The sequence below is a fragment of the Pseudomonas sp. Irchel 3H7 genome (assembly GCF_900187605.1).
In the GTDB taxonomy this organism is placed as follows: domain Bacteria; phylum Pseudomonadota; class Gammaproteobacteria; order Pseudomonadales; family Pseudomonadaceae; genus Aquipseudomonas.
On record NZ_FYEA01000018.1, the window covers coordinates 1 to 83,080 of the forward strand.

An 83,080-nucleotide genomic window follows, 5' to 3' on the forward strand; every position below is an offset into this window, starting at 1 on the left:
AAGCCTGCCCCTTCTACTACCAACTCGACCACCTCGGCACCCCGCAGGAACTCACCGACTACAGCGGCGACATCGTCTGGTCCGCGCAATACGACGCCTACGGCAAAATCGCCGCACTGACCTTGGCCGGCGAGGATTACCTGAACCAGCCGCTGCGCTTTCAGGGGCAGTACTTCGATGCGGAAAGTGGGCTGCATTACAACCGCCATCGGTATTACGACCCGAGGCTGGGGCGGTATCTGACGCCGGATCCGATCAAGTTGGCCGGTGGGTTGAATCAGTACCAGTACGTGCCGAACCCGACGGGGTGGGTGGATCCGTTGGGGTTGAGCTCTAACTGTCCGCCGCCGAATAAGCCTGGGTGTGAGGCGCCGGGTGGGATTGGTGGCGCTAAGGTAGAAGAGGGTGAGCCAGCGCTGCCAAAGATGACGGCGCAGGAGCGGAGGGCGAGGATTGATGAACTAGCCGAGGAAAATGCTTATAGGCGTTTGGATGAAATGGAGAAGTCCACACCGGGCGCACATTTTTTAGAGAAGCACGGCAAGCAGACCACGCTGGCTTCTCAGCGGGAACGTTCAATCACAGGAACAAATCCTACAACCGGCATTATTGAGGTTTATACCAACGGGAAAAAAGCTGGAGAACCAAAAATACCCAGTGCGGCCACCCATTTTCTTAGTCATCGAGACCAGTTGAACGCCATACATCGTGCTCAACTGATTTTCAGGCGGAATGGGATAATAGCTTCAAGAGAACCGATGAATATGGGCAAGATTGTTGGTGAGGGATATGAACGAGGAGGAGTTAATTATGGGCAGCAGACACATGCGATAGTTATCCTAAATGGTTCTGCTAAGCCTATAACTTCCTATACGGAGTTTATGGAATGAAACGTAAGCCTGAATATTTTGTTTTGCGCGGGTTACTTTTTCTATTTGATATAGAAAACAGTCATGATGATGCTCGTGAAAAGATCATCGTTTCGAAGAATGTGAACGACGAGAAAGAGCTTGCTGAACTGTTTGATATTCTCATGAAACCTGAGTTTCTTTCTTACAGCGCTCAAGAGCGCGAGTGGTGTATCGAAACGTTAGAGCACTATCTGGGAGTTGGTGATAGTTTTGATGCTGTATTCAAAAAGATCACTACCTATTTTGATGATGATGTAAAGGATCAGCGTCAGTTTATGCAGGTGTTGTTAAGTTGTTTGTTGAGCTATCACGTTGACGACTCAAGGATGGGATAAATACCAAAAAATTAAACTGATTGAACTGAGTTCTGCGAGGGCATGCCCGCTTCCACAGGGGGGGCGAGTCAGCGTTGTCCAATTAGCTGCGGTGCATGAACATCGGTAGCGGCGAGACTGTCAATCACATGCACGCTATACCCCGGAACATTCTTCGCATGATGTTTCGCCTGCGATGCCATTTCCGCGAGTTGGCTGGCATCGAGGTGTGCGCAGGCTTCGGGCTGTAGATGCACGACACCGATTGAAAGCGACAACAGCGGAAACTCCTGCCGCACTCCCTGGCGATTCGGTGCGATAAAGCATCCAGCTTCAAGATGTTCCGTACGGTAGAAACGTCGGCATTGGCTCTGAAAGTCATCAAGCAGTTGATTGATGCGTTTGCGCCACTCTTCAGGGCCGAGGACAAGCAGAAAGTCGTCGCCGCCAATATGGCCGACAAAGTCGCGGGACGGATCTACCCGCTCGTTGAGGCATTGCGCCAGGCACAGCAAAACTTCATCACCACGCCCGTAGCCATAGATATCGTTGAAGGGTTTGAAACTGTCGATGTCGACATAGCAGATGACCGACTCGCGCCCTTGCTGCAGCAACCGCGTCAGGCATTGCTGAATCGGCACATTACCCGGTAGCAAGGTCAGCGGGTTGGCATAACGAGCCTGTTGAATTTTCAGCTCGGTAATCAGTTTGAGCACGTCGATCACCCGGCCAAGACCCAGGTAGCCACCGTTGAGGGTGATGATGAAGTCTTCTTCGATGCGTTGCCGCGCGCGGCTGGTGATCAGGCGGCTGACCTGTTGCAGCGACTGGCTCATTTCCACCGCGAGGAAGTCGTCGTTCATCAAGCGGCTGATCGGTTTGCGTGCGAACAGGTCGGTGGCGAACGGTTTGAGCAGGGCATCCGATAACGAGTGGCGGTGGACGATGCCGCAGGGTTGGCCTTGTTCGTCGAGTACCGCCAGTGAGTTGAGGTTGGCCTGGCGGCGGAAGGCTTCCAGCACGGTGGCGGTGGGGGTGTCGCGATGCACGGCCGGTTGGTCGTTGAGCAGGGCGCTGAGGTCACTGCCTTCGTCGTTCAGCGCAACGCTGCTGCTGTCGTGCTTGGGCATCAAGGCGCGGGCATCGCGCGGTGGGTGTTCTTGGGGGCGGCCAAGCAGGTAGCCCTGCACCAGATCGACGCCCATTTCCGTCAGCACCGCGAGTTCTTCCGGCAACTCGATGCCTTCGGCGATGACTTGTGCGCGTGAGGCTTTGGCGATTTGCAGGATCGAGCCGACGAACTCGCGCTTCAACGCATCTTGATGAATGCCATCGATGAAGTGCCGATCGATCTTCACATAATCCGGGCGCAGTTCCGACCATAACCGCAAGCTCGAATAGCCGGCACCGAGATCATCCAGCGCAATGGAAAAACCCATGGCCCGATAGTGATGCAAGGCGGTTTGCAGCAACTGAAAATCGTCGATGGGCGTCTGTTCAGTCAGCTCGATCACTACCTGACTGGGCGGAATGCCGAAATCCTGCAGCAACTGCAACGTGCGCCCCGGTTGATGGGCGGCTTCAAGCAAGGATTCCGGCGAGACGTTGAGAAACAGTTTGCCCGGCAGTTGCTGCTCGTTGAAGCGGCGGCAAGCGCTCTGGCGGCAGGCGATCTCGAGTTCGCTCAAACGCCCGGCCTGACGGGCCACGGCGAACAGCGCGATGGGCGAGTGAAGAGGGCTGTTGGACGGGCCGCGCGTGAGGGCTTCGTAGCCGAGAATGCGCCGTTCGGAGAGAGAGATGATCGGTTGGAACAGGCTGTGTAATCCGCTTTGAGTCAGGATCGAGCTCAAGGCACTCAGCTGTTCGGTCGTGGTCATGGCTATCTCTGGCGATAAAAAAAGGACTGGGAGCGCTCTCGATGAAGAGAGTGGCTCCCAGTCCTTTATTGCACGACAGAATGATGACTGTTTGATGACGATCCGGGGATCGTCAGCATTAAATTGCCATCACCTTACTTCTTGGCCACCTGATTGCTCAGCTTCAGGTAATCCAGCAGTACTCGCCCGGTTTCGCTCAGGTAGGCATCGTCTTCTGGTTTGACCTTGTCCGGCTCGGCGGCCGCGAGGGCGTCGTCGTCTTCTTTCTTCAGCTCTTTGAGCGGCTCTTCGCCTTTGGCTTTGCGACGGATGTTTTCCATGGCCAGTTGCTTGGCGTCGATATCGGTGTGTTGCGCGCGACGCTCGGCTTCGTTAAGGCTGACGGTTTTTTCTTCCATCAGTTTCTGCGCCAGGGCCAGCTTGTCACGGATGAACACGAACTCGGCATCTTTGGCGGTGCGTGTGTCATGTTCGGACTTGAGCTGCGCCAGGTACGGCTTGAACGGATCGGCCGCCGGTTTGATTGCCGCGCGGATGGTGTCCCACGGCATGGCTTCCGGCAGTGCGCTCTCGCCGATTTCCTTGGTGTCGATCAACGACGGGTAGTCGATGTCCGGCAACACGCCCTGATGCTGGGTGCTCTGACCGGAAACCCGGTAGAACTTGGCCAGGGTCAGTTTCAGTTCGCCATGGTTCAACGGCTGAATGGTCTGCACGGTGCCCTTACCGAAGGTCTGGCCACCGATGATCAGCGCGCGGTGGTAGTCCTGCATGGCGCCGGCGAAGATCTCCGAAGCCGAGGCGGACAAGCGGTTGACCAAGAGTGCCATCGGGCCTTTGTAGAACGCGCCCGGGTTTTCATCTTCGAGTACGTCGACACGGCCATCGGCATTACGTACGAGTACGGTCGGGCCTTTGTCGATGAACAGGCTGGTCAGCTCGGTGGCTTCCTGCAGGGAACCGCCGCCGTTGTTGCGCAGATCGATGACCACGCCGTCGACTTTGTCTTTCTGCAGCTCGGTGAGCAGCTTCTTGACGTCGCGAGTGGTGCTCTTGTAGTCCGGATCACCGGCACGGAACGCCTTGAAGTCGAGGTAGAAGGCTGGAATCTCGATGACGCCGAGTTTGTAGTCCTTGCCGTCCTGTTTCAGGTTGAGCACGGACTTCTTCACCGCCTGGTCTTCGAGCTTCACCGCTTCACGGGTGATCGGCACGATCTTGGTGGTCTGGTCGTTCGGTGCATTGCTCGCCGGAATCACCTCCAGACGCACCACGGTGCCTTTCGGACCACGGATCAGCTTGACCACTTCATCCAGACGCCAGCCGACCACGTCGACCATTTCTTTGTTGCCTTGGGCAACGCCGATGATCTTGTCAGCCGGGGCGACCTGTTTGGTCTTGTCGGCCGGGCCTGCCGGCACCAGACGCACGACTTTCACCTGGTCGTTGTCGCTCTGCAACACGGCACCGATGCCCTCGAGGGACAGGCTCATGTTGATGTCGAAGTTTTCCGCGTTATCCGGCGACAGATAGTTGGTGTGCGGATCGTACGACATGGCGAAGGTGTTGATATACGCCTGGAAGATGTCTTCCGGACGGGTCTGGTCCAGGCGCGCCAGCTGGTTCTTGTAGCGCTTGGTCAGGGTTTCCTGAATCTGCTTCGGCTCTTTGCCGGCGATCTTCTGGCGCAGGACTTCGTCCTTGACGCGTTTGCGCCACAGGTCATCCAGCTCTGCGGTGGATTTCAGCCAAGGGGCGTCCTTGCGATCGATCAGCAAGGTCTCCTTGGTGTTGAAATCCATCTTGTCGACGCCTTTGTTCAGCTCGGCAAGGGCGAAGTCCAGACGCGCCTTGACGCGGTCCAGGTAGCGCTTGTAGATGGTGAACCCGGCGTTGAGGTCGCCGCTTTTGAGGAAGTCGTCGAACTGGGTCTTCCACTTGTCGAACTCGGCGATGTCGCTGGCCATGAAGTAGCTGCGCGACGGATCCAGCAGCTTTATGTAGCTGTCGTAGATGATCACCGAGCGGGCATCGTCAAGCGGCGGCTTGCTGTAGTGGTGACGCTTGAGCAACTCGACGACGTTCAGACTGGCGATGACTTCATCGCGATCAGGCTGCAATTTGTCCCAGCTGTTGGCTGCGAATGTATTGCCCGACACCGGCAACAAACCGATACCGATGAAAAGAGCGAGGGCGGTGCTGGGGAGCAAATGCTTCATGCTGATTCGACGCGGGGACAATTGATAACGCATATTAGGCCGTCTTTGAAGTCGCCGGTTCTACGAGAGCCGGTCGCATAATGCAAAAAGCCCGGCGCTACAGCTTCGGGCTCAGTCCAGACTCACTATGGAGGCACTGTGAAGGCATTGCAAGGCGTTGACGGTCAAGTGGCATGGGTTGAAGAGCCGAGTCCTACGTGTGATGTAGGACAAGTCCGCATCCGAGTGGCGGCAGCGGGCCTCAATCGCGCCGATTTATTACAGAAAGCAGGGCTTTATCCGCCACCGCCAGGGGCCAGCCAAGTGCTCGGTCTTGAGTGTTCCGGGGTGATCAGCGAGGTCGGCGCGGGCAGTGCGTGGCAGGTCGGCGATCGGGTTTGCGCCTTGCTGGCCGGGGGTGGCATGGCCGAAGAGGTGGTCGTCGACGGGCGGCACGTGCTGCCGGTTCCCGAAGGCGTCTCGCTGATTGAGGCGGCCGCATTGCCCGAGGTTTATGCAACAGTCTGGCTGAATGTGTTTCAACTTGCGGCGCTCAAACCGGGTGAGAAAGTTCTCTTGCACGCCGGCGCAAGTGGAATCGGTTCAGCCGCGATTCAGTTGTGCAAGGCGTTTGGCAATCCATGTTGGGTCAGCGTCGGTTCGGCTGAGCGTTTGGCCTACTGTGAAGCGCTGGGTGCACAGGGCGGGGTGGTGCGCACCGATGATCTGGAGAGCCTGCGCGATTTTGGGCCGTTCAACGTGATTCTCGACCCGGTCGGCGGTAATTATTCGGCGCTGAACCTGAAGCTGATGGCGCTGGATGGACGCTGGGTGTTGATCGGTTTGATGGGCGGGCGTGAGGCGAAGCTGGATCTGGCGCAGGTGTTGGCCAAGCGTGTGCAACTGCTGGGCTCGACGTTGCGCAGTCGTGACGATCAGTTCAAGGCGGATCTGTTGAGTGATCTGGGTCAGCAGGTGTGGCCGTTGTTTGCTGAGGGGCGCTTGAGTCCGCAGTTGGCCAAGGCGTTTGCGGTGAAGGATGCCGAGGCGGCGTTTGCGGAGTTGGCGAGTAATACGGTGGCGGGCAAACTGGTATTGGTGATTGACGAAAGTCTGAGCTGAGATCAAGGCAAAAAGCCCCTCACCCTAACCCTCTCCCAAAGGGAGAGGGGACTGACCGGGTTGTTCTACCGGGCTACATCGACCTGATGCATCGGGTCGAACTCAGGTTTGGAATATCAGCCTGCCTGTGCAGATTAAATCTTTGTCATTTCCAGAGATGGATTGGCCAGTTGGCCTTTTCGGCATGTTCCAGCAGCACCGGGTCCGGATTCACCACGTGCGGGAAATCCACCTTCAGCAACAACGGCAAATCATTACGCGAGTCGGAATAGAAACTCGCACCTTCCAGGTTCTCTTCTTCAGCATCCAGCCATTCCAGCAAGCGGGTGATCTTGCCTTCGCGGTAGGTCAGGGTGCCAACGGTATGCCCACTGTAAACGCCATGGGCGACTTCCAGTTCAATCCCCAGAATTTCATCAATGCCCAATCGATCGGCAATCGGTCTGACCAGGTGCGTCCCCGACGCCGAAATCACCAGAATGCGGTCGCCGGCCTTGCGGTGGGCGGCGATGGTTTTGGTCGCGTCGCTGAAGATGATCGGTTCAATGAAGTCTTCCACCCACGGGCCAACCAGATGCTCGACTTCTTCCGGTGTGCGGCCGATGAGCGGTTCCAGGCTGAATTCCATGTAATCTTCCATGCGCAATTTGCCATGGCTGTAGGCGTCCATCAGTTCGTTGTTCTTGCGCATGAACGATTCAGGATCGACCCAGCCCAGGCGCCCCATCTGCTCGCTCCAGAGGGTGGCGCAGTCGCCGTGGATCAAGGTTTCGTCCAGATCAAAAATTGCCAGAGCCATCAGTGCAGTTCTCTCTTCAACGTCAGCAAAGTCATCAGGCTACCTCACACAGGGCCGTCGGATCGATGGAAAGCGCCAGACGCTGACCGTCGGGATGCAGATCGGCCGCCGAGCGGTTGAGCACATCCACCACCAGTTCCACGCCCCGCGCTTCGATGCGGTAACGGATGACGTTGCCGAGCAGACTGTGGCTGCGGATCTGCGCGTCGAGTTCGCCTTCCAGGCTCAGCTCGATGGCTTCCGGGCGAATCGCGATGCGGTGGTTGATCGGGCGCTGCAACAGCTTTGATGCGTCGTCGGCATCGAGCAGGTTGTAGTTGCCGATGAAGCCAGCGGCGAACACATCGACGGGGGCGGTGTACAGGGTTTCGGCATCGCCGCTTTGTACGATTTTTCCCTGATTCATCAGGAAAATGCGATCAGACATCGTCAGCGCTTCTTCCTGATCGTGGGTGACGAAAATCGTCGTCAGGCCGAGTTCGCGTTGAATCTGACGGATCTGTTCGCGCAGGTGTTTACGAATCCGTGCGTCGAGCGCCGACAGCGGCTCGTCCAGCAGCAACAGACGCGGACGCGTGACCAGCGAACGGGCGAGGGCAACCCGCTGGCATTGACCACCGGACAACTGATGCGGATAGCGGCTGGCGAAGTCGTTCAGTTCAACCAGTTTCAACACCTCGGAAACGCGTTTATGGCTGTCGTCGGCATTGACCTTCTGCATGCGCAAACCGAAGGCAACGTTCTGTTCCACGGTCATGTTGGGGAACAGCGCATAGCTCTGAAACACCATGCCGATCCCGCGTTTCTGCGGACTCAACGGCACGATATCGACGCCATCAAGGAGGATCTTGCCGCCATCGACCGGTGTCAGGCCGGCGATGCAACGCAGCAGTGTGGATTTGCCGCAACCGGAGGGGCCGAGCAGGGTGACGAATTCACCCTTGTTGATTTCGCAGTCGATGTCGCTGAACACGGTCGTGCCGGCGTAGCTTTTCTGCAGGTGTTGGACGCTGACATAGCTCATTCGCTTTTGTCCTTGTTCAAGATGTTGGCGATCCAGGTCAGGACCAGCACGAAAAAGAAATACGAGATGACCAGCGCACTGGTGAAGTGACCGCTGCTGTTGCGCATGTTGTTCAGATAAACCTGCAGGGTTTCGTAGCGCGTGCCGACCAGAATGTTGGCAAAGACGAACTCACCGAACAGGAACGAGAATGACAGCAGCAACGCGACCATCAGGCCTTTGCGCAGATTCGGCAGCACCACCAGAAACGCCGCTTGAAAGGTGCTGGCGCCAAGCAGTTGCGCAGCGTCCATCAGGTCGCGCAGGTTGATCGCTTGCAGGTTGTTGGTGATCGCCCGGTACATGAACGGCAGCGCCACGGTGAAGTAGCAGCCGATCAGAATCCACGGTGTACCGACCATGGCCATCGGCCCGGAACCGTAAAGTTGCAACAGTCCCACCGACGACACCACCGGCGGCACCGCGAAGGGCAGCAGGATAAGGATGTTCATCAGCGCATCGAGTTTCGGAAAGTGGTAATGCACGACGAACAGCAGCGGCAGGATCAGCACGACTGAAAGCACCAGCGCGCCAACGCAGACCAGCAATGACTGGCCGAAGGCGTGCAGGAAACGCGGATCGCTCCACAACTGGATGTACCACTTGAAGGTGAAACCGCTGGGCAGGATGGTCGCTGACCAACTGCTGGCGATCGAATAGACCAGCGTGCCCACGAGTGGCAGCAAGAGGATGGCGAACAACAGATAAACCACGACGCGGTGGTAGAGGCCGGCCGGGTCGGATTCAGCGCGAGACATGGTAGCTCCTCTTCAACAGCAGTTGATGCACGACGGTGACGATGGTCATCAACGCCACCAGCACCACGGCCAGGGCGCTGGCCAGATTCGGGTCGAGGGAAATATCGCCGGAGACCATCGCTGCAATACGGATTGGCAGGACGTTGAAGTTGCCGGTAGTCAGCGCATAGACCGTGGCGTAAGCGCCGAGGGCGTTGGCCAGCAGAATCACGAACGTCCCGAGCAATGCAGGCGTCAGCACAGGCAAACCAATATGCCGCCAGAACTGCCAGCCATTGGCGCCAAGCAGTGCGGCGGACTCGCGCCAGTCTTCACGCAAAGCGTCGAAGGCCGGGTAGAGCAACAACACGCCGAGGGGAATCTGGAAGTAGGTGTAGAGAATGATCAACCCGGTTTTCGAGTACAGGTTGAAGTCCTGAATGATCCCCGACTGCTTCAACATGATGGTGATGCTGCCGTTGAAACCGAGCAGGATGATGAACGCGAACGCCAAGGGTACGCCGGAAAAATTGCTGGTCATGTTGGCGAAGGCATTCACGAAATTGCGCAGTTTCGAGTCGACCCGGCGCAGGGAATACGCACCGAGTACGGCGATGATGATGCCGAACAAGCTCGACCAGAAGCTGATTTCGAGGCTGTACTGGATCGCCTGCAAGTAGAACTTCGAACTGAAGATCTTGCTGAAGTTGGCCAAGCCCCAGCCGAACTCTTCCGATTGCAGACTGCTGATCATCACCCAGGTCAGCGGGGCGATTTCGAAGACGATAAAGAACAGCGCGAAGGGCACCACGCACAGCGCCGCCAGCCATTTGCCGCGAATTATTGAGTTCACTTGAGCAACTCCCGGCACACAGGTTTGTCGTGGGGCACGCCGAGTAGTTCGCAGACGGTGCCGCAGATTTCCGTCTGTTTCGGTGCGGCATCGGCGTTGAGGCTGAAGGCTTCACCGAGGACAAACAGCGGCACCTGGCGTTCTTCCGGCAGCAGGCCGTTGTGTGAGCGATCGTTGTTCATGCCGTGGTCGGCAGTTACCAGCACTTGATAGCCAGCGTCGAGCCAGTTCTGCAGATAGTCGGCAAGGATGATGTCGGCGAAGCGCGCGCTGTTGCGGTATTGCGAAGAATCGAGACCGTGTTTGTGCCCGGCGTCGTCGATGTTCATCGGGTGGATCAGCAGGAAATTCGGATCGTGGCGCAGGCGCAGGTTTTCGGCGTCGGCGAACAGGTGCGAATCCGGGTAGTGATCGCTCCAGTAGAAATGCCCGTGCTGGATCGGCAGCGACAGATTATCGGTATGGCGGTCGCGCGCGGCTACGAACGGTGAGCGGTTGTACAACTCGCTGACCCAGTGATACGCCGCTGCTGCGGTTTTCAGGCCGGCGTCGCGGGCGTAGTGATAAATGCTGCGCTGGTTGGACAGGCGCGAGACATTGTTGTGGACGATGCCGCTGTCGATCGGCGGCACGCCGGTGAGGATACATTCATAAAGCGGTCGGGACAGGGCCGGCAGTTCGCACTCCAGTTGATAGAGCGCGGCGCGTCCTGCGCCAACATAAGCCTGCAGATGCCCCATGGCGTGACGCGCGACCTCGTAGTTGAGGCCGTCGAGCACGACAAGGATGACGTTGTGCTTCATAGGGGCAAAAACTCCGAAAACAAAACTGGAACCAACCCCTGTAGGAGCTGCCGCAGGCTGCGATCTTTTGATGTTGCTTTTAAAGGGCAAGATCAAAAGATCGCAGCCTGCGGCAGCTCCTACAGATGAAGGATTACTTCATCTCTACGATGACTTCTTCGTTCCACTGCTGTGGCAGGGCCTTGGAAGTCTTCTCCCACGCATCGGCGTCTTTGATCGGGGTGACCTTTTTGTACTGCTCGTTCGGCAGCAGTTTGGCCTTGACGTCTTCCGGCAGTTGCAGGTGCTCGGCACGGATCGGACGGGCGTTGCCGCGCGCGAGGTTGGTCTGGCCGGCGTCGCTGAAGATGTATTCGCGGGTCAGCTTGGCGGCGTTCGGGTTTTTTGCGTACTTGTTGATGATCGTGGTGTAGCCGGAAATCACCGAACCGTCGGACGGGATCAGCACCACGTAGTCATCCGGGTTGGCCATCTTGGCTTTGTAGCTGAGGCCGTTGAAGTCCCAGACCACACCGACTTCGATTTCGCCTTTTTCCATGGTGGCGATGGTCGGGTTGGCCATCGACAGGCGACCTTGCTTGGCGATGTCTGCAAACAGCAGCAGGGCGGGTTTGATGTTTTTCTCGTCGCCACCGTTGGCCAGTGCCGCCGCGAGAACGCCGTTGGCGGCTTGGGCGGCGGTGCTCACGTCACCGATGGAAACCTTGTATTTGCCGCCCTTGAGGTCTGCCCATTTGGTCGGAACTTCGGAACCGTGCAGGAGCTTTTTGTTGACGATGAAGGCGATGGTGCCGGTGTAGGCCAGCGCCCAGTTGCCATCCTTGTCCTTGGCCCAGTCCGGGACTTGATCCCAAGTGCTTGGCTTGTACGGTTGCACCACACCTTGCTTGACCGCGATCGGGCCGAAGGCCGCACCGACGTCGCCGATGTCAGCGGTGGCGTTGTCTTTTTCGGCGGCGAACTTGGCGATTTCCTGGGCCGAACTCATGTCGGTGTCGATGTGCTTGAGGCCGTAGGTTTTGGCCAGGTCTTCCCAGGTGCCTTTCCAGTTGGCCCAGTCATCGGGCATGCCGACGCTGTTGACGGCGCCTTCCGCTTTCGCAGCGGCTTCGAGGGTTTTCAGATCGGTGCCGGCCGCCATGGCGGAGGTGCACATTGCAATGGTCGAGCCTAACAGTGTTGCCAGGAAAAGCTGTTTCATTCCGAAGCTCCTTGGTCGTGTTCAACGCTGCGATTGCGGTGTGTGTTGGTCTAGGTCAGCAATACCTGAGCCAATTTAAGGGGGTTGGATGACACTTTGATGTCGGCGGCCTTGTTTCAGGCCTCTTGTTTGCCCGGTATTGGCGGCTGCCAGATAAGCGTAGACCATGCTCAAAGGCCCGCAGAGCAAGGGACTTGGCCGATGTATTGCAAGTCGTGAGGACGACCGTTCGGTAGTTTTGTCATCTCTCGGTCATCTGCACTGCCTAGGCTTGCAATATCAGGAAACGGCTCGATTGCCGTGCGGTTTTGCCCCGAAACAGTGCTGGTCTAGTCCAGATAGGTAACGTTGATGCGCGATGAGGCAACAAAAGCGGTGACAGCGATTGGCCAGGTGTTGCAGGAGCAGCTTGATCACGGGTTGTTGGCGGCAGGCAGCAAGCTGCCGGCCGAGCGCAAGCTCAGTGAGTTGTTCGGCACGACGCGGATTACTGTGCGAGAGGCGTTGTTGCAACTGGAGGCGCAGGGGCAGATTTATCGTGAGGAGCGCCGTGGCTGGTTCGTCTCGCCGCCGCGTCTGGCCTACAACCTGATGCAGAGAAGTCACTTTCACGCGATGGTCAGTGTGCAGGGGCGGGTGCCGTCGACTGAGGTGATTTCGGCGCGTTTGCAGCCGGCTTCGGCGGCGGTGTGTGCGTGGTTGCAACTGCCGGCGTTGTCGAGCGTGATTCAGATTTGCCGGTCGCGGCGCATTGATGGGCGGTTGGTGTTGTATGTGGAGCACTATTTGAATCCGCAGTTTTTTCCGGGGATTCTTGAGTTTGATTTGAATCAGTCGATGACCGAGTTGTATGCGCGGCATTACGATTTGCACTATGGGCGGGTGCGCTTTGAGATTGTGCCGACGTCATTGTCGGTGGATGCGGCGGCGGCCCTGCGAGTTTCTGTCGGGAGTCCGGGGTTGCGGATTGCTCGGGTTAATTATGATCAGCATGAGCGGTTGATTGATTGTGATCTGGAGTTTTGGCGGCATGATGCGATTCATGTCGGGGTGGATGTTGTTTGAGCGTTTTGGGGGTATATCCGTTGCTGCGGTAACGGCTACTTAGGGTTCCGCCCTTACGGCGGGTCACCTTTTCCAAACGCCGAAAAGGTAACCCAAAAGGCTTGCTCCTACGTGCGGCCCGCTCGCTGGGGCTCGGGGTTCCTTCGCTCCGAGATCGATCCGGGCGCAGCGCCTACGGTTTGCTTCGCTGCACCTCCTCTCGCTGTGTTTGGCTTCGCCAAACGGTCGCTGCGCTCCCACCCCCGGATCAATCCCTCCACTCAGCCTTCCGACGTCGCCCGTGGATCAAGATCAAAAGCGGTACTCGAGCTTGCGCTCATTGTGTTGAGTGGTGAGAAGCAGAAGCGATATTGGTTTGCCGGTTGGACTCAATCCCTGTGGGAGCTGGCTTGCCAGCGATGGCGGCCTGAGAGCCGACCTGTTTCTTGCGGATGTACTCGATCCCTTGTAGGAGTGAGCCTGCTCGCGATGGCGGCCTGGGAGCCGACCTGTTTCTTGCGGATGTACTCGATCCCTTGTAGGAGTGAGCCTGCTCGCGATGGCGGCCTGAGAGCCGACCTGTTTCTTGCGGATGTACTCGATCCCTTGTAGGAGTGAGCCTGCTCGCGATGGCGGCCTGAGAGCCGACCAATTTCTGGCAGACTGCACACGGTCCAAATGTGGGAGCGAGCCTGCTCGCGAAGGCACTCCCACAGTCACCTCATCTCTACTTACCCGCCCCCGCATTGGCATACAAATAATCCGTCGCCAGCGACGCCAATGTCCTCACGCCCACCACCAGCGCCGACTCATCCACAAAGAACCCGGGATTATGATTCGGCGCTGCCTTGCTCATGTCCTGGTCTCTTGGTGTCACGCCGAGAAACACAAACAGCCCCGGCACTTCCTTGGCAAAGAACGAAAAGTCTTCCGCGCCCCCCACCAGCGGTGCATTCACCACATCATCCTTGGCCGCCCACTTCAGCGTCGGCAGCATCTTTTCCGTCAGCGCCGGGTTGTTGATGGTCGGGTCGTATTTTTCGATGATGGTGACATCCGCTTTCGCACCGCCGCTTTCGGCGATTTTTTCCACGGTCTGGCGGACGTCGGCATGCAGTTTCTGGCGGATGCCGTAGTCGTAGGAGCGGATCGTGCCGGTCATGTCGACGGATTCGGGAATGATGTTGTAGCGCGTGCCGCCGTTGATGGTGCCGATGCTGACCACTGACGGATAAGAGGAGATATCCGTGCGGCGGCTGACTACGGTTTGCAGGCCGACGATGGTTTGTGCGCCGACGGTGATCGGGTCGATGCCGTCCCAGGGGCGGCCGGCGTGGGTCTGTTTGCCGAGGATTTTGATACGCAGGTCGTCGGAGCTGGCGAGGGTCGCGCCTGGGCGGTAGGCGATCTGGCCGGCGGGGACGCCGGCCCAGACGTGCAGGCCGAAAACGGCGTCGGGTTTCGGTGATTTCATCACACCTTCCTCGACCATCATTTTTGCGCCCCAGGTGTTTTTGCCGTCGGGAATGAAGTCGCTTGGGCCTTCTTCGGCGGGCTGGAAGTAGAACACCACGGTGCCGGGTAATGTGTCGCGCATACCTGAGAGAATTTTCGCCGTGCTCAGCAGGATCGCGGTGTGCGCATCGTGGCCGCAGGCGTGCATGACGTCGACTTCTTTGTCGAGATAGATGCCTTTGGCTTTTGAGGCGAACGGCAGGTCGGCGACTTCCTTGACCGGCAGCGCATCCATGTCGGCGCGCAGGGCCACGGTCGGGCCGGGCAGGGCGCCTTTGAGCACGGCCACTACACCGGTGCGGGCGACGCCGGTTTTGACTTCCAGACCCATGGCCTTGAGTTGTTTGGCGACCAGTTCGGCGGTGCGTTTTTCAGTGTTGCCGAGTTCTGGATGAGCGTGGATGTCGCGGCGGGTTTCCAGCAGCTCCGGTTCGAGCTTTTGCGCTTGTTCGGCGATTTGCGTGCGGGTGCTTTCCAGCGTGGCGGCACCGGCGTGGCTGGCGATCAGGGTGAGTAGAACTGCTTGGGCAATGCGCGTCAGTTGCATCGGGTTCTCCTTGATTATTGTTGTCGGGCTTCCCTGCCTGTGACTGCAAGCGCGCGCCTGAGTGCTATTCCTTCGGCTGACCGCCACCGGCAGTGATCACTTGCACGCTCATGCGTGGCGTTGCCAGATCGAGTCCGGCTTCGTCGAGATGGCGTTTGAGCGACAGGTTGAAGGCTCGAGAAACTTCCCACTGTTTGATCGGTGCGGTCTTGAACCGTGCGCGCAGAATCGCGCTGCCGGATTCGAAACTCTCTACACCCTGAATCTCCAGCGGCGACCAGATATTGCGCCGCTGTAGCGGATCGGTACGCATCTTCTGCCCGACTTCACGCATCAGTTTGATCGCGTCGTCGATTTCCATGTTGTACGGCACCGCCACACGGAAGATCGCGTAGCCGAATTCCCGCGAGTAGTTCTTGATGCTTTTGATTTCGCTGAACGGGATGGTGTGGACGATGCCGTCGATGTCGCGCAGGCGCACGGTGCGGATGGTCAGGCCTTCGACGGTGCCGAGGTGGCCGCCGACGTCGACGTAATCGTCGATGGCCAGTGAGTCTTCGATGATGATGAACAGGCCGGTGATCAAGTCCGCTACCAGTGACTGTGCACCGAAACCGATGGCCAGACCGATCACGCCGGCACCGGCCAGCAGTGGCGTGACGTTCATGCCCATGTTCGCCAGCGCGACGATCAGCGCAATGATAAAGATCGCCACGAACAGCACGTTGCGAATCAGCGGCATCATCGTTTGCGCACGGGCATTCGCCAGGCCTTTGCGCGAGCGGGTGAGGGCGTGGTGCACGGCGGTGTCGGCGAGGATCCAGATCAGCCAGGAGAAAATCAGTGTGCCGATCAGGCTGAACAGTTTGACGCTGACATCATGCCCTTCGCCCTCGGCGAAACCGATCAGCGACTGGCCCCAGACGCGCAGGCCGAGTTCGATAAAGACCAGCCAGACCACCAGGTGCGCGAGGGTGTAGAAGAAGTTTTTCAGGCGTTCGGAGTACAGCGCGTGGCGTTTCGGCCCGCGTTGCGGTTTCAGTGAGTGGCGGCGCACGAGGCCGTTGATCACCATGCACATCACCAGCAGCACGGTGCAAATCAGCGACTGGCGCAAGGCGGTGCTGGTGTCGCCGGCGGAGACGAAGGTGGCGAACAGCGAGATGCCGACCAGTACCAGCGCTGGCACGTACCAGAAGGTGCCGAGGATTTCGATGGTGTCGCTGAGCGCGCGGCGGGTCAGGCGTCGTGACAGCGGCTGGTTGCGGATCAGGTGCGCGATCGGTCGGCGGAAACGCAGGATAAACAGACCGGTCGACAGCGCCGCGAGGACATTGGCGATGGTCGCGGCGGTGTGGGCCAGATGCACGCCGAGGCTTTCGATCAGGCGTGGATCGTTCAGCGCCTCACCGAACGCGGCGAAGCTACCGATCAGCCACAGCGGCCGGAACGCCTGATGACGCAGAATGTACAGCGCACGATGACGGTGCGGGCCGTCGAGCAGGGAGAACGCGATCACGCAGATCGCCGAGAAACAGGTACCGACCACCAGCGCATAAGCCAGCACCATCGCCAGGCTTTTACCCAGAGACGATGGCAGCGCGTAGCTCATGTAGACGGTCATCACCAAGGCGATCAGCCACGGCCCGAGCTTGCGCAAAGCGAAGCGCAGCATGTCGAGGGCTTTGGGATGTTGCGGCAGTTCTTCGGTGAGGCCGAAACGCATGCGCACCCGATGGCCGAGCCAGATCAGCGCGGCAGCGAGCAGGCTCCACACTGCGAGGATCATGGCGAAGCCGAAGATGATCGGCAGCCACTCGTTGGCCGGCAGCATCATCGCGCTCAGTTCGTCCTTGGCCAGATCGAACTCGTTGCCCCAGCGGTTGAGCGGGCTGTCAGCGCCGGTAAATTGTTTTTCGAAGTTGGACAGAGTGCCGCCGATCAAGCCGAGCACGCCTTCTTCAGGGCTGGCCTGGGCTTTTTTGGTGGCGTCGCGCAGCTTCTTCAGATCGGTCAGCAACTGTGCGCGTTGCTTGTCGTTTTCCAGCGACTTGATGACTTCGTCGAGGGACTGGCCGAGCGGCTCCTGCGCTTCGGGCTGCGCTTTGTTGGTGTTGAGCAGACCGGGCAAACCGACCGCGTGGGCGGGGGCCAGCGGCAGCAGCGTCATCAGGCAGACGAGGAACAAACTGGGCAAAGCAAAAAGACGAGCGAACACTAGGCGGTCAACCTCGCAAGGGGCGGATTCGCTGGAGTGTACGAGGCCCACTAAAGCAATGCGAGCCGGGCGCGGATTTATTCGTTGAGTTTGGCGAGGATCTTGTAGACCACGGTGGCGAGGATCGTGAGCATGCCGATCCACATGGCGAATACGCCGGCGTTCTTGTCACGGAAGTTGAAGCCGATGGCCAGCAGGATCATTCCGCTCAGAATCGGAATGAGCATGGCGTGGAACGAAGACATCGAGATCATGGAGACTGCCTTGTCGAAATGAATGATGTAAGTCTAGGTCGGTTTCTGCCGGCCGGTATTGATCTGAGTAGGAGCAACCGAAGGCTGCGATCTTTTGATTTTGTTTTAAGATCAAAAGATCGCAGCCTTCGGCAGCTCCTACATTGAATCGCATTTTTGCCGAAGTTTTTATGGCAACTCGCGGCAGGCGTAGAACGCACTCAGCACTTTGACCAGATGTGCCAGGTCGTGGCTGCCGCACAGTTCGCGGATCGAGTGCATGGCGAAGGTCGGCAGGCCGATATCGACAGTACGCACACCGAGGTGGCTGGCGGTGATCGGGCCGATGGTCGAGCCACAGCCCATGTCGCTGCGCACCACGAAACTTTGCACCGGGACTTCTTCGGCCATGCACAGATGGCGGAAGAAACCGGCGGTTTCGCTGTTGGTGGCGTAGCGCTGGTTGCTGTTGACCTTGATCACCGGGCCGGCGTTGAGTTTCGGGCCGTGGTTGGCGTCATGTTTTTCTGCGTAGTTGGGGTGCACGCCGTGGGCGTTGTCGGCCGAGACCAGCAGGGATTTCTGAATGGTGCGGACGAATTCGTCACCTTCCGGCAGCAGACGGCGCAGGGTCTGTTCGAGCATCGGGCCATCGGCACCGCAGGCGGAGCAGGAGCCGACTTCTTCGTGGTCGTTGCACACCAGCACGCAGGTTTCGTCGGTTTCGGCGGTGAGCAACGCTTGCAGGCCGGCGTAGCACGACAGCAGGTTGTCGAGACGCGCGCCGGCGATGAAGTCGCCATTGAGGCCGATGACTGCAGCGCTTTGCGTGTCGTAGAAGCTCAGCTCGTAATCGAGCACGACGTCGGCGTTCAAGCCGTGTTCGCGGGCCAGTTGATCGGTGAGCACTGCGCGGAAATCGACGCGCTCGTCACCGGCAAATTGCGCGAGGATCGGCGGCAGTTCGGTCTGCGCGTTGATCGCCCAGCCCTGATTGGCTTCACGGTTGAGGTGAATGGCCAGATTCGGAATGATCGCGATCGGCGCTTTGAAGTCGATCAACTGGCTCTCGACCTTGCCGTCGCGGCGGAAGGTGACGCGGCCGGCCAGCGACAGATCGCGGTCGAACCACGGTGCCAGCAGCGCGCCGCCATAGACTTCAACGCCCAGTTGCCAGAAGCCCTGACGCTGCAGTTCCGGTTGCGGCTTGACCCGCAGGCACGGGCTGTCAGTGTGCGCGCCGACCAGGCGGATGCCGCCGTGCAGTGGCGAAGTGCGGCCCATTTTGATCGCGACGATCGAGGAGTCGTTACGGGTGACGTAATAGCGGCCGTTCGGCTCGGTGGCCCATGGCTCGCGCTCGTCGAGGCGCACGAAACCGGCAGCCTCCAGACGCTGTACCAGACTGGCAGTGGCGTGGAACGGGGTAGGGGAGGCCTTGAGAAAGTCGATCAGGCCTTGGTTCAACTCTTCGCGCATAAGAAACTCCAGACAGCAGTGGGCGGGAGTTTAACGCATCGGCCGGACAATTGAATCCGAACCGGAGCCCTTGTAGGAGTGAGCCTGCTCGCGATAGCGGTGTGTCAGATCATTATTGATTGACTGACAGAGCGCTATCGCGAGCAGGCTCACTCCTACAGGGGACGGTGATGTGGTCAGAACGGTGCAGGGCACTCGAAGCGCAGGCGTTCGCCGGTTTGCGGATGGGTGAAGCTGAGCATGCTCGCGTGCAGGCACAGACGTGGCCAGGCGGCCAGAGCCTGCTCGTGGGCGTAGAGCCCGTCGCCGAGCAGCGGATGCCCGATCGACAGCATGTGCACGCGCAACTGGTGCGAACGGCCGGTGATCGGCGTCAACTCAACGCGACACCAGTCACCGCAACGCTCCAGCACCCGCCAGAAGGTCAGCGCGTGTTTGCCGAATTCGTGGTCGACCACATGACGCGGCTTGGTCGGTGGGTCGTAACGCAGGGGCAGGTCGATGCTGCCACTGTCGAGTTCCGGCTGACCCCAGGCCAAAGCGGTGTAGGCCTTTTCGGTTTCGCGGTCGTGAAACTGGCGCGACAGTTCGCGGTGCGTGTCGGCGTCACGGGCGAGCAGAATGATGCCGGAGGTTTCCCAGTCCAGGCGATGGACGATGCGCGCTTCCGGGTAGCCGTTTTCCTGCAGGCGGGTAATCAGGCAATCCTTGTTGTCGTCGGCGCGACCCGGCACCGAGAGCAGCAATGTCGGTTTGTTCACCACCAGTACGGCGGCGTCCTGATGAATGATGTGGATGTTGGACAGCGGCATTAAAACAGCCTCGTAACAAATGCCAACGGCGGCTCGGAACTGCTGATAACCCTGTAGGAGCTGCCGAAGGCTGCGATCTTTTGACTTTGAAGATCAAAAGATCGCAGCCTTCGGCAGCTCCTACACAAGCACCAATAGTCCGAGCCGCCGTAGCGACTGCCAAATCGACTCAGCGATCAGGCAGGGTGATGTTGAGTTCCAGAATCGAGCAACTGCCCTGGCTTTCCAGTGCAACATGTACGTCGTCGTTGCCGATGTTGACGTACTTGCGGATCACGTCGACCAGTTCCTTCTGCAAGGCTGGCAAGTAATCCGGCGTGCTGCGCTGGCCGCGCTCATGCGCCACGATGATCTGTAGACGCTCTTTCGCTACCGAGGCGGTACTTGGCTTTTTGTTGGCACGAAAGAAGTCAAAAAGGTTCATTACCTACCTCCAAACAGGCGCTCGAAGAATCCCTTCTTCTCGACATCGAGGAAACGGTGGGCTTTTTCTTTGCCCAACAGGCGGTCGACGGTATCGCTGTAAGCCTGACCGGCATCGCTCTGGTCGTCGAGAATCACCGGGACGCCCTGGTTGGATGCTTTAAGCACCGCCTGGGATTCCGGGATCACGCCGAGCAGGGTTACCGAGAGGATTTCCTTGACGTCTTCAACGCCCAGCATCTCGCCCTTTTCAACACGCTCTGGATGGTAGCGAGTGATCAGCAGGTGTTCCTTGATCGGGTCTTCGCCACGTTCGGCGCGACGCGATTTGCTCGCCAGCAGGCCGAGCATGCGGTCCGAATCTCGTACCGAGGACACTTCCGGGTTGGTCACGACGATCGCTTCATCAGCGAAGTACATGGCCAGGTGTGCACCTTTTTCGATGCCGGCCGGGGAGTCGCAGACGACGAACTCGAATTGCTCCTTGAGCTCCATCAGGACTTTTTCCACGCCTTCGACAGTCAGCGCGTCTTTGTCGCGGGTCTGACTGGCGGCCAGTACGTAGAGGTTTTCCAGGCGCTTGTCTTTGATCAGCGCTTGTTGCAGGTTGGCTTCGCCGTTGACCACGTTGACGAAGTCATACACCACGCGGCGCTCGCAACCCATGATCAGGTCAAGGTTACGCAAGCCCACGTCGAAGTCGACGATCACTGTTTTGTGGCCGCGCAGAGCGAGGCCGGTACCGATAGCGGCGCTGGTGGTGGTCTTACCCACACCACCCTTGCCGGATGTAACCACGAGAATCTTGGCCAAGGTGTTTCACCCCTAAGGAAGAAGGACTTTTTAGCCCCTGAAAAACATCTCTTGAAAACTACTGCAGTCGGACAGCCTTGGCTGGAATTCGGCGTTGAGCCTTTTTCCTACTTCGTTTGAGCCGTTTTCGCTACGTTTTAGAGATGCTTGGAAAATGCGGCAGTATCCGTTAAAGCCGAATGATGTTCAACACGTCGCCCGACAGGCTGACCTGTACGCCCGAGCCCCACATCGGGTCGCGGCGCAAATCTTCGGAAACCTTGTAATGACCGGCGATGGAGATCAGTTCAGCGCTCAATTGCTGACAGAAAATCCGTGCCTTGGTGTCACCCTTCACGCCGGCCAGCGCCCGACCACGCATCGGGCCGTATACATGGATGTTGCCATCGGCGAGAAGTTCCGCCCCCGGGCTGACCGAGGACACCACGACCAAATCGCCACCCTGGGCATATATCTGTTGGCCACCACGTACTGGCGTGGTGATGACGCGGGTCGGTTTGACCGTTGGCTCAGGCGGTTTTTCCGGCTTCTTTTTGACTTCGGCTTCCGCTGTTTCCAGCGGTCGTTCACGGGCGCCCGACGGCGGCAATACCGGAATGTCGATGGCGATGGCGGCGGCGATGTCTTCGATGCGGCTGGCGCGAATTGCCAGGGTGCGCAGGCCATGTTGGCGGCAGACGCGCATCAGGCCCGGCAGATCGACGGCGCCTTCGCTCGGCGGCAGTTTGTCCAGCGCCAGAACCAGCGGCGCGTTGCTGAAGAAGTTCGGCGCCTGGGCAACTTTGGCGGCCAATTGCCGATCGAGGCTTTCGAGGTCGTTACGGGCCAGTTCCAGCACAGTAATGGCCAGCATGCTGCCCTTGAGCTGGAATACGGGATCTTGGTCTAACGGTTCGGTTTGGCTCATGTCGGCATACAACGGCTTGTCACTAAAAGTGCCGAGACTTATAACGAGAACGCCCGCAGGCCGCAAGCCGGGTCGAACGATGTAGAATGCGCGGCCACTGTATTTACGGAAGCTTTAATGGATCGCCCGCGTTTTCGAAAAGCATTTTTATCGCCACGCTTCTGGCCGCTCTGGTGCGGTCTGGGGCTTTTGTGGCTGATCGTGCAGTTGCCGTATCCGGCCTTGCTGACCATCGGTCGAGTTTTGGGCGCCTTGATGTATCGCGTGGCCGGCGACCGGCGGCGCATTGCCAAGCGCAATCTTGAGCTGTGCTTCCCGGAAAAATCCGCCGCCGAGCGCAAACGCCTGCTCAAGGAAAATTTTGCCTCCACCGGCATCGCTTTTTTTGAAATGGCCATGAGCTGGTGGTGGTCGCGTGAACGTCTGGCCAAGCTGGCCCACGTTGAAGGCCTGGAGCATTTGCAAAAGGCCCAGCGCGAAGGCAAAGGCGTGATTCTGATGGCCGCGCATTTCACCACGCTGGAAATCGGCGCGGCGCTGCTCGGCCAGCAGCACACCATCGACGGCATGTACCGCGAACACAAGAATCCGTTGTTTGACTATGTTCAGCGTCAGGGCCGCGAGCGGCACAACCTCGATTCGCTGGCAGTGGAGCGTGACGACGTGCGCGGCATGCTCAAGTTGCTGCGCTCCGGTCGCGCGATCTGGTACGCACCGGATCAGGACTACGGCGCCAAACAAAGCATCTTCGTGCCGTTGTTCGGCATTCAGGCAGCGACCGTGACGGCGACGACGAAATTCGCCCGTCTGGGCAAGGCGCTGGTCGTGCCGTTCACGCAGGAGCGTCTGGCTGACGGTAGCGGTTATCGCTTGGTGATTCATCCGCCGCTGGAAGACTTCCCAGGCGAAACCGAAGAAGCCGACTGCATCCGCATCAATCAGTGGGTCGAGAGCGCCTTGCGTGCCTGCCCTGAGCAGTATCTGTGGGCGCATCGACGCTTCAAGAGCCGCCCACCGGGCGAGCCGAAGTTGTACGCCAAACGCGGTTGATTGACCCACCCCTATAGGCACCATGGAGCGTTGCGATGAGCCCAGCTGAACCGGTCACAGGTTTGATTCTTTCCGGCGGCGGGGCTCGGGCGGCGTATCAGGTGGGGGTTCTGGCGGCGATTGCCGAATTGCTGCCGTTGGGCGCGGACAATCCGTTTCCGGTGATCGTCGGCACCTCGGCCGGGGCGATCAATGCGGTCAGCCTGGCCAGTGGTGCCACGGACTTTCGCGCCGCCATCGAACGCCTCACCTTGTTCTGGCAGGGCTTTCGCAGCCATCGCGTGCTGCGCAGTGACTGGCCCGGCGTTATCCGTCAGGCCAGCCGCTTTGTCAGTCACAGCCTGCTCGGCCTCGGTCGGCAACTGCCGGTGGCGCTGCTCAACAGTTCGCCGCTGCGCGAACTGCTCAATGAAAAACTGCACATGCCCGGTATCGCCGAATCGATCGCGCGCAAGCAATTGCATGCCGTGGCGGTAACTGCGTTCGGCTATGAGTCGGGGCAAGCGGTGACGTTCTATCAGGGCGGCGGCAAGATCGATTCATGGCTGCGCCATCGACGTATTGGTGTGCCGACGCAACTGTCGGTGGATCACTTGCTGGCCAGTTCGGCGATTCCGTTGTTGTTCGCGCCGGTGAAAATCGGCGATGAATATTTTGGCGACGGCGCCGTGCGGCAATCGGCGCCGATCAGCCCGGCGCTGCATTTAGGGGCGAGCCGGGTGCTCGTGGTCGGTGTCAGCGGCAACCCGCGCGGGTTTGATCCGCAGCAGCCGCTGGAGCGCGCCTACACCGGGCAACAACCGACGCTGGCGCAGATTGGCGGGCACATGCTCAACAGCACGTTCATTGACAGCCTGGAGAGCGACATCGAGTTGCTCCAGCGTCTCAACCAGTTCAGCCACTTGATGCCTGCCGGCACGCCGACGCGCGAGTTGGGTGTGGCACCGGTGGAGGTGCTGGTGATTTCGCCGAGTCAGCCGATCGATGAGATTGCGGCACGGCATCGCCAGGAGTTGCCGGCGGCGTTGCGTTTGTTTCTGCGCGGGCCGGGGGCGACCAAGACCAGTGGGGCAGGGGTGTTGAGTTATCTGCTGTTCGAGGCGGGGTATTGCAGCGAGTTGATTGATCTGGGACGGCGCGATGCGTTGGCCAAGCGCGAGGAGCTGTGCCGGTTTTTGGGATTGCCATTTTAAAGCAAAAAGATCGCAGCCTTCGGCAGCTCCTACATTGGAATGCGCTATCCCTGTAGGAGCTGGCGAAGCCTGCGATCTTTTGATTTTTATCAGAAGTGGAACTTCACCAGGAAGCTCGTGGTGCTCTGATTGGTCTTGAACGCACCGGTGTCGTCGATGCCGTACTTGTCTTTCCAGTAGTCGTATTCCACACCGACATACAACTGCTTCTCGCCAAAACTCAACGCCTTGCCCAGGTCGTATTTGACCTGTGGGTTGAAGTGCAGGTTGGCGTGGTAATCGCCTTTGGAGTTGGAGTCGTTGTCGGTGACCCAGTCCATGAAGCCGTCGATCAGGATGTCCGACTTGCCGACCGGGATGGTGTAGGACCAGACCGGAGTAATCTGCCAGACGTTGTCACCGGCGCGAGCACCTTGGGTGTGACGCTGGTAGAAGTTCAACTGGAAGTAGTCGAAGCCCGGGATTGCCAGGTCGAAGCCTGGACCGATCAGGTACGACTCGGTATCGCCTTCGCCGAACTCGTAAGTCATCGCCACCAGGACGTCTTTGATCGGGCCGAACTCGATCTTCTGGTCGAGCACTTTGCCCAGCGAGATGCGCGGGCTGAACTCACCGTAGTAGGTGTTCGGACCGTTGCTGAAGTCCTTGCCACCGTTGTAGAAGATCTTGTCGAGGAAGAAGAAGTTATCCCCGTACTTCCACGCATCGGCGTGCTCGAAGGTGACGGTCTGCTGGATGCGCGGGTTGACCTGGAAGTCCTTGCCATACAGGTAGGTCAGGCTGTTGTTCTGCCACTGCAGCAGGCCTTCGGCCATGGCCTGGCCGCCGGCCAACATCGATCCCGCGAGCATCAGGCTGGTGCACATACGTTTCATTCGGTTGCTCCCAAAGTAGGTGTTCCACGTTATTTTTTTTAAGATCGGCGCTCTGGTGTGGCGCCTTTTTTCGTTGCTGCAAAAGTCATCCGATCGGTCAGCTTCGTTGCTGTTAGCAAGAGCCGAGCCAAGGCTTTCGAAAAGCAAAAAAACACCCGCTCGGCTGCTGAAAAACAGTCGATTGAGTGTGTTTTCGGGATGCCTCGGTACTGACCGGGCCGGGATAAGTTGGCTTTTCGGTCAGGAATTAAATTCGGGCTTTTTTTTAGACCGAATTCAAGAGGCCGCGGAGAATACTGACTCAACGGCCAGGTCTCAAGTGCCCCGCAACAGAGCACCGACGACAGGTATGGGGCACGGTTGCGGGCCATCTTAAAAGTGCACCTTGACCAACAGGCTGGCGGTGTTCTGGTTGGTGTCGAAGTTGTGGGTGTTTTCGACGCCGTATTTATTTTTCCAATAGCTGTATTCGGTACCGACATACAGTTGCTTGTGGCTCCAGCCCAAGGCTTTGCCCAAGTCATATTTGATCTGCGGATTGATGTGCAGGTTGGCGTGGTAGGTGCCGCGCGAGTTCTCATCGTTGTCGACCACCCAATCGAGGTAGCCGTCGATCAGCACATCGGAATTGCCCAGGGGAAAGCTGTAGGACCAGCCGGGGGTGATCTGCCAGACGCCGTCACCGGGGCGTGGGCCTTCGGTCTGGCGGCGGAAGATGTTCAGGGTGACGTAGTTGAAGCCGGGCACCTTGAGGTCGAAGCCGGGGCCGATCAGATAGGCCTCGCTGTCGCCTTCGCCGTATTCGTAAGTCATCGCCAGCAGGACGTCTTTGATCGGGCCGAACTCGAGTTTCTGGTCGAAGATCTTGCCGAACGAAAAGCGTGGGGTGAATTCACCGTAGAAGGCGTGCGGGCCTTTGTTCGCGTCTTCCTTGCCGTTGTAGAAGATCTTGTCGACGAACAGGAAGTTGTCGCCGTATTTCCACTTGTCGGCGTGCTCGAAGGTCAGCGTCTGCTGGATCGACGGGTTGATCGCGAAGTTCTTGCCGTACAGGTAGCTGAGGCTGTTGGTTTGCCACAGCAGTAAATCGCCGGCCATGGCCTGACTCGCGGCCAGCAGGCCGCCACTCAACAACATGTTGGTTTGCGTGCGAATCATCTGTTGCTCCCTCTTGTTTTTATTGTTTGAGGCGCAGAGCTGTTGCGCGCCCTTGTAGGAGTGAGCCTGCTCGCGATAGCGGTGAATCAGTCAACGAATCTGTTGAATCTGATAACGACATCGCGAGCAGGCTCACTCCTACAGGGGGATAGCGTTTTTCAGTTAATGCTGGTGGGCGTGGCAGTCGTTGATCGCCGCGCGCTCTTTGCCGCCGAGAATGTTGAACAGCAGGTTCAACGTCAGCGCGCTGAGCGTGGCCATGGCGATGCCGCTGTGGGTAATCGGGCTCATCCACATCGGCAAATGCGCAAAAAACTCCGGACGCACCACCGGGATCAGGCCCATGCCGATGCTCACCGCCACCAGCAACTGGTTGCGACGGTCACCGATGTCGGCTTCCTGGAGAATCTTGATCCCGGTCGCGGCGACCATGCCGAACATCGCAATTGCTGCGCCGCCGAGTACCGCCGGAGGAATCGACGCCACCAGAAACGCTGCTTTCGGCAGCAGGCTCAACACGATCAGCAAGCCACCGGCAACGATGGTCACCGAACGGCAGCGCACGCCGGTCATCTGCACTAGACCGATGTTCTGCGCGAAAGAGGAGTGGGTAAACGTGTTGAAGAAACCAGCGACAAACGAGGCGCCGGCATCACACAGCAAGCCGCGACGTAGCATGCGCGGGCAGACTTCCTGGCCGGTGATCTTGCCCAGCGCGAGGAACATCCCGGTGGATTCTACAAAGATGATGACGACTACCAGACACATCGACAGGATCGGTGCCAGTTCGAATTTCGGCATGCCGAAATGCAGCGGAGTGACGAACTGAACCCATGGCGCGTTGGCCATGCCGCTCAGGTCGACCATGCCAATCGCGCCGCATAGGATGTAGCCGAAGCACATGCCGATCAGTACGGAAATGTTGACCCAGAAACCGCGCATGAAGCGGTGCACCAGCAGAATAGTGCCCAACACCAATGCGGCGATGGCCAGATAAATCGGTGAGCCGAATTGCGCAGCGGCAGCGCCACCACCGGCCCAGTTCACGGCCACGGGGAACAGCGACAAACCGATCGAGGTGATGACCGTGCCGGTCACCAGCGGCGGGAAAAAGCGCACGACCTTGGACATGAACGGCGCGATGAGCATGCCGAAGAAACCGGCAGCGATCGTCGCACCGAAGATGCCTTGCAGACCGATACCGGGCATGCCGGCCATGGCGACCATGCTGCCGACTGCAGCAAAACTGGCACCCATCATCACCGGCATGCGAATGCCCATCGGGCCGATGCCCATGGACTGGACGATGGTGGCGATACCGGCGACCAGCAGGTCGGCGTTGATCAGGAAGGCAATTTCTTCACGACTCAGGCCAGCGGCCTGTCCAATGATCAGCGGCACCGCGATGGCACCGCCGTACATCAGCAGAACATGTTGCAAACCGACCAGGATCAGTTGCAAAAGGGGCAATCGCTGAATGGCGGGTGCGTCGGGGATGCGCGCTTTGGACAGCTCGGACATGCAACACCTCGGATCTTTTTATTCTTGTGATTAACAGCTGCCGGGTTGTTCACAGCTGTTTATTTGCATCAGGTAAAAACCGCGTTGCGGCGAATCGCTGGCAAGCCAGCTCCCACACAGGCAGTGCAAAACCCTGTGGGAGCTGGCTTGCCAGCGATGCTTTTACTGCTTAGTTGGTCTGTGCTCCCTGGGCGATCCATGCACCGATCAGGTCACGTTCCTGCTGGGTCATCTGCGTGATGTTGCCCAGTGGCATGATCTGCGTGGTGATGGCTTGCGCCTGGATGCGTGCCGCGTTCTGACGGATCTGCTCAGGGGTGTCGAGCATCACACCCGCCGGAGCTGCGCTGAACAACGGACTGGTTGGTTTGGCCGAGTGGCAAACCGCGCAACGTTCTTGAATCACGTTGTGCACTTTGTCAAAGGCCGGACCTGCGTTGGAGGCTTGCGCCGGTGCTGCGGCAGGGGCTGCCGGAGCAGCAGGTGCCGCCGCTTCAGCCGGTTTCAAGCCACCGCCCAATGCCGTTTCCGGCAGCGGTTGGTACTCGATTTTCGCTGGCGCCTTGGCCACTTCCGGCGCGGTCGACATCGGCATTGGGCCGGTGACGTACGCCAGACTGATCATGCCCACCGCTGCCACTGGCAGGGTCCAGGCAAACTTGTGGCTGTCATGACGGGTGTTGAAGTAGTGACGCACCAACACCGCCAACACCGCGATCCCGGCCAGGATCAACCAGTTGTACTGGCTGCCATAGGTGCTCGGGAAGTGGTTGCTGATCATGATGAACAGCACCGGCAGGGTGAAGTAGTTGTTGTGACGCGAACGCAGCAAGCCTTTGGCTGGCAGCGCCGGATCCGGCGTGCGGTTTTCGGCAATCGCCGCGACCAGTGCGCGTTGCGCCGGCATGATGATGCGGAACACGTTGCCGACCATGATCGTGCCGATGATCGCGCCGACATGCAGGTACGCACCACGACCGCTGAACACTTTGCTGAAGCCATACGCCGCGCCGATGATCAGCACGAACAGAATGAAACCGAGCAGAGCAGGGCGTTTGCCCAGGGCCGAGTCGCACAGGAAGGAGTAGATGAACCAGCCGATAAACAGCGAGCCGATACCGATGGCCACGCCTTCAGGGCCGCTCAGGGTGCTGCCCGGAGCCAGCAGGTAGAGCGTTGGATTGGAGTAGAACACCACGCACAGCAGCGCGATACCCGACATCCAGGTGAAGTAGGCTTCCCATTTGAACCAGTGCAGGTTCTCCGGCATCGCCGGCGGGGCCAGTTTGTATTTTTCCAGGTGATAGATACCGCCACCGTGGATCGCCCACAGGTCACCGGCCAGACCGGTTTTCGGGTTGACGCGGTTGAGGTTGTTCTCCAGCCAGACGAAGTAGAACGACGCGCCGATCCAGGCCACGCCAGTAATCATGTGAACCCAGCGCACGCTCAGGTTCAGCCATTCCAACAGATGTGCTTCCACAGTCTTTACCTCTCGCCTGTCACTCTTGTTGTCGAGTGATCAGACCTTCTCTTATTGGTGGGGGGCGAGGATCAAACGCTCATCCTCTTTGAAAAAATGCTCATCGCAGTTATTGCCTGTGCCACTGCGATCAACCACCAGGAAGTCATCCCGCTTTTCGATCGTCAGCACCGGGTGGTGCCAAACGCCGCGATGGTAATTAATGCCCTGCCTGCCGTTGGTGACGAAGGCGCGGACCAAGCCTGATACAGGTTCATCGCCAAGTGGCGCGACCACGATCAGAAAGGGGTTGCCGAGCAGCGGAATGAAAGCCTGGCTGCCCAGCGGATGGCGTTCCAGCATGCAAACGGTCAGCGGCATGTCCTGCGCGTCGGCGCGGAAAATGCTGATGATCGCGTTGTCCTCAGGCTGAGCGGTTTCGACCGTCGCCAGTTTGTGGAAGCGCATGGTCGAACCGTTGTTGATCATGAAGTGATCGCTGCCGTCGGTTTCGATGACGTCACCGAAAGGGGCGAAGGCTTCTTTGGTCAGCGGTTCAATCTGTAGTGTGCGCATGCTGTTCTTCTTATCCGAATTCTGTGTTGTTCAACTTGTCAGTGCGTCTTGCGCGATCCCTGTAGGAGCTGGCGAAGCCTGCGATCTTTTGACTTTGTTTTTAAGATCAAAAGATCGCAGCCTGCGGCAGCTCCTACAGGCTCAGCATTACTTCGCGACCTTGCCGAGAACGCGCAGGCGGCTCACACCACCGTCCGGGAACACGTTCAGGCGGATGTGAGTGATCGGGCCCAGTGCCTTGATCTGCTCGACGAAGGTGTGTTCGGCGTGCATTTCCAGCTTCTGGCTTGGCAGCAGTTCACGCCAGAACAGCGACTGGGTTTCGATCTGGCTGTCAGTACCGCCCTTGACGAACGCGCCCTGGATCGAGCAAGTGTCCGGGTAGTTGCCTTTGAAGTGCAGGGTGTCGACGACGATCTTCTCGATCTCGCCCGGGTGACCCAGCGCGACGATCACCCAGTCATTGCCCGGCGTGCGACGACGTGCAGTTTCCCAGCCGTCGCCCATGTTGATGCTACGGCCCGGGTTGAGGATGTTGCTCATGCGGCCGAAGTGTTCGTCGGAGCAGGCGAGGGCGCGGCCACCATTGAGGGCTGCTGCCAGATCGACTTGCTCGTTGTCGCCAACCGCTGACCAGTCGCGGAACGGAATGCCGTACACGCGCAGACGGGCGACACCGCCGTCCGGGTAGATGTTGAAGCGCAGGTGGCTGAACGCTTGGTCGTTGCTGATTTCGTGGTAGTGGTGGCTGTTGCCCTGCAGCTCGACGGCCGACAGCACTTCCGTCCACTGGGTGTTTTCATCAGGTTCGCCCGAGGCCAGGAAGCACGCTTCCAGAGAGGCCGATGGCGGGAAGTTGCCGGTGAAGAATGAAGTGTCGATGTCCACGCCTTTGATCGAGCCCGGTACGCCCAGACGGATCACGGCGCTGTCGAAGCCTTCGAAGCGCTTGCGGCGTGATTCCCAGCCGTCCATCCACTTGCCGTTGTCATCGAACACGCCCTCCTTCCATACGGCCGGGGTCGGTTGGAACAGACGATTGGCGTCTGCGAACCAGTCATCGGTGACCGAGATGATTTTGGTGCCCAGACGGGCATCGGCCAGGTTGACGAATTTTTCGAAAGGTACGGCGTAAGCTTTCATTCTTCTTGTCTGCCTTTAAAAAAGTGGCTGGGGATGCTTGCAAGACCCTGGGTGCTCTCCGCGTCTGATGCACTCGGGTCAGGCTTCGCTAAAGAGTCAGTAAACGGAACAGGGCGATCTTGTTGATCTCCGCCAGCGCGCATTTGAACTCGGTGTCGACCGAATTGTGAATACGCGTTTCGAACGCCGCGAGGATCTGATGCCGGTTGCTGCCTTTTACCGCCATGATGAAGGGAAACTTGAACTTGGCTTTGTAGGCGTCGTTCAGCTCGGTGAAGCGCTGGAACTCTTCGGCCGTGCATTGGTGAATACCGGCGCCAGCCTGTTCATTGGTGCTGGCTTCGGTCAGTTGGCCCTGGACGGCAGCTTTGCCGGCCAGGTCCGGGTGAGCGTTGATCAGCGCAAGCTGGCTGGCGTGATCGGCGCTCAACAGGATGTCGCTCATGCGCTGGTGCAGGGTTTCGATCTCGTCGATCGAGGCATCTGCGCCCAGGTCGTAGGCCTTCTCGGCCACCCATGGCGAATGTTCGTAGATGTCGGCAAAAGCTTTGACGAAGGCGTCGCGGCTCAGGGTCGACGGTTGCAGGGTTTGAAAGCGGCTCATTTCGCGGCCCCTTGGTACGGGTGGGTTTCGTGCCAGTGACGCGCGATGTCGACGCGACGGCTGAACCACACCTGTTCATGACTTTTGGCGTATTCGATAAAGCGTTTGAGCGACGCGAGGCGACCCGGACGGCCGATCAGACGGCAGTGCAGACCGATCGAGAGCATCTTCGGTGCTTCAGCGCCTTCGGCATAGAGCACGTCGAACGCGTCTTTGAGGTATTCGAAGAAGTCGTCACCCTTGTTGAAACCCTGCACTTGGGTGAAGCGCATGTCGTTGGTGTCTAGGGTGTACGGGATCACCAGATGCGGTTTGCCGGTCGGGTTGTTCGGTTCCCAGTAGGGCAGGTCGTCGTCGTAGGTGTCGCAGTCGTAGAGGAAACCACCTTCTTCCATGACCAGGCGACGAGTGTTCGGGCCGGTGCGGCCGGTGTACCAACCCAGTGGGCGCTCGCCGGTGATTTCGGTGAGGACGCGGATCGCTTCGAGCATGTGCTCGCGTTCCTGCGCTTCGTCCATGTACTGGTAGTCGATCCAGCGGTAGCCGTGGCTGCAAATCTCGTGGCCGGCATCGACCATCGCACGGATCACATCCGGGTGGCGCTGAGCGGCCATGGCCACCGCGAAAATGGTCAGCGGAATATCGAATTCCTTGAACAGTTTCAGGATCCGCCAGACGCCGGCACGGCTGCCATACTCGTAAAGCGATTCCATGCTCATGTTGCGCGCGCCTTGCAGCGGCTGAGCGGCAACCATTTCGGAGAGGAAGGCTTCGGACTCTTTATCGCCATGCAAAATGTTGCGCTCGCCGCCTTCTTCGTAGTTGAGTACGAAGGACAGGGCGATGCGGGCATTGCCCGGCCAGTGTGGGTGAGGAGGGTTACTGCCGTAACCGATCAGGTCGCGTGGGTAGTCAGCGCTCACTGCAGTCTTCCTTCTTATTCGTTGACAGATTGGTGTGGCGGCCTGGCGGTGAATTAACAGGCTGGCGTCACAGCGATGGGCTGATTGTATACAACTTTATTCGCAATTTGTAAGCCTGAATTTTCGCATTTTTCACCGACTGTCATCTTTTCCTACTATTGGCGTGAGCCTGCAAGAAACCTGCCTGACCAGTCAGCTAATGGATAGGAGGTGCAATGAATAGGCGTGTTGCTGGCAGAACGCGAGGAAACCCCCGAATGGCGGGGGTGATGTGAAAAATGTCGTTTTTATTGTGTACAATTTTTTTGAAAAGTGTCTTAATCAATCGCTCGCCGCAGCTTTTCGTGCTCCGAATCGGTGCGGTCTCCTTTTTATCTGACTTCGGGAGGCGCGAAGTCTGACTGCTCCGTGCAGGCAGGCGCGCAGAATCAATGGGACGTTTGACTACACACGTTTTGGACGCTGCACACGGTTGCCCGGGCAGTTCGATCAAGGTCGAGCTGTACCGCGTTGAAGGATCGCACCTGGAATTGGTCGCCAGTGCCGTCACCAACAGCGATGGCCGGGTCGATGCACCGCTGCTGCAAGGCGATGATTATCGTACCGGCGTTTATCAGGTTCAGTTCCATGCAGGCGATTACTACCGCGCCCGTGGCGTTCAGTTGCCGGAACCGGCATTCCTCGACGTGGTTGTGCTGCGCTTCGGCATCTCTGCCGAACAGGATCACTACCATGTTCCTTTGCTGATTTCGCCGTACAGCTATTCCACGTACCGGGGCAGCTGACCCCCAAGCAGCTGCCCCCACCGGGAAGCGACTGCGCATATAGCTTCTTTGGTCTTTCGCCCGCTCACACTGCGGGCTTTTTTTATGCCTGTATTTTGTGCATGGCCGCGCGCCCCGGAGAACTCTGGAGCGCGCGGTTTCGCGTTCGGGTAAGCATTAACGATAAGGTTATTCAGCTGTGTCGGCTGACGACAAGGTTGTATTCGTGAGTGGGGAGAGGCTCGTTGGTGCCCAGCAAAAAAATGATCCTGTTCGTGTGCAAGTGTTCCATCAGGTCGTTGTTGATATGGGCGTCCATGTTGTCGACAAAGACTCTTTTTTTGAGCCAGGCAATTGGATCTGGGAGAAAAACAGTTTTGTTCTGAATCCTGTCCATGAACATGATGAAGATATGCTCAACACCCGTTCGCTTGATCAATAAGGCGTTCCCCTGGTTGGCGCCGAAATCATGGGCAATGTAGTAGCCGTGTGCGCTGAGAAGATCTTTGAACAGTGTCCGCGTTGTTCGCCGACCTCTTTGATGTTGTGAACCGGATAACAGCTTCGGATTGAAGTCGATTCTTTGCAGACCTTCAGCGGACGGAAGCGGGACACGCTTGTTTCCATTTACGTCGGCTGCAAGCGGCGAGAGAAGCATTAGCGGGTCGCTCAAGTCTTGACGAACGACTCGGTTATCGCCCACGAACATAGAGCGATTTTCCCAGTACTTGAAAGTCTCGACCAATGCGCTGATCCCGGACCCGCTCAGTTTATTGGAGTGACTGGCCCGATTGAACATCTCCCGTGCGGTTTCGCTTGCGGAGTGATCAGAAAGGAAGGGGAACTGATCGCTGACATATTGAGTCAGGCTTTTTTCAAATGGCCGACTCCCTGCAATTTTCCATGCTTCACTGCCTTGCGCCGTCCTGTCCGCCGACTTCACCACCCCCCGGGGTTGTAACTCAGGATTGGTCAGCAGTAATTGTTCAAAAGCATCGAAACGATAAGCAGAGAACTGAGGAGGCTTGATGAAGGCAAAACCGTCAACGGCGTGGGTCGGCTGGTCAAGCAGCGCAAAGTGCTTGCCGCCGATTTCCACGGAGTCGCCGGCTGGCGGTTTCGTTTTTCCCCAAGCTTTCCATAGTTCACTGATGCCCATGAGTACGAAGGGATCGAGAGGATCACTGTCTTCTGACAGTCGAGGGCGCTTGCTTGGGCTGGGGCCGGGCTTTTCTGGCTGAGTGAGGTGGCGAGAACTGCCTGGCTGCGGATCCTGCTGCGTATTTGCGAAGGCCTGCAACTTGCGGCGCCAGACGAATTGCCCAGGGATCTGCTCGAACGTGATATCCGGCACATTGGTCGTTGTTGCAGACGCCAGTTTGTATTCGCCTTGTTCATTCCTGCGAACCAGGATGGTGCCGTCGGCGATATCGATATAGGTTCTCCCGCGCGGTCCTTTGCGGATGCCGTCCGGGGAACCTTGCGCTGCAGGAAGAAGCGCCGCCAGGTGCGGGTCGACGAAAGGAATTGCGTGTGACGGTTCGTTAATCCGTTGCGCCGATCGCTTCCTCTGTCTGGAGTGAGCCGTGTACCACTGGGCCTCGACTCGCCACAGTGGCAAACCGTCGATTTTTTTTCAGGATCGGTGGTGTCACGCCCGGCGCTGCTGGCCAGGGAATCTGATAGTCCCCGGTTGTGTTGCGTTCAACCCGGTAATGACGGCCGTCTTCCAGGTGCGCGTAAGTCTGACCGCCCGGGGCCACGAATAACCCGTCGATGGTTTCGTGCGGTTGTAGCAGATGGGTTTGTAAAACCGGCAGGGATATCTCGGCCAGTCTGGCATTGGCTTCGGTGATCACCGGGTCCGTGATGTGACTCACCACGACATGTGGGTAATCAGTTACTTCGCTGCCAGATGGAGCGGAAATGGATGGCCCCGGCAGTCGATTCGTACCTGGCGCAAAAATGTTGGAGCCGCCAGGATTAGTTCCGCTGCCATTGCCAGCGTTAGACCTGTTGGTCGTCGAGGTATCGGGCAACGCAGGGCGAATGGTGGTCTTTGTGGGTCTGGTCATTCAACTTTCTCTGAGCGATTCATGGTGCATTCCTCTCTGTTCTGCTCAATCACTGGTCTTTGAAAATGAACAGCGTTGTTTGCCCCAGAACATCTGTCTGTGTTCCACCCAGCAGATAGCTGATCTTTTTATCTTTGCTGTAAGCCGACAGAGGCTTTGGTTCGCTGCTGGATGTTTGCACCACGACCTCACTGCGCTCGAAACGCTCAGACTGAAATCGCTGCAACCTCCCGTTAATAAGAGGCGGCAGTTTCAGCACGAATACGTGGTCGATTCTCTCCCGGTAAAAGAGCAATTCGTTCTCGGCAAGCGTATTTGTCGAGTGGTTCAGCACGTACCCGTCATCCTCCAGAAGCTGACTGAACAGCTTGCGCAAACCGGGCCCGTCTGGCGTCGCGGCGTACTCGTTCCAATGCCGGGAGAAGCGTCCGGGGTCAAAATCCAGTCGCATCAAGCCTTCACCCAGTGAGGAGGGAATCGCCAGGGTTTCTTCCGGTCCGTAAAGAGGCCGTAACATCAGTAACGGGTCAGCCAGTTCTCGACGCGGCGCTGTGTGCTGATCCCTGTTGGCCCAGTAACGAAACACTTGATTCATGAGCGCCAAACCGGGGGCAATGATGATTTCAGATCGGTTTGCCTGATTGAACATGGCTCGGGCGAGTGAGTTGACCGATTGATCCGACAGGTATTTGAAGGTTCTGGAAATGTATTGAGTGAGCGGCATCTCAAAAGGCACGACACTGTCCAGCACTGTCCATTGGTTGTTCTGTTTAACCGCCCACTTGGGCTGCAACGACGGGTTTTCCCGCAGCATGTATTCGAAGGTGTCGTACAAGACGGGTGAGAACAACGGATGTTGCAGATAGACCAGTCGCGGGTTGGCACTCATGTCCTGTTGCATCACCCGGTAATACTGCCCGTCTATCTCGATATGATGGCCCACCTGTGGACGGACACTCTGGCCCCAGTTTCGCCATAACCCGAAACTCAAGTTGATCGCCTCGGGATTGGCGGACAGCAAGCTTTCGGTCAGCGCTTGGCTGGCATCTGTCCCTTCTTCCTGATGCAGACGCTTGCCCGGGACGGCCATGGGCTCCGGCGTATCGGTTGAGGCTTTGCGTTTTTCCTGTAGCGAACGCTCCGGTTCAGAACCGGTTTTGCGGCGCCACAGTCGCGTCCCGGGAATCTGTTCGAACAATAATGCGGAGGCATCGCGCACGGTCGCAGAGCTTTGCTGATACTCACCGTTGGCGTTTTTTCGCACCATGACGGTTCCTTCGGCCGTATCGATATAGGTTTTGCGGTGCTTGTCGTAGCGGATCCCGTCTGGCGTCTGCCGGGAGGGGGAGAGCAGGGCCGCTGCATCGGGTGCCAGGTAGGTCGGCTGTTCCGCAGCAAGACTCTCGGCGGCTGCATTTCGCCGGTCACTTTCCGAGTTGTGCGCCAGCCAACCCGGCCGTTCGAACGTCCAGACGGGCTGGCGCTCTGTTCTGATCAGGAAGGGCCCGGGCAGACGCGGGGAGAAATTGAAGGGAATCTGATAGCGGCCATCTTGCTGCATCTCGACCAGCAGATGGCCTTCATTCTCAACACGGGCATATAACTTGCCATCCGGACTGGTGAACAGACCGCTGTCGTGATCCAGCCGTTGTAGCAGATGGGCTTGATCGGCAGGCCAGGTGATTGCTCGCAGTGCTGACTCAACTTGCGCTGAGTAGGATGCAGGCATGTCGTTGACCTGCACTGACGGGGGCTGCGCCGAGGCCTCCGGCAGCGCTGCGGGGAGTGTTGTGGTTGCCGGTAGTCGGGGAGATGTGTTTGCCATATTTGGGCGAATATCGGGCGCAGTGACCCCGGCCACGCGCTTCGGTGGTTTGACCATTGATTTGATCTCGGTGTATGGAGCAAGAGGTTTTATTGAGGCTTGTCCACAAAAATCTGCGGACAAGTTGCGGAGATGCCGGGTTGTGTATTCAACCTTCTCTAACAATGAACAGGGTCGAGTTATCGGGGGAAATCTGTTGTTTGCCGCCCACCAGATAAATCACTTTGTAACTTTTGAGATGTTCGGCCAGCGCCTGTCTGTCCGCTTCGCTGAGTCTGCTCTGGAACTGCGGGCTGGCAATTTCGGAGCCGACAACGGAGTAACGAGGTACAGGCGTCTGCGTAACAGGGGTCAACTTCAATACGAAAACAGCAGCGACGCCTTCTCGGTGAAAAATCATCACGTCTTCGCCACTTGGATGCGGGTGTCTGTTCGGGTTGATGCTGTAACCGCTGAGGCCAAGGATCCTTTCGAATACGTCGCGCGTGCTTGAAGCACTCGACGTCGAATCCAGTTGCTGGACGTCGAAGTCCAGACGCTGCAAACGGCTCGAAACAGGCGCCGGCAAAGCGAGCAGTCCTCCGGCGTATTGGTCATTGTGCCGGGTGGGCAAAACGGGCAGCAGCATCAAGGGGTCTGAAAGACCGGGGTGGGGCGAGGTGTTGTTGACTCTGTCGGTCCAGTGGCGCAGCGTCAGTGTCATTGCTGAAAGTCCACCGGCATCAATCCCTTCAGGCGTGGACACACGATCAAATAAAGTTCTGGCGATGGTATTTGCCGAGTGTTCGGACAGAGAGTTCAGGGCGCTGGATACATATTGCGTTGCCGACATTTCGAACGGCGCGTGGTTGTCCAGAACCTTCCACTGGTCATTGCGTTTCAGCGCCCATTTCGGCTGTATCGAAGGGTCATTGCGCAGCATGTTTTCGAATTCGTCGAAACCTTGAGGTTTAAACCTCGGGTGTTGCAGATAAACCAGTTCGGTGTTGGCGTGTAGAACCTGCCTGACCAGCGGATAGTGCAATTTCTCTATTTCTATCGACTCACCTGTTTTCGGTTTGGTGGTTTTTCCCCAGTTTTTCCACTGTGCTACCGACAGATCCAGTGCAGCCGGCCGCTGGGCTGACAGACGTTCGATCAGCACGCCTGTCGTCGATGCGACGTCGCTTTCCTGGACCGGGTATGGGCGATTGCTCGGACCGGGTAGAGCGTCGGTCGTTTCGGTGGACACTGGGTCGGTTGCGGCTTGAAGGCGGTGTCGCGGCTCGTCGATTTCACGCCACTGTTTTGTCCCCGGAATCTGTTCAACCCATTTACCTGTCGGAGACGCTTCCCCGGCGTGTGTCTGACGCCAGCCATCCGCGGTTTTGCCGACCATAACCATGCCGTCGTGCATTTCGACATACGCTTTCTTGTACTTGTCGTAGCGAAAACCTTCTGCGGTGCCTTCCTGAAGTTTTAGTTGGCTTGCCGATTCGGCATGGATGAACACCGGATGTTGCACACTCGCGCTGGTGGCGGTGCTTGCGGCGGCTGCCTGCTGGCTTTCGCTGAAGTGCAGGGATACCCAATCGGCGGCACGTGATGAACCTGAGCTCTCAGGGAAGTGGTGGACGGTGATTGTGGGGCGCGGGGAAGTCACGTCCGCCAAGGGGTGGATAGTGACCGTTTGGGGTGACGTTACTGCCGGTAAGGCAGTTGAAGACGCGCCGGCTGCGCCAGGCACATTGTCGCCGCCTGGGCCAGGATGAATGATTTCCCCGGCCGTAGCTCCGAGAGGATTGCCTGACAGTTCGACGGGGTTTGCGGACGCGTCGGGCGAAAGCGTACGCGGAATTTTCTTCGGTGGCTTGGCCATTGAATGACTCCTTTGGATTGTTTATCCAGTCGTTTGCATCGGGGTGGGGAGCCATGGTCGGGAAAAGATCATCCGGATGTGCGGTACATATGTAATGTCCTGCCAGCATTTGCCGCAGGATGTTGCGCAATCCGTCGGATGTGTAAAAAACTCTCATCGACGCGCTGCCGACGAGAGTTTCGCATCGGCCTTTACCGCTCTCTGAAAATGAACACGGTTTCGGGATTCGACTGCACCCTCAATACGCCACCGATCAGCCACACTACTTTGTTCTGTGCCGTGGCGGTTGTCAGGGCTTGCAACGCGTCGGTGCCAATCCTGGCCGGCAAGCTCGGGTCTGCCAGCTCATTGCCTGGGGTGTGGGAAAAGCCGACATGTTCCACTGCGCCCAGTTTCAGGAAATAGATCTGGTCATGGGAGTTGCGCCGGAAAACCAGAGTGGGCATGCGATGCTCATAAGTCAGAGGAAAGACGTCGTAGCCGCTGCGTACCAGCAAGGCGCCAATCAGACGCCTGAGGTTCAGATCTGTCGGATAGGTTTTGTAGTGATTCCATTCGACGGGAAAACGTGTTGGATCGAAATTGAGCCGTTGCAGCTCGCCGTCGACCTGGGAGGGCATCCGGATGATTTTTTTTCCGTCGCGATCAATGGAGGGTGCCACCTTCAGCATGTTTAGCGGGTCGGCGTACGCTGGTGTCGTGGGAAACGGCCGTTGCTTCCACTGATGCAAGACGGCCTGAATATTGATCAGTCCGGTGCCGGTAATCACAGGTGAGTTGTCCGCGAGTTCAAACAATCTCTTGGCGACGGCATGTGCAGTGGCATCAGAAAAGTCGGGAAATGCCTTGGCAACCGACCGCGATATCGGTTCATTAAAAAAACGTTTACCGGGGTTTATTTCTCCGGGATCGTTACCTAGGCGAAACGTTGCAACGGGCTGCAACAAGGGCGCTGTATAGAGCATTTGGTCGAACGCCTCGAAGCCTGCAGGCGTAAAGTCTGGATGTTGGACAAAGTAGACTTTGGGTGTGCGGTTGGAGCCGACAGGCACAATCGGATAATGAAACCAGCCGAGTTGCACGGACTCCACCAGCGGTGGTTTGTTCAGATGGCCCCACGGTAGCCAGAAAAGCGGTGTTTGCTCGGTCGGGGCGCTCGCGTCAAGGCGCATTGGCAGAACTGGATCTACAGGTGCGTCGAGCCGTGGTCGTTTGCTTGGGCCTGGTCGCGCTTCGTCCGGTTCGGCAATCGGTCGAGACGTGCCGGCAACAGGATTTTCTTTGGTGGGTGAGTTCGGGCTCTTGCGGCGCCAGAGTACTGTTCCGGGAATCTGTTCAAAAAAAATATCGGGAGATTCCCTGCTCGTCGGCGAGGCCAGTTGATACTCACCTTGTTGGTTTTTACGGACCATGACCGTACCTTCTGCCGTATCGACGAAGGTATGGTTGAGCTTGTTGTAACGCAGTGCATGCGCTGAAAGCTCTGCACGGGTCAGTGTATTTGCGTCTTCGGGCGCAAGGTAGGAGAGGGGGGGCGGGGTGACAGGTGTTTCGGTCCGAGACGCTGTCGATTGCCAGCCAGGGCGCTGGATAAGCCAACTGGACTGGCCTTCTGTCCTGGTCAGTACTGGCCCGGGAACACCGGGCGCAAAGGTCAGAGGAACGTAATAATTGCCCTGCAAATCCCGTTCGACGACGAACCGGCCTTCGCTGCCGATTTGTGCGTAGGTCCGCTGATCCGGTCCGGTGAACAAGCCGGTATTTTCTCCAATCGGCGTCAGTTCGTGCAATCGGTCCTGAGGCCAGGCAATTGCACTGCGGGCGGTCCGGTAAGTGTCGGGTATTTCGTTGACGATGACGGCGGGCGGTCGATGGGTGGAGGTGCCAGTGGCGTGTGCCCCGCTGGTTGAATCGACGCCAGACAATGGGGTGTCGGGCAAGGTTGGGGTGACGCGGGTGCCCGAGCCTGGCTGCGCAGGTCTTGTTGTAACAGTTGTATCGGCTGGTGCTGTCACCGGAACTTTCTTGGGTGGTTTCGCCATGTGAAATTACTCATTGAGGGATGATGCGTAACGCACGGAAGTGCCTCGCCGCATTTTTCAGGTGCACTCGTCTGCATCCCGGAAAATCCAGGTTGGGAAAACGATGGAGAGGTTCGATGACTTACACTTCGTTGCGCGCGCATGTTTTCGGGTTTGCCTGATGTACGGCGTGCAAAGTTGCAGGCCTATGCATCAAGGGCGGCGGCGTGAAGAGGGTGAGATCTTGATGGTTACAGCGGACCGAACACTGAGTCGGCGAGCTTCAACTGATCTACTTTGCTTTTGGTTTTTTTGCTCGTTGTTTCATCAGTGCTGTGTTTGCGATCAATGGTCGAAGCATTGTGCTCATCGCTTTCAAAGCGCATATCTGTGATGACGACGGCGTCAGTAATTTTTGCTGTTGCCAATGACGCTTTGCGTACGGTGATGGCCATCTGAACTTCCTTGTTCTGGCAGGTTTTTGTCAGGCGAGGCGTGATAATACGATCGATTTTTGAACGCTGTATATCAACGGGTTGTTGCTGTGTATTGCGCGCGGCGGGTGCTGCTGGAAAACGCAGCCTGAAAACAATAAACCGGCCCGAGGGCCGGTTTATTCAGGCGCTGACGTCGTTTGGCCAGTGGTCAATTATCGGGCAGTGACAGTGGCGGCACCCGCTTTGACTTATGGTTGCAACGATTGAAAATTTCCAGCTGCGAATAAGTTATTTGCCGAGATTTGTTACTGTCCAGAATCCATTTACGGTTCGCCAGGTTGTACTTCAATCTGCCTCGAGTACCGTCGCTCAATGCAATGTTGCGCACGTACAGTTCACGTTGAGCAAGCGCGGAAAATTCCTCGGGCAAATCTTCCATCGTAGGCGGTTCAAAATATCTGGCGTCGAGGCTGTCGATATAAATCCGGTCGAAAGTCAGGTCTACGGTATGTATCACGCCTTTTGGTCCGATGACAAAAATCTGATCAATCAGATCGTCAGGACCGTACTGCGGTAGATGCAGAGTGACCGTTCCGATGTACAGCTGATTGCCGGACAATACGATCTTGAAGTCTTTGATTTGCGTCGCATCGATTTGCCAGGTGGATGAGTTGTTCAACCGAACTTTGGCAGTTGCCAGGCCGCCCGGCGTCGAAATCCGTATCACCCTGTTTTCGCGCAAATGCATCGTATAGGTGGCACCTGCACCCGCAAAGTTTTCGATTGCAGTTTGTTCGGTTAAAGGCAAGAACCTGACACAGGAAGAAACGTGATCCAGTTTCTCCGTGAGGGATACGGGTAATTCGAAAACCGCTTTGTCGTGGGTTCTCAGCGGGAAACGCAAGTCATGACTGGTCAGTGTATTGGCGACAACGCTGTGTTTATAGTGTGCCGGAGGTACGGCGTACTCTTTCTCCAGGATCAGCGTATGGGATTTTCCATCGCGAAATACCAGCTGATAGCCATGGGTAGAGACGCTGGCTGCGAGGTTTTTCAGGGCAGCATCGAGTGTTGTTTCTGAATACTGGCCGACGCCGGCGATCTGCAACAGGCTCTTGCCGAAGTAGAACAGAAAATCACACGAGACATTGACCTTGTCTTTGTCCGCCGCTTCGTTCATCAAAATGGCGGGGGTGGTGGCAAAAGCAACATGTGCACTGGTCATTTCGGCATAGTCGTAATCAAGAAAGATGCGCGTGCCGTAATTGGAATCGGCGGAGCTGCCGGTTATGAATTGAGTGTGCAGGTTGTAGCGCTGAACGTAATAGTGGGTGTTTTGTCGGGTGGGTACATTGCACACTGTTGCGTGGACAAAGGTCGTTGGTTCAGGGCGTCCCCCTTTGGTTTTTTCTGTGTGTATCTTGACGGGATGGTCGTGTTCGATTGTTTTGGGCAGATCCGGTTTCAGGTGATATCCATCGCGAGTAATGATTATTAATTTGTCATTGTGCAAAACCCGACGCCCGTCGGTTTTTTTGTACACGTTATCGATGACTATTTTGCTTCGGCGACCGTAATGAAAGTCGAAGCTCACTTCGATGGAAAGACGGCATCTGTCCACCTCCCATTTCTCGATCTGGTCCATTCGCCAGCCCAGCGATATCTTGCTTTCGTCTACACCATCTTCCGAGATGAGAACTGAACCCTCCGCCAATTCCACGTGATAAAAATCCACTCCCGATTCACCGAATGCGGTGGCGTTTGCCTTGTACATATAAATCGAGTCGTTACCGGCGCCAGCATTAATGGTGTCTGCGCCTCTTGAGGAAATCACGTTAGGTGCTGCGGTGCCCGTGACAATGCTTCTTCCGTTTTGCAGCGTCTGAACGTTTTCAACGCTTTCGAGTAGTGTCTTGAGCGAGTACGTCTCGCCATCCACTACAGACGCATCCGGGTTCGGCGTATAGATGCGCAAGGTGCCCGCCGCCAGATCGATGGCGTAGCCACGGCCGGTGATCGGATGCGACTGGTTGCCATCCAATATCAAAGTGTCGCTGCCGGCACCGCCGTCGAGTCGGGAAAATTCACTGCTTTCGATATATCTTGCCAGGTCATCCGCCGCATCCTGGGCAGTGAACCTGTCATCTTTGTCGCCCCCCGTGAGATCCTTTATGCCTTCCGTGTAATAAAAGGCATTAGGCTTTTCCGCGACACCGGTGATGGTGTCTTTGCCACTACCGATCAGCCACAAAATGCCTTTGGTTTTCCCCGGCGTTCCCAACACGGCACCAGGGGTTTGAGCCGTTACGCCGTCGCGAGCGTCAATGGTATCGTCAAGACCGACTACTTCAGGGACGTAGTCAATCGGCATGGTTTCGACTCCCCACCAGTGTTTTACGCGCTTGCGTCTTTTCGTCAGGCGGTCTTCATAACGGCCATGCACGACGGCTTCGATGGTGTCCTTCTGCGTCTCGTTGAGTATCTGGCTGGCGCTCGCTTGCATTCGTTTGGCGGTTTCGATTTTGGCTTTGGCCAGTTCGTAACGATTTTTGATGTCCTGGTCTATGTCCTTCAATGGCAGAAAGGAAAACCATCCGGTGCGCCAGCGCTCTTCAACGGTGAGTTCGATGTAGTCATCGATTTCATCCACCATGCGTACGGCACCGTAGACCTGCGATCCTATTGCCATCAGCGCACCCGCCGCGAGGCCGACCGGGCCGGCGAAGGAAAAACCGGCCATGGCGGCACTGCCGAGAATGACGGTCATAGCGGCACTGGCAATGTTCAAACCGCCGCTGACGTAATGATCCATGGCCTCTTTGCCGGTTTTATTGCTGGCGGCGTTGAATTCTCTGACGGCGCTGTAGATATCGAACGGTAATGTCAGTGCACCGCCAATGAGTCCGCCGGAACGACCCAGGCGGATCCCGGCACGGGTTTTGGTGAAGTCGCTCAAGGCGCCACTGCCTGCCTCGATCATGCGCTGGCCGACTTTGGTCACAGCTACGTCGGTGATAATCGAGGCCACCTCGGTGCCGATCCCGATGCCGTTGAAAATGATTTCATCCTGATCATTATTCTTCACGGCATCGTAAATGCCGCGAATTCCCATGAATATGCCAAAAGCCTGAATGCCGACACTGGCGCCGATCATGGAATGGTTCTTGATGATGAGCCAGTCCGGATTGCTGCGCTTGCTTGAATAGACCAAGTGCAAATCGAGGGTCTGCGCCGATTTCAACAGGCGAGCCATTTTTTTCGCGTATCCGCCATCCTCGACACTTGTCCCGATGTCTTCGCTGATGACCGGAAGGGCAGTGGAAGGACGCAGACTGGCTAGTTCGAACAAAAAGGAAGGCAGCAAATAGTCATCACCGAAGGTGGAGACTTTCATGCGCTGTTCGATGGCGGCATAACTGAGTTGCAGGGCGTTGACGAACGATCGACTTGGCCGGCGGAACTGGGTGTTATGACCGGTTAGCGGCTGGCCATCGATGGTCGCTCCCATAGCATCCAGCGCTCGGCGTGTCACTGTGTATGAACCTATTTTGAACGGTCCGAACAGCTCGTCGAGCATCTTGAGCTGACCGGGCTTTCGTTGGCCAGTCGAGGCAGGCGTCTTTCCCGCATCATCGGCGCCCGTCGCTTCGAAGTCGATTGTCTCGGCGGTGCGTTCATTGGTTTGCACGCCGATGTCCAACACTTCGAAGGTGTCAAACTGGGCATAGTGGCTTTTAACCGGTATGGGTTTTAACATTGAAACATCCTTGTTCAATATAGTCTGCAGCATGCAGGGCAACGTTGCAGATAGAGATATAACTTCATGTAGTGCGAGTAAAGAGCTGATGTGTTGCAATTAAATAAGTGAAAGGAAGTCAGCGGTTTGAATAATTATGAATCTTCTTGTTTCAAATGAGAGTTACTTGTTGTTTTCCATCCAGAACACACTAAAAAATCAAGTCGCCATCGTGATACGACCTTGTCGTCGGGTTGACGCAGTAACTTTTTGTTTCGCAGACAGGGTACACAAGTGGCGACAGCGACCTGACGCCAGCGGGATTTTTAAACAGACTTGTTGAATCGGCATCCATGAAAGCCGGATGTTGCAACGTGGCGCCGAGTGAACTCGGCAGTCAGGGGGGGCGGAAAAGTCAGTGGCCGCGTGCGGTATATATGTCTTGAAGCGAAGGCAAACGAGGCAATACGTTTAACGTAACTGGAGGAGAGCGATTCTCCAGGCTGCGTGTAACACGGCGGGCTGATTCAGTGAGAATGAGCCCGCCAGCGTTTCAGTGGCTACTAAGCAAGGACGCCGCGCCGGCACCGCCAAACAAACCGGCACTGATCCGGTTGAACCAGCTCTGGCCTTTACCACTGCGCAGATAACGGGCAGCGCCATGGGCACCCAGTCCGTAGGCCAGCTTGCAGAGTAGATCGAGCACTGTCCAGGTTGCGATCATCACCAGCAACTGCGCAAGGAACGGTTGTTCGGCGTTGAGGAACTGCGGCAGGAATGCGGCGAAGAACAGGATGTCTTTCGGGTTGCTTGCGCCCAGCACAAAAGCGCGGCCGAACAGCGTGCGAAAACGTGGCACCGGCGCTGCTTGTGGTACTTCGGCGCCGACCGAGGGCTGACGCGATTGCTGCCAGCTCTGCCAGGCGAGGTAGAACAGGTACAGGGCACCAACGATCTTCAGGGCGCTGAAGAGTTTTTCCGACGCGAGCAACAATGCACCAAGTCCCAGGGCCGAGGCGCTGAGCAGGCAGATTGAAGCGCTGACGCCGCCGAGAAATGCCGGATACGAGCGGCGCAACCCATAGTTCAGACTGTTGCTGATCATCAACAACGACAGTGGCCCCGGAATCAGGATCACCACCAGCGCAGCGCCGCTGAACAGCAGCCAGGTTTCCAGACTCATCACTTTCCTCCTTTTTTTGTTGTACTCAAGAATGTGCAAAAGCCCCACCGGTCAGGGTGAGGCTGTGTTGAAGCTTGAACCGCGTGACGCTTACAAGAAGATGAACTTGGCGATGAAGATCGCGCAGAGCACCCACAGGCTCACGGAAATTTCCTTGTACTTGCCGGTACCGGCCTTCAACGCCACGTAGGTGATGAAGCCCAGCGCGATGCCATCGGCGACCGAGAAGGTCAGTGGCATCATGATCGCAGTGACGATGGCCGGAATGGCGTCAGTGGCTTCATCCCATTCGATGTGGGCCATGCCGCCCATCATCAGCATCGCTACATAGATCAGTGCACCGGCGGTGGCGTAAGCGGGAATCATGCCGGCCAGCGGTGCGAAAAACATCGCTGCTATAAATAGCACACCTACGGTAACTGCGGTAAGACCAGTCCGACCACCAGCGGCCACACCGGCGGCACTTTCTACGTAACTTGTGACGGGCGGGACACCGACCACGGCGCCGAAGACGCTGGAAGCACTGTCGGCTTTCATCGCGCGGGAGAGGTTTTCGATACGGCCGTCGGCGTTCACCAGATTGGCGCGCTGGGCAACGCCCATCAACGTGCCGGCGGTGTCGAACATGTGCACAAAGAGGAAAGCCAGTACGACGCTGATCATGCTGACGTTGAACACGCCGGCCACGTTCATCGCCATGAAGGTCGGCGCCAGGCTCGGCGGGGTCGACATGATGCCTTCATAGTGAACGATGCCCAGGCCCCAGCCGGCCAGGGTCACGGTGATGATGCTGATGAGGATCGCACCGAACACGCGGTGGTAGCTGAGGATCGCAATCATCAGGAAGCAGATGGCCGCGAGCAGCGGACCAGGTTCACGCAGGGAGCCGAGTTTGATCAGGGTCGCCGGACTATCGACGACGATCCCGGCGGTTTTCAGACCGATCAGACCGAGGAACAGACCGACACCGGCACCCATCGCAAAGCGCAGGCTGACCGGAATGCTGTTGAGCAGCCACTCACGAATCCGCGAGAAAGTCAGGATCATGAACAGCACACCGGAGACGAACACCGCACCCAGCGCGGTTTCCCAGTTGTAGCCCATGGTACCGACCACGGTGTAAGTGAAGAAGGCGTTGAGGCCCATGCCCGGCGCCAGACCCACCGGCCAGTTGGCGTACAGGCCCATCAACAGGCAGCCCAATGCCGCGGCGATACAGGTGGCGACGAAGGCTGCACCGTGATCGATCCCGGCATCGGCCATGATGTTCGGGTTGACGAAGATGATGTAAGCCATGGTGATGAAGGTTGTCAGACCGGCAATCAGCTCGGTCTTCACCGTGGTGCCATGCAAGCTGAGTTTAAACAGACGTTCCAGCAAGCCACTGCGTAATGGCGGCGAGAGGTCCAGCGTCGATGCTTCGGATTTGCGGCTTTCCACAGCGAGTACTCCTCAAGAGTTTTATTGTTATTTCCAGGGCCGGACCCATGAGGGGTGGCAGCGGCCCTTTGAGGCTTACGCGAATTTGTTGACCATGCGGTCAGGAACTCGCACGCTGTGGATTATGCTTTTGTGTACAAATAAAGCAAATATTGTTTTTGGTTTTGTTTACGAAAGTTCCGTCAATAGGGATATATCGCCTATGCCGGCCCCTGCGCGAGCAAGCTCGCTCCCCCATTGGAATGCGTCCCCCTGTGGGAACGAGCCTGCTCGCGAAGAGGTATTCTCATTCAATCGAGAGCCGTCTGAGTTTTCCCCAATGCCAGATTCACCGCCAACCATCCATTCACCGCCGCTTCCCCGGCCTCGGCAAATACCCGCTCCAGCAACTTCACCTGCTCACGGCGCAACGCCTGCTCGAACTTCGCGCCTTCCGCCGTCAACTCCAGCAGGCGCTTACGCTTGTCAGTCTCCGAGGCGACGCTGTCCACCAGATGCATTTCCTGCAACTGCCGCAGCGGCATGTTCAGCGCTTGCTTGCTCACACCGAGCAAGGCCAGCAGCTCTTTCACGCTCAAATTCGGATAGCGCGCGATGAAAAACACAATGCGCTGATGCACCCGCGACAAGCCACGGCGTTCCAGCATTTCATCAGCTTTGGCGGTGAACGCCTGGTAGCCGAAGAAAAACGCTTCCATGGCCTGTTGTTGGCTTGCAGGGTTTTTAAGGTCAAGCATGTTGACGTACTCGCTCAGGCTGTCGTAATTTCAGTCAACCAGTTTGACTTATTTTTTGCATCCCTTGCTACCGGTGACCGCCATGGCTTTTTCCGAACGTGTCTCGCGCCTTAAAAGTTCTTTGATTCGTGAAATCCTCGCCGCTGCCCAGCGTCCTGAGGTGATGTCGTTCGCCGGTGGCTTGCCGGCCGAAGCCATGCTGCCGAAGGTCGAGTGGGCGGACATGCCGCTGGCGCTCGGCCAATACGGCATGAGCGAAGGCGAGCCGGCGTTGCGCGAAGCGTTGGCGGCGCAGGCGAGGGCGCTGGGCCTGGAGTGCGAGGCCAGTCAGGTGCTGGTGGTCAGCGGCTCCCAGCAGACCCTCGATCTGGCGGCCAAGCTGTACATCGACAAAGGCACGGAAATTCTGCTCGAAGCGCCGACCTATCTGGCCGCGTTGCAAATCTTCCAACTGTTCGGCGCCGATTGCCTGACCGTGCCGCAAGAGTCTGATGGGCCGAACCTGGCGCAACTGCGCGAGCGTCTGGAGCAGCATCGTCCGGCGTTCATCTACTTGATTCCGACGTTCCAGAACCCGTCCGCCGTGCGCCACAGCGAAGCCAAGCGTGCAGCCGTGGCGGCATTGCTCGACGAGTTCGGCGTCACTCTGATCGAAGACGAACCCTACCGCGAGCTGACGTTCGATGGCGGCAGCGCCAAACCGATCGCTGGACGTCTGAAAAAATCCAGTTGGATCTACACCGGTACGGTTTCGAAAACATTGCTGCCGGGGCTGCGCGTCGGCTATCTGATCGCCAGCAAGGATCTGTTTCCGCACCTGCTCAAGCTCAAGCAATCGGCAGATTTGCACACCAATCGCATCGGTCAGTGGCAGGCGTTGCAGTGGATCGGTACTGAAAAGTATCAGCGGCATTTGAGTGAGTTGCGCGGCTTCTATCGGCAGCGGCGCGATGCTTTCCAAGCAGCGCTGGAAATGCACTTTTCTGATCTGGCGCATTGGAACATGCCGCAGGGCGGGCTGTTTTTCTGGCTGAAACTGAAGCAACCGCTGGACACGCGAACGTTGCTCAATGAGGCGTTGGCCAATGACGTGGCGTTCATGCCGGGGGAGCCGTTCTTTCCGGAGCCGGATAACCATCATGGGCATTTGCGCTTGAATTTCAGCCATATCGATCCGGCGAGGCTGGATGAAGGTTTGAAGCGACTGGCGGCGGTGGTACGTCGGGCGCAGCTAGAGAAAGCGGCCTGAAAACAAATAAACCGGCTCAAGGGCCGGTTTATTTTTGACTGGGATTTGCGGTGGCTGAGAGGGCCTAATCGCTGGCAAGCCAGCTCCCACAGTGATCTGTGGCGTTCACAAAACCTGTGGGAGCTGGCTTGCCAGCGATGAGGCCATCAGCATCACCACATAATCTCAGACAGCAGCAAAGCGCTTGTCCAGATAATCAATAATCACCTTGGATTCATACATCCAGGTGGTCTGGCCATTCTCTTCAATCCGCAGGCAAGGCACCTTGATCCGGCCGCCCTGATCCAGCAGCGTCTGACGATCCTGCTCATTGTTTTTCGCATCCTTCAGCGCCACCGGCACATTCAGGCGACGCAGCGTGCGGCGGGTTTTCACGCAGAACGGGCAAGCATGGAACTGATACAGGGTCAGGCCTTTCGCGGCGGCGTTGACCTGGGCCTGAGTTTCGGCAGGACGCTGTTTCTTGCCCGGGCGGGTGATGAAGTCGATGAAGATAACCAGTTGGCCGAGGCCGACACGAAGTGCTTTGACGAACACGTTTAAAGCCTCACGGTGCAAATTGAGAAGGCGCGCAGCTTACCCGATTTTTCACGGACGAAAAAAAACCGGCGATGAGTGCCGGTTTTCTTCGTGGCGCAAATTACTTGATGAGGCTGAGGAATTCGCTGCGGGTCGCGGCGTTTTCACGGAACTCACCGAGCATCACCGAAGTGATCATCGACGAATTCTGCTTCTCGACACCGCGCATCATCATGCACATGTGCTTGGCCTCGATCACCACGGCCACACCCAACGCGCCAGTCACTTGCTGGACAGCATCGGCGATCTGACGGCTGAGGTTTTCCTGGATCTGCAGGCGACGGGCGTACATGTCGACGATCCGCGCGACCTTCGACAGGCCCAGCACTTTGCCGCTCGGGATGTAGGCGACGTGTGCCTTGCCGATGAACGGCAGCAGGTGGTGTTCGCACAACGAGTACAACTCGATGTCCTTGACCAGCACCATTTCGCTGTTGTCGGAGCTGAACAGGGCACCGTTGGTGACCTCTTCGAGCGTCTGTTCATAACCGCGGCAGAGGTACTGCATGGCTTTGGCGGCACGCTTTGGCGTGTCGAGCAGGCCCTCGCGGGACACGTCCTCGCCCAATTGGCCGAGAATCGCGGTGTAATTCTGTTCCAGGGACATGAAACTACCTGTGGGGATTTTCGCAAAGGGCAAGGGTACGGTGGCGGACACAACCCTGCAAGTTCGGTGTAACGGGATTATTCGTCGCGGCCTTCCATCATGGTGCGTTTGAGCATCACATAAACCGCGCCGGCACCGCCGTGTCTGGCTTGGCACGAGCAGAAACCCAGCACTTGGGCATGCTGGCGCAACCAGGTGTTGACGTGGCTTTTGATCATTGGTCGCTTGCCGTCCAGGCGTACAGCCTTGCCGTGGGTAACGCGCACGCAGCGAATTTCGAACTTGGTCGCTTCGGCAAGAAAAGCCCACAAGGTCTCGCGTGCCTTTTCCACGCTCATGCCATGCAGGTCGAGACTGCCTTCGAACGGGATCTGCCCGACCTTGAGCTTGCGCATCTGACTTTCCTGCACGCCGTCGCGCGACCACATCAATTCGTCTTCCGGGCCGACATCAATCACAAACTGATCGGACAACCCATCGACGGTCGCGGTATCGGTGCGCACGGTGGCGGACTGGCGCAGCTTGGCGATCTGAGCGCGGTCAGCCTTGGGTTTACCGGTGTCGGCGCGATCGTGCTTGATCGGCTTGACGCCTTGGATCGCACTTTTGAACAGGGAAAAATCGTCGTCTTGCATGTCAGCCTCCGCGAAGGGCGGCCAGTTTACCCAAGTCGAAACAAAACGGCCCGGCAAAAAGCCAGGCCGGTGAGTCAGTCGTGTTTTTTCATCAGGTGCGGGGACATGTTCAGTTCCCGCGATTGCCGTGCGCGACGGCGGCAGCGACGCCACAGGGCGACACCGAAATACAGAAACAGCAAACCGACTGCCAGAATGATCGCCGAGCCCATCGGCGTAGCGTTCAAGTCACCGAGTGCCGGTGGGCGCCCGAGCAGGCTGGCTGCTCCGGCCATCGCCAGCAGCACGCCGAACGTGGCCAGAATGGCCGCGATCGCCGCGCCAAATCGAAAACGCCAGTTGCTTTGGCCTTTGGGCCGCAAGCGGCGTGCGTCAAATCCATCGGATAACTTCATTCCGACCTTCCTCAATGGGTATCGGCCCTTCGACCGGGAGTTGACCGGGTTGTTCCTGAGGCTATGGCATTTGCGGCAAATGAGAGGAATTTGCGGATGAGCGGCGTGCTGAGCCGCTCATCAAAGCAGATCAGATCAGGTCTTGAGTCAACGCGAGGGTGGCAAAGTTGTCCGCCATGATCGCCATTTCAGCTTCCTGCACCACGGCGGCGCTGAGCACGCGGCCCTTGAACGGCAAGTCGCGGGTCGCGCAGGCGTCTTCCACCAGGGTGCAGCGGAACCCCAGGTTTTTTGCTGCACGCACGGTGGTGCTGACGCTGGAATGGCTCATGAAACCGCAGACGATCAAGTCCAGCGAGCCAAGGTTTTGCAGACGGTCCAGCAACTCGGTGCCATGGAACGCGCTCGGCAGCAGTTTGCCGATAATGGTTTCATCACCTTGTGGCTCGAGGCCCGGGATGAATTCGCCGCGTTCACCCTGCGGGTCGAACAGGCCACCGACGGTGCCGAGATGACGCACGTGCACGATCGGCCGACCGGCTGCACGGGCTGCGGCAACCACTTGTTTGATGTTCGCGACGGCCGCGTCCATGCCGCTCAGGGCCAGCGGGCCACTGAGATATTCTTTCTGGGCATCGATGATGACCACGGTGGCATGGCTCAGTGTGGCCGCTGCGTAACCGCGACCGCTGAGTTGAAACATCGTTTTTGGAACGGACATTCTGGGGCTCCTTGGGGTGGGGCTTTTGCGACATTGTCCTCTGGCGGAGCGGTTCTGTGAATCGCTACCATCGTAGGCACCGTCGTTATTGGCCTGCAGCCTTGTCTAGTTACACGTTCTGTTCAATAGCTGATGCAAAAAACAGAAAACTCCTACCGTCGTCGCGATGTTTTTCCTGCGTCGTCGTCAGGCGTTTTGGCTGGTAGAATTGCCAGTCGTTTTTTCTGGAGTTCTGCCCCGTGATCACTTCCCGACTTCGTACCCTGCGCGACCACATCCGTTGGGCCGTCAGCCGCTTCCATGGGGAGGATCTGTTTTTCGGCCATGGCACCGACAATGCCTGGGACGAAGCCCGGCAACTCGTGCTCGGTGCATTGCACCTGCCATGGGAAATCGCCGACAGCTACCTCGATTGCGCGCTGGAAGACGATGAGTTGGTCAATCTGCAACGCCTGCTCAAGCGTCGTATCGAGGAACGCATTCCGACCGCTTACCTGTTGGGCGAGGCGTGGTTCTGCGGTATGTCGTTCATTGTTGACGAGCGCGTGTTGATCCCGCGTTCACCGATTGGCGAACTGATCGAAAATCACTTTGCGCCGTGGATCGGCACCGAGCCGGCGCGGATTCTCGACCTGTGCACCGGTTCCGGTTGCATCGGCATTGCCTGCGCCTACGAGTTCCAGAACGCCGAAGTGGTGCTGGCCGATTTGTCCTTCGAGGCGTTGGAAGTGGCCAACCAGAACATCGAGCGCCATGGCGTCGATGAGCGTGTGTACACCGTGCAGGGCGATGGTTTCGATGGTTTGCCGGGGCAGCGTTTCGACTTGATCGTGTCGAATCCGCCTTACGTGGATGCAGAAGATTTCGCAGATATGCCGGATGAGTATCAGCATGAACCGGAGCTGGGTCTGGCCTGTGGCGATGATGGTCTGAATCTGGTTCGACGCATGCTCGCCGAAGCGGCGGATCACCTGACCGAGAAGGGCTTGTTGATTGTCGAGGTGGGTAACAGCCAGGTGCACGTTGACGCGCTGTACCCGGAAGTCGATTTCGCCTGGCTCGAATTCGAGCGTGGTGGCCATGGCGTGTTCATGTTGACGGCGGAGCAGTGCCGCGATCATCAGGCGCTGTTCGCCTCCCGCGTCTGACCCGTTAAAAGCAAAAGATCGCAGCCTTCGGCAGCTCCTACAGGGATTACCGCATTCCAGTGTAGGAGCTGCCGAAGGCTGCGATCTTTTGATCTACCGGTGCGTGGCAATCCAGATCAGCAACCCCGCCTGAAACACCGCAAACGCCACCAGACACGTGATGGTGAAACGCAAACCAGCGTCTTCACGCTTGAACTTGCTGACTTTCTCTTCCTGCTTCTTCAGCTTCACTTCCTGCTCGGCCAGATTCTGTTCGGCCTGCTGAAGCATCTGCGCCGCCTCGAGAATCTCGACGATCTGCAGCTTTTCGCTGTTCCAGTCACCGAGCAGATCACCTACCAACACATCCTTGACGCTGCCCTTCAAGTGCTGGGCATCGGCGTACACCACATCAAAACCATGCACCCGCAGGAAATGATCGCGACGCAGGCGCGTGTCTTCATTCAGCGCGTCCTTGTTGTTCAAGTCCATGCCATCGACGGTGTAGGCGGGCCAGCGTTTTTTCGCCCAGTTGATGCCTTGTGCGGCCATGAAACGGCCGATGCCACGGTTCAACGGTTCGATTTGCAAGCCGCTGTCCGGGCCAAAGCTGACGCGCTTGGTGGTGTGATCGACCCACACATCGAGATGATTCTGCTCTTTGCGAACGCGTTGACTCGGCAGCTTGATTGCCATGCGCATCAGGCTTTTTTCTTTGCTGTTGCGCTCGGCGTAACCAAATTCGACGAAGCGCAACGGCCGCCCGCCGGTGTTGCGGTCGGTTTGCAACGGGGCCAGGCGGAGCATCTTGTGGTGCTCGACATGGACATCCGCCCACGGCAGCTCGGCCGCTGGCGGTGCGTCTTTTTCAGCGGTGGTGTCGGGTGAAGTCTGGGTATCAGTCATAACGGCGAGATCCTGTCCAAGCCCTGCTTGTCGCCAGCGGTTGCGCTGGCGACAAAGGCTTATCGGCCGTTTCTGTCAGGACTAGAGGGCAAACAACGGTTAACGGGTGCGAAGTCCGTCAATAAACTCGATGATTTTGCTGCCCAGTTCTGCGGCCAGCGGCAAATTCGGGTCCTTGTACGAGGCCAATTGCCGCTTCATGTCGTTGTGCACGATGCGCATGACGTGGTTCATGCCTTCGATGACCACCAGTTCGGCGTCGGGTTTAGCGGCTTTCAGCGCCTGCGCATCGCCAACGCCGACCTGCATGTCATTGCTACCCTGAACAATCAGTGCCGGCATCTGCAATTGCGCGAAGGCTTTCGCCGGATCCTGACGGAACAGTGAAATCAGATACGGCTGCACGCTCGGGCGGAAAATCACCTGCAACGGCTGCGGCACATTGTCGTCGGTGTGACCGGCCTTGAGGCTGTCGAGCAGTTCGTTACTGCGCAGCATCAGCGGTGGCGGCAGGCTGCGGGCCAATTGCTCGCGGATCACCTGATCGACCGGTCGGGCGCTGCCGGACAGGGAAATCACCGCCGCCGCATCGACTTTCGGCGCGGCGAGGCTGGCTATCAGCGCGCCCTCACTGTGGCCCAGCAGGATCAGCTTGCCGAAACGTGGATCGGCCTTGAGCTTTTGCCCCCACGCCACCGCATCTGCTGCATAGGCCTCCACCGACAAATTGCGCTCATCCGGGGTCGCCGCCAGGCTCGCCGCAACACCGCGCTTGTCGTAACGCACGCTGGCGATGTTGTGTTTGGCCAGCACCCACGCCAGGCGCTTCAAGCTGTCATTACGCCCGCCGTCGGGGTTGTTTCCGTCGCGATCCGTAGGACCCGAGCCAGAAATGATCAGGACAACCGGCACCGGACTGTCGGATTTTGGCAGCAACAGCGAACCGAAAAGCTCACCGGTGCCGGTATCCAAAGTTACCGGGCGTTGTAGGACCGTCGCTTGGGCAAAGCCCGTAAAGAGGGTAAGACTCAAGATCAAAACTCGCAGCATCATCACGCCATCATTCGCCAAGGTGCCGGTTGGACTCGCCAGCACCACTAAGGTTCGAGGATGAACTACTCGGTTAGCCTGCGTATACTGGCGCGCATCACGAATTTGGGTTTGATTTCACGGAGCGTCCTGCATGTCCGGCAATACCTACGGCAAGTTGTTCACTGTCACCACCGCTGGCGAAAGCCATGGTCCGGCGTTGGTCGCCATTGTCGACGGCTGCCCGCCGGGCCTGGAGATCTCCCTCGAAGACCTGCAGCGCGACCTCGATCGCCGCAAGCCGGGCACCAGCCGCCACACCACCCAGCGCCAGGAAGCCGACGAAGTCGAAATCCTCTCTGGCGTGTTCGAAGGGCGCACCACCGGTTGCTCGATCGGCCTGCTGATCCGCAACACCGACCAGAAGTCCAAGGACTACTCGGCGATCAAGGATCTGTTTCGCCCGGCCCACGCTGACTACACCTACCACCACAAATACGGTGAGCGCGACTACCGTGGCGGTGGCCGCAGTTCGGCGCGCGAAACCGCGATGCGCGTGGCCGCCGGTGCGATCGCCAAGAAATATCTGGCAACTCAGGGCATCGTCATTCGTGGCTACATGAGCCAGCTCGGCCCGATCGAAATCCCGTTCAAGACCTGGGACTCGGTGGAGGAGAACGCGTTCTTCAGCCCGGATCCGGACAAGGTTCCGGAACTGGAAGCCTACATGGACCAGTTGCGCCGCGACCAAGACTCGGTCGGGGCGAAGATCACCGTGGTTGCCGAAGGCGTGATGCCGGGCCTGGGCGAGCCGATTTTCGACCGTCTCGACGCCGAACTGGCCCATGCGCTGATGAGCATCAACGCGGTCAAAGGCGTGGAAATCGGCGCCGGTTTCGCCTCGGTCGCCCAGCGCGGTACCGAACACCGCGATGAAATGACCCCGGAAGGCTTCCTCAGCAACAATGCGGGCGGCATCCTCGGCGGTATCTCGTCCGGTCAGCCGATTGTTGCCCATTTGGCGCTGAAGCCAACATCGAGCATCACCACTCCGGGCCGTTCGATCGACATCCACGGCAATCCGGTCGACGTGATCACCAAGGGCCGTCACGATCCGTGCGTCGGCATCCGCGCCACGCCGATCGCCGAAGCGATGATGGCGATCGTGCTGATGGACCACTTGCTGCGTCATCGTGGGCAGAACGCCGATGTGCGCGTGAGCACGCCGGTGCTGGGTCAGCTTTGATGGCAGGCCTTGAAGCCGTCGCGGCATAACCGTGGCGGCGCTCCCTTACTGGCGGCTGTCCAGTTTCTATCTGTTCTATTTCGCCTTGCTCGGTTCGACGGCGCCGTTTCTGGCGCTGTATTTCGATCACCTCGGCTTCAGTCCGGCGCGAATCGGTGAACTGGTTGCCATCCCGATGCTGATGCGCTGCGTGGCGCCGAACATCTGGGGCTGGCTCGGTGATTACACCGGTAGACGCCTGGCCATCGTGCGCTTTGGCGCAGTGTGTACGCTGCTGACGTTCTCGTTGATTTTTGTCAGCAAGACCTACGCCTGGCTGGCGATGGTCATGGCGCTGCACGCATTCTTCTGGCACGCGGTGCTGCCGCAGTTCGAAGTCATCACGCTGGCGCATTTGCAGGGCCAGACCTCGCGTTACAGTCAGATCCGCCTGTGGGGCTCGATCGGTTTCATCATCACCGTGGTTGCGTTGGGCCGGCTGTTCGAATGGCTGAGTCTCGATATCTACCCGGCGGCGCTGGTGCTGATCATGGCCGGCATCGTCCTCAGCAGTCTGTGGGTGCCGAACGCGCAACCACCGCAAGGCAATCGGCCGCACGGCGAGGGGTTTCTCAAACAGCTGCGCAATCCCGGCGTGCTGGCGTTTTACGCTTGTGTCGCGCTGATGCAGATGAGCCACGGCCCGTATTACACCTTTCTGACCTTGCACCTTGAGCGCCTCGGCTACACACGCGGCACCATCGGCATGCTCTGGGCCGTGGGTGTCGTCGCCGAAGTGCTGATGTTCATGGCGATGAGCCGGATTCTCGCGCGGTTTTCCCTGCGCCGCGTATTGATGGCGAGTTTTCTGCTGGCGGCGCTGCGCTGGTTGCTGCTAGGTTCGTTCGCCGAGTTTCTGTGGGTGCTGTTATTCGCGCAGGTGCTGCACGCAGCGACCTTCGGCAGTTTTCACGCCGCTGCCATCGCCTTCGTGCAACGTAGCTTCGGCGCGCGCCAGCAAGGGCAGGGCCAGGCGTTGTACGCAGCACTGGCCGGTACCGGCGGTGCGCTCGGCGCGTTGTATTCCGGTTACAGCTGGAATGCCCTCGGCGCGACATTGACCTTTAGTATTGCCAGTCTCGCGGCGCTCGCTGCTGCCGTTATCATTGCCACACGTATGCAAGAGGACAGGCCATGAGCCTTACGCGTGAACAACTCGCCCAGCAAATCGTCGATGCCGGGCGCTTTCTCTATGGTCGCGGCTGGTCGCCGGCCACCAGCAGCAACTACTCGACGCGCCTGTCGCCGAGCGAAGCGCTGCTGACAGTGTCGGGCAAGCACAAAGGCCAGTTGGGTCTGGACGATGTGCTCGCCACCGATCTGTCGGGCAACAGCCTGGAACCGGGCAAAAAGCCCTCTGCCGAAACCTTGCTGCACACCCAACTCTACAGCTGGCGACCAGAGATCGGCGCGGTGCTGCACACCCATTCGGTGAACGCCACGGTGTTGTCGCGCCTGACGCCGGACGAATTTATCGAGTTCGAAGATTACGAACTGCAAAAAGCCTTCAGCGGCATCTCGACCCACGAATCGCGAGTGCGCGTGCCGATTTTCGACAACGATCAGGACATTGCGCGCCTCGCCGCCAAGGTGCAGCCTTGGCTCGACGCCCATCCTGATTGCGTCGGTTATCTGATTCGCGGTCACGGCCTCTACACCTGGGGCGCGCAGATGAGCGACGCGCTGCGGCAGATCGAGGCCTTTGAATTTCTGTTTGAATGCGAGTTGAAAACCCGCAGCGTCATGAACCGCCAAGGCTGACTTCACCAGAAGTAGTCCATTTGCCTGATGAAATGCTGTGCCCGACCGGTCTGCAAGAACCGGACGGCAAGGCCGATACCGAGGAATTGCCCCAATGAGCAGCCTGTCCGTCTATCACGTTTCCAGCCCCGATATTCCCAACAAAGTGCTGACCCACTTTGAAGACATCGCCTCGACCCTGGCCGAGCAGGGCGTACGCTTTGACCGCTGGCAAGCGGCGGCGAAGATCCAGCCGGGCGCGACCCAGGAAGAAGTGATCAGCGCCTATAAAGAGCAGATCGACAAACTGATGACCGAGCGCGGTTACATCACCGTCGACGTCATCAGCCTGAACAGCGATCACCCGCAAAAAGCCGAACTGCGCGCCAAGTTCCTCGAAGAACACCGCCATGGCGAAGACGAAGTCAGATTTTTCGTCGCGGGTCGTGGGTTGTTTACCCTGCACATCGACGATTACGTCTACGCGGTTCTCTGTGAGAAGAATGACCTGATCTCGGTGCCGGCCGGCACCAAACACTGGTTCGACATGGGCGAGCATCCGCACTTCGTGGCGATTCGCCTGTTCAACAACCCTGAAGGCTGGGTTGCCAACTTCACCGGCGAAGACATCGCCGGTCGTTTCCCGCGTCTGGAGGACTGATTCGATGTCGATCAAAGCCATTGTCACTGACATCGAAGGCACCACCAGCGCAGTGAGTTTCGTGTTTGACGTGCTGTTTCCGTACGCGGCCAAACATTTGCCGGACTTCGTGCGCCAGAACGCCGAACGCGCCGATGTTGCCGAGCAACTCGACGCCGTGCGCCGTGACAGCAATGCGCCGCAGGCCGATGTTGAACGGGTTGTTGAAATTCTCTTGAGCTGGATCGAGGAGGATCGCAAAGCCACGCCGCTCAAGGCTTTGCAAGGCATGGTCTGGGCCCAGGGTTATCACGCCGGGCAGTTGAAGGGGCATGTTTACCCGGATGCGGTTGACGCACTGCAACGCTGGCATGCGGCGGGCTATCAACTGTTTGTGTATTCGTCGGGTTCGATTCAGGCGCAGAAGCTGATTTTCGGCTGCTCGGAGGCGGGGGATTTGACGCCGCTGTTCAGTGGTTATTTCGACACGACGTCCGGGCCTAAGCGTGAGGCGCAGTCGTACACCAATATCCAGAAAGCCATTGGCGTCGAACCCGAAGAAATCCTGTTCCTCTCGGATATCGTCGAAGAGCTCGACGCCGCGCAAGCAGCCGGCCTGCAAACCTGCGGCCTCGCCCGTGAAGGCGGCGAGCTGGGCAGCCACATCACCGTCGACACCTTCACCGGCATAGAACCCGAAGCTTTCTAACCCACACAATCCCTGTAGGAACTGCGGAACGCTGCGATCTTTTGATCCTGATCTTCAAAAACAAGATCAAAAGATCGCAGCGTTCCGCAGCTCCTACAAAGAGTTAGAGATCGCAGTAAAGATCGCGCACAAAAAAACAGGCCGTGAAGCGAAAGCTCCACGGCCTGTCTTGTTTAAAGCGCTTTAAAAATTACAGCGAATGATATGTCGGCAGGGCAAAACGCTGCTGGCTCTGCAGCATGGCAATTTGCGGCAGCTCACTGGCTTGTTCCGCCAGGTCACGACGAATGGCACTGATCGCCCACGACAGTTGGTCACCGGCATGCAGTTGCTGGTAAGTCAGTGCACGTTTAAACACTTTGCCGTCGCTGCTGCGCAGGGTCAGCAGGATCCCGCCATCGGGACGTGGCGCAGTGGTGACGTCGAAGTTGGAGAACAGGGAGGTAAATTTTTCTTGGATCAGGCTCATGTCTTTCAGCTCCGTATGCACTTGAATGGCAAGCATGCAGAGGAGGTTGCAGCGATTGTGCCAGCATTTGAAAATAATAAATTCCTTGTAAATCAATGAGTTAAAAAATATGAAAATTCCAGGCGTCGTGCAAACTGCATGAATGGCCATCGTGCATCCTGCATTTTGCGGGATCGTTGTCGAAACAACGGAACCAATCGCTTACCCGATGATCACCGCAGCCGTCGGCCGATCAGCAGATACAAAACATTGCAAAAACCGCGTGTACAGCGCGAGAAGCGCTGACGTATTTTCGATCTCGACCCGCGCTCGAATGTGCCGGTTGCTGCAAGCCAAAGCCCGAAAAATAAAAACATCGACCTGCACGCCAAGGTCGGACGGGGAGCATCCATGAGTCACGCGCCAAGCGACACGATTACCTGGGGCATGATGCTCCGCAAATTGCCGATGATCGCCAAGGCCATCCCACGGGTGGTCAAAGGCATGAAGGTGGCCAACGTCACGGATCCGACCCAAAGCTGTGGCCTTGGCTGGACGTTCGAGCAAGCGACGCTGCGCAACCCCGAGGGGCCGGCGTTATTGCAGGGCGATGTGCGGCTGAGCTATGCGCAGGTCAACCAGTGGGCCAACCGCATCGCTCACTATCTGAACGGGCAAGGCATCGGCAAGGGCGACGTGGTCGCGGTGTTCATCGAAAACCGCCCGGAACTGCTGGTAACCATTCTGGCGCTGGCCAAGGTCGGTGCGGTCAGCGCGCTGCTCAATACCTCACAGACTCGCGACACACTGATCCACAGTGTGAATCTGGTGGCACCGGTGGCGATTGTCGTTGGCGATGAACTGGTTCCAGCTTATGCGGCCATTCGCGATCAAGTGACGATCGCCGCGCCTCGTACCTGGTTCGTGGCAGATCAAGACACTTACAGCCATCCGGGCATTGCGCCCGAGGGCTACGTCAATCTGATCAGCGCCAGTGCCGATGCCTCCAGCGAGAATCCACCGAGCAGCCAGCAGATCTTCTTTGACGACCCGTGTTTCTACATTTACACCTCGGGCACGACCGGCCTGCCCAAGGCTGGGGTGTTCAAGCATGGGCGCTGGATGCGCAGCTCCGCCAGTTTCGGCATGATCGCCCTCAACATGGGCCCCGACGACGTCGTCTATTGCACCTTGCCGCTGTACCACGCCACCGGTCTCTGCGTGTGCTGGGGCTCGGCGGTCAATGGCGCCTCGGGTTTCGCGATCCGCCGCAAGTTCAGCGCCAGTCAGTTCTGGAACGACGTACGCCGCTACCGCGCGACCACCATTGGCTATGTCGGCGAATTGTGCCGTTATCTGGTCGATCAACCGGCCAGCGCCGATGACAGTCGTCACGATGTGCGCAAGATGATCGGCAACGGCTTGCGCCCGGGTGCCTGGGCTGAGTTCAAAACGCGTTTCGGCGTCGAGCACATCTGTGAGCTGTACGCGGCGAGCGACGGCAACATCGGGTTCACCAACATTCTCAACTTCGACAACACCATCGGTTTCTCGCTGATGGCCTGGGAGTTGGTCGCCTACGACCATGAAAGCGGCGAGCCGCTGCGCAGCGCCGACGGTTTCATGCGCAAGGTTGGCAAGGGCGAGCAGGGCTTGCTGCTGGCGCGGATCGACGAAAAGGCGCCGCTGGACGGTTACACCGATCCGCAAAAAACCGCCAAGGTTGTCCTTCACGACGTGTTTAGCAAAGGCGATCGGTTTTTCAACACTGGCGATTTGTTGCGCAACATCGGTTTCGGCCACGCACAATTTGTTGATCGGCTCGGTGATACCTACCGCTGGAAGGGCGAAAACGTTTCGACCACCGAAGTCGAAAACCTTCTGCTGCAACACCCGCAGATTTCCGAGGCGGTGGCCTATGGCGTGGAGATCCGCAACACCAACGGCCGCGCCGGCATGGCGGCGATCACGCCGGCGGAATCCCTCGCGACGCTGGATTTCGCTGAGTTGCTGACCTTTGCCCGGGAGCGCATGCCGGCCTACGCCGTACCGTTGTTTCTGCGAGTGAAGGTAAAAATGGAAACCACCGGCACGTTCAAATACCAGAAAACCCGATTGAAAAATGAAGGCTTCGACCCCGGCCAGGCGGGCGATGACCCGATTTACGCTTGGCTGCCTGGCACGCAGACTTATATTCGAGTTACCCATGAGGTGTTGGCGGAAATCCATCAGGGCAAGCATCGTTATTGAATCTGGCTATGGCGCGACTTGAGAAAAAGGGGGTGACAGCCAGCGCCTCGCTCGGGAAACTGTCGACTTTCCGATAGACCGAAAGTGGAGTTGCCCATGTCCGACCAAAGCCGCCAGATGACCCCTGAAGAAGCTGCCGAATTCACCGAGCAGGTTTTCAACAGGGCGCGCGACGGTGATGCCGAGATGCTTGATCGCCTGGTCACGGCCGGTTTGCCGGTGAACCTGAAGAACAGCAAGGGCGACACGTTGTTGATGTTGGCCAGCTATTACGGCCATGTCGATGCAGTGCAAGTGCTGCTTAAACACAAGGCCGATCCGGAAATGCGCAATGGCAACGGCCAGAGCCCGATTGCCGGTGCGGCGTTCAAGGGCGATCTGGCGGTGGTCAAGGCGTTGGTCGAGGCGGGCGCCGAGATCGAAGGCTCGTCGTTTGATGGTCGTACGGCGCTGATGATGGCGGCGATGTTCAATCGTGTGGAAATTGTTGATTACCTGATCAGCAAAGGCGCAAATCCGCAAGCCAAGGATGCCAATGGCGTCACGGCGCTGGATGCGGCCCGCACGATGGGCGCGGTTGATACCACCGCGCAGCTGGAAAAATTGCTGGGTTGATTAGATCAAAAGATCGCAACCTGCGGCAGCTCCTACGATGATGCGTTCGCCGTCTGTTTCGCGGACGATGCTGAGTCGGTAGGGAACTGCCGAAGGCTGCGATCTTTTGCTTTGTGCGCTATCCTCCGCGCCCTCAAATTTCACCTTCCACAGGATCCGCCCTCATGAAAGCCGCACTCGTCGAACTCATCAGCAAAATCAGCTCCGGCTGCATGGGCGAGGACGAGATCCTGAAAGTGGCCGATGAAGCCGCGCAAGCCTACGCCGATGCCGGTGCTTTTCTGACCGCCAACCCGGACATCAACTATGACGACACCTTCCCGATCCCGTTGGGTGAGTGGGTCGTCGTCGGCAGCCTGCCGGAAACCGTGCTGTTCCAGGCTGACACCTACGTTGACCTGTTCGCGCAGATCGTCGCCTCGTTCGGTCCGGGTGTGGATTTCAACCTCAAGCCCAAGCAACTGGCCAAGACCGAAGCGCTGGTCGCACTCAACCGCATCCAGGTGCAGATGAGCAGCATGAACAAGGAAAACGGCGGCTACATGCTGATGAACTTCAGCCAGTTGCTCGACGACGAACTGCAAATGGTGCTGGTCTTCGGCAACGACGTGCCACGGGTGCTAGAACTGTGCGCCGAAGTCGGCATCGCCGCCGCGCCATCGCTCGAAGCGTTGAAGATCGCCGTTCACGTCTGAGTGCAATAAAAAGGAACCCTGCGCGCGACCGTCTATCCTAAAAGTGCATGCCACTATTCTGGAGCGACACCATGGGTTCCACGTTCAACGGTCTGATTGGCCTGATCATCCTTGCCCTCGACATCTGGGCCATCATCAACGTGTTGAAAAGCGGCGCGACCACCGGGATGAAAATCGTCTGGGTGCTGCTGATCATCCTCCTGCCAGTGCTGGGCCTGATCATCTGGGCAATCGCCGGACCACGCGGCAACGTGCGGATCTAGCCACAAACTTCGTGAGCATCCCAAAACCTGTGGGAGCTGGCTTGCCAGCGATAGGATCACTGCGGTGTCACTGATGAACCGAGTTGACCCTATCGCTGGCAAGCCAGCTCCCACAAGGATTGTGGTGGGCCGATGAAGTGAGGTTCGACCTGTCATCTTCGGCAACGTAGAATGCGCGCCTTTCCCGGGCAATCGTCCCCACGATTGACGCCCGCGCATTCATCGGAGCACTTGACCATGACCGTTACCCAAACCAGCGAGTACCTGGAAACCCTCTACGAAGGCTACGGCCAGCGTTTTCGCATGGAAAAACTGCTGCACGAAGTGCGCACCGAACACCAGCACCTGGTGATTTTCCAGAACCCGCGCATGGGCCGTGTCATGGCACTGGACGGCGTGATTCAGACCACCGAAGCCGACGAATTCATCTACCACGAAATGCTCACTCACGTGCCGATCCTCGCCCACGGTAGCGCCAAGCGTGTGCTGATCATCGGCGGCGGTGACGGCGGTATGCTGCGCGAAGTGACCAAGCACGCCGGTGTCGAGCACATCACCATGGTCGAGATCGACGGCACCGTGGTCGACATGTGCAAAGAGTTCCTGCCGAACCACTCCAGCGGCGCCTACGACGATCCACGTCTGAACCTGGTGATCGACGACGGCATGCGTTTCGTCGCCACCACCACGGAAAAATTCGACGTGATCATCTCCGACTCCACCGATCCGATCGGCCCGGGTGAAGTGCTGTTCTCGGAAAACTTCTATCAGGCCTGCCATCGCTGCCTGAACGAGGGCGGCATCCTCGTGACCCAGAACGGCACGCCGTTCATGCAGATCGACGAAGTGAAAACCACCGCCGGTCGCCTGAACAGCTTGTTCCCGGACTGGCACTTCTACCAGGCGGCCGTACCGACCTACATCGGTGGCTCGATGACTTTCGCCTGGGGCTCGACCAACCCGGCTTACCGCAAGCTGAGCCGTGAAACCCTGCAACAGCGCTTCATTGGCAGCGGTATCGTCACCCGCTACTACAACCCGGAAATCCACATCGGCGCGTTCGCCTTGCCGCAGTACGTGCTGCAGGCGATCAACAAGCCAAGCAACGACTGAATAATCGCTGCAAGTCTTTGTAGGAGTGAGCCTGCTCGCGATTACGGTTTGTCTACCAACATCAGCGTTGGATGAGAAATCGCTATCGCGAGCAGGCTCACTCCTATAGTAAATGTCGTTTTTTTCATCTTTGTCCGCTGTAATCCTTTTGAACCAACTTTCGGCGCATACAGTCGAGATAGGTGTAAGCCCATTTGCGGGTTTGATCGAGGAGGCACCGATGCAAAAGTGGAAAGTCACTTTCGTGGACGATCATGGTGAAATTGTCGATGAGGTGTTCGAGCGCGCGGAATGCCCCAGTGACGATGAGGCCGCTCGATTGATCAAGGCACGGCTTCTGCCCGTCGCCGCCGAACTGGACCTGAACGATCTGGAAGGGCGTACCGCCGATGCTGGCGTGAAAAGTCTGAAAACCCAGAACAGCATTGAAATCCGCAGCATCACTCCCATCTGACATTCTTCCTGTCACCTTTCACACCAGGCCTTGGCAGCAGCTCTAACTTGGGGCTACTCTGCAAGCGAGATCAGCGAACGGATCGCTAAGGTCTGGTCTTGTCAGCTACATGCTTGTTCCCGCGTGCAACCACGTTGCCGTAGTACTTTGGCCAAAGGCCCGGGGCGGGAATACGGAAAGTCTATCCATCTATGCGAGGGGGACGATTCATGAGCACAGCCTATCAAGAAGACATCAGCAGCAATGTTCTGCGCCGCATGAAAGAAGGCGGTTTCGATTTTTCCCGATTCCATCCCATCGAGTTCTACGCCATTTTCCCGGACGAGGAGCGGGCGCGCAGGGCGGCAGGCAAATTTCGCGGTGAATCCATCAATGCCCAGGTCAGCGTGCGTGATGACGGTGCGTGGGCGCTGGAATTAAGCAAAGTGATGTATGCGACGTATGACGATATTGGCGACTTCGAGCAGGGATTCTCTGCCGTGGTTGAACCTCTGGGCGGCATTATCGAAGGCTGGGGTGTGAAACAGGAGGTGCGCAACCGCCACCGTTTGAACTGATCTCTGGTTTCATTTGTTGAACAACGGCTGACCTTCGGGTTGGCCGTTGTCATTTCCGGCGTAAGCGAAATGCTCTGGCAAAACCCTGAAACAAGAAACCGAGGCAAAAAAAAGCCACCGGAGAGGGTGGCTAAAAGGGAAGACCGATAAGGAGAGGAAACCGGTCAGGGTTACAGCGGGGCGGGCTGCCGAGGCAAGCCCAATCAGTTGAGCTGGGCGCTTCGTGACGTTGTAGTCGGCGAAGTTTTGCAGCGAATGCGCGGATTATCCGCAGGCAGCGCCGGGCAGTGAAATCAACTCTGACTATGCTGGTGATAGGCGATGCAGTGCGTCGCAATGAAGCGGGGGCAATCCGGTTGGGGCAATTGCCGCACAGGAATGGTGCGGTGCCTGCGGCGTGTATTTCCAACCGATTGAAATCAAAGCGTTTATGCCGATGGCACGGGCCTTGCGAAGGCCTGTATGTCCGGGTGACAAGGAGTACGGCATGATCCGCACCTATTTTGATGAGATGTACGATGCCGGCGGCCAGGTTCGCCCGCATTATCGGGAGTTCGCCCGCTGGCTGGCCGATACGCCAGACGAACTGCTGGCCCAGCGGCGACGCGAGGCCGATCTGCTGTTCCATCGCGCCGGCATCACCTTCACGCTCTATGGCGACGAGCAGGGCACTGAGCGCCTGATTCCTTTCGACACCATCCCGCGCAGCATCCCTGCCAGTGAGTGGCGGATCGTCGAGCGCGGCTGCATCCAGCGGGTCAAGGCGTTGAACATGTTCCTCGCCGACCTCTATCACGAGCAGCGCATTATCAAGGCCGGGATCATTCCCGCCGAACAGGTGCTGGCCAACGAGCAATACCAGTTGGCGATGCAAGGCCTGGATCTGCACCGCGATATCTATTCGCACATCTCCGGCGTCGATCTGGTGCGCGACGGCGACGGCACCTATTACGTGCTCGAAGACAACCTGCGTACGCCGAGCGGCGTCAGCTACATGCTCGAAGACCGCAAGATGATGATGCGCCTGTTCCCGGAGCTGTTCGCCGCCCAGCGCATCGCACCGATCGATCATTACCCGAACCTGTTGCTCGACACCCTTAAAAGCTCCAGCCCGATTGATGACCCAAGCGTGGTGGTGCTGACGCCGGGGCGCTTCAACAGCGCGTTCTTCGAGCACGCGTTTCTCGCGCGGGAAATGGGCGTTGAACTGGTCGAGGGTGCGGACCTGTTTGTGCGTGACGACAAGGTCTTCATGCGCACCACCGACGGCCCGAAAGCGGTGGACGTGATTTATCGCCGCCTCGACGACGCGTTCCTCGATCCGCTGGCGTTCAATCCCGACTCGATGCTCGGCGTGCCGGGGCTGCTGTCGTCCTATCGCTCTGGCAACGTGGTGCTGGCCAACGCCATCGGCACCGGTGTGGCGGACGACAAATCGGTATACCCGTTTGTCACCGACATGATCCGTTTCTACCTCGATGAAGAGCCGATCCTGAAGAACGTGCCGACTTGGCAGTGTCGCAACCCGTCTGAACTTTCCCATGTGCTGGCCAATCTTCCAGATCTGGTGGTCAAGGAAACTCAGGGGTCCGGCGGGTACGGGATGTTGGTGGGGCCGGCATCGACGAAAGCGGAAATCGATGCCTTCCGCGAACGCATCAAGGCCAAGCCCCATGCGTACATCGCGCAACCGACGCTGTCGCTGTCGACCTGTCCGACCTTTGTCGAAAACGGCATTGCGCCGCGCCATATCGACTTGCGCCCGTTTGTCTTGTCCGGGCGCGAAACCCGCGTGGTGCCCGGTGGTTTGACCCGTGTGGCACTGCGTGAAGGCTCCCTGGTGGTGAATTCCTCCCAGGGCGGCGGTACCAAGGACACCTGGGTGGTCGAGGATTGAAGGAAGCTTGCCATGTTAAGTAGAACTGCCTCGGATCTGTATTGGATGTCGCGTTACCTGGAGCGGGCGGAAAACCTCGCACGGATGCTCGACATCAGTTATTCGCTGTCGCTGATGCCGCAGGACGGTCGCGGTGATGGTCTGCACGAATTGGCCATGCCGCTGCTGATTACCGGCACCCTCGACGATTACCTGGAGCGTCACGGCGCGTTGCATGCCGAACGGCTGCTGCACTTCTTCGCCCTCGATGCGGCCAATCCGGCGAGCATCTACAGTTGCCTCGGTGCGGCGCGAGCCAGTGCACACGCGGTTCGCGGACGCATCACGGCGGACATGTGGGAGAACATCAATGCGACGTGGCTGGAGATTCGCGGAATCGCCGAACAGGGTCTCAGTCGCTATGGCATGAGCCGTTTCTGCGAGTGGATCAAGGAACGTTCGCACCTGTTCCGTGGTGCGTCGTACGGCACAATCATGCGCAACGATGCGTTTCGTTTTATTCGTCTCGGGACGTTTATCGAGCGTGCGGACAACACCTTGCGACTGCTCGATGCCCGTTACGAAATGGCTGGCGATCAGGCCGAAGCGGTCAGCGACGGCACGGCCCACGCCTATTACCAGTGGAGTGCCTTGCTGCGTGCCTTGTCGTCATTCGAGGCCTACACCGAAATCTACCGCGATGCGCCGGGCGCCAGACATGTCGCCGAGTTGCTGCTGTTGCGTGCCGACGTACCGCGTTCACTGCGTGCCTGCACCGAAGAGATCGATCAGATCCTCGCGCAACTGCCCGGCGCCAATGGCCGTCCGGCTCAACGTCTGGCGGCAGAGATGGATGCGCGCCTGCGCTACACCGGCATCAACGAAATTCTCGAGGAAGGCCTGCACGCCTGGCTGACCGAATTCATCCCGCTGGTGCGCCAGTTGGGTAACGCCATTCACAGTTCCTACCTGGAGGCTGCATGAGACTTTCCATTAGCCACGAAACCACCTATCACTACGAAGATCAGGTGCGGGCGAGCATCCAGTACCTGCGACTGACCCCCCACGACAGCGAGCGTCAGCACGTGTTGAGCTGGCAACTCGATCTGCCGCGCCCGGTGCGCGCGCAGCTCGATCCGTTCGGCAATATTCTGCACGTGCTGACCATGGACGAGCCGCACGAAGCGATCATCATCGGCGCGCGCGGGCAGGTCGATATCGATGAGCTGCGCGAGGCGGAGCATGAGAGCCAGTCGGCGTTGCCGTTTCTGCGTTTTACCCGGTTGACCGAGGCGGACGAGGCCTTGCGCGCGTTTGCCGAAAAGTCCTGCAAGCAACGGCGCGATCGCACGGCGCTGATTGATTTGATGCACGGTTTGAATCAGCACATGACCTACACGCCCGGTTCGACCGAAGTAGACACCAGCGCGGCGGAAGCTTTCGCCGGGCGTGCCGGGGTTTGTCAGGATCACGCTCACGCATTTTTGGCCTGCGCGCGCAGTCTCGGGATTCCGTCGCGTTATGTGTCGGGGTATCTGTACAGCGAGGATTGCGAGCATCTGGCCAGCCATGCCTGGGCGGAAGCATGGCTGGATGACGCCTGGTACAGCTTTGACGTGACCAATGAGCTGGCGCGGCCGGAACGGCATTTGAAGCTGGCGGTGGGCCTGGATTATCTGGATGCCTGCCCGGTGCGCGGCATGCGCCGTGGCGGTGGGTGTGAGCAGATGCATGCGAAGGTGTTCGTCTCGCCAACGCCGATCATCTCCGTCCAGCAACAGTAACGGGCTCACACAAAACCCTTGTAGGAGTGAGCCTGCTCGCGATAGCGGTCTGACAGTTGAATTATCAGTGTCTGACACTCCGCTATCGCGAGCAGGCTCACTCCTACAAGGAAATGTGCTCAGGGCTTAACTTTGCGTCCGGCCATGTGCTGGAGATACCCCACAAGCATTTCCAAATCCCCCTCCGGCAAAACCTCTACCGAAAACCCCGGCATCTTCGCCTGCGGCCACTGCCGCAGACTCTGCGGATCGCGAATGTAACGCTTCAAGAAATCCACGCCGAAATACTCGGTCGGGTTATACGGAATGTTCAGGTCCGGCCCGAATTGCGCGTCCCCCGCGCCGTTTAACCGGTGACACGCCAGACAGTTCTTCTGAAACAGCGCAAACCCCAGATTCACCGGGTCATTCGCCTTCAACGCAGGATCCGGTAGCAGGGCCGGGAAGCGTTCGGCCACGGGTGCCATGCGCTTGATGCTCGCGACCTGGAATGGCCATTGCTCCGGGCTGATATTGCCGGCCTGCGGATCGGTCCAGACCAGATAGAACGGCCCGGCGCTGTGCTTGCCCTCAGACAGCGCTGGCCAGGGCTGAGCCGGATCCTCAATGGCCAGCCAGGCCCGTGCGCCTTTTGTATTGAGCAGCGGCGCTGCAGCCAACTCGGCGGCGAACCCGTCCAGTGCCACCGCTTGCAGGTGATCTTGCGGTTTGATCCCGGTCAGCAGCGCAGCCGCGGGCACGGCGCGATAGGTCATGTCCTTCTTGTAGGACACATCGTTTTTGATGGTGAGGGTTTGTACCTGAGGATGCTTGAGCAATGCCTCGGTCTGCCAGGTGCGGCTGCTTGCGCCCAGTTGCAGATCCAACTGTGCGGCAGACAAGGGCATGCTCAGCAGCATGGCCCCGAACACAATAAGCGCTTTCAAATGATCGCCGTCCATGTCGTGGGAGTGCGCCAAGGTTGGCACAGCCACGCTGGCCCGGGTAGCGGGCCAGTCACATTTTCAGTGGCGATAAACAGCACCTGCCGCTCGATTCAGCCGATGACCTTGGTCAGATTCGGCAAAATCAACAACAGCGTCGTGGCGAAAAGAATGAGTCCTGCTTGACGAACTTTCGGTTGCTTGAACATGGCTTGACCGCCTTTATTGTTATTTCCTGATGCTTGCCTGCATATCCATGACGGCAAGCGCTGCACTTCCTGTTGAAGAACGTCTGCCTCGGCAAAACCCGACGACCCTGACGTACATGTTCTACATTAGGGGCCACGTCACGCTTGGCTTAGATCCATTTCATATGGAGCGCTTGCCATGTGCGATAAAAAAGGCATGAGGCTTATTGCCAGCTTCTTTGCCGCCCGCTGGCTAGACAACTCGCCGACCTGAACCGGTTCACCTGACAGTTAATGACCGTCCGTCTGAGCGTGTGGGTCAAGCGCATTGAGCACTGTGGTCATTGAATCCATGGCCGCTCGGGCCAAGAGTGGGGACACAAGCAATCACTCCCCGCACAGGTTCGAGGACGTCATGACCCAAGCTTTGATATTCGATGCGTTACGCACGCCCCGTGGCAGAGGCAAGGCCGATGGCGCCTTGCACAGCGTCAAACCGGTGAATCTGGTTGCCGGTCTGCTGACCGCGCTGCAAGAACGCACCTCGCTCGATACCAGTCAGGTCGATGACGTGGTGCTCGGCTGCGTCACGCCGATTGGCGATCAAGGCTCGGACATTGCCAAAACCGCTGTGCAAGTGGCCGATTGGGATGTCAGCGTTGCCGGTGTGCAGATCAACCGCTTTTGCGCCTCGGGCCTGGAAGCGGTCAACCTCGGCGCGATGAAAGTACGTTCGGGTTTCGAAGATCTGGTGGTGGTCGGCGGTGTCGAGTCGATGTCGCGGGTGCCGATGGGCAGCGACGGCGGCGCCTGGGCGCTCGATCCGCAGACTAATCTGCACAGTCATTTCACTCCGCAAGGCGTCGGTGCCGACCTGATCGCTACGCTTGAGGGTTTCAGTCGTCACGACGTCGATGCCTACGCGCTGCACTCGCAGCAGAAAGCCGCACGGGCGCGGGCTGACGGTTCGTTCAACAAGTCGTTGGTGTCGGTGCAGGATCAGAACGGCATCATCCTGCTCGACCACGATGAGTTCATCCGCGCTGAATCGACCCTTGAAGGCTTGGGCAAGCTCAAGCCGAGTTTTGAAATGATCGGCCAGATGGGTTTCGACGCCACGGCGTTGCGGGTCTACAGCCATGTCGAACGAATCAATCATGTACATACACCGGGCAACAGCTCCGGGATCGTCGACGGTGCTGCACTGATGCTGATCGGCTCCGAAGCCAAAGGCCGGGCGCTGGGGTTGCAACCCCGGGCGCGCATTGTCGCCACGGCGGTCACCAGCACTGATCCGACCATCATGCTCACCGGCCCGGCACCGGCGACGCGCAAGGCACTGGCCAAGGCCGGGTTGCGAGTTGAAGACATCGACCTGTTCGAGGTCAACGAGGCGTTTGCCTCGGTGGTGCTGAAGTTCATCAAGGACATGGCCGTCGACCCGGACAAGGTCAACGTCAACGGCGGCTCGATCGCCATGGGTCATCCGCTGGGCGCCACCGGTTGCGCGATCCTCGGAACGCTGCTCGATGAACTGGAAGCGCGGCGCCTGCGCTATGGCCTGGCGACGCTGTGCGTCGGTGGCGGCATGGGCATTGCCACCATCATCGAACGCCTCTGAGCCCCGAATTCAAGGAACCTTGTTATGAGCGAAGCCATCCGTTACGAAAAAGGCCAGGACGCCATCGTCGTGCTGACCATCGACATGCCGGGCCAGAGCGCCAATACCATGAACGCCGTGTACCGTGAGGCCATGGCCGCCTGCGTTGCACGCTTGGTGACTGAAAAAGACCAGATTGCCGGGGTCATCATCACCTCGGCGAAGAAAACCTTCTTTGCCGGCGGTGACCTCAACGAACTGATCAAGGTCGGCAAGCCTGAAGCCAAAGCCTTCTATGACATGGTGCTGACCCTCAAAGCGCAGTTGCGCACCCTGGAAACCCTCGGCAAACCGGTGGTTGCGGCGATCAACGGTGCGGCGCTGGGCGGTGGTTGGGAAATCTGCCTTGCCTGTCATCACCGCGTGGCTTTGGAGGATGCATCGGTGCAACTCGGTCTGCCGGAAGTAACCCTCGGCCTGTTGCCGGGCGGCGGCGGGGTAGTGCGCATGGTGCGCATGCTCGGCATCGAGAAAGCGCTGCCTTATTTGCTTGAAGGCAAGAAGGTGCGGCCGCAACAGGCATTGCAGGCGGGGCTGATCGATGAACTCGCAGCGGATCGCGATGAGTTGCTGGCCAAAGCACGAGCCTGGATCGTGGCCAACCCGACAGCGGTGCAGCGATGGGACGTGAAGGGTTATCAGATTCCGGGCGGCACGCCGTCGAACCCGAAAGTCGCGCAGATGCTGGCAATTGCACCGTCGATTTTGCGCAGCAAGACTCAAGGGACGATGCCGGCGCCGGAAAAGATCCTCTGCGCGGCGGTGGAGGGCGCTCAAGTCGATTTTGATACCGCGCACTTGATCGAAACCCGTTACTTCACCGAACTGACCACCGGGCAGATTTCGAAAAACCTGATCGGCACGTTCTGGTTTCAACTCAATGAGATCAACGCCGGTGGTTCGCGGCCGCAGGGCTTTGCGCCTTACAAGACGCAGAAGCTCGGCGTGCTTGGCGCAGGAATGATGGGCGCGGGTATTGCGTTTGTCAGTGCTTCGGCGGGTATTGAAGTGGTGCTCAAGGACGTCAATCTGGCTGCTGCCGAAAAAGGTAAAGCACACTCTGCCGCGTTGCTGGACAAGAAAGTCTCTCGCGGACAGATGGATGCTTCAAAGCGTGATGAGGTGTTGGCGCGGATCAAGCCGTCCGAAAATGATGCCGACCTCGCGGGTTGCGATCTGATCATCGAAGCGGTGTTCGAAGACCGCGACCTCAAGGCCAGGGTCTCTGCTGCAGCCCAGCGAGTTGTTGGCGCCGAAGCGGTCATCGCCTCCAACACGTCGACGTTGCCGATCACCGGTCTGGCGGCTGCCGTACCGGATCAAAGCAAATTCATCGGCCTGCACTTCTTCAGTCCGGTGGAAAAAATGCCGCTGGTGGAAATCATCAAGGGCGCGCAGACCAGCGATGAAACCCTCGCGCGCGGTTTCGATTTCGTTGTGCAAATCAAGAAAACCCCGATCGTCGTCAACGACAGTCGCGGCTTCTTCACTTCGCGGGTGTTCGGCACCTTCACCAACGAAGGTATTGCCATGGTCGGCGAGGGCGTGAGTGCGCCGATGATCGAGACCGAAGCGCGCAAAGCCGGGATGCCGGTCGGACCTCTGGCGATCTCTGACGAAGTTTCCCTCAGCCTGATGAGCCATATCCGTCAGCAAACAGCCAAGGACCTACAGGCAGAAGGGAAACCGCTGATTGAGCACCCGGCCTTTGCCGTGATTGACTTGCTGCTCAACGAATACAAGCGTCCGGGCAAAGCGGCGGGTGGCGGTTTTTACGATTACCCAAGCGGTGCACAGAAACATTTGTGGCCCGAACTGAAGACGCGATTCGAGAAAACCGACGGGCAGATTTCGCCCAAGGATGTGCGTGATCGGCTGCTATTTGTACAAGCCATTGAAACCGTGCGCTGTGTGGAAGAGGGCGTGCTGACCTCGACAGCGGACGCCAATGTCGGCTCGATTTTCGGTATCGGGTTTGCGCCGTGGACCGGCGGTGCGTTGCAGTTCATCAACCAATACGGGGTGAAAGATTTCGTCGCTCGCGCGCAGTATCTGGCTGAGCAATATGGCGAGCGTTTTGCGCCGCCCGCGCTGCTGCTGGATAAAGCAGCGAAAGGTGAAATGTTCTAACGGCAACGAGCATTCCAGGGCTTGCCTTGCCAAGGTGTTTCAGGGCAGGCTCTGGGGTGTTCATTATTCCCATCACGTGTCAGGTATTTTTTATGTCGCTACGCATCTGCATTCTGGAAACCGACATCCTGCGTCCGGAACTGGTCGATCAATATCAGGGTTACGGGCAGATGTTTCAGCGCCTGTTCTCGCAGCAACCGATTGCCGCCGAGTTCACCGTCTACAACGTGATGCAGGGCCAATACCCGAGCGACGACCAGACGTTCGACGCGTATCTGGTCACCGGCAGCAAGGCCGATTCGTTCGGCACTGATCCGTGGATTCAGACCCTCAAGCAATACCTGCTGACGCGTTACGAGCGCGGCGACAAACTGCTCGGCGTGTGCTTCGGCCATCAACTGCTGGCGCTGCTGCTCGGCGGCAAGAGTGAGCGCGCCACGCAAGGTTGGGGTGTCGGCACCCATAACTACAAACTCGCGGCCAAGGCGCCGTGGATGAGCCCGGTGCGTGAGGAACTGACACTGCTGATCAGCCACCAGGATCAGGTCACAGCGCTGCCGGAAAACGCCACGGTGATTGCTTCCAGCGATTTTTGCCCGTTTGCGGCTTACCACATCAACGATCAGGTGTTGTGCTTCCAGGGCCACCCGGAATTCATCCACGATTACTCGCGTGCGCTACTGGATCTGCGTCAGGAAGCGTTGGGTTCGCAGATCTACAGCAAAGGCGTAGCCAGTCTGGAGCAGGAACACCATGGCGCTACGGTTGCGGAATGGATGATGCGGTTTGTCGCGCACAAGCCAGAAACTGTCTAAGGCCAAAAGCTTCGCGAGCAGGCTCGCTCCCACATCAGATTTTCGGTGCGCCACCGATCAATGCGGGAGCGAGCCTGCTCGCGAATGTTCCAGACAACTCGGTCCGCTCTACAACCACCCGGACTTCTTGAAGCTCGCCCACAAACTCACGCATCCCACCGTAATAAACCCCAGCACACCGAAGTAGCCATAGTGCCAACTCAGTTCCGGCATGTTCTGGAAGTTCATCCCGTAAATCCCCGCCACCGCCGTCGGAAACGCCAGAATCGCCGCCCAGGCAGCAAACTTGCGCTGCACCACGCTTTGCCGTGAAGCCTCAAGCAACACACCGATCTCGATGGTCTGGCTAGCGATATCGGCCAGTGTGCTCAGGTCTTCCATCTGCCGCGTTACGTGGATCTGCACATCGCGGAAGTACGGGCGCATGTTCTTGTCGATAAACGGGAAGCTCAGCTTCTGCAGTTCCTCGCCAATTTCCACCATCGGCGCCGCGTACCGGCGCAGGCGCACGACATCGCGGCGCAAGCCATGCAGCTTCTGGATGTCACGCTCGTTCAACGCGCTACACAACACGTTGCGTTCCAGTTCATCGATTTCGGCATGAATGGCTTCGCCCACCGGTTGGTAGTTCTCGATGACGAAATCGAGCAGCGCATACAGTACGAAATCTTCCCCGTGTTCCAGCAAGAGCGGGCGTGCCTCACAACGTTGGCGGACATGGGCGTAGGACGCCGAGTGACCGTTACGTGCCGTGATGATGTAGCCCTTGCCGGCAAAGATGTGCGTTTCGATGAACTGCAGAACGCCGTGTTCGCGGATGGGCGAGTAGGTGACGATAAACAAAGCGTCGCCAAAGGTTTCCAGCTTCGGCCGACTGTGTTTTTCCAGGGCGTCTTCAATGGCCAGTTCGTGCAGGTTGAACTGACGTTGCAGATTGGACAGCTCCTGAGCGTCCGGCTCTTCCAGACCGATCCAGACAAAGTGACCGGTTTTCGCGGCCCAGGCGGCGCCTTCGTCGAGGGTAATATTGGTGACTTTCTTGCCTGCGCTGTATACCGCAGCAGCAACAACTCGACCCATGGTGGTGATTCACTTCTTCTTGGCAGGTGGCAGGGAATACAAGGCTTCAGCTTAGCCGTGTCGCTGCTTGAGAGTCAGTGAAATCTGTACAGTTCACCGGGCAAAAGAAAACCCGCGCAGGGCGGGTTGTCTTCTTAGGCGGCTTGCAGTTGCCGGTCCATCGATTCAATGCACTCGCGCATCTGCTCGCGGCACTGATGGATGAGCATGGGCATGTCATCCATGGTCAATCCGACTGTAGGAATCGCCGGCAGCGAGCGTATGAGGATTTTCCCGCTGCGCCAGCGATTGAGGCGCATGTGCTTGATGTAGCTGCTGACGCAAACCGGAACGATCGGCACACCGGCGGCAATCGCCATCTGGAACGCGCCTTTTTTGAAGGGCAGCAATTCTTCGCCGAGGTTGCGCGTGCCTTCCGGGAACACCCAGATCGAGGTGTCTTCGTTCTGCAAGGTATTGGTAGTGGTGAGCATCGACTGGCGCGCCTTGTGCGCATTGCCACGGTCGATCAACACATTGCCGGCCAACCAGAACAATTGCCCGAACAACGGAACCCACTTGAGGCTCTTCTTGCCAATGCACACGGTTCGACGCGGCACTACGTTGCCGAACACGAACAAGTCATAGTTGGACTGATGGTTGGCGATGATCACGCAGCTGTCAGGTTTGTTCATCAATCCACTGACATCGGACTTCACCCGTAAACGCAAAATACACATTGCCGGCAGCGCGTAGAGGCGGGCGCACAGTCGGCTGTTGTCCGGATTGAACGGGCGGCAGATCCCGAGAATCACTCCGAGCACGCCGGCCAGAATAAAGTGCAGGCCCATCAATAACATACGAAACACGAACAGCATTTTCAGGCCCCACCGGGACAAAAGGTGGCGCAGTGTACGGATGTGCACTGTTTTCGGCAATTGCCACTATAGAGTCCGGAGATAGCCGATGTTTAAGCGCATGTTTCCGAATGGAGGGTCAGACCTGTCCTAGAGCGGCCGCAGACTTTTAAACCAGGCGTGCAAGAAAAAGCCCGACACGACGGTCGGGCTTTTCTTGAAGAGATAAACGGGTGGTTAACCCAGGTGTTCCTGATCCTGGATGATCGCGTTATCCAGGGTTTCCAGCAGCGCCTTGCGTACTTTCAACTTGGTATTCTTGTGCGCGAGCATGTTGATCTTCTTCAACTGACGCGCAGCGGCGAGGGCGGCAGCTTGCAGCTCCTCGGCGGCAACCACCTTGTCGAGGAAACCGGCATCTACAGCGCTTTGCGGATCGAACATCTCGCCGTTGATCACCGAGCGGTGGAACGCCGAGCGACGCAGACGATCACGCGCCAGTTCGATACCGGCGTGGTGCATGGTCATACCGATCTGCACTTCGTTCAGACCGATGCTGAACGGTCCGTCGACACCGATACGGTAATCGGCAGACAACAGAATGAAAGCGCCCTTTGCCACGGCATGACCCGGGCAAGCGACGATCACCGGAAACGGGTGGGAGAGCAGGCGACGCGCCAACGTCGACCCCGCAGTTACCAGTGCCACCGCCTCTTTAGGGCCGGCAGTCATCACTTTCAGGTCATAGCCGCCGGACAGAATCCCCGGCTGACCGGTAATGATCACGATGGCACGATCAGTTACCGCCTGATCCAGCGCCGCGTTGAATGCCGCAATCACGTCCGGAGAAATGGCATTGACCTTGCCGTTGCTCAAAGTCAGGGTCGCGATACCGTCTTCGAGGTGGTAGGAAATCAACTCACTCATGACGCTATTCCTTGTAAGAAAGATGGGCAGACGTTACCCACCGCCGCAGGCCAGGTAAAGCGCCGTGACTGACCCGCCAGTCACCGTTTCCCGGCCCGTCCAGCGTGGCGAGGCGTTCTGCTTCTATATAGAAGGGCCGCGCCCACCGAAGATTGGCCGGTTTGCCATGGGCTGCCAGCGGGCAAAACGACTTTTTCTCTTAACCGCATGAAAATTCTGAAAAAAAGTTTGCCATCGCAAAAGCTTTCGACTACATTAGCGCGCCTCGACAGACAGAACATGTTTGAAGAGATACGGTGAAGTGTCCGAGTGGCTTAAGGAGCACGCCTGGAAAGTGTGTATACAGGAAACTGTATCGAGAGTTCGAATCTCTCCTTCACCGCCACATTCAGTACACAAAACCCCTGATTTCGAAAGAAGTCAGGGGTTTTGTGGTTTCTGGCGTCTGGATTTTATTGGCAGCGGCGTGAAGTCCGCTTTGAGCCATTACAATCGCGAATTTATTCCTCCGTATAGGGACGACATCCATGATCATTTCCACCACTCATACCATTGAAGGTCGGCAAATCACGGCATACCTGGACATTGTCAGTGCCGAGTCGGTGCAGGGCGTCAATGTGATTCGTGACATGTTCGCCGGTATGCGCGATTTTTTCGGCGGACGTTCGCAGACGCTAGAGCGGGCTTTGAAGGAGGCGCGTGTTCAGGCCACCGAAGAAATCAGGGAGAGGGCGCGTGCTTTGCAGGCGGATGCAGTGGTCGGGGTGGACTTCGAGATCAGCATGCCTGGCGGGAAGGGCGGGATGGTTGTGGTGTTTGCGACGGGGACGGCGGTGAAATTGCGCTGAATGTCGATCGCTGGTCATGTGAGCCCGTCCAGATAATGGATGGGCTCTTTTTCTACGCCATCAGCCCTGTGGCTTGAGGATTACGGTGCCTCTCGAGTCGTAGGTCAGTGGTGTGTCGATGGCGACAAGAGTAGGCGTGTCCGAAGGTTGGCTCGGTTGCGCTGGCTCGCTTGGATGGTAAATGACACCAGGCTGCAGAATCGGCTTGTCCGGATACTTGATGGTGATTTCACCGGAAGCGATCTTGTCCTTGAGCAGTTCACCCCCGGCTTTGCCGGCAGCGATTTGTTCGTCCGTGAGCTTTACGACGGGTAGATTCGGGAATCCGTTGATTTGCATGTTCTCTCCTTGAGATTCATTTGTATGAAAAAGGGCAACGGCCTGTCGGCAGAATTCTTTAGCAAAGCAAGACCAGCGGTTCGTGGTCGAGTTTAATTTTTTTGAGGCCACTCGTCGGGCGCCAGCTAATCTGAATCACAAGTCCAAGAGTGACCAACTAGTCTCAAAAGCATTGGAGGTCGATATTTTTCAGGCAAAACGGGTTTTGCCGGTGTCGATCTGTTGCGAAGGGGCGAAGATATGACTGATCCGTATATCGAAGACGATGGCGCTGAATTTTCCTTCAACAACTGCGTACGGTGCGGCCAGACTGAGTATCAGTCTGGATTTGGCGAAGATCCAGTGCAGATCGGCAAGATCAAATCCACGGCACCCAAGGGACCGAAGGCGAAATTTCTCCCCAAGGTCACCACGCGAGCCAGAAAATAATCTTTGTCTGAATAACCCCGTCATCGATCGGGGTTTTTTATGACTGTGCGTTTGAAGAAATTTCTTACATTCGATGGCGGCAAAAATCAATTTGCTTTCACAAACTTTTCACGTCTGCCGCAGTAGGGTGAAGCCATCCGTTAGAAAGCAAGTCTCCAGCCCGTCTCCCCAGCGGGCTTTTTTTTGCCTGTCATAAAACCTTTTGCGGAATCGCTGTCCAATCGGCGCCATGTGCGCGAAGCCTCTGATTTCGTCTGGACTTTTGCGCGGCGACGGCATTAAATCCCGGCCCTTTTTGTCATCCCTATTTTGAGGTTTACGTCATGCGTTTAACACTGCCCGCTCTGGTTCTGGGGCTTCTGGTTGCTCAAGGTGCAATGGCTGCCGGTGATGGCACTGCGGCGCTGGGCGGTGGTTTGGGTGGCGCGCTGGGTAATGTCGTCGGCCAGAAAATGGGCGGCAGCACTGGCGCGGCCATTGGTGCTGGCGTAGCAGGCGCGGCGGGCAGCGCAGTGGCGGCGCGCAAGGGTAGCCGCACCAAAGCGGCGATTGGCGGCGGTGTTGGCGCAGCCGGTGGTTCGGTGATCGGCAACAGCCTGGGCGGCAAGACTGGCGCCACGATTGGTGCTGGCCTGGGTGGCGCGGCTGGCGGCGCAGTGGGCAGCAACTTGTCCAAAGGACACAAGCGTCACTGAGACTGATCGTTTATCAGAAAAAGCCCGGCTCGATGTCGGGCTTTTTCATGGCTGAACGTTTTCCCGGTTTGCGTCTCCAATCTCACATAGGCCCATGTCTGGGCGGACTGTCCCGCTTCGGGAACTGTGAGGTTCATATGCGCTTGTCATTATCTGCACTGTTTTTCGGTTTGCTGGTAGCACAAGGGGCGATGGCCGCTGGTGATGGCACCGCCGCTGTGGGTGGCGGCCTGGGCGGCGCGCTCGGCAATGTGGTCGGTGGACAACTCGGTGGCAGTACTGGCGCAGCGGTAGGTGCAGGCGTTGGCGGCGCGGCCGGCAGTGCCGTCGGGGCGAACAAACGCAATCGAACCGAAGCCGCCATTGGCGGTGGTCTCGGCGCGGCGGGCGGCTCGGTCGTCGGCAACAGCCTCGGCGGCTCGACCGGTTCGACCATTGGCGCTGGGTTGGGCGGCGCGGCCGGTGGTGCGGTCGGCAATAACCTCGGTGACGATGGCGGATCTCATTCGGGTGGTGGCCACAAGCACAAGAACAAACATAAAAACCGCCATCATTGATGGATGGTTAAACGGAAACCCGGCATTTTGCCGGGTTTTTTGCATTCACTTGTCGGACTCCGGAACGATTGGCTGTAAGGCCTTTCGAACGTTATACACGCCACGAGATGATGAGGTTTGCCATGACTCCCGAAACTGAAGGCAAGGAAGAGAAGGGTTCGAGTGGATTGCCGTTTATCAATGACCCGGGGAATGAAGATCCGGGCTCACTGATGGATGATGCGACGGTGCCGCTGAATGATTCGGATGAGGCGGATATGGAGTATGAAGAGGATGAGGATGAGCAGTGAGCGTAATTATTAGATTCACACCTGCTTTTGGCGTGATCGCCGATTTTTTGGGGCCTGTTTTTCTCAGGCCCTTTGTGAGGTTCGAATAATACTTGCGACTCAGAATGAGACGTCAATTCTTTCGGCAGTGATTTTGACGAACTGTCCGTTGAGGTGCGGATATTCGAAATGAATGCCTTGATCCGCGAATTCAATTACAGACCGGAAAGAGTCCCCATCCATGTAACCATAGATATCACACGAAAACCCATCGTCTAGCATCTCGATACGTGGTTCTTCATGTTCTGCTTTTATGATGATTAATTCGTCAGGCAGGACCATTTCGAATTCGGCCTCATAATTTCTTCCTTCTTCAATGACTGATGGACAGTAACCTGCGAAGCATCGGATGCTCACACTTTGAACGCTAAGCACAATCAATTCTTCGATGATTGGATCGATTTCAATTATTTGTACGAGATATCTCTTAGTCATGGGCCGGCCTCACTGTTTTATCCTTCGCATCGCCATTTATCGTTCGCCATAATTCCTTTCCGCTTTTTGCGTGAAGGGTTGTGATTTCATTGTTTTGATTTGTTCCCAAAAAAGCGAATTTAGCCTCTCCCTTTCGGTTGTTTCCCATAAGTTTCAGATAGCCTGATCGGGTCTCACCCTTGTATTTATACTCAATTCGTGTGCCATGATTTACCAAAAATCTGGCCATGCTTAAGTATTCTTCTTTGCTCTCGGTTTTGAACTCTGAACCATGCTTTTGAAAGTGGTCATCAAGTTTATCTTCGCTACCAAAATCTTTTGGTGGTGATCTTGTTGTTGGAAGTCTAGGCTCACCCTCATCTACCTTAGCCCCAGCAACCCCACCCGGCACCTCACACCCAGGCTTATTCGGCGGCGGGCAGTTGGAGTTCAACCCCAACGGATCCACCCACCCCGTCGGATTCGGCACGTACTGGTACTGATTCAACCCACCGGCCAACTTGATCGGATCCGGCGTCAGATACCGCCCCAGCCTCGGGTCGTAGTACCGGTGCCGGTTGTAATGCAGCCCACTTTCCGCATCGAAGTACTGTCCCTGAAAGCGCAGCGGCTGGTTCAGGTAGTCCTCGCCAGCCAAGGTCAGTGCGGCGATTTTGCCGTAGGCGTCGTATTGCGCGGACCAGACGATGTCGCCGCTGTAGTCGGTGAGTTCCTGCGGGGTGCCGAGGTGGTCGAGTTGGTAGTAGAAGGGGCAGGCTT

Annotated in this window: 81 protein-coding genes and 1 tRNA gene; 33 read left to right on the top strand and 49 right to left on the bottom strand. The window is 57.9% G+C overall.

Going from position 1 to position 83,080, the window contains the following annotated elements; translation table 11 throughout:
* The coding region (locus tag CKW38_RS26960; protein WP_176472378.1) for an RHS repeat domain-containing protein at positions 1–890 on the top strand (890 nt) is incomplete at its 5' end.
* A complete protein-coding gene (locus CKW38_RS26965) occupies positions 887–1,246 on the top strand; it encodes a hypothetical protein (protein ID WP_007916325.1) in 360 nt (119 codons plus the stop codon). The genes CKW38_RS26960 and CKW38_RS26965, both read left to right, overlap by 4 nt.
* A 68-nt stretch (positions 1,247–1,314) precedes the next feature.
* Here CKW38_RS26965 and CKW38_RS26970 read toward each other — a convergent pair whose 3' ends face one another.
* Positions 1,315–3,105 (bottom strand): bifunctional diguanylate cyclase/phosphodiesterase, encoded by a 1,791-nt coding sequence (locus tag CKW38_RS26970; RefSeq protein ID WP_095114329.1) that lies wholly within the window; start codon positions 3,103–3,105, stop codon positions 1,315–1,317.
* Between the two features lie 134 nt (positions 3,106–3,239).
* The gene (locus CKW38_RS26975) at positions 3,240–5,324 is read right to left on the bottom strand and encodes a carboxy terminal-processing peptidase (protein WP_176472379.1); all 2,085 of its coding nucleotides are present in this window, start codon (positions 5,322–5,324) and stop codon (positions 3,240–3,242) included.
* A 138-nt stretch (positions 5,325–5,462) separates the two neighbouring features.
* Between CKW38_RS26975 and CKW38_RS26980 the strand changes: the two genes are divergently transcribed.
* Positions 5,463–6,425 (top strand): zinc-binding dehydrogenase, encoded by a 963-nt coding sequence (locus CKW38_RS26980; protein WP_007916328.1) that lies wholly within the window; start codon positions 5,463–5,465, stop codon positions 6,423–6,425.
* 145 nt (positions 6,426–6,570) lie between these two features.
* Here CKW38_RS26980 and CKW38_RS26985 read toward each other — a convergent pair whose 3' ends face one another.
* The 6 genes from CKW38_RS26985 to CKW38_RS27010 all read right to left on the bottom strand — a co-directional run bounded on the left by CKW38_RS26985 (position 6,571) and on the right by CKW38_RS27010 (position 11,881).
* Positions 6,571–7,224, bottom strand: coding sequence for an HAD family phosphatase (locus CKW38_RS26985; protein WP_007916329.1), 654 nt, complete (start codon positions 7,222–7,224; stop codon positions 6,571–6,573).
* 34 nt (positions 7,225–7,258) lie between these two features.
* Positions 7,259–8,248 (bottom strand): ABC transporter ATP-binding protein, encoded by a 990-nt coding sequence (locus CKW38_RS26990; protein ID WP_007916331.1) that lies wholly within the window; start codon positions 8,246–8,248, stop codon positions 7,259–7,261.
* Complete coding sequence (locus CKW38_RS26995) at positions 8,245–9,045, bottom strand: ABC transporter permease (protein ID WP_095114331.1); 801 nt, start codon at positions 9,043–9,045, stop codon at positions 8,245–8,247. Before CKW38_RS26995 ends, CKW38_RS26990 begins: the two co-directional genes overlap by 4 nt.
* On the bottom strand, positions 9,032–9,877 hold the full coding sequence (locus tag CKW38_RS27000) for an ABC transporter permease subunit (RefSeq protein WP_007916335.1): 846 nt from the start codon (positions 9,875–9,877) through the stop codon (positions 9,032–9,034). Before CKW38_RS27000 ends, CKW38_RS26995 begins: the two co-directional genes overlap by 14 nt.
* Complete coding sequence (locus CKW38_RS27005; RefSeq protein WP_007916336.1) at positions 9,874–10,680, bottom strand: alkaline phosphatase family protein; 807 nt, start codon at positions 10,678–10,680, stop codon at positions 9,874–9,876. The genes CKW38_RS27000 and CKW38_RS27005 overlap by 4 nt, the downstream gene beginning before the upstream one ends.
* A gap of 133 nt (positions 10,681–10,813) precedes the next feature.
* Positions 10,814–11,881 carry an ABC transporter substrate-binding protein gene (locus CKW38_RS27010; protein WP_007916337.1) on the bottom strand — a complete coding sequence of 356 codons (1,068 nt, stop codon included), beginning with the start codon at positions 11,879–11,881 and terminating at the stop codon, positions 10,814–10,816.
* 351 nt (positions 11,882–12,232) lie between these two features.
* Here CKW38_RS27010 and CKW38_RS27015 point away from each other — a divergent pair, with 351 nt between their 5' ends.
* Positions 12,233–12,946 (top strand): UTRA domain-containing protein, encoded by a 714-nt coding sequence (locus CKW38_RS27015; RefSeq protein ID WP_095114332.1) that lies wholly within the window; start codon positions 12,233–12,235, stop codon positions 12,944–12,946.
* 706 nt (positions 12,947–13,652) lie between these two features.
* Here CKW38_RS27015 and CKW38_RS27020 read toward each other — a convergent pair.
* The 8 genes from CKW38_RS27020 to minC form a co-directional block, all read right to left on the bottom strand.
* A complete protein-coding gene (locus tag CKW38_RS27020; protein ID WP_095114333.1) occupies positions 13,653–14,987 on the bottom strand; it encodes an amidohydrolase in 1,335 nt (444 codons plus the stop codon).
* A 64-nt stretch (positions 14,988–15,051) separates the two neighbouring features.
* A complete protein-coding gene (locus CKW38_RS27025; RefSeq protein ID WP_095114334.1) occupies positions 15,052–17,205 on the bottom strand; it encodes a mechanosensitive ion channel family protein in 2,154 nt (717 codons plus the stop codon).
* Between the two features lie 77 nt (positions 17,206–17,282).
* A complete protein-coding gene (locus tag CKW38_RS30250) occupies positions 17,283–17,459 on the bottom strand; it encodes a hypothetical protein (protein ID WP_163004785.1) in 177 nt (58 codons plus the stop codon).
* 168 nt (positions 17,460–17,627) lie between these two features.
* Positions 17,628–18,917 (bottom strand): M18 family aminopeptidase, encoded by a 1,290-nt coding sequence (locus tag CKW38_RS27030; protein ID WP_095114335.1) that lies wholly within the window; start codon positions 18,915–18,917, stop codon positions 17,628–17,630.
* Positions 18,918–19,093: 176 nt separating this feature from the next.
* The gene (locus CKW38_RS27035) at positions 19,094–19,729 is read right to left on the bottom strand and encodes an RluA family pseudouridine synthase (protein WP_034151766.1); all 636 of its coding nucleotides are present in this window, start codon (positions 19,727–19,729) and stop codon (positions 19,094–19,096) included.
* Between the two features lie 169 nt (positions 19,730–19,898).
* Positions 19,899–20,153, bottom strand: a complete 255-nt coding sequence (gene minE, locus CKW38_RS27040) for a cell division topological specificity factor MinE (RefSeq protein WP_003223146.1) — start codon at positions 20,151–20,153, stop codon at positions 19,899–19,901.
* A complete protein-coding gene (minD, locus tag CKW38_RS27045) occupies positions 20,153–20,965 on the bottom strand; it encodes a septum site-determining protein MinD (RefSeq protein WP_007913953.1) in 813 nt (270 codons plus the stop codon). The genes minE and minD overlap by 1 nt, the downstream gene beginning before the upstream one ends.
* 169 nt (positions 20,966–21,134) lie before the next feature.
* The gene (gene minC, locus CKW38_RS27050; protein ID WP_095114357.1) at positions 21,135–21,872 is read right to left on the bottom strand and encodes a septum site-determining protein MinC; all 738 of its coding nucleotides are present in this window, start codon (positions 21,870–21,872) and stop codon (positions 21,135–21,137) included.
* 117 nt (positions 21,873–21,989) lie between these two features.
* On the opposite strand from minC, the gene CKW38_RS27055 reads away from it, so the two are divergent.
* Both CKW38_RS27055 and CKW38_RS27060 read left to right on the top strand, forming a co-directional pair.
* Entirely contained in the window at positions 21,990–22,922 is a 933-nt protein-coding gene (locus CKW38_RS27055) for a lipid A biosynthesis lauroyl acyltransferase (RefSeq protein WP_095114336.1), read from the top strand.
* Between the two features lie 35 nt (positions 22,923–22,957).
* Complete coding sequence (locus tag CKW38_RS27060) at positions 22,958–24,115, top strand: patatin-like phospholipase family protein (RefSeq protein WP_007913959.1); 1,158 nt, start codon at positions 22,958–22,960, stop codon at positions 24,113–24,115.
* A gap of 89 nt (positions 24,116–24,204) precedes the next feature.
* Here the strand turns inward: CKW38_RS27060 and CKW38_RS27065 are convergent, their stop codons facing one another.
* The 8 genes from CKW38_RS27065 to puuE all read right to left on the bottom strand — a co-directional run bounded on the left by CKW38_RS27065 (position 24,205) and on the right by puuE (position 32,377).
* Positions 24,205–24,990, bottom strand: coding sequence for an outer membrane protein OmpK (locus CKW38_RS27065; RefSeq protein WP_007913962.1), 786 nt, complete (start codon positions 24,988–24,990; stop codon positions 24,205–24,207).
* Between the two features lie 372 nt (positions 24,991–25,362).
* Positions 25,363–26,148, bottom strand: coding sequence for an outer membrane protein OmpK (locus CKW38_RS27070; RefSeq protein ID WP_095114337.1), 786 nt, complete (start codon positions 26,146–26,148; stop codon positions 25,363–25,365).
* Positions 26,149–26,310: 162 nt separating this feature from the next.
* Positions 26,311–27,669 (bottom strand): nucleobase:cation symporter-2 family protein, encoded by a 1,359-nt coding sequence (locus tag CKW38_RS27075; protein ID WP_095114338.1) that lies wholly within the window; start codon positions 27,667–27,669, stop codon positions 26,311–26,313.
* Positions 27,670–27,838: 169 nt separating this feature from the next.
* Entirely contained in the window at positions 27,839–29,152 is a 1,314-nt protein-coding gene (locus CKW38_RS27080; RefSeq protein ID WP_007913971.1) for a urate hydroxylase PuuD, read from the bottom strand.
* Positions 29,153–29,203: 51 nt separating this feature from the next.
* The gene (locus tag CKW38_RS27085) at positions 29,204–29,707 is read right to left on the bottom strand and encodes an ureidoglycolate lyase (protein ID WP_007913973.1); all 504 of its coding nucleotides are present in this window, start codon (positions 29,705–29,707) and stop codon (positions 29,204–29,206) included.
* Between the two features lie 147 nt (positions 29,708–29,854).
* Entirely contained in the window at positions 29,855–30,850 is a 996-nt protein-coding gene (gene alc / locus CKW38_RS27090) for an allantoicase (protein WP_095114339.1), read from the bottom strand.
* Positions 30,851–30,938: 88 nt separating this feature from the next.
* Complete coding sequence (gene uraD, locus CKW38_RS27095; RefSeq protein WP_095114340.1) at positions 30,939–31,454, bottom strand: 2-oxo-4-hydroxy-4-carboxy-5-ureidoimidazoline decarboxylase; 516 nt, start codon at positions 31,452–31,454, stop codon at positions 30,939–30,941.
* On the bottom strand, positions 31,451–32,377 hold the full coding sequence (puuE, locus tag CKW38_RS27100) for an allantoinase PuuE (protein WP_007913981.1): 927 nt from the start codon (positions 32,375–32,377) through the stop codon (positions 31,451–31,453). Before puuE ends, uraD begins: the two co-directional genes overlap by 4 nt.
* Before the next feature lie 431 nt (positions 32,378–32,808).
* On the opposite strand from puuE, the gene uraH reads away from it, so the two are divergent.
* The gene (gene uraH, locus CKW38_RS27105; RefSeq protein ID WP_007913983.1) at positions 32,809–33,162 is read left to right on the top strand and encodes a hydroxyisourate hydrolase; all 354 of its coding nucleotides are present in this window, start codon (positions 32,809–32,811) and stop codon (positions 33,160–33,162) included.
* Between the two features lie 172 nt (positions 33,163–33,334).
* On the opposite strand, the gene CKW38_RS27110 is transcribed toward uraH, so the two are convergent.
* The 10 genes from CKW38_RS27110 to CKW38_RS27150 all read right to left on the bottom strand — a co-directional run bounded on the left by CKW38_RS27110 (position 33,335) and on the right by CKW38_RS27150 (position 48,453).
* Positions 33,335–34,762 (bottom strand): hypothetical protein, encoded by a 1,428-nt coding sequence (locus CKW38_RS27110; protein ID WP_256588457.1) that lies wholly within the window; start codon positions 34,760–34,762, stop codon positions 33,335–33,337.
* The gene (locus tag CKW38_RS30495) at positions 34,686–35,216 is read right to left on the bottom strand and encodes a hypothetical protein (protein WP_256588458.1); all 531 of its coding nucleotides are present in this window, start codon (positions 35,214–35,216) and stop codon (positions 34,686–34,688) included. Before CKW38_RS30495 ends, CKW38_RS27110 begins: the two co-directional genes overlap by 77 nt.
* A gap of 49 nt (positions 35,217–35,265) precedes the next feature.
* Positions 35,266–37,098, bottom strand: coding sequence for a hypothetical protein (locus CKW38_RS27115; RefSeq protein ID WP_095114341.1), 1,833 nt, complete (start codon positions 37,096–37,098; stop codon positions 35,266–35,268).
* 91 nt (positions 37,099–37,189) lie between these two features.
* The gene (locus CKW38_RS27120) at positions 37,190–38,899 is read right to left on the bottom strand and encodes a hypothetical protein (RefSeq protein WP_095114342.1); all 1,710 of its coding nucleotides are present in this window, start codon (positions 38,897–38,899) and stop codon (positions 37,190–37,192) included.
* 191 nt (positions 38,900–39,090) lie between these two features.
* On the bottom strand, positions 39,091–40,941 hold the full coding sequence (locus tag CKW38_RS30020; RefSeq protein ID WP_141232690.1) for a hypothetical protein: 1,851 nt from the start codon (positions 40,939–40,941) through the stop codon (positions 39,091–39,093).
* Positions 40,942–41,171: 230 nt separating this feature from the next.
* Positions 41,172–41,375: a hypothetical protein gene (locus CKW38_RS27130; RefSeq protein WP_095114344.1), complete on the bottom strand. Its 204-nt coding sequence runs from the start codon at positions 41,373–41,375 to the stop codon at positions 41,172–41,174.
* A gap of 190 nt (positions 41,376–41,565) precedes the next feature.
* Positions 41,566–45,114 carry a calcium-binding protein gene (locus CKW38_RS27135; RefSeq protein ID WP_095114345.1) on the bottom strand — a complete coding sequence of 1,183 codons (3,549 nt, stop codon included), beginning with the start codon at positions 45,112–45,114 and terminating at the stop codon, positions 41,566–41,568.
* A 532-nt stretch (positions 45,115–45,646) separates the two neighbouring features.
* Positions 45,647–46,276: a LysE family translocator gene (locus tag CKW38_RS27140; RefSeq protein ID WP_007914001.1), complete on the bottom strand. Its 630-nt coding sequence runs from the start codon at positions 46,274–46,276 to the stop codon at positions 45,647–45,649.
* A gap of 90 nt (positions 46,277–46,366) precedes the next feature.
* Positions 46,367–47,716: an NCS2 family permease gene (locus tag CKW38_RS27145; RefSeq protein WP_007914003.1), complete on the bottom strand. Its 1,350-nt coding sequence runs from the start codon at positions 47,714–47,716 to the stop codon at positions 46,367–46,369.
* 290 nt (positions 47,717–48,006) lie between these two features.
* The gene (locus CKW38_RS27150) at positions 48,007–48,453 is read right to left on the bottom strand and encodes a MarR family winged helix-turn-helix transcriptional regulator (protein WP_095114346.1); all 447 of its coding nucleotides are present in this window, start codon (positions 48,451–48,453) and stop codon (positions 48,007–48,009) included.
* An 82-nt stretch (positions 48,454–48,535) separates the two neighbouring features.
* Between CKW38_RS27150 and CKW38_RS27155 the strand changes: the two genes are divergently transcribed.
* Positions 48,536–49,702, top strand: coding sequence for a PLP-dependent aminotransferase family protein (locus CKW38_RS27155; RefSeq protein WP_095114347.1), 1,167 nt, complete (start codon positions 48,536–48,538; stop codon positions 49,700–49,702).
* 165 nt (positions 49,703–49,867) lie between these two features.
* On the opposite strand, the gene CKW38_RS27160 is transcribed toward CKW38_RS27155, so the two are convergent.
* The 5 genes from CKW38_RS27160 to CKW38_RS27180 form a co-directional block, all read right to left on the bottom strand.
* Positions 49,868–50,239, bottom strand: a complete 372-nt coding sequence (locus CKW38_RS27160; protein ID WP_007914020.1) for a glutathione S-transferase N-terminal domain-containing protein — start codon at positions 50,237–50,239, stop codon at positions 49,868–49,870.
* Between the two features lie 103 nt (positions 50,240–50,342).
* Entirely contained in the window at positions 50,343–50,888 is a 546-nt protein-coding gene (gene folE / locus CKW38_RS27165) for a GTP cyclohydrolase I FolE (protein WP_003204506.1), read from the bottom strand.
* 77 nt (positions 50,889–50,965) lie between these two features.
* Positions 50,966–51,523, bottom strand: coding sequence for a Smr/MutS family protein (locus tag CKW38_RS27170; RefSeq protein WP_007914022.1), 558 nt, complete (start codon positions 51,521–51,523; stop codon positions 50,966–50,968).
* A 74-nt stretch (positions 51,524–51,597) separates the two neighbouring features.
* Positions 51,598–51,918 carry a hypothetical protein gene (locus CKW38_RS27175; RefSeq protein WP_007914024.1) on the bottom strand — a complete coding sequence of 107 codons (321 nt, stop codon included), beginning with the start codon at positions 51,916–51,918 and terminating at the stop codon, positions 51,598–51,600.
* Positions 51,919–52,048: 130 nt separating this feature from the next.
* Positions 52,049–52,639 (bottom strand): cysteine hydrolase family protein, encoded by a 591-nt coding sequence (locus tag CKW38_RS27180; RefSeq protein WP_007914026.1) that lies wholly within the window; start codon positions 52,637–52,639, stop codon positions 52,049–52,051.
* Between the two features lie 239 nt (positions 52,640–52,878).
* On the opposite strand from CKW38_RS27180, the gene prmB reads away from it, so the two are divergent.
* Positions 52,879–53,787, top strand: a complete 909-nt coding sequence (gene prmB / locus CKW38_RS27185; protein ID WP_007914027.1) for a 50S ribosomal protein L3 N(5)-glutamine methyltransferase — start codon at positions 52,879–52,881, stop codon at positions 53,785–53,787.
* Between the two features lie 93 nt (positions 53,788–53,880).
* Here the strand turns inward: prmB and CKW38_RS27190 are convergent, their stop codons facing one another.
* Together CKW38_RS27190 and CKW38_RS27195 are read right to left on the bottom strand one after the other, a co-directional pair.
* The gene (locus CKW38_RS27190) at positions 53,881–54,672 is read right to left on the bottom strand and encodes a hypothetical protein (protein ID WP_007914033.1); all 792 of its coding nucleotides are present in this window, start codon (positions 54,670–54,672) and stop codon (positions 53,881–53,883) included.
* 99 nt (positions 54,673–54,771) lie between these two features.
* Positions 54,772–55,725 carry an alpha/beta hydrolase gene (locus CKW38_RS27195; protein WP_095114358.1) on the bottom strand — a complete coding sequence of 318 codons (954 nt, stop codon included), beginning with the start codon at positions 55,723–55,725 and terminating at the stop codon, positions 54,772–54,774.
* Between the two features lie 130 nt (positions 55,726–55,855).
* Here CKW38_RS27195 and aroC point away from each other — a divergent pair, with 130 nt between their 5' ends.
* The 5 genes from aroC to mtnC all read left to right on the top strand — a co-directional run bounded on the left by aroC (position 55,856) and on the right by mtnC (position 60,075).
* Positions 55,856–56,947, top strand: coding sequence for a chorismate synthase (gene aroC / locus CKW38_RS27200; protein ID WP_007914036.1), 1,092 nt, complete (start codon positions 55,856–55,858; stop codon positions 56,945–56,947).
* Positions 56,948–56,978: 31 nt separating this feature from the next.
* The gene (locus CKW38_RS27205; RefSeq protein ID WP_007914038.1) at positions 56,979–58,124 is read left to right on the top strand and encodes an MFS transporter; all 1,146 of its coding nucleotides are present in this window, start codon (positions 56,979–56,981) and stop codon (positions 58,122–58,124) included.
* Entirely contained in the window at positions 58,121–58,747 is a 627-nt protein-coding gene (locus CKW38_RS27210; protein WP_007914040.1) for a methylthioribulose 1-phosphate dehydratase, read from the top strand. Before CKW38_RS27205 ends, CKW38_RS27210 begins: the two co-directional genes overlap by 4 nt.
* A 94-nt stretch (positions 58,748–58,841) precedes the next feature.
* A complete protein-coding gene (locus tag CKW38_RS27215; protein ID WP_007914042.1) occupies positions 58,842–59,387 on the top strand; it encodes an acireductone dioxygenase in 546 nt (181 codons plus the stop codon).
* Between the two features lie 4 nt (positions 59,388–59,391).
* Positions 59,392–60,075 carry an acireductone synthase gene (gene mtnC, locus CKW38_RS27220; RefSeq protein WP_095114348.1) on the top strand — a complete coding sequence of 228 codons (684 nt, stop codon included), beginning with the start codon at positions 59,392–59,394 and terminating at the stop codon, positions 60,073–60,075.
* 190 nt (positions 60,076–60,265) lie between these two features.
* On the opposite strand, the gene CKW38_RS27225 is transcribed toward mtnC, so the two are convergent.
* Positions 60,266–60,544: a DUF3509 domain-containing protein gene (locus CKW38_RS27225; RefSeq protein ID WP_008080936.1), complete on the bottom strand. Its 279-nt coding sequence runs from the start codon at positions 60,542–60,544 to the stop codon at positions 60,266–60,268.
* A 390-nt stretch (positions 60,545–60,934) separates the two neighbouring features.
* On the opposite strand from CKW38_RS27225, the gene CKW38_RS27230 reads away from it, so the two are divergent.
* From CKW38_RS27230 to CKW38_RS27275, 10 genes are all read left to right on the top strand, one after another.
* Entirely contained in the window at positions 60,935–62,773 is a 1,839-nt protein-coding gene (locus tag CKW38_RS27230; protein ID WP_095114349.1) for a long-chain-acyl-CoA synthetase, read from the top strand.
* 96 nt (positions 62,774–62,869) lie between these two features.
* A complete protein-coding gene (locus CKW38_RS27235; RefSeq protein WP_095114350.1) occupies positions 62,870–63,388 on the top strand; it encodes an ankyrin repeat domain-containing protein in 519 nt (172 codons plus the stop codon).
* Positions 63,389–63,552: 164 nt separating this feature from the next.
* Positions 63,553–64,083: a hypothetical protein gene (locus tag CKW38_RS27240; RefSeq protein WP_095114351.1), complete on the top strand. Its 531-nt coding sequence runs from the start codon at positions 63,553–63,555 to the stop codon at positions 64,081–64,083.
* Between the two features lie 71 nt (positions 64,084–64,154).
* On the top strand, positions 64,155–64,346 hold the full coding sequence (locus tag CKW38_RS27245; RefSeq protein ID WP_007914053.1) for a PLDc N-terminal domain-containing protein: 192 nt from the start codon (positions 64,155–64,157) through the stop codon (positions 64,344–64,346).
* 237 nt (positions 64,347–64,583) lie between these two features.
* Positions 64,584–65,459, top strand: coding sequence for a polyamine aminopropyltransferase (speE, locus tag CKW38_RS27250; protein WP_007914055.1), 876 nt, complete (start codon positions 64,584–64,586; stop codon positions 65,457–65,459).
* 220 nt (positions 65,460–65,679) lie between these two features.
* Positions 65,680–65,913, top strand: coding sequence for a hypothetical protein (locus CKW38_RS27255; RefSeq protein ID WP_007914057.1), 234 nt, complete (start codon positions 65,680–65,682; stop codon positions 65,911–65,913).
* 209 nt (positions 65,914–66,122) lie between these two features.
* Positions 66,123–66,470 carry a ribonuclease E inhibitor RraB gene (locus CKW38_RS27260; RefSeq protein ID WP_007914059.1) on the top strand — a complete coding sequence of 116 codons (348 nt, stop codon included), beginning with the start codon at positions 66,123–66,125 and terminating at the stop codon, positions 66,468–66,470.
* A gap of 487 nt (positions 66,471–66,957) precedes the next feature.
* The gene (locus tag CKW38_RS27265) at positions 66,958–68,367 is read left to right on the top strand and encodes a circularly permuted type 2 ATP-grasp protein (RefSeq protein WP_007914061.1); all 1,410 of its coding nucleotides are present in this window, start codon (positions 66,958–66,960) and stop codon (positions 68,365–68,367) included.
* Positions 68,368–68,379: 12 nt separating this feature from the next.
* Positions 68,380–69,330, top strand: a complete 951-nt coding sequence (locus CKW38_RS27270) for an alpha-E domain-containing protein (protein ID WP_007914063.1) — start codon at positions 68,380–68,382, stop codon at positions 69,328–69,330.
* Positions 69,327–70,130: a transglutaminase family protein gene (locus CKW38_RS27275; protein ID WP_007914065.1), complete on the top strand. Its 804-nt coding sequence runs from the start codon at positions 69,327–69,329 to the stop codon at positions 70,128–70,130. Before CKW38_RS27270 ends, CKW38_RS27275 begins: the two co-directional genes overlap by 4 nt.
* A gap of 119 nt (positions 70,131–70,249) precedes the next feature.
* Here the strand turns inward: CKW38_RS27275 and CKW38_RS27280 are convergent, their stop codons facing one another.
* A complete protein-coding gene (locus tag CKW38_RS27280) occupies positions 70,250–71,071 on the bottom strand; it encodes a cytochrome c (protein WP_095114352.1) in 822 nt (273 codons plus the stop codon).
* A gap of 585 nt (positions 71,072–71,656) precedes the next feature.
* Between CKW38_RS27280 and CKW38_RS27285 the strand changes: the two genes are divergently transcribed.
* The 3 genes from CKW38_RS27285 to CKW38_RS27295 all read left to right on the top strand — a co-directional run bounded on the left by CKW38_RS27285 (position 71,657) and on the right by CKW38_RS27295 (position 75,846).
* The gene (locus CKW38_RS27285; protein ID WP_007914069.1) at positions 71,657–72,862 is read left to right on the top strand and encodes an acetyl-CoA C-acetyltransferase; all 1,206 of its coding nucleotides are present in this window, start codon (positions 71,657–71,659) and stop codon (positions 72,860–72,862) included.
* 24 nt (positions 72,863–72,886) lie between these two features.
* Positions 72,887–75,031 carry a 3-hydroxyacyl-CoA dehydrogenase NAD-binding domain-containing protein gene (locus tag CKW38_RS27290; RefSeq protein WP_095114353.1) on the top strand — a complete coding sequence of 715 codons (2,145 nt, stop codon included), beginning with the start codon at positions 72,887–72,889 and terminating at the stop codon, positions 75,029–75,031.
* Positions 75,032–75,123: 92 nt separating this feature from the next.
* Positions 75,124–75,846, top strand: a complete 723-nt coding sequence (locus CKW38_RS27295; RefSeq protein ID WP_007914071.1) for an amidotransferase — start codon at positions 75,124–75,126, stop codon at positions 75,844–75,846.
* 108 nt (positions 75,847–75,954) lie between these two features.
* Here the strand turns inward: CKW38_RS27295 and CKW38_RS27300 are convergent, their stop codons facing one another.
* From CKW38_RS27300 to CKW38_RS27310, 3 genes are all read right to left on the bottom strand, one after another.
* Positions 75,955–76,926: a magnesium and cobalt transport protein CorA gene (locus tag CKW38_RS27300; RefSeq protein WP_007914072.1), complete on the bottom strand. Its 972-nt coding sequence runs from the start codon at positions 76,924–76,926 to the stop codon at positions 75,955–75,957.
* Between the two features lie 134 nt (positions 76,927–77,060).
* Entirely contained in the window at positions 77,061–77,783 is a 723-nt protein-coding gene (locus CKW38_RS27305; protein ID WP_095114354.1) for a 1-acyl-sn-glycerol-3-phosphate acyltransferase, read from the bottom strand.
* A gap of 216 nt (positions 77,784–77,999) precedes the next feature.
* On the bottom strand, positions 78,000–78,689 hold the full coding sequence (locus CKW38_RS27310; protein WP_007914074.1) for a crotonase/enoyl-CoA hydratase family protein: 690 nt from the start codon (positions 78,687–78,689) through the stop codon (positions 78,000–78,002).
* A gap of 295 nt (positions 78,690–78,984) precedes the next feature.
* Between CKW38_RS27310 and CKW38_RS27315 the strand changes: the two genes are divergently transcribed.
* Positions 78,985–79,074, top strand: a tRNA-Ser gene (locus CKW38_RS27315).
* 142 nt (positions 79,075–79,216) lie between these two features.
* On the top strand, positions 79,217–79,537 hold the full coding sequence (locus CKW38_RS27320; protein ID WP_007914076.1) for a YbjQ family protein: 321 nt from the start codon (positions 79,217–79,219) through the stop codon (positions 79,535–79,537).
* A gap of 60 nt (positions 79,538–79,597) precedes the next feature.
* Here the strand turns inward: CKW38_RS27320 and CKW38_RS27325 are convergent, their stop codons facing one another.
* Entirely contained in the window at positions 79,598–79,876 is a 279-nt protein-coding gene (locus CKW38_RS27325) for a hypothetical protein (protein ID WP_007914077.1), read from the bottom strand.
* A gap of 240 nt (positions 79,877–80,116) precedes the next feature.
* Here CKW38_RS27325 and CKW38_RS30500 point away from each other — a divergent pair, with 240 nt between their 5' ends.
* The 4 genes from CKW38_RS30500 to CKW38_RS30260 all read left to right on the top strand — a co-directional run bounded on the left by CKW38_RS30500 (position 80,117) and on the right by CKW38_RS30260 (position 81,847).
* Complete coding sequence (locus CKW38_RS30500; RefSeq protein WP_095114355.1) at positions 80,117–80,305, top strand: hypothetical protein; 189 nt, start codon at positions 80,117–80,119, stop codon at positions 80,303–80,305.
* Positions 80,306–80,628: 323 nt separating this feature from the next.
* Positions 80,629–81,000, top strand: coding sequence for a glycine zipper domain-containing protein (locus tag CKW38_RS27335; protein ID WP_007914079.1), 372 nt, complete (start codon positions 80,629–80,631; stop codon positions 80,998–81,000).
* A 137-nt stretch (positions 81,001–81,137) separates the two neighbouring features.
* Complete coding sequence (locus CKW38_RS27340) at positions 81,138–81,557, top strand: YMGG-like glycine zipper-containing protein (RefSeq protein WP_007914081.1); 420 nt, start codon at positions 81,138–81,140, stop codon at positions 81,555–81,557.
* Between the two features lie 122 nt (positions 81,558–81,679).
* Positions 81,680–81,847 carry a hypothetical protein gene (locus CKW38_RS30260; protein ID WP_007914082.1) on the top strand — a complete coding sequence of 56 codons (168 nt, stop codon included), beginning with the start codon at positions 81,680–81,682 and terminating at the stop codon, positions 81,845–81,847.
* Positions 81,848–81,946: 99 nt separating this feature from the next.
* Here the strand turns inward: CKW38_RS30260 and CKW38_RS27345 are convergent, their stop codons facing one another.
* Both CKW38_RS27345 and CKW38_RS27350 read right to left on the bottom strand, forming a co-directional pair.
* Complete coding sequence (locus CKW38_RS27345; RefSeq protein WP_095114356.1) at positions 81,947–82,321, bottom strand: hypothetical protein; 375 nt, start codon at positions 82,319–82,321, stop codon at positions 81,947–81,949.
* The coding region (locus tag CKW38_RS27350; RefSeq protein ID WP_176472381.1) for an RHS repeat domain-containing protein at positions 82,314–83,080 on the bottom strand (767 nt) is incomplete at its 5' end. The genes CKW38_RS27345 and CKW38_RS27350, both read right to left, overlap by 8 nt.

What these genes read in the sequence shown, in the direction of transcription:
- CKW38_RS26965 (WP_007916325.1), top strand. Translation starts at nt 887, where the DNA reads ATGAAACGTAAGCCTGAATATTTTGTTTTGCGCGGGTTACTTTTTCTA.
- CKW38_RS26970 (WP_095114329.1), bottom strand. Translation starts at nt 3,105, where the DNA reads ATGACCACGACCGAACAGCTGAGTGCCTTGAGCTCGATCCTGACTCAA.
- CKW38_RS26975 (WP_176472379.1), bottom strand. Translation starts at nt 5,324, where the DNA reads ATGAAGCATTTGCTCCCCAGCACCGCCCTCGCTCTTTTCATCGGTATC.
- CKW38_RS26985 (WP_007916329.1), bottom strand. Translation starts at nt 7,224, where the DNA reads ATGGCTCTGGCAATTTTTGATCTGGACGAAACCTTGATCCACGGCGAC.
- CKW38_RS26990 (WP_007916331.1), bottom strand. Translation starts at nt 8,248, where the DNA reads ATGAGCTATGTCAGCGTCCAACACCTGCAGAAAAGCTACGCCGGCACG.
- CKW38_RS26995 (WP_095114331.1), bottom strand. Translation starts at nt 9,045, where the DNA reads ATGTCTCGCGCTGAATCCGACCCGGCCGGCCTCTACCACCGCGTCGTG.
- CKW38_RS27005 (WP_007916336.1), bottom strand. Translation starts at nt 10,680, where the DNA reads ATGAAGCACAACGTCATCCTTGTCGTGCTCGACGGCCTCAACTACGAG.
- CKW38_RS27010 (WP_007916337.1), bottom strand. Translation starts at nt 11,881, where the DNA reads ATGAAACAGCTTTTCCTGGCAACACTGTTAGGCTCGACCATTGCAATG.
- CKW38_RS27015 (WP_095114332.1), top strand. Translation starts at nt 12,233, where the DNA reads ATGCGCGATGAGGCAACAAAAGCGGTGACAGCGATTGGCCAGGTGTTG.
- CKW38_RS27020 (WP_095114333.1), bottom strand. Translation starts at nt 14,987, where the DNA reads ATGCAACTGACGCGCATTGCCCAAGCAGTTCTACTCACCCTGATCGCC.
- CKW38_RS30250 (WP_163004785.1), bottom strand. Translation starts at nt 17,459, where the DNA reads ATGATCTCGATGTCTTCGTTCCACGCCATGCTCATTCCGATTCTGAGC.
- CKW38_RS27030 (WP_095114335.1), bottom strand. Translation starts at nt 18,917, where the DNA reads ATGCGCGAAGAGTTGAACCAAGGCCTGATCGACTTTCTCAAGGCCTCC.
- CKW38_RS27035 (WP_034151766.1), bottom strand. Translation starts at nt 19,729, where the DNA reads ATGCCGCTGTCCAACATCCACATCATTCATCAGGACGCCGCCGTACTG.
- minE (WP_003223146.1), bottom strand. Translation starts at nt 20,153, where the DNA reads ATGAACCTTTTTGACTTCTTTCGTGCCAACAAAAAGCCAAGTACCGCC.
- minC (WP_095114357.1), bottom strand. Translation starts at nt 21,872, where the DNA reads ATGAGCCAAACCGAACCGTTAGACCAAGATCCCGTATTCCAGCTCAAG.
- CKW38_RS27055 (WP_095114336.1), top strand. Translation starts at nt 21,990, where the DNA reads ATGGATCGCCCGCGTTTTCGAAAAGCATTTTTATCGCCACGCTTCTGG.
- CKW38_RS27060 (WP_007913959.1), top strand. Translation starts at nt 22,958, where the DNA reads ATGAGCCCAGCTGAACCGGTCACAGGTTTGATTCTTTCCGGCGGCGGG.
- CKW38_RS27065 (WP_007913962.1), bottom strand. Translation starts at nt 24,990, where the DNA reads ATGAAACGTATGTGCACCAGCCTGATGCTCGCGGGATCGATGTTGGCC.
- CKW38_RS27070 (WP_095114337.1), bottom strand. Translation starts at nt 26,148, where the DNA reads ATGATTCGCACGCAAACCAACATGTTGTTGAGTGGCGGCCTGCTGGCC.
- CKW38_RS27075 (WP_095114338.1), bottom strand. Translation starts at nt 27,669, where the DNA reads ATGTCCGAGCTGTCCAAAGCGCGCATCCCCGACGCACCCGCCATTCAG.
- CKW38_RS27085 (WP_007913973.1), bottom strand. Translation starts at nt 29,707, where the DNA reads ATGCGCACACTACAGATTGAACCGCTGACCAAAGAAGCCTTCGCCCCT.
- alc (WP_095114339.1), bottom strand. Translation starts at nt 30,850, where the DNA reads ATGAAAGCTTACGCCGTACCTTTCGAAAAATTCGTCAACCTGGCCGAT.
- uraD (WP_095114340.1), bottom strand. Translation starts at nt 31,454, where the DNA reads ATGAGCCGCTTTCAAACCCTGCAACCGTCGACCCTGAGCCGCGACGCC.
- uraH (WP_007913983.1), top strand. Translation starts at nt 32,809, where the DNA reads ATGGGACGTTTGACTACACACGTTTTGGACGCTGCACACGGTTGCCCG.
- CKW38_RS30495 (WP_256588458.1), bottom strand. Translation starts at nt 35,216, where the DNA reads ATGACCAGACCCACAAAGACCACCATTCGCCCTGCGTTGCCCGATACC.
- CKW38_RS27115 (WP_095114341.1), bottom strand. Translation starts at nt 37,098, where the DNA reads ATGGTCAAACCACCGAAGCGCGTGGCCGGGGTCACTGCGCCCGATATT.
- CKW38_RS27120 (WP_095114342.1), bottom strand. Translation starts at nt 38,899, where the DNA reads ATGGCCAAGCCACCGAAGAAAATTCCGCGTACGCTTTCGCCCGACGCG.
- CKW38_RS30020 (WP_141232690.1), bottom strand. Translation starts at nt 40,941, where the DNA reads ATGGCGAAACCACCCAAGAAAGTTCCGGTGACAGCACCAGCCGATACA.
- CKW38_RS27130 (WP_095114344.1), bottom strand. Translation starts at nt 41,375, where the DNA reads ATGGCCATCACCGTACGCAAAGCGTCATTGGCAACAGCAAAAATTACT.
- CKW38_RS27135 (WP_095114345.1), bottom strand. Translation starts at nt 45,114, where the DNA reads ATGTTAAAACCCATACCGGTTAAAAGCCACTATGCCCAGTTTGACACC.
- CKW38_RS27140 (WP_007914001.1), bottom strand. Translation starts at nt 46,276, where the DNA reads ATGAGTCTGGAAACCTGGCTGCTGTTCAGCGGCGCTGCGCTGGTGGTG.
- CKW38_RS27150 (WP_095114346.1), bottom strand. Translation starts at nt 48,453, where the DNA reads ATGCTTGACCTTAAAAACCCTGCAAGCCAACAACAGGCCATGGAAGCG.
- CKW38_RS27155 (WP_095114347.1), top strand. Translation starts at nt 48,536, where the DNA reads ATGGCTTTTTCCGAACGTGTCTCGCGCCTTAAAAGTTCTTTGATTCGT.
- folE (WP_003204506.1), bottom strand. Translation starts at nt 50,888, where the DNA reads ATGTCCCTGGAACAGAATTACACCGCGATTCTCGGCCAATTGGGCGAG.
- CKW38_RS27170 (WP_007914022.1), bottom strand. Translation starts at nt 51,523, where the DNA reads ATGCAAGACGACGATTTTTCCCTGTTCAAAAGTGCGATCCAAGGCGTC.
- CKW38_RS27175 (WP_007914024.1), bottom strand. Translation starts at nt 51,918, where the DNA reads ATGAAGTTATCCGATGGATTTGACGCACGCCGCTTGCGGCCCAAAGGC.
- CKW38_RS27180 (WP_007914026.1), bottom strand. Translation starts at nt 52,639, where the DNA reads ATGTCCGTTCCAAAAACGATGTTTCAACTCAGCGGTCGCGGTTACGCA.
- CKW38_RS27190 (WP_007914033.1), bottom strand. Translation starts at nt 54,672, where the DNA reads ATGACTGATACCCAGACTTCACCCGACACCACCGCTGAAAAAGACGCA.
- CKW38_RS27195 (WP_095114358.1), bottom strand. Translation starts at nt 55,725, where the DNA reads ATGATGCTGCGAGTTTTGATCTTGAGTCTTACCCTCTTTACGGGCTTT.
- aroC (WP_007914036.1), top strand. Translation starts at nt 55,856, where the DNA reads ATGTCCGGCAATACCTACGGCAAGTTGTTCACTGTCACCACCGCTGGC.
- CKW38_RS27210 (WP_007914040.1), top strand. Translation starts at nt 58,121, where the DNA reads ATGAGCCTTACGCGTGAACAACTCGCCCAGCAAATCGTCGATGCCGGG.
- CKW38_RS27215 (WP_007914042.1), top strand. Translation starts at nt 58,842, where the DNA reads ATGAGCAGCCTGTCCGTCTATCACGTTTCCAGCCCCGATATTCCCAAC.
- mtnC (WP_095114348.1), top strand. Translation starts at nt 59,392, where the DNA reads ATGTCGATCAAAGCCATTGTCACTGACATCGAAGGCACCACCAGCGCA.
- CKW38_RS27225 (WP_008080936.1), bottom strand. Translation starts at nt 60,544, where the DNA reads ATGAGCCTGATCCAAGAAAAATTTACCTCCCTGTTCTCCAACTTCGAC.
- CKW38_RS27230 (WP_095114349.1), top strand. Translation starts at nt 60,935, where the DNA reads ATGAGTCACGCGCCAAGCGACACGATTACCTGGGGCATGATGCTCCGC.
- CKW38_RS27235 (WP_095114350.1), top strand. Translation starts at nt 62,870, where the DNA reads ATGTCCGACCAAAGCCGCCAGATGACCCCTGAAGAAGCTGCCGAATTC.
- CKW38_RS27240 (WP_095114351.1), top strand. Translation starts at nt 63,553, where the DNA reads ATGAAAGCCGCACTCGTCGAACTCATCAGCAAAATCAGCTCCGGCTGC.
- CKW38_RS27245 (WP_007914053.1), top strand. Translation starts at nt 64,155, where the DNA reads ATGGGTTCCACGTTCAACGGTCTGATTGGCCTGATCATCCTTGCCCTC.
- speE (WP_007914055.1), top strand. Translation starts at nt 64,584, where the DNA reads ATGACCGTTACCCAAACCAGCGAGTACCTGGAAACCCTCTACGAAGGC.
- CKW38_RS27255 (WP_007914057.1), top strand. Translation starts at nt 65,680, where the DNA reads ATGCAAAAGTGGAAAGTCACTTTCGTGGACGATCATGGTGAAATTGTC.
- CKW38_RS27260 (WP_007914059.1), top strand. Translation starts at nt 66,123, where the DNA reads ATGAGCACAGCCTATCAAGAAGACATCAGCAGCAATGTTCTGCGCCGC.
- CKW38_RS27265 (WP_007914061.1), top strand. Translation starts at nt 66,958, where the DNA reads ATGATCCGCACCTATTTTGATGAGATGTACGATGCCGGCGGCCAGGTT.
- CKW38_RS27270 (WP_007914063.1), top strand. Translation starts at nt 68,380, where the DNA reads ATGTTAAGTAGAACTGCCTCGGATCTGTATTGGATGTCGCGTTACCTG.
- CKW38_RS27275 (WP_007914065.1), top strand. Translation starts at nt 69,327, where the DNA reads ATGAGACTTTCCATTAGCCACGAAACCACCTATCACTACGAAGATCAG.
- CKW38_RS27280 (WP_095114352.1), bottom strand. Translation starts at nt 71,071, where the DNA reads ATGGACGGCGATCATTTGAAAGCGCTTATTGTGTTCGGGGCCATGCTG.
- CKW38_RS27285 (WP_007914069.1), top strand. Translation starts at nt 71,657, where the DNA reads ATGACCCAAGCTTTGATATTCGATGCGTTACGCACGCCCCGTGGCAGA.
- CKW38_RS27290 (WP_095114353.1), top strand. Translation starts at nt 72,887, where the DNA reads ATGAGCGAAGCCATCCGTTACGAAAAAGGCCAGGACGCCATCGTCGTG.
- CKW38_RS27295 (WP_007914071.1), top strand. Translation starts at nt 75,124, where the DNA reads ATGTCGCTACGCATCTGCATTCTGGAAACCGACATCCTGCGTCCGGAA.
- CKW38_RS27300 (WP_007914072.1), bottom strand. Translation starts at nt 76,926, where the DNA reads ATGGGTCGAGTTGTTGCTGCTGCGGTATACAGCGCAGGCAAGAAAGTC.
- CKW38_RS27305 (WP_095114354.1), bottom strand. Translation starts at nt 77,783, where the DNA reads ATGCTGTTCGTGTTTCGTATGTTATTGATGGGCCTGCACTTTATTCTG.
- CKW38_RS27310 (WP_007914074.1), bottom strand. Translation starts at nt 78,689, where the DNA reads ATGAGTGAGTTGATTTCCTACCACCTCGAAGACGGTATCGCGACCCTG.
- CKW38_RS27320 (WP_007914076.1), top strand. Translation starts at nt 79,217, where the DNA reads ATGATCATTTCCACCACTCATACCATTGAAGGTCGGCAAATCACGGCA.
- CKW38_RS27325 (WP_007914077.1), bottom strand. Translation starts at nt 79,876, where the DNA reads ATGCAAATCAACGGATTCCCGAATCTACCCGTCGTAAAGCTCACGGAC.
- CKW38_RS30500 (WP_095114355.1), top strand. Translation starts at nt 80,117, where the DNA reads ATGACTGATCCGTATATCGAAGACGATGGCGCTGAATTTTCCTTCAAC.
- CKW38_RS27335 (WP_007914079.1), top strand. Translation starts at nt 80,629, where the DNA reads ATGCGTTTAACACTGCCCGCTCTGGTTCTGGGGCTTCTGGTTGCTCAA.
- CKW38_RS27340 (WP_007914081.1), top strand. Translation starts at nt 81,138, where the DNA reads ATGCGCTTGTCATTATCTGCACTGTTTTTCGGTTTGCTGGTAGCACAA.
- CKW38_RS30260 (WP_007914082.1), top strand. Translation starts at nt 81,680, where the DNA reads ATGACTCCCGAAACTGAAGGCAAGGAAGAGAAGGGTTCGAGTGGATTG.
- CKW38_RS27345 (WP_095114356.1), bottom strand. Translation starts at nt 82,321, where the DNA reads ATGACTAAGAGATATCTCGTACAAATAATTGAAATCGATCCAATCATC.